The organism is Candidatus Blochmanniella camponoti, from assembly GCF_023585825.1.
Classification (GTDB): domain Bacteria; phylum Pseudomonadota; class Gammaproteobacteria; order Enterobacterales; family Enterobacteriaceae; genus Blochmanniella; species Blochmanniella camponoti.
On record NZ_CP097751.1, the window covers coordinates 57,672 to 173,014 of the forward strand.

At 28.7% G+C, this 115,343-nt stretch carries 84 protein-coding genes, 8 tRNA genes and 2 pseudogenes (2 of these 94 cut by a window edge); 52 read left to right on the forward strand and 42 right to left on the reverse strand.

Going from position 1 to position 115,343, the window contains the following annotated elements:
• Window positions 1-1,294, reverse strand: partial view of a DNA translocase FtsK gene (locus M9394_RS03335; RefSeq protein ID WP_250250040.1) — the 5' portion only. The gene continues 1,031 nt to the left of window position 1, outside the view; 1,294 of the gene's 2,325 nt are visible here — the first part of the coding sequence; the start codon lies at window positions 1,292-1,294; the stop codon falls past the left edge of the window.
• Between the two features lie 633 nt (window positions 1,295-1,927).
• Between M9394_RS03335 and trxB the strand changes: the two genes are divergently transcribed.
• Entirely contained in the window at window positions 1,928-2,881 is a 954-nt protein-coding gene (trxB, locus tag M9394_RS00260) for a thioredoxin-disulfide reductase (RefSeq protein ID WP_250250042.1), read from the forward strand.
• A gap of 498 nt (window positions 2,882-3,379) precedes the next feature.
• Window positions 3,380-3,598: a translation initiation factor IF-1 gene (gene infA / locus M9394_RS00265; RefSeq protein ID WP_011282932.1), complete on the forward strand. Its 219-nt coding sequence runs from the start codon at window positions 3,380-3,382 to the stop codon at window positions 3,596-3,598.
• 158 nt (window positions 3,599-3,756) lie between these two features.
• On the opposite strand, the gene M9394_RS00270 is transcribed toward infA, so the two are convergent.
• Complete coding sequence (locus M9394_RS00270; protein WP_250248210.1) at window positions 3,757-5,832, reverse strand: TonB-dependent copper receptor; 2,076 nt, start codon at window positions 5,830-5,832, stop codon at window positions 3,757-3,759.
• 665 nt (window positions 5,833-6,497) lie between these two features.
• Between M9394_RS00270 and M9394_RS00275 the strand changes: the two genes are divergently transcribed.
• The gene (locus M9394_RS00275; protein WP_250247416.1) at window positions 6,498-7,136 is read left to right on the forward strand and encodes a winged helix-turn-helix domain-containing protein; all 639 of its coding nucleotides are present in this window, start codon (window positions 6,498-6,500) and stop codon (window positions 7,134-7,136) included.
• Window positions 7,137-8,042: 906 nt separating this feature from the next.
• Here M9394_RS00275 and M9394_RS00280 read toward each other — a convergent pair.
• On the reverse strand, window positions 8,043-8,687 hold the full coding sequence (locus tag M9394_RS00280) for a transglycosylase SLT domain-containing protein (RefSeq protein WP_250250044.1): 645 nt from the start codon (window positions 8,685-8,687) through the stop codon (window positions 8,043-8,045).
• A 456-nt stretch (window positions 8,688-9,143) separates the two neighbouring features.
• Window positions 9,144-9,608, reverse strand: a complete 465-nt coding sequence (gene mntR, locus M9394_RS00285) for a manganese-binding transcriptional regulator MntR (protein ID WP_250250047.1) — start codon at window positions 9,606-9,608, stop codon at window positions 9,144-9,146.
• A 726-nt stretch (window positions 9,609-10,334) separates the two neighbouring features.
• Between mntR and mnmA the strand changes: the two genes are divergently transcribed.
• On the forward strand, window positions 10,335-11,447 hold the full coding sequence (gene mnmA, locus M9394_RS00290) for a tRNA 2-thiouridine(34) synthase MnmA (protein WP_250250049.1): 1,113 nt from the start codon (window positions 10,335-10,337) through the stop codon (window positions 11,445-11,447).
• Window positions 11,448-11,855: 408 nt separating this feature from the next.
• Window positions 11,856-13,235, forward strand: coding sequence for an adenylosuccinate lyase (purB, locus tag M9394_RS00295; RefSeq protein ID WP_250247535.1), 1,380 nt, complete (start codon window positions 11,856-11,858; stop codon window positions 13,233-13,235).
• Window positions 13,236-13,523: 288 nt separating this feature from the next.
• Here purB and lolE read toward each other — a convergent pair whose 3' ends face one another.
• The 16 genes from lolE to rluC all read right to left on the reverse strand — a co-directional run bounded on the left by lolE (window position 13,524) and on the right by rluC (window position 28,738).
• Entirely contained in the window at window positions 13,524-14,756 is a 1,233-nt protein-coding gene (lolE, locus tag M9394_RS00300; RefSeq protein ID WP_250247411.1) for a lipoprotein-releasing ABC transporter permease subunit LolE, read from the reverse strand.
• Between the two features lie 13 nt (window positions 14,757-14,769).
• On the reverse strand, window positions 14,770-15,471 hold the full coding sequence (gene lolD, locus M9394_RS00305; RefSeq protein ID WP_250247410.1) for a lipoprotein-releasing ABC transporter ATP-binding protein LolD: 702 nt from the start codon (window positions 15,469-15,471) through the stop codon (window positions 14,770-14,772).
• The gene (gene lolC / locus M9394_RS00310) at window positions 15,464-16,672 is read right to left on the reverse strand and encodes a lipoprotein-releasing ABC transporter permease subunit LolC (protein ID WP_250247533.1); all 1,209 of its coding nucleotides are present in this window, start codon (window positions 16,670-16,672) and stop codon (window positions 15,464-15,466) included. The genes lolD and lolC overlap by 8 nt, the downstream gene beginning before the upstream one ends.
• A gap of 244 nt (window positions 16,673-16,916) precedes the next feature.
• Entirely contained in the window at window positions 16,917-17,414 is a 498-nt protein-coding gene (locus M9394_RS00315; RefSeq protein WP_250247409.1) for a penicillin-binding protein activator LpoB, read from the reverse strand.
• A gap of 231 nt (window positions 17,415-17,645) precedes the next feature.
• Window positions 17,646-17,996 carry an HIT domain-containing protein gene (locus M9394_RS00320; RefSeq protein ID WP_250247408.1) on the reverse strand — a complete coding sequence of 117 codons (351 nt, stop codon included), beginning with the start codon at window positions 17,994-17,996 and terminating at the stop codon, window positions 17,646-17,648.
• A gap of 272 nt (window positions 17,997-18,268) precedes the next feature.
• Window positions 18,269-19,054, reverse strand: coding sequence for a YchF/TatD family DNA exonuclease (locus tag M9394_RS00325; RefSeq protein WP_250247407.1), 786 nt, complete (start codon window positions 19,052-19,054; stop codon window positions 18,269-18,271).
• Between the two features lie 16 nt (window positions 19,055-19,070).
• Complete coding sequence (locus M9394_RS00330) at window positions 19,071-20,072, reverse strand: DNA polymerase III subunit delta' C-terminal domain-containing protein (protein WP_250250051.1); 1,002 nt, start codon at window positions 20,070-20,072, stop codon at window positions 19,071-19,073.
• Window positions 20,073-20,084: 12 nt separating this feature from the next.
• A complete protein-coding gene (gene tmk / locus M9394_RS00335; RefSeq protein WP_250248005.1) occupies window positions 20,085-20,717 on the reverse strand; it encodes a dTMP kinase in 633 nt (210 codons plus the stop codon).
• Between the two features lie 370 nt (window positions 20,718-21,087).
• Window positions 21,088-21,912: an aminodeoxychorismate lyase gene (gene pabC, locus M9394_RS00340; protein ID WP_250247403.1), complete on the reverse strand. Its 825-nt coding sequence runs from the start codon at window positions 21,910-21,912 to the stop codon at window positions 21,088-21,090.
• Between the two features lie 608 nt (window positions 21,913-22,520).
• On the reverse strand, window positions 22,521-22,772 hold the full coding sequence (acpP, locus tag M9394_RS00345) for an acyl carrier protein (protein ID WP_250241176.1): 252 nt from the start codon (window positions 22,770-22,772) through the stop codon (window positions 22,521-22,523).
• Between the two features lie 132 nt (window positions 22,773-22,904).
• The gene (gene fabG / locus M9394_RS00350; RefSeq protein WP_250250053.1) at window positions 22,905-23,639 is read right to left on the reverse strand and encodes a 3-oxoacyl-ACP reductase FabG; all 735 of its coding nucleotides are present in this window, start codon (window positions 23,637-23,639) and stop codon (window positions 22,905-22,907) included.
• Between the two features lie 29 nt (window positions 23,640-23,668).
• Window positions 23,669-24,607 (reverse strand): ACP S-malonyltransferase, encoded by a 939-nt coding sequence (fabD, locus tag M9394_RS00355; RefSeq protein WP_250250055.1) that lies wholly within the window; start codon window positions 24,605-24,607, stop codon window positions 23,669-23,671.
• Between the two features lie 23 nt (window positions 24,608-24,630).
• On the reverse strand, window positions 24,631-25,584 hold the full coding sequence (locus M9394_RS00360; RefSeq protein WP_250247400.1) for a beta-ketoacyl-ACP synthase III: 954 nt from the start codon (window positions 25,582-25,584) through the stop codon (window positions 24,631-24,633).
• 5 nt (window positions 25,585-25,589) lie between these two features.
• A complete protein-coding gene (gene plsX, locus M9394_RS00365; RefSeq protein WP_250247531.1) occupies window positions 25,590-26,600 on the reverse strand; it encodes a phosphate acyltransferase PlsX in 1,011 nt (336 codons plus the stop codon).
• 51 nt (window positions 26,601-26,651) lie between these two features.
• A complete protein-coding gene (rpmF, locus tag M9394_RS00370) occupies window positions 26,652-26,822 on the reverse strand; it encodes a 50S ribosomal protein L32 (protein ID WP_250247399.1) in 171 nt (56 codons plus the stop codon).
• A 944-nt stretch (window positions 26,823-27,766) separates the two neighbouring features.
• Window positions 27,767-28,738, reverse strand: coding sequence for a 23S rRNA pseudouridine(955/2504/2580) synthase RluC (rluC, locus tag M9394_RS00375; protein WP_250250057.1), 972 nt, complete (start codon window positions 28,736-28,738; stop codon window positions 27,767-27,769).
• A gap of 519 nt (window positions 28,739-29,257) precedes the next feature.
• On the opposite strand from rluC, the gene rne reads away from it, so the two are divergent.
• The 3 genes and pseudogenes from rne to M9394_RS03350 all read left to right on the forward strand — a co-directional run bounded on the left by rne (window position 29,258) and on the right by M9394_RS03350 (window position 34,504).
• On the forward strand, window positions 29,258-31,861 hold the full coding sequence (gene rne, locus M9394_RS00380) for a ribonuclease E (RefSeq protein ID WP_250250059.1): 2,604 nt from the start codon (window positions 29,258-29,260) through the stop codon (window positions 31,859-31,861).
• 390 nt (window positions 31,862-32,251) lie between these two features.
• Complete coding sequence (gene lpxL, locus M9394_RS00385; RefSeq protein WP_250247395.1) at window positions 32,252-33,178, forward strand: LpxL/LpxP family Kdo(2)-lipid IV(A) lauroyl/palmitoleoyl acyltransferase; 927 nt, start codon at window positions 32,252-32,254, stop codon at window positions 33,176-33,178.
• 377 nt (window positions 33,179-33,555) lie between these two features.
• Window positions 33,556-34,504 (forward strand): annotated as a pseudogene (locus M9394_RS03350) (L,D-transpeptidase family protein).
• A gap of 142 nt (window positions 34,505-34,646) precedes the next feature.
• Here the strand turns inward: M9394_RS03350 and M9394_RS00400 are convergent.
• The 3 genes from M9394_RS00400 to pgsA form a co-directional block, all read right to left on the reverse strand.
• Window positions 34,647-34,728 (reverse strand) — tRNA-Leu (locus M9394_RS00400).
• A 14-nt stretch (window positions 34,729-34,742) separates the two neighbouring features.
• A tRNA-Cys gene (locus tag M9394_RS00405) sits at window positions 34,743-34,813 on the reverse strand.
• 425 nt (window positions 34,814-35,238) lie between these two features.
• Window positions 35,239-35,790, reverse strand: coding sequence for a CDP-diacylglycerol--glycerol-3-phosphate 3-phosphatidyltransferase (gene pgsA / locus M9394_RS00410; protein WP_250247388.1), 552 nt, complete (start codon window positions 35,788-35,790; stop codon window positions 35,239-35,241).
• A gap of 498 nt (window positions 35,791-36,288) precedes the next feature.
• Between pgsA and M9394_RS00415 the strand changes: the two genes are divergently transcribed.
• Window positions 36,289-36,362, forward strand: a tRNA-Lys gene (locus tag M9394_RS00415).
• Window positions 36,363-36,657: 295 nt separating this feature from the next.
• On the opposite strand, the gene M9394_RS00420 is transcribed toward M9394_RS00415, so the two are convergent.
• Window positions 36,658-36,741, reverse strand: a tRNA-Ser gene (locus M9394_RS00420).
• A 331-nt stretch (window positions 36,742-37,072) separates the two neighbouring features.
• Between M9394_RS00420 and M9394_RS00425 the strand changes: the two genes are divergently transcribed.
• The 5 genes from M9394_RS00425 to M9394_RS00445 all read left to right on the forward strand — a co-directional run bounded on the left by M9394_RS00425 (window position 37,073) and on the right by M9394_RS00445 (window position 42,410).
• On the forward strand, window positions 37,073-37,402 hold the full coding sequence (locus M9394_RS00425) for a TusE/DsrC/DsvC family sulfur relay protein (RefSeq protein WP_250247386.1): 330 nt from the start codon (window positions 37,073-37,075) through the stop codon (window positions 37,400-37,402).
• Window positions 37,403-37,569: 167 nt separating this feature from the next.
• A complete protein-coding gene (gene hspQ / locus M9394_RS00430; RefSeq protein WP_011282960.1) occupies window positions 37,570-37,887 on the forward strand; it encodes a heat shock protein HspQ in 318 nt (105 codons plus the stop codon).
• Between the two features lie 830 nt (window positions 37,888-38,717).
• Window positions 38,718-39,236 (forward strand): bifunctional 3-hydroxydecanoyl-ACP dehydratase/trans-2-decenoyl-ACP isomerase, encoded by a 519-nt coding sequence (gene fabA, locus M9394_RS00435; protein WP_250247383.1) that lies wholly within the window; start codon window positions 38,718-38,720, stop codon window positions 39,234-39,236.
• 347 nt (window positions 39,237-39,583) lie between these two features.
• On the forward strand, window positions 39,584-40,993 hold the full coding sequence (asnS, locus tag M9394_RS00440; protein WP_250248011.1) for an asparagine--tRNA ligase: 1,410 nt from the start codon (window positions 39,584-39,586) through the stop codon (window positions 40,991-40,993).
• 211 nt (window positions 40,994-41,204) lie between these two features.
• Entirely contained in the window at window positions 41,205-42,410 is a 1,206-nt protein-coding gene (locus M9394_RS00445) for an amino acid aminotransferase (protein WP_250250063.1), read from the forward strand.
• 151 nt (window positions 42,411-42,561) lie between these two features.
• On the opposite strand, the gene M9394_RS00450 is transcribed toward M9394_RS00445, so the two are convergent.
• The gene (locus tag M9394_RS00450; RefSeq protein WP_250247530.1) at window positions 42,562-43,227 is read right to left on the reverse strand and encodes an MBL fold metallo-hydrolase; all 666 of its coding nucleotides are present in this window, start codon (window positions 43,225-43,227) and stop codon (window positions 42,562-42,564) included.
• A 295-nt stretch (window positions 43,228-43,522) separates the two neighbouring features.
• Window positions 43,523-44,311, reverse strand: a complete 789-nt coding sequence (locus M9394_RS00455; protein ID WP_250247379.1) for an enoyl-ACP reductase FabI — start codon at window positions 44,309-44,311, stop codon at window positions 43,523-43,525.
• A 1,831-nt stretch (window positions 44,312-46,142) separates the two neighbouring features.
• Between M9394_RS00455 and ribA the strand changes: the two genes are divergently transcribed.
• The 8 genes from ribA (at window position 46,143) to M9394_RS00495 (ending at window position 57,581) form a co-directional block, all read left to right on the forward strand.
• Complete coding sequence (gene ribA / locus M9394_RS00460; RefSeq protein WP_250250065.1) at window positions 46,143-46,742, forward strand: GTP cyclohydrolase II; 600 nt, start codon at window positions 46,143-46,145, stop codon at window positions 46,740-46,742.
• A gap of 3,051 nt (window positions 46,743-49,793) precedes the next feature.
• Window positions 49,794-51,356: an anthranilate synthase component 1 gene (locus M9394_RS00465; protein ID WP_250250067.1), complete on the forward strand. Its 1,563-nt coding sequence runs from the start codon at window positions 49,794-49,796 to the stop codon at window positions 51,354-51,356.
• 2 nt (window positions 51,357-51,358) lie between these two features.
• Complete coding sequence (locus M9394_RS00470) at window positions 51,359-51,973, forward strand: glutamine amidotransferase-related protein (RefSeq protein ID WP_250247376.1); 615 nt, start codon at window positions 51,359-51,361, stop codon at window positions 51,971-51,973.
• Window positions 51,958-52,983, forward strand: a complete 1,026-nt coding sequence (gene trpD / locus M9394_RS00475) for an anthranilate phosphoribosyltransferase (protein WP_250250266.1) — start codon at window positions 51,958-51,960, stop codon at window positions 52,981-52,983. Before M9394_RS00470 ends, trpD begins: the two co-directional genes overlap by 16 nt.
• A complete protein-coding gene (gene trpCF / locus M9394_RS00480; protein ID WP_250250069.1) occupies window positions 52,961-54,331 on the forward strand; it encodes a bifunctional indole-3-glycerol-phosphate synthase TrpC/phosphoribosylanthranilate isomerase TrpF in 1,371 nt (456 codons plus the stop codon). The genes trpD and trpCF overlap by 23 nt, the downstream gene beginning before the upstream one ends.
• 42 nt (window positions 54,332-54,373) lie before the next feature.
• Window positions 54,374-55,564: a tryptophan synthase subunit beta gene (gene trpB, locus M9394_RS00485; RefSeq protein ID WP_250247374.1), complete on the forward strand. Its 1,191-nt coding sequence runs from the start codon at window positions 54,374-54,376 to the stop codon at window positions 55,562-55,564.
• Window positions 55,565-55,566: 2 nt separating this feature from the next.
• A complete protein-coding gene (trpA, locus tag M9394_RS00490) occupies window positions 55,567-56,397 on the forward strand; it encodes a tryptophan synthase subunit alpha (protein ID WP_250250071.1) in 831 nt (276 codons plus the stop codon).
• A 446-nt stretch (window positions 56,398-56,843) separates the two neighbouring features.
• A complete protein-coding gene (locus M9394_RS00495; protein WP_250250073.1) occupies window positions 56,844-57,581 on the forward strand; it encodes a YciC family protein in 738 nt (245 codons plus the stop codon).
• Between the two features lie 170 nt (window positions 57,582-57,751).
• Here the strand turns inward: M9394_RS00495 and M9394_RS00500 are convergent, their stop codons facing one another.
• Window positions 57,752-58,405, reverse strand: coding sequence for a TonB family protein (locus tag M9394_RS00500; protein WP_250250075.1), 654 nt, complete (start codon window positions 58,403-58,405; stop codon window positions 57,752-57,754).
• A 587-nt stretch (window positions 58,406-58,992) separates the two neighbouring features.
• Here M9394_RS00500 and cls point away from each other — a divergent pair.
• Window positions 58,993-60,462, forward strand: a complete 1,470-nt coding sequence (gene cls, locus M9394_RS00505) for a cardiolipin synthase (protein ID WP_250250077.1) — start codon at window positions 58,993-58,995, stop codon at window positions 60,460-60,462.
• Between the two features lie 447 nt (window positions 60,463-60,909).
• Here cls and M9394_RS00510 read toward each other — a convergent pair whose 3' ends face one another.
• Window positions 60,910-61,527, reverse strand: a complete 618-nt coding sequence (locus M9394_RS00510; RefSeq protein WP_250247364.1) for a thymidine kinase — start codon at window positions 61,525-61,527, stop codon at window positions 60,910-60,912.
• Window positions 61,528-62,099: 572 nt separating this feature from the next.
• Here M9394_RS00510 and hns point away from each other — a divergent pair.
• The 8 genes from hns to minE all read left to right on the forward strand — a co-directional run bounded on the left by hns (window position 62,100) and on the right by minE (window position 72,268).
• Window positions 62,100-62,510 carry a histone-like nucleoid-structuring protein H-NS gene (gene hns, locus M9394_RS00515; protein WP_250247362.1) on the forward strand — a complete coding sequence of 137 codons (411 nt, stop codon included), beginning with the start codon at window positions 62,100-62,102 and terminating at the stop codon, window positions 62,508-62,510.
• A 1,964-nt stretch (window positions 62,511-64,474) separates the two neighbouring features.
• Window positions 64,475-65,281 (forward strand): exodeoxyribonuclease III, encoded by an 807-nt coding sequence (xthA, locus tag M9394_RS00520; protein WP_250250079.1) that lies wholly within the window; start codon window positions 64,475-64,477, stop codon window positions 65,279-65,281.
• A gap of 228 nt (window positions 65,282-65,509) precedes the next feature.
• On the forward strand, window positions 65,510-67,363 hold the full coding sequence (sppA, locus tag M9394_RS00525) for a signal peptide peptidase SppA (RefSeq protein ID WP_420022166.1): 1,854 nt from the start codon (window positions 65,510-65,512) through the stop codon (window positions 67,361-67,363).
• Between the two features lie 379 nt (window positions 67,364-67,742).
• Window positions 67,743-68,744, forward strand: coding sequence for a type I glyceraldehyde-3-phosphate dehydrogenase (gene gap / locus M9394_RS00530; RefSeq protein WP_250250081.1), 1,002 nt, complete (start codon window positions 67,743-67,745; stop codon window positions 68,742-68,744).
• 504 nt (window positions 68,745-69,248) lie between these two features.
• Window positions 69,249-69,773 (forward strand): disulfide bond formation protein DsbB, encoded by a 525-nt coding sequence (gene dsbB, locus M9394_RS00535; protein WP_250247356.1) that lies wholly within the window; start codon window positions 69,249-69,251, stop codon window positions 69,771-69,773.
• Between the two features lie 747 nt (window positions 69,774-70,520).
• Window positions 70,521-71,159 carry a septum site-determining protein MinC gene (gene minC, locus M9394_RS00540; RefSeq protein WP_250250270.1) on the forward strand — a complete coding sequence of 213 codons (639 nt, stop codon included), beginning with the start codon at window positions 70,521-70,523 and terminating at the stop codon, window positions 71,157-71,159.
• Window positions 71,160-71,184: 25 nt separating this feature from the next.
• A complete protein-coding gene (gene minD / locus M9394_RS00545; protein WP_250247355.1) occupies window positions 71,185-71,997 on the forward strand; it encodes a septum site-determining protein MinD in 813 nt (270 codons plus the stop codon).
• A 7-nt stretch (window positions 71,998-72,004) separates the two neighbouring features.
• The gene (gene minE, locus M9394_RS00550) at window positions 72,005-72,268 is read left to right on the forward strand and encodes a cell division topological specificity factor MinE (protein WP_250247354.1); all 264 of its coding nucleotides are present in this window, start codon (window positions 72,005-72,007) and stop codon (window positions 72,266-72,268) included.
• Between the two features lie 351 nt (window positions 72,269-72,619).
• Here minE and tsaB read toward each other — a convergent pair whose 3' ends face one another.
• Window positions 72,620-73,339, reverse strand: a complete 720-nt coding sequence (gene tsaB / locus M9394_RS00555; protein ID WP_250250083.1) for a tRNA (adenosine(37)-N6)-threonylcarbamoyltransferase complex dimerization subunit type 1 TsaB — start codon at window positions 73,337-73,339, stop codon at window positions 72,620-72,622.
• Window positions 73,340-73,704: 365 nt separating this feature from the next.
• Here tsaB and pabB point away from each other — a divergent pair, with 365 nt between their 5' ends.
• A complete protein-coding gene (pabB, locus tag M9394_RS00560) occupies window positions 73,705-75,093 on the forward strand; it encodes an aminodeoxychorismate synthase component I (protein ID WP_250247351.1) in 1,389 nt (462 codons plus the stop codon).
• 63 nt (window positions 75,094-75,156) lie between these two features.
• On the opposite strand, the gene M9394_RS00565 is transcribed toward pabB, so the two are convergent.
• Window positions 75,157-76,710: a TerC family protein gene (locus M9394_RS00565; RefSeq protein WP_250247350.1), complete on the reverse strand. Its 1,554-nt coding sequence runs from the start codon at window positions 76,708-76,710 to the stop codon at window positions 75,157-75,159.
• Window positions 76,711-77,245: 535 nt separating this feature from the next.
• Here M9394_RS00565 and manX point away from each other — a divergent pair.
• The 3 genes from manX to M9394_RS00580 all read left to right on the forward strand — a co-directional run bounded on the left by manX (window position 77,246) and on the right by M9394_RS00580 (window position 79,990).
• Window positions 77,246-78,208, forward strand: coding sequence for a PTS mannose transporter subunit IIAB (manX, locus tag M9394_RS00570; protein WP_250250086.1), 963 nt, complete (start codon window positions 77,246-77,248; stop codon window positions 78,206-78,208).
• Between the two features lie 79 nt (window positions 78,209-78,287).
• Window positions 78,288-79,097 carry a PTS mannose/fructose/sorbose transporter subunit IIC gene (locus M9394_RS00575; RefSeq protein WP_250250088.1) on the forward strand — a complete coding sequence of 270 codons (810 nt, stop codon included), beginning with the start codon at window positions 78,288-78,290 and terminating at the stop codon, window positions 79,095-79,097.
• A 26-nt stretch (window positions 79,098-79,123) separates the two neighbouring features.
• A complete protein-coding gene (locus tag M9394_RS00580) occupies window positions 79,124-79,990 on the forward strand; it encodes a PTS mannose transporter subunit IID (RefSeq protein WP_250247347.1) in 867 nt (288 codons plus the stop codon).
• 325 nt (window positions 79,991-80,315) lie between these two features.
• Here M9394_RS00580 and cspE read toward each other — a convergent pair whose 3' ends face one another.
• The 3 genes from cspE to zwf form a co-directional block, all read right to left on the reverse strand.
• Window positions 80,316-80,525 carry a transcription antiterminator/RNA stability regulator CspE gene (gene cspE / locus M9394_RS00585; RefSeq protein ID WP_011282991.1) on the reverse strand — a complete coding sequence of 70 codons (210 nt, stop codon included), beginning with the start codon at window positions 80,523-80,525 and terminating at the stop codon, window positions 80,316-80,318.
• A gap of 599 nt (window positions 80,526-81,124) precedes the next feature.
• Window positions 81,125-82,063, reverse strand: coding sequence for a protease HtpX (gene htpX, locus M9394_RS00590; protein WP_250248025.1), 939 nt, complete (start codon window positions 82,061-82,063; stop codon window positions 81,125-81,127).
• A 234-nt stretch (window positions 82,064-82,297) separates the two neighbouring features.
• On the reverse strand, window positions 82,298-83,782 hold the full coding sequence (gene zwf / locus M9394_RS00595; protein ID WP_250247345.1) for a glucose-6-phosphate dehydrogenase: 1,485 nt from the start codon (window positions 83,780-83,782) through the stop codon (window positions 82,298-82,300).
• A 666-nt stretch (window positions 83,783-84,448) separates the two neighbouring features.
• Between zwf and pyk the strand changes: the two genes are divergently transcribed.
• Window positions 84,449-85,897, forward strand: coding sequence for a pyruvate kinase (gene pyk / locus M9394_RS00600; RefSeq protein WP_250248026.1), 1,449 nt, complete (start codon window positions 84,449-84,451; stop codon window positions 85,895-85,897).
• Between the two features lie 167 nt (window positions 85,898-86,064).
• On the opposite strand, the gene mepM is transcribed toward pyk, so the two are convergent.
• Entirely contained in the window at window positions 86,065-87,378 is a 1,314-nt protein-coding gene (gene mepM / locus M9394_RS00605) for a murein DD-endopeptidase MepM (protein WP_250247343.1), read from the reverse strand.
• A gap of 339 nt (window positions 87,379-87,717) precedes the next feature.
• Window positions 87,718-89,445, reverse strand: a complete 1,728-nt coding sequence (gene aspS, locus M9394_RS00610; protein WP_250250089.1) for an aspartate--tRNA ligase — start codon at window positions 89,443-89,445, stop codon at window positions 87,718-87,720.
• A 635-nt stretch (window positions 89,446-90,080) separates the two neighbouring features.
• Here aspS and argS point away from each other — a divergent pair.
• The gene (gene argS, locus M9394_RS00615) at window positions 90,081-91,826 is read left to right on the forward strand and encodes an arginine--tRNA ligase (protein ID WP_250250091.1); all 1,746 of its coding nucleotides are present in this window, start codon (window positions 90,081-90,083) and stop codon (window positions 91,824-91,826) included.
• A 23-nt stretch (window positions 91,827-91,849) separates the two neighbouring features.
• Here argS and murJ read toward each other — a convergent pair whose 3' ends face one another.
• Complete coding sequence (gene murJ, locus M9394_RS00620) at window positions 91,850-93,397, reverse strand: murein biosynthesis integral membrane protein MurJ (RefSeq protein WP_250248216.1); 1,548 nt, start codon at window positions 93,395-93,397, stop codon at window positions 91,850-91,852.
• Window positions 93,398-94,004: 607 nt separating this feature from the next.
• Between murJ and mdtH the strand changes: the two genes are divergently transcribed.
• Both mdtH and M9394_RS00630 read left to right on the forward strand, forming a co-directional pair.
• Window positions 94,005-95,228: a multidrug efflux MFS transporter MdtH gene (gene mdtH, locus M9394_RS00625; protein ID WP_250247340.1), complete on the forward strand. Its 1,224-nt coding sequence runs from the start codon at window positions 94,005-94,007 to the stop codon at window positions 95,226-95,228.
• A 191-nt stretch (window positions 95,229-95,419) separates the two neighbouring features.
• A tRNA-Ser gene (locus M9394_RS00630) sits at window positions 95,420-95,511 on the forward strand.
• A gap of 375 nt (window positions 95,512-95,886) precedes the next feature.
• On the opposite strand, the gene M9394_RS00635 is transcribed toward M9394_RS00630, so the two are convergent.
• Window positions 95,887-95,976: transfer RNA gene (locus M9394_RS00635), tRNA-Ser, on the reverse strand.
• Window positions 95,977-96,258: 282 nt separating this feature from the next.
• On the opposite strand from M9394_RS00635, the gene M9394_RS00640 reads away from it, so the two are divergent.
• Window positions 96,259-96,334: transfer RNA gene (locus M9394_RS00640), tRNA-Asn, on the forward strand.
• A gap of 79 nt (window positions 96,335-96,413) precedes the next feature.
• On the opposite strand, the gene gutQ is transcribed toward M9394_RS00640, so the two are convergent.
• Window positions 96,414-97,391, reverse strand: a complete 978-nt coding sequence (gutQ, locus tag M9394_RS00645) for an arabinose-5-phosphate isomerase GutQ (RefSeq protein ID WP_250250093.1) — start codon at window positions 97,389-97,391, stop codon at window positions 96,414-96,416.
• 489 nt (window positions 97,392-97,880) lie between these two features.
• The gene (gene tmaR / locus M9394_RS00650; protein WP_011283001.1) at window positions 97,881-98,204 is read right to left on the reverse strand and encodes a PTS system regulator TmaR; all 324 of its coding nucleotides are present in this window, start codon (window positions 98,202-98,204) and stop codon (window positions 97,881-97,883) included.
• Between the two features lie 270 nt (window positions 98,205-98,474).
• Between tmaR and sbcB the strand changes: the two genes are divergently transcribed.
• The 9 genes and pseudogenes from sbcB (at window position 98,475) to hisIE (ending at window position 107,596) form a co-directional block, all read left to right on the forward strand.
• On the forward strand, window positions 98,475-99,977 hold the full coding sequence (sbcB, locus tag M9394_RS00655; RefSeq protein WP_250250094.1) for an exodeoxyribonuclease I: 1,503 nt from the start codon (window positions 98,475-98,477) through the stop codon (window positions 99,975-99,977).
• Between the two features lie 519 nt (window positions 99,978-100,496).
• Entirely contained in the window at window positions 100,497-101,396 is a 900-nt protein-coding gene (gene hisG / locus M9394_RS00660; RefSeq protein WP_250241295.1) for an ATP phosphoribosyltransferase, read from the forward strand.
• 4 nt (window positions 101,397-101,400) lie between these two features.
• Window positions 101,401-102,732: a histidinol dehydrogenase gene (gene hisD, locus M9394_RS00665; protein ID WP_250247336.1), complete on the forward strand. Its 1,332-nt coding sequence runs from the start codon at window positions 101,401-101,403 to the stop codon at window positions 102,730-102,732.
• Window positions 102,710-103,786: a histidinol-phosphate transaminase gene (hisC, locus tag M9394_RS00670; RefSeq protein WP_250247335.1), complete on the forward strand. Its 1,077-nt coding sequence runs from the start codon at window positions 102,710-102,712 to the stop codon at window positions 103,784-103,786. Before hisD ends, hisC begins: the two co-directional genes overlap by 23 nt.
• A gap of 16 nt (window positions 103,787-103,802) precedes the next feature.
• The gene (gene hisB, locus M9394_RS00675) at window positions 103,803-104,873 is read left to right on the forward strand and encodes a bifunctional histidinol-phosphatase/imidazoleglycerol-phosphate dehydratase HisB (protein WP_250250096.1); all 1,071 of its coding nucleotides are present in this window, start codon (window positions 103,803-103,805) and stop codon (window positions 104,871-104,873) included.
• Window positions 104,870-105,459 (forward strand): annotated as a pseudogene (gene hisH, locus M9394_RS00680) (imidazole glycerol phosphate synthase subunit HisH). The gene hisB and the pseudogene hisH overlap by 4 nt, the downstream one beginning before the upstream one ends.
• Window positions 105,460-105,462: 3 nt before the next feature.
• A complete protein-coding gene (gene hisA / locus M9394_RS00685) occupies window positions 105,463-106,203 on the forward strand; it encodes a 1-(5-phosphoribosyl)-5-[(5-phosphoribosylamino)methylideneamino]imidazole-4-carboxamide isomerase (protein ID WP_250247333.1) in 741 nt (246 codons plus the stop codon).
• Entirely contained in the window at window positions 106,185-106,961 is a 777-nt protein-coding gene (hisF, locus tag M9394_RS00690) for an imidazole glycerol phosphate synthase subunit HisF (protein WP_250250098.1), read from the forward strand. The genes hisA and hisF overlap by 19 nt, the downstream gene beginning before the upstream one ends.
• A complete protein-coding gene (gene hisIE, locus M9394_RS00695) occupies window positions 106,955-107,596 on the forward strand; it encodes a bifunctional phosphoribosyl-AMP cyclohydrolase/phosphoribosyl-ATP diphosphatase HisIE (protein WP_250247331.1) in 642 nt (213 codons plus the stop codon). Before hisF ends, hisIE begins: the two co-directional genes overlap by 7 nt.
• 242 nt (window positions 107,597-107,838) lie before the next feature.
• Here hisIE and gndA read toward each other — a convergent pair whose 3' ends face one another.
• The gene (gene gndA / locus M9394_RS00700; RefSeq protein WP_250250100.1) at window positions 107,839-109,248 is read right to left on the reverse strand and encodes an NADP-dependent phosphogluconate dehydrogenase; all 1,410 of its coding nucleotides are present in this window, start codon (window positions 109,246-109,248) and stop codon (window positions 107,839-107,841) included.
• A gap of 547 nt (window positions 109,249-109,795) precedes the next feature.
• Between gndA and metG the strand changes: the two genes are divergently transcribed.
• Window positions 109,796-111,469 (forward strand): methionine--tRNA ligase, encoded by a 1,674-nt coding sequence (metG, locus tag M9394_RS00705; protein ID WP_420022167.1) that lies wholly within the window; start codon window positions 109,796-109,798, stop codon window positions 111,467-111,469.
• A 942-nt stretch (window positions 111,470-112,411) separates the two neighbouring features.
• On the opposite strand, the gene folE is transcribed toward metG, so the two are convergent.
• Window positions 112,412-113,077, reverse strand: a complete 666-nt coding sequence (folE, locus tag M9394_RS00710; protein ID WP_250247522.1) for a GTP cyclohydrolase I FolE — start codon at window positions 113,075-113,077, stop codon at window positions 112,412-112,414.
• Window positions 113,078-113,976: 899 nt separating this feature from the next.
• On the opposite strand from folE, the gene rplY reads away from it, so the two are divergent.
• Window positions 113,977-114,270 carry a 50S ribosomal protein L25 gene (rplY, locus tag M9394_RS00715; protein WP_250250102.1) on the forward strand — a complete coding sequence of 98 codons (294 nt, stop codon included), beginning with the start codon at window positions 113,977-113,979 and terminating at the stop codon, window positions 114,268-114,270.
• A 317-nt stretch (window positions 114,271-114,587) separates the two neighbouring features.
• Window positions 114,588-114,661 (forward strand) — tRNA-Pro (locus M9394_RS00720).
• Here M9394_RS00720 and M9394_RS00725 read toward each other — a convergent pair.
• Window positions 114,643-115,343: the 3' portion of a D-alanine--D-alanine ligase family protein gene (locus M9394_RS00725; protein ID WP_250247326.1), read on the reverse strand. 406 nt of this gene lie beyond the right edge of the window; only the last 701 of its 1,107 coding nucleotides appear in the window; its start codon lies beyond the right edge, outside the window — the gene reads right to left on this strand; the stop codon is at window positions 114,643-114,645. The two genes, M9394_RS00720 and M9394_RS00725, sit on opposite strands and share 19 nt — an antisense overlap.

A 115,343-nucleotide genomic window follows, 5' to 3' on the forward strand; every position in this document is an offset into this window, starting at 1 on the left:
CCGGTGACAAATTCAACTCAAATCGAGTAATTACCGGTCCAGGAACAATATTAGCCACATTTGCTACAATGTGATATTCTAGTAGTTTCGATTCTAGAAATTGAGAAATTTTTTTTAATTCCAAGAAGTCTATCGTTGTTTTTTCTGAAGAAGATGTAGTCAATAAGTCTATATTTGGAAAAGTAGCAGCGCGATTGTTATAACATGGAATAGGATGTCCCGTGGGGACTTTTTTATATTTTAACAAAGGTACATGTTGTTTTATGTTTTTTTTAACAAACATGGGAATTTTTTGATCAATATTATTTCTATCAGTACGTATTACATTTAAATCTTGTATCAATGATACATTATGTTTTTGTTCTCTTTTGTCAACACAATGTATATTGTTATTACTACTACAAATTGTTTGGTCAAATTTATTATTTTTTACAGAACAATTTTTGCCTTTAGAAACAACGTTAGTCACATATTTTTTTTGATAATAATTGTAACCTTGACTAAATATCTTAATCGCTGAAATGCATTTCATTTTAAAAAAATTATTTTTTAAAATAGGATTAAATTGCTTAGTAGATCTGCTAATGTTTTTAGATACATCAGGGATGATTTGTATGTTTAATAAATCATTTTTTAAATTTTTTAAAAAATTAGGATCCTGTGTAGAAAAAACCAATGGATACATAAGTCGTTTAGCACACGATTTTTGATGAATAAATTGATATCGATATTTTTTCTTACAAAAAAATAATGCACTTAAATAGCGTAAATAATTAAATAAGTGATTCTTAATAGTTTTTAAAATCATCCCAAAAAATTTATTAAAAAACACTGTAATATCAATAATTCCAATGAAAAAAAATAAAATTATGCTGACATGATGAGTCATTTTTTCATAAGATGAAATAATATCATACGATATGCTTCCTACTATGCCGCCAGAAGAAAAATAAAAAAAATTATCGATTGTTATATGAGCTAATCCACAACACGCGAATAATAATATCAATATGCCTATTAATTTAAATATAAAAATAAAAACAGTAATACGCATACCCTGCACACAAATTTTCCAAAGATAAAAAAACAGAAATAAAGGAATTACATACACTGGAATACCAAAAATAAAAAATAAGAAATCAGAAATTTTCGCTCCTAACATACCTCCAACATTATGAATAGATCCATCCCACGTAGTCTGTAACCAGCCAGGATCTGCAGGATTAAAACTAATTAATGAGATAATTAAATATAATAAAGTTATACTTACACCAATCAATATAACATTAATCACTAAAGATATCTCTTACTTAAGTATTGATAATCATTTTTTATCTAATAATCGTTTTATTTATATCAAGTATTGCATTTATATTTGAATAAGAATACTGTTAATTCATATAAATAATTGCACGCAATATCGTTGCGTCATGGATTCAATATACATGCTATGTATATACTCTAATTTATAAAATTATAAACAAATAATGTTTCAAATATATTACTTCAACACCATATATATCTTTAACAAAAATCAAAATTCTAATAAAACTAAAAAATACTTTTAATTTTATATAAAACACTTGATACATATTACAAACATATCTCGCAAATACATACGATTTTTGTGTGAGTTAGTATTAATTACAATACTTTTATTATATAATGATACATTTGTAGTTTTTACTGCGATCCTTATTTACAACTACATAAGAATTATGTATCCAATCAAACATTAATATCGTTAGAAATATATTTCTATGTATGTCTCCATACATAGAAATATATAATTTATAAGAATCATTTAAATTAAGTAATAATTTATTTTAAATTACAATATTGCATCTGTTTTCTATTAATATTACATACCAAAAATATAGTGCTTACTACGACATACTTAATCAGTATATAAGGAGATACAATTATTATGATAATAAAAAAACATTGCAAACTACTCATATTAGGAGCAGGACCTGCCGGATATACCGCAGCTATTTATGCTGCACGAGCTAATTTAAATCCTGTATTAGTCACTGGATTAGAAATAGGAGGTCAATTAAATACTACTACAGATATAGAAAATTGGCCTGGAGATCCAAAAAATCTCACTGGACCTATGTTAATGAATCGTATGAATACGCACGCCGCTTGTTTACACACAGAAATTATCTCTGATCACATATTTAAAGTAAATTTTAAACAATACCCTTTTTGTTTATACGGTAATACACATGAATATACATGTGACGCTTTAATCATAAGTACAGGAGGATATGCTCGCAGTCTTGGTATACCTTCTGAAGAAAAATATAAAGGAAAGGGAGTATCTTCGTGTGCTACTTGTGATGGATTTTTTTTTAATAAACAAATTGTTGCAGTTATTGGAGGCGGTAATACAGCAATAGAAGAAAGTTTATATTTATCTAATATTGCTTCTAAGGTTCATCTAATTCACCGTCGTTCTACATTTAGCGCAGAAAAAATATTAATTAATAGACTCATGAATAAAGTACACAACGGTAATGTTATTTTGCATACTAATCATATTGTTAAAGAAATATTAGGTAATGGTACAGATGTGACCGGTTTATGTATGACAGACCTAAGAGAACATAAGGAACACATAATAAATCTTCAAGGTATATTTATTGCCATTGGATATAATCCAAACACTTCCATATTTAATGACCAACTCGTACTAAACAATGGATATATTTGTGTACATTCCGGCATGAATGGCAACGCAACAGCCACCTCTATTCCAGGTATATTTGCGGCAGGAGACGTTATGGATCACAGCTATCGTCAAGCAATTACTGCAGCTGGATCAGGTTGTATGGCTGCAATAGACGCTGAACGTTATTTATCTACTATTATGTAGTAATACAACAAAACAAATAAAACAAAATTTCAAATAAAACTATCCATTAACTTTTAAATAAAATATATAATTATTCGTACTAAAAAATCTAAAAATAAAAATTAATATTTAACAAGTGAAAGCTAATGTTTAACGTTATTCAAAATACGTAGTAACAACATTGAATAAATATATGAGGTTCACTATAGCAAACATATAGTGAATATATTACAACCTGAATACATAAAAGACAAAGCAAAAAATAGGATTTGTACTGAAGCAATAGTATATATGTTGAAAGTAAATAAAAAAGTAACTAATTTTTATAATATAGATCCCATTATAGTCTATTATTATAGTTGTAATTTAGTAATTGTATTTGACAGAAAAAAATAAACTTTTCTAATAAATTTATAAAAATTAATATTTAAATTATCGTATGAATAAAATCAACACTTGATTAGCTTTTAATCTTATGAGAAAATTCCGAATCGTTTATTTAATTTTTTAGAGATCATAATGACAAAAGAAGACAGTTTCGAAATGCACGGTACAGTATTAGATACCTTGCCTAATACGATGTTCCGTGTAAAGTTAGAAAACGGACACGTCATTGTAGCACATATTTCTGGAAAAATAAGAAAAAACTACATTCGAATATTAACAGGAGACAAAGTCACCGTTGAACTGACACCATACGATTTAAGTAAAGGAAGGATTATTTTCCGTAGCCGATAACAATCAAAATTTAATTTAAACTTTTATATATATGCACCGTTAAATCCGCTATGAACACAAGTCCATCTATTAGTTTTGTTTCAAAAATCATGGTAAATTCATACATACCCATTATATCAATCACATTAATATAAACCAAGATGTTTATTATCTTTTGTTTATAACTCCATACCTAATCTAATCCACCAGGTACGCCCTGGTTCATAAATCAGAGTACCAGAAGGATATCCAAGTCGTTTATGAACACACGAATTCAAATATTCTCTATAATTATGATTTAGTAAATTGTCTACACCAATGCTAAATTTATAAAATTGAGAGCTTTTCCATGCAAAATTCATGGATAATATTCCAAATCCTGAAGTATTACAATTTACACCTGTATGAGGCAACATGTTTCTAGAAACAAAAGACCCCGGTGACATCAACGAACTATTAACAGATTGCGCCAACGCCAATCTCCACTTAGCAGCTATACTGTAACTTCCTCGTATCCATTGACATGTAACTCTTCCCTCCAATGGAGGAGTTCTAAATAAAGTGCAGCCATCATCAATATTCATGCCCCAAACCCATGATATATTAGTTGCAGTGTGCCAATGCTCATTAAATTGATAATTTAATCCTACTTCAGTTCCGCATATTTTAGCATGAATGTTCTCCGCGTAACTAATACTATCTTGTATGGTATCATCGTTGCGATAATCACATACGATAAAATCTTTAACATATCCAGCATAAGATGATATCCATCCATTTATTTGTAGATGTTGAAAACACGCTCCTATATCTATCTGAACAGTTTTTTCAGGTTTTAATTTTAAAATATCATCTATATTAATGTTTTCACCGGATTTAGTATAAAATAGCTCCCAATAATCAGGCAAACGAAAACTTGTTCCTACACCAATATAATATGACAACAACGGATTGATATTATCCTCATAGCGTATAAACCCAGCAGGATATACTATACCATGTCGTTTATATTTAGAACAATTATTAAAATTAATTACACTATATTCCAGTCGTGTCCCTCCCACAAATCTTCTGTTTGACAATGAATCCACGATCAATTCGGTAAATATACCCGTGTCTCGAGAGACAATGTCCGTTTTCCAATTAGAATTAGATTCCATATGTTCTCTATGTGTATTAATTTGAACATCTGCGCCACTATGACATTTGATATTATCCCACTGAGATACAGCAATACCTCGTGCACCCCATATTAATCGATCAACATTATTATTAATATTACCACTAAACCCACAACATTTTTCAGTAGATAATTCTGTATTACGAGACACAGTGTCAGCCATAATATGATTTACATAATTATGCCAAGCTTGTAATTCAATTTTATCTAATATTTTGCTGATATCTAAAGCTTCTATTTTCATTCCATAACTTTCTCTAGCAAAACACAACCCATCCATAGATCGAGCGGCATAATTTGCAGTACCATTTCCCTGTCCTAGGCTGACTTCTAGATATGTATCTGAACTCAAATTAAATGACAAAATCGCATCAGCGTTCCATTTATACCACGCAGAATGTACCTGGTCTTTATTGCCATCATGATAGTCGTCTGAACGAGAAATATTGCCTATTAATCTAATATAGCCGTATTTACTCCCCATAACACTATCTATATTTTTATCTATTTTATTATTTGCACCGATTGTTACATTACTACGCAATTGAATTTTTGATTTATCAAATCTAGGATGATATCGTTCAAATTGCAACGTACCCGCAGATGTTACAGGACCCCATAGTACTGTTTGAGGGCCTTTAATGATATTTAAAATATCAAAAGTCTCGGGAAAAATATAAGCACTAACAGGATCCATATGAGAAAAACAAGCACCAAGTATTTCTCCGTTATCCATCAAAATACGTATTCGAGATCCAAACATTCCCCTAAACACTGGTTCGTTATTTACTCCTCCATTACGAATAGCAGAAAATCCAGCAATACTTTTTAAATAATCAGAAACATCAATTACATACAACGACTGCAAAGTCGTTGCAGGAGAATCACTAAAAATCAATGGGGAATTTTTTGACGAAATAACAGTTATGACGTCATCATGCATTTTTCCTTGGAATAATATAGGTAGTTTTTGTACGCCACTAAATATTGATATCGAAGTATCTTTAGGTTTACTACTAACAGATACATCATTTGAATTAGCTTGAGAATTATTAACAGTAAATATGATTAACACAAAACATATCAAAAATAATATCATATGAATTAATATTTCATTACTATAAAAAAATTTACTATATACCATATGTATGCTCGTAACTATTACATTCTTTTAAAGATACTAATATCATGTATTACAATATATATTAAAAACTCAATTTCTTCTAATATAAAATCAGATAAATAGATAACATTAACAATCTCGATTAAAATCGATCGTTTCTGACTAAATACCTAATCTTAAAATTATTTACAAATATCATAATGCTTAAAGAGAAATTGAGATCTATATAACATTGAACTTATAACATTGCACTAAACACTGAGAAAATTAAAGTACTCACTATACTATATCCTCAACTGCAGTTTAGTTAACACGTCTTATTTAATTTATCAAAAGAATCAACTGCTCAAATCAAATATCGTCTTGATATTGATTTGAGCAATACACATACTAATATGCTAGATTTTTATTAAATGTTGTTATACTATCAAAAAAAATAAATTGTAAACGCCACAATCTAAATAACACAAATTACAATCATGTTAATGCATTTTTATGATGAAATACTTTTTATAGTATCTATATATGTTTTTTAATTAAAATATATTATCTAAATCTTTATAAACAGCTGGCGTAAATGTTGATTTATCCATGTACAGTTCATATAGAGTAATTACATGAAATATGTCATTCAATCGACTATAATATTTGACACTACAGAGTATACTCTGACATTATTAACTGATTCCAATACATCAGTAAAATTATCTAATTCTGCTGGACGGGTATTAGAAGAGCTTATTAAACGACACAATATTGATATTTGTGCGCCAGTCACTCGAGAACACTTGTTTTCAATCGTTTGGAGAGCTTATGGACTGGAACCATCTAACGGCAACTTAAATCAACAAATTAGTTTGATACGAAAAACTTTAACTTCTTTTGGATTAGATTCTTCATCCATTATAACTATTCCTAAGCGAGGGCTAAAGCTAAACAATCAACTGATTATAGAAAAAATACACGAAGATCGATCATGCATATCTTCCCCTCTACATAAAACCACAGATCAAAACAATAATTTATTATCATCTTCTATTTTACTAAATATCAAAGCTCATATAAAATATATGATTACTCTGACGATAATGGTCGTAATATTACTCAGTATTGGTTTTGTGTACTTATACACTAAAAAAGATCATATTAAACTATATTGCTGCAAAGAAATAAACTCATGTAATATTTGCGCTTTCCATTCAGAATTGGGATTTGAATGCAATGACTGCATTATGCAGTGCACCGAAATTACATAACACAATCAAATAAATAATAATTCATATTATTTTGATTTTAACTCTAAAATTTTAGTTGTTATATAACATGCACGTAACAACAGTGTGCGTTTTCAATAACTTACCTGGATTGTACGCGCGATTCACTAATAATTACTAAAAACATATAAAAAATAAAATGCATTTATTTATATATTCTTTCAATCAAAAACCACTTCTTCAATTAAAGCACCCATTTATAAATTTGTTAAATAAACCCACTAAATTCAACACATTTTTCTTTTATTAAAATTTAACAAATATTATAGATGATATCTATCAACTATTTATTTAAAAAATAATATTATTTTTTTCTAAAATATTATCGCGTTGTTTGTAATTCTTCAATTTTTACTAAAAACCACATTGTAAAATGCATATCACAAAAATTAAAAAATTATTATTTTTTAATTCATTATTAACAGGTATTCCCCAAAATAGGGATGCCCTCTAACAAAATAGATATCAACCGTATATATCTAAATCATTTGAATAAACTAACATTTGTATCCGATCAACAATAATGAAATATATATAGTTATCTATTTGATAGATAAACACAAGTTATTCGCTGCGTGAAATAAAATTTTTTAATGAAATAATTAGAACAAAAAAATATTATTATATTTTCAATATTATTGAAGCCAATTTAACGTAATCAGACCAACCGTTTATTATCATTCAAAAGTTATCAATATCCTGTATTTATTTATTTCAATAACAACCGAAACTAAATATACCATTTACTTATTTAAATTACATAAAATTAACCGGCTATGAACAAATTGTACTAATAATATGTTTCATCAAATCACAATAGCCATAACGTATATCTCATAAAATTTTATCAAAATAAAATATTTGTATAAAAAGACACTATTATTACAATTAATTTTGTGTAACATAAATAGAATTAACTTTAAATAAATAGCGTTGCGCTTGCTTAGATGGATGATGAGATTGTATATGTTGGTAAAATTGTTCCGGATTAAGTTTGTTTATTTTTTCAATAGCATAATTACGATCAATAGAAAATGTTTTCAACAAGGCACTTAAACCATTCACATAAGCAACAATTATGGCATAACGTCTAGTTTTCACATCAATAATTCCCTCTAATTGTTTTTGTAATATAGACAAATAAGCAGTACCAAGATCAATGTTAACAGCAGCATTTTTTAATTCATGAATACTAGGTTCTCCTCTCCATCCTTTCAAACGATAAGCATCTCTTCCTGCAGTATCCGCTTTAAGCTGCATTAACCCAACAGCATTAGATTTACTGATTACAGTAGGATTATAATTAGATTCTACTTGAATAATGGCTTTCACTAAAGATGCATCTACTCCATAATTCATAGCACAATAATGAATATAATCATTATACATAGACGGTGCAATTCGTTTAGGAAAATAAATTATCTTGTACTTTGAATTAGTATATAATGTCCATGCAGTATTTTTTTCAATATTTTTTTGAGCACAAGCTGTTAGAAACAAAATTACAACTAAATGTATTATGTACATCTTCATAATTTCATGATTTTTATGATCAAAATATGTATTTCTTCATAAAATTATTATACAAAAGTGATGTTCTCATACTCTAAAAAATTAATTTTTCCACAATTTAAATAATTAAAATACATAGGAACACCTATTTATACATACATGCATAAATACACGAATAATGATTCATGTTATATTTGTTACCGAACGAATAATTATACTTAAAGTTTATACTAAAAATATTAAAAACATTGACTGTTCTGTATAGAACAAAATATTTATTTCTCTAACAAATCAGGATAACACAAGTTATATATGTTTTTTACTAAAATTAAATAATAATTACTTAAATGAATTTAAACAAAAAATATTAAAATAAAAATTCAAAATTAAATATCTATAATTATAATACACAATGTTAAAACTTACTTTTTACTATCTATGTACTACATACATAGATAAAACCACGTACATAGATAATTATTTATTGAAGCGCTTAGAAAATTGAATAAATGCCAATAATGTTTCATTACTAACATGATGCTCAATGCCTTCTGCATCTCTTTGAGCAATTTTTTTATTGATACCTAAATCTATTAAAAAAGTTTTTACAATTTTATGTCGTATATGATTTTCATTAGCCAATTGCCTCCCTTGTTCTGTCAACGACACTCCATGATAACGTTTATGCTTAATTAATGAAGAGGCAATCAACTTTTTTAACATTTTTGCTACTGTTGGTTGCGTTACTCCAAGTCTTAATGCTAAATCTACCTGACGTGCTTCCCCGCATTCTCGAATTAAATCTGCAATTAATTCAATATAATCATCAATAAGCTCACGTCGATGTGCTGCTCTAACCTGGATAAATCCTTGTAAATTATCTGTTTTTTTTTTAAAACACGCTAAATTACTGGACAATACTTCTATATCATTTTTAGTCATAATAAAATCTCATGTTACATTATAAATGTATAATACTTTTTTATCGATTTGCATAAACAGATGTTGTATTTAATAAATAATAATCGTTGTACACTTGTTTACATATGTAAATATAAAGTTCACAATCTGCATTGTTATACTCCATGTTAGTAAATACGATATATCAAATAATTTATGTATGTAAATAAAAAATAATAGACATTACATATACATATATAACATAGAAACAAATTAAATATTTGACTATCGCGCTGATCTCTTAAATAGACAGAACAATCATCTAAATATTAGATAAATGTTTTTAATATATCTTTTAATAATTAATTACATAAAAAATTATCTTGATCTATCGTAATTTATCCATATATTGAATATGTAATAATGGTAATCAACATACGTTTGATAGAATAAATAATTAATTGACAACATATTTAGCAGAATATGATATTTACATATCAAATTATTTTAAGTAATGACAATATCATTTGATACACTTATCATCATCTTTATAGCTCAAATAAATATCTTTTAATTCCATCCTTCATATGAGTTAAAAATATTTAATTTTTTTTAAAATGTATATTTTGGAAATTAAAAAATAAATCGTATAAATTATTCGATATACTATTATTATCCGCATACATTTATGTAAATAAATACTTAAAATACAAAATTTCTATATTACATACTATACCAATCATTTTATGTTTTATTTTGTTATAAATTATGTCATATAATCGCACAAAAAAAGTAATTGTTGGAATGTCTGGTGGTGTAGATTCTTCTGTATCTGCATGGTTGCTACAACAACAAGGATATAAAGTAGAAGGATTATTTATGAAAAATTGGGAAGATGACGACAGCACAGAACATTGTGCATCAGCATCTGACTTATCGGATACTCATGCTGTTTGCGATAGTTTGGGCATATATCTACATACCATAAATTTTTCTAAAGAATATTGGGAAAATGTATTTCAAGTATTTTTACAAGAATATAGCATGGGTCGAACTCCCAATCCTGATATACTTTGTAACAAAGAGATTAAATTTAAGTATTTTTTAGAATTTGCATTGCAAAACTTAGGTGCAGATCTCATTGCAACCGGACATTACGTACGCCGTTTTGATATAAATAAAAAAACTTATCTGATACGTGGTGCAGACCGAAATAAAGATCAAAGTTATTTTTTGTATACACTAAGCTATAAACAACTTAAACAATGTTTATTTCCTGTAGGAACATTAAATAAATCCCAAGTTAGAAATATTGCTAAAAAATTAAACTTAATCACAGCAAATAAAAAAGACTCAACTGGTATCTGTTTTATTGGTAAACGTAAATTTAAAGATTTTATTAGTAAATATATACCAATACAACCAGGAGTTATAATCGATATAAATGGAGATACAATCGGCACGCACCAAGGAATATCCTTTTATACCTTAGGACAAAGAAAAGGTCTAAAAATAGGTGGAGTGAAACAAGGAAATGGACAACCATGGTACGTAATAGATAAAAATATATCAAATAATACATTAATTGCAGCGCAAGGACGTAATCATCCACGTCTCATGTCTATCGCGTTCATTACTGAGGAAACCCAATGGGTAAAACGACACGCACTTTCATCCCCTTTACGTTGCACAGTTAAAACCAGATATAGACACCCCGATATTCAATGTCAAGTATATCCTCTTTTTAACAACAATCTTAAAGTTATTTTAAAAATTCCGGTTCTGGCAATTACACCAGGACAATCAGCAGTATTTTATTTAAAAGAACGTTGTTTGGGCGGGGGAATTATTACAAAAATATACCCTTTTTTAGATTCTTAAATATTAGAACAATTGTTTTAACAAATATCAAAAATATCAATTGTTAAAATCAAATATAACTAATAGTTATTGCATGTAATTTACACTTCCATTATAAATAAATGTTATAGTTTTAAAGATTTAGTTACAACTAAAATCATCTAAGTAAATATCAATAAATCAATCATATGAATATTCTACAAAATCATGTCTATCATTATTATGAATGATGATTTATTATCATCATCCCATATATTTTTATACATTAATGTTAGTATAATATAATCATCTATATTTATGAAATAAAATTTGCATTCAAAAATATGAAAATATCCAATAAGATACACATAGTTTATCCAAGATAAACTTGTAATTTTTAAATGTCATATAAAATATAAGCACCTAATTAATTATGAAGAGGAAAAAGTGATAACATTATCGCCCTTAACTGTAATATCTCCTATTGATGGCCGTTACTACAAACAAACTGATTCTTTACGTAATATTTTTAGTGAATTTAGTTTTCTAAAATTTCGTGTCCAAATAGAGATTCATTGGTTAAAAAAACTGGCTAACACAATTTCTATTAAAGAAATACCACCTTTTACACAAATCGAATGTGATTTTTTAGATAAACTGACAATCAACTTTAATATTAAAGACGCAGAACGTATTAAAGAAATAGAAAAAATTACCAATCATGATCTCAAAGCAATAGAATATTTTTTAAAAGAAAAAATAAACATATTACCTAATTTAAAAAAAATCAGTGAATTTATTCATTTCGCTTGTACTTCAGACGATATTAACAATCTTGCGTATGGATTGATGCTGACTAACACCAAGAAAACTGTTTTTTTGCCCATTTGGAAACAAATTATTAACGAAATAAAAAAAATGAGTCTTAATTATAAAGATATTCCTGTGTTATCCAGAACCCATGGGCAACCCGCTACCCCTTCTACTATCGGAAAGGAAATGGCTAATATTGCATACCGTTTAATACGTCAATATCATCAATTAGAATCAATCAAAATTTTAGGTAAAATTAATGGTGCCGTAGGAAACTACAATGCTCACATAATAGCATATCCAGAAATAAATTGGCGCAAATTCAGTGAAGAGTTTGTTATATCTTTAGGAATGAAATGGAACCCTTATACAACACAAATAGAACCACACGATTATATTGCCGAACTATCCGACTGCATTGCACGATTTAATACCATATTAATAAATTTTAATAGAGACATATGGGGATATATTGCTCTTAACTATTTTAAACAAAATCATAAAAATACTACAATTGGATCTTCTACTATGCCATATAAAGTAAATCCTATAAACTTTGAAAATTCTGAAGGAAATTTAGGATTAGCAAATGCCATGCTTAACCATTTTTCCGCTAAACTACCAATATCACGTTGGCAACGTGATTTAAGCGATTCTACTGTTTTAAGAAATCTAGGAATGGCCATGGGGTATGCCTTAATTGCCTATCATAGTGTATTAAAAGGTATAAAAACACTGACAATTAATAAAGAATATGTATTAACCGAATTAAACAAAAATTGGATAGTGTTAAGCGAAGCTATTCAAACAGTAATGCGGCGACATAATATTCATGAATCTTATGAATGCACAAAACAATTCATCAATAATACAAAGATTAATCCTGAAAAAATAAAAATTTTTATTGAATCACTACCATTACCAACAACAGAAAAAATACGATTACAACAAATCACTCCACTTGATTACATAGGCTTGGCGGCAGTCATGGCAAATGATATCACTGATATAATATAATAATAAAAATAATCAATCATTACATATTTAATTAATCATTATTATGATGAAAATAATGAAATTATAAATAAATAAATGCTATAAAATACATGAACGGATCGAATGATTCACATTATATTATGTTTCTATATATATAACAATTACATATATTTTAAAACTATAAGATAGTATATTATCTCATTGTATTTGTATTAATGTGGCATTATCGTTAATAACCCGATTACATGATTTAACCAATTTATCTACTCAAAGCACCATTATAATACTCTAATAAAAACCACAATCATGCTATTTTAAGATTTTAGATAAATTAACCTGCCTTATTTTTGACGCTGCATACCAACTAGTTAATGAACCTAGTAATAATGTTGTGCTTAATACCAATAATATATCCCACCCTTTTAGCTTAACGGGTAAAAAATTAATAAAATAAGTTCCTTCTGATAAAATTTTATTTCCCAATAAATCATTACATATCGTAATTAAACTCGTTAAATTAAAAGCTATAAAAATACCCAATCCAGTGCCTATAATACTAGAAATTGTATAAATAATTAACCCATACCAAAAAAATACACATTGAATTAAAATATTCTTAGCCCCCAATGCACGTATTATTGCAATATCATAGTTTTTGTCTTTTATGGATAAAATCAGTGTAGCGACTACATTAAAACAAGAAATACCTATGATTAATATCATTGATAAATATATAATTGTGCGAACCATTTGAATATCTTGATAAATATACCCATAAGTATCCATCCAACTTCGCGCAAAAACCTGATGGTTGAGCATTCTTTGAATTTTATATAGTATTTTATTAACAGAAAAAATATTATTAATCTTAATAGCTATTCCTGAAACATCTGAGGTTTCATCATAATAACGTTGCACATCTGATAGAGACATTATAGCAATATTGCAGTCCAATTGACTATTTAAATTTAATATTCCAGCTACTTGTAAACGAATTTTTTTGGATGATAATAATTTATTGTTCGAACGAAAATCATGAGCAGTCAAAACGGTAATCCAATCACCTACTTTAATTCCTAAATCTTCTGATATGCCTTTCCCTAAAATAATTTTTTCTATATTTTCACAAAAATATTTCCAAGAATCTTTTTCTATAAAATTAAGTAATGCGTTTTCATTTACGTTTTGCTTTAAATCTACACTTCTAACATAAACTACATGCCATTTATTATTATATTCAACAACGCCATAAAAATTAATATAAGGATTCACATGACTAATATCTGGTATCTGACGAATACACTCTAAAACTGTTTGCCAATTAATGAATGGTGCTCTTATTGGTTCAATTTCTCCATGTGGAATAACTGATAAAATACGATTACTTAATTCATATTTAAAACCATTCATTGTACTTAATGCAATTATAGATATAGATATTCCTATAGTAATACCAATAACAGAAATCAAAGACATTAAGGATATTAAAATATTACTATGCGAACCTCGATGAAATTTTAATGCAATTTTCAAAGACAACATCATTTATAAACAATTACCTAAACAAATCATTCTGCCTCAGTTTTATTTTACCATTAGATATCATTAATATTTTATGGCATTGTTTAGCAAAATCTAAATCATGCGTTGCTATTAAAAAAGTTGTACCATAATATGTATTTAACTTTTTTAATAATTGAAAAATACTATCTGAATTTTTTTGATCTAAATTACCAGTTGGTTCATCAGCTAGTATTAAAGATGGATTATTTACTATAGCCCGAGCTATGGTAACTCGTTGACTTTCTCCTCCAGATAATTCATGCGGAAAAGAATGAATATGATTTTTTAATCCAACTGACTCTAATACACATTGCGCTCTACTTTTTGCCTGATTAAACTCAATACCTCCAATCAACAAGGGCATTGCTACATTTTCTAAAACATCAAAATCTAACAATAAATGATGAAATTGATAAACAAACCCTAACCGTTTATTGCGTATCACAGAACGTTCATTGTCAGTTAACTTATGTAGCGCATGACCCTCAAAAAATATCTCTCCTTCAGTTGGCTTATCCAATCCTCCAAGTAAATGCAACAATGTACTTTTACCAGATCCAGATGCGCCTACCACAGCGATCATTTCATTAGGTTGTATGCTCAGAGTAATGCAATTCAATACTCTGATTAAGAAATCAGCACGTTGATAATATTTTGTTAACTGAATACAATTCAACAATGGAATATCAGCCATAACGTAAAATTTTTGCAGGATGAAAGGAAGCTGCTCGCCACGATGGGTATAACGTAGCCAATAAGATCATAATAAACGTCATAAATATGATACTTAATATTTGAGAATATTTTATTTCTATAGGTAAAGATATAGTATCTGGAAATATTTTTAAAAATAATAATATTTTATTTAACTTATGAGATAACAGTACTCCTAATATCGTTCCCAATATAATACCAAAAAAACCATTAGTAACTCCTTGAATCATAAAAAGTAAGATAACCTGGCGGCGAGTGAAACCATATGTTTTAAGTATTGCAATTTCTATTTGTTTTTCTAGTATTAATAATACTAAAAAAGAAACAATGTTAAAACCTGCTGCTATTATAATTAAACCTAACAACAAAGACATTATATTTTTTTCTATTTTCATCGCTTGAAATAAAGACCCTTTATATTCTCTCCAATCCTTCCAAATCCAGTCTGTATGTAATAATCGCAATTGTTGAGTATAGTTACTGAGTAAAAATGGTTCATGTAGCCATAAACGCCACCCAGTAACACATTGTAATGGATAATGCATTAACGCAGCAGCATCTGATTGATGAACTAATACTTGATAAGAATCAACTTCACTGTTGGTAATAAAAATATCTAATACCGTAAACAATCGTTGACTGGGGATATAGCCAATAGGAGTGATCTGCATAACAGAAGGAATAATTAAACGAATTTGATCATTTATATGTACTTCAAGTTTTTTTGCTAATGCTGAGCCAAGAATTATATAATATTTTCCTAAAACCAATTGATTTTCATGTTTATTTACCAAATAATCACATAAGGGTTCAAAACAATTTGGATTGATCCCTAACATCACTCCAAACGACATTTTATTGGAACTTTGTAATATCACATCGGATATGACCAATGGTTCCTCGCGTGTTATATTATGTAGTTGATCTAATACTAAATTTGGTTTATCCCTAACATGTACGTATCCTTTGGGAGTAGTGAGTAACGCATGAGGTATGAAATTAAGAAGATTTTGTTTTAACTCACGCTCAAAGCCATTCATGACTGATAACACGGTTATCATAGCCATCATACCTATCATAATAGCAAAACTAGAAAACCAATAAATACACCGACCAAATTGATCTATCGATTTTCCTGAAATATAACGTAGCGCAATAAACAATATAGTTGATCGATGCATCAATATTTGTTTAAGTCACCTCATAAATATAAAAAACAATACACAACCATATATTTTATATTATATGAAATATATGATTACATGCACATATACATACGGATACAAAACTTATTGAAATAATAAATATAATTGTTTTAATTAAATTCTAATAACCGAATTATTTTTTAGTATTATATTTCTCAGTCTCTTAAAAGAGTTTTTAAATGACCAATATCTCAATATTGTTAAGAACTGTTTATATTCTCTATACAGAACTATTAACAACACGTAAAATCTCACCGGTTTTAACGGATATTAATTGCAATTCTAAATTTGGTTTTAATGCATCTCCATAAGCAATACCATACAAAATATAATTCGCTTTTAAATAATTTGCAATTTTCATAGAAAAACTATAAGAATTTCTATTATCTTCTGGCAACATACCTAATTCCCTATACACAGAATACAGTACTTCCATATCAATAACATTATATTTTCTGGTATTCTCTACAATATAATTAATTAAAATATTCGTAATTTTGCTAGCCTGCAAAATACCATCAGTTTTATTCTTTACCATATTTACTAATAATATGCTATCGCGTTCAATACTATCAAAAAAAAATACACTCTGAAGCATTCTTAATAAAACCGGTTGCCAATTAATTAAATTAATTTTTTGGGGTATTAATAAAGTAGGTTCTGTCGTCAAAATAGGCACATTATTGTCAGACAAATCAATATGATCTAAAAAAATCATACTAAGAAATAGATGCACTATTTGTTTATTTACAATCATAATATATATATGCTATTATTGACAATAAAACTTAATATTACTTTTTTAAAATTTTTTATTCAATTATATGAATTTGATACAACAAGCACCACGCTCCATTAACTATGCATGATGCATATATACAAGCACACTATCTTATTTAAATAAATACACAATTGCTTTTTTAAAAATTCATTTTTAAATCAAACTATGTTACTTCTGCAACAAAGGACCCAAAGGCTTTCCACCCAATAAATGCATATGAAGATGATAAATTTCTTGGCCAGAATGATCATTACAGTTAACTATTAAACGATAACCTGAAGAATGTATATTCTTTTGTTCAGCAATTTTTGCTGCTACTATAAATAATCTACCTAATATTATTTCATCATGAGTTGTTGCATGATTAACGGTAGGAATCAAAATATTAGGAACAATTAATACATGAACAGGCGCCTTAGGATTTAAATCATAAAATGCAGTAACTAACTCATCCTGATATAATATATCGGTTTTGACTTTTTTTTGAATAATATTCATAAAAATATTGTCTTTTTTCATAACTTATTCTATTCCTAAAAACCATATGAATGCTACAATAATTTTTTTAAATGCATCAAACAACATTATACTCTGAAAATAACAAATGCGAATACTACATTATTTCAAAATACTATTCCTTATATTTTCTTCTATATTTACTACATACATGAATCTCACATTAACTAAAGAATAATTCAATACCAGTATAATTATCATACTCTCAAAATTAACAAAAATACGAACAATAATTTATTTATACATACAAATTAATACATAATATTATTATAATTTTATTTCAAATGAAACAAGGTACGAAAATTAGATGTAGTGATAACTGCTAATTCATCTATATCTATATTTTTTATAGACGCTACGTATTTGGCAATTTCATATATGTAAGCAGGTTGATTCTCTTGTCCTCTATAAGGCACTGGAGTTAGATAAGGAGAATCAGTTTCTAACAAAATACGGTCGGAAGGTACATATTTAATTACTTCCTGCATCATATAAGATTTGGTAAACGTTATCATTCCAGAAAAAGATATATAAAAATTGAGATCTAACAATAATCTTGCAGTATCTGTATCTTCACTAAAACAATGCAATATACCACCGCACTCTTCTGCTTCTTCTGAACGCAAAAGAGTGACAGTATCCTTGCAAGAATCGCGACTATGTACAATAATTGGCTTTTTTGCTGCTTTAGCAACACGAATATGTTCTCTAAATGCTTTTTTTTGCTTTTTTTTACTATCCGATTCTAATCGATGATAATAATCCAATCCAGTTTCACCTATAGCTACTACATTCCTTTTAGAAGATAAAACATACAATTTTTCGCTATCAAAATTATTAATTTTATATATATATGTAGGATGCACTCCACAAGAAAACACAACATCACTTCTATATCCAATTAATTTTACCATATCATCATAATCCGACATAGTAAGGCTGACCGACAAGACTAATTGAACCCCCTTTTGTTTCGCTTTGTTCAACACATCTGAGACATTTTTATGAACATCTTGATAATTCAATTGATTTAAATGACAATGAGAATCCACCAAAAACATAACATTATATACTCCACTAATGCAAACAAGATTCAACAATATCTTGTTGCCAATTTAATAATCGATAAGTCAATAATAATTCACGATCAATATTAGTAAATTCTTGAAAATAACGTAACAGCACCAACCATTGTTGTAACTGACGACTTAAAGCTGCAATACCCCAATGAACGGTAATAACAGTAATCAATTCTACTTGATCTAAATTTATTAAAAATCTTTTTTTTATCCCTTGCTTCCATTTTAATGCATCTACAAGTACAGTTATAAACCAATACAAATATACATCATTCTTACAAGCATTTAAAAATGGCACAAGTTTTAAAAAATCCCCGTTTGCAATTACATAATTTATACATTTACATAATTCTAATCGTTGTTTCCATAAACCTAATTTAAACATATCTTCAGCTTCTATAGGAGATCCATCACACAAACGTAATGCACATTGCACTGACAAAATATCATTTATCCCTTCTCTATTTTTCATTAACCACTGCAATCCGATCGATTCTTTTGGAGATATAATAGGCCATCGCATGCATCGACTCAACAACGTTAATGATATTCTCATATAATCTCGAGTTTTAAAAAAAAAATAAGTATTTGTTGGAGGTTCATCAAGTGTTTTTAACAATGCATTAACAGCCTGATCAGTTAAACATTCCACATATTCTATGTATATAATTTTTACTTTACTTTGGCATGCATGTTTGTATAAAAAATTAATACAAGCACGCATAGTATCTACGCCTATAATTTGAGTATTATTTTCAGGACTTATTTCGTAATAATCTGGATGATGCCCTACGTTCATTAATCTACAATCATAACAAATATTGCAATATCGATTCGCGTCAGGATGAGAACAAATTAACCAACGTGCAATAGCATAAATTAAAGTATTTTCACCATTGTTTCGTTTACTATTTAAAAGTAGGGCGTGATGTCCTCTATCTTGTCGATAGGCATTTAATATTTGATTATAAGTACTATCTAACCAAGGATACCATCTCATTATAGATTATTCCTACGGATGCAAGAACCACCAATCTAAATGTCTATAAATAGACACGGAAACTTCTTCTAAACTTTGAGTAGCATCAATCGTGATAATATTTTTTCTTTCAGAAGCTAATTTTTTGTAACAAGAACGTACGCGATCAAAAAAACTCAGAGGCTCCTGTTCAATACGATCTAATTTCTGTCTATGATTTATGCGAGATATGCTTAATTCTGGAGAAATATCAAGATAAAATGTCAAATCTGGAGATAAGGTATTTGTGATCTTATCTGATAAAGCATGTAACAATAATATATCAATTCCTCTTCCGCCTCCTTGATACGCCTGAGAAGACAAATCAAATCTATCCCCAATTACCCAATAACCTTTAGATAGAGCTGGTTTAATAACATTTTCTATTAATTGTAATCGCGCAGCGTATATCATTAATAATTCTGATATACTATCAATAGGTTCGTTCATAGGACCACCATATTTAATCAATATACGTAAAAAATCCGAAACTGGCGTCCCACCGGGTTCATGAGTGGTCAAAATGTTGGTTACACCATATTGATTTAAGTATTTACTTACTCTATGAGTAATAGTAGTTTTTCCAGCACCATCTAATCCTTCAATCGTAATAAACCTATTGTCCATAGCATCCTGATGTAAAGTTGTGTAATCGTTTTATTTAATTATTTATTAAAGTCTATAAAATTTCACATATTTATGAAAATAAACAATAATTAAAATATATAATCTTACATATGCCCTAATCGTATCTTTTCAAATATATAACCATAAAACCCAGAATAATAAAACCTAATCAATCCTACAAGGATTGCCAATCATGATTTATATCGTACGGATGCAAATATCATTTTCTACGCCACACAGTAATATCTTGAAGAACAATTATTATTGAAATCATTAGTTACTTTTAAATAAATTGATACGACATATAATTATAACTAACAGAGAGCATAAATATTTCATTTATATTATTTTCAACAACATTGTAAATATTTTAAATTTTATTATGTATAATATGAAAACGTAGCAAATGAAATAATGTTCTATCCGAATACACACAATCATCAATTGAGTTAACTGGCGCTAACGGTAATAAAGCATTTGTAATAAAAACTTCATTTGCATTTTTTAAATGTTCAGGTCCAACCGTCACTTCTCGTATACAGTAGCCTAATTTTGGTAATAATTTTAGTACTAATTGACGCATAGTTCCATTAACACCGGAATAATATAAAGATGGGGTAAATACTTGGTATTTATATCTCCAAAAAATATTGGCACTACAACATTCTACCACGTTTCCATCAGTGTCCAAAACTAGTGCTTCATCAGTTGTGTCGTTTTTGCTTACCCAAATGGCAATCATAACTTGTTCCAATCTATTAAGATGCTTTATTCCTGCCAAGCAAGAATTACGTGCTAACCGCACAGTACTCGTTCTTAAACGAATCCCAGAATGAATCCAGCGTGTGTAATATTTTGGCAATCGACTAACATGAATTATACGTAATGGTTCAATATCATTATTACATCGATATCCATATAGTCTGTGACTATTACTCCTACTTATTATTACTTTAATAACATTATATATATCATTATACGCAGCCGCCTGTTGCATTTCTTTATGCAGAAGATTAAAATTAAAATTGTTAAATATTAACCTTTTTGCTGAAATAACCAATCTATCCATATGCCAATCTAAAAAATCTATTTTTCCATTTTGTACTTTAGCAGTCGTAAAAAATCCATCTCCAAAATGTAAAGCACGATTATTTAATGATATTGTTTTTTTTGAAATTCCATTCACCCAATACATTTTAATCTCAATCAATCAGTGTTTAATAATGTTAATAATTATTTATATAATTAATACTAAAATAATTATTAATGATCATACATAACAAAAAGATAAACATTATTTTTTATTTATATGCGCTGTGTGTTACTCACATTAAAATAAACATAATCACACATTAACGCGTACAATATCAGCACGCATGCAATTAATATCTATCTTACCCTATATCTTTATGTAGACAAATGTTTAATCTAACCTGATTATCATGTAGATCTTGTGATATCTTCAATTTTATAATAAAACAAAACGATTTATATTAATATTCATAATGTTCTCTATAGAGATAAATTTTTTGAAACTACTATCTTTTAATGTTCATACACTATTTATTACTATTTTTCATACTATAATTCGATTTTTTAATAAAAAAATAATTCGTGAATTTATTAATCAGTGTATTAAATTATTAAACTAGATAAAGATAACACTCACACATTTAACCAAATGCATACATAACAAGAACTATCTCCGATAGAATTTAATTCATATTATGATTATGAATATAATTTGCTAAAAATCATTCATATATTATTTAATTACAACAAAATAAAGATATCAGTTTATAATTAATTACTCTTATTTTGCTGATGACTATTACTAATAAAATCTATTGCCGCCTGAACAGTTGTGATTTTTTCAGCTTCTTCATCTGGAATTTCAGTATCGAACTCTTCCTCTAACGCCATAACCAACTCAACAGTATCAAGAGAATCAGCTCCAAGATCATCAACAAATGAAGCATGATTTACTACTTCCTCTTGTTTAACCCCTAATTGTTCAGAAATAATTGTTTTTACTTTTTCTTCTATAGTACTCATATTTTTATTTTCCTATCAACATACACTTATATATAGTATCCAAAAATATAAACCACACGACACTGCAAACGATGAATAAAATACATTTGTATTTTCTTATATTTTTATTTAAAATAAATCACATAGAATAAATTAACCCATATACATTCCTCCATTAATATGCATCGTTTGCCCAGTAATATAGTTTGAATGATCAGAAGCAAAAAATATTACCGCATAAGCCACATCTTTGGGATCTCCAAAACGATTAACTGGTATTTGTAATAAAATATCATTTTTTTGTTTATCAGTTAATTTTTTAACCATATCTGTACAAATAAATCCTGGTGTTACCAGATTAACCGTAATGCCTCTCGAAGCAACTTCACGAGCTAAAGACTTTGTGAACCCAATCAATCCTGATTTAGCAGCCGAATAATTTGTTTGCCCAGCATTGCCCATAACACCAACTACAGAACCAATATTAATAATTCTACCATAATGTTTTTTTATCATCGATTTTATTACCGCTTTAGACATACGGTATACAGCGGTTAAATTTACGTCAATAACAGATTGCCATGTATCATCTTTCATATATAACAAAATATTATCTTGAACGATACCAGCATTATTCACTAATATATCAACACTATCAAATTCTTGGCGCATTTTTTCAAAAAAAAGATCGATAGAACATTTATCTGTAACATTTAATTGCATCCCTTTTCCTTGATTTCTTAAATACCTATTAATGTCTCTGACACCTAATTCACTAGTTGCAGTTCCTATTACAGTAGCTCCGTACATTGTAAACATTTCGAGAATAGCACGACCAATACCGCGACGAGCACCAGTTACTAAGACAATTTTTCCATTAAAATTCATCCTACATGTACTCCTCTTATACAAATATATCAATTTTTATTAATTTTAATTGCTTCTGACAAAGAAATAGGATCATTTACTGACAAACTAAACACATCACTAACAGTACTACGTATCAATCCGGTTAATATTTTTCCAGGTCCCATTTCTAAAAATCTTTTAATTTTTTGATGAATGCAATATTGCACGATTTCATGCCAACGCACCGGAGTATATAATTGCCGTATTAATGCATTACGAATATCTTTAGGTTCCCACTCAACACATGCATCAACATTATTTACTACTGGTATTCTAGGAGTAGTAATGACGATTTTTTCTAATTCTTTTCTGAATTTTACAACCACTGGTTTCATTAATGAGCAATGCGATGGAACACTAATCGGCAGCATAAGTATATGTTTAGCACCTGCATTTTTACAACACAAATTGACACGATTTACTGCTTCTTTATGTCCGGCAATAACCACATGTCCAGGCCCATTAAAACTAGCAGGAGAAACAATTTGATCTTGTTGTGCTGCTTTGCATAATTCAAAAACAACATCATCACTTAGCCCGATAATTACAGACATAGCTCCACGTCCATACGGTACTGCTTCTTGCATTAACATACCACGTATCATTACTAATTTAACTGCAGAATACAAATCCATACCTTCCGCGCATACTAAAGCAGAATATTCTCCTAAACTATGACCAGCCATTATCTTTGGTGTACAACCTCCCTGCTGTTTCCATATTCTCCAAACAGCTACTGAAGCTGTTAAAATAGCTGGCTGTGCTCGATAAGTTTTATTTAATTCTGTAGCAGGCCCACATTGTACCAATTTCCATATATCATAACCTAGGATCTCCGATACTTCAGAAAAAGTCTCTTTTACTAACGGATAATGTTCCGAAAGAGTTCTTAGCATCCCTACTTGTTGAGCTGCCTGTCCTGGAAATACCACAGCTAATGTATTCATAATAATTAATATTCCTCTCATAATTAAAACCGTAACAACGCTGAACCCCAGGTAAATCCAGCCCCAAACGCTTCTAGTAATACTAGTTGACCTGACTTAATGCGACCATCACGTACAGCTTCATCTAACGCTAAAGGAACAGAAGCTGCAGATGTATTCCCATGTCTATCAAGCGTAATTACTACTTTTCTCATATCCATATCTAATCGTTTAGCAGTAGCAGAAATAATTCTTAAATTAGCCTGATGAGGGACTAACCAATCTAATTCATCTTGATGTAAATTGTTAACATTCAAAGTTTCATCTATAACGCGCGCTAAAACAGAAACAGCTATTTTAAATACTTTGTTGCCAGACATGGTTAAATAATTAGATATAGTAGGACTCTTCCTATTACAATTAGGCAGAGTCAATAAATCCCCATGATCTCCATCTGCATGTAAGTGAATAGAAATAATACCTGGTGTTTTCGAACGACCAAGTACTACTGCCCCTGCTCCATCCCCAAATAAAATCAATGTTCCACGATCTCTAGGATTTAGAGTATGACTTAAAGTATCTGATCCTACAACCAAAGCATAATCTACACTTCCATTTTTAACATATTGATCTGCTACACCTAGCGCATAAACAAATCCAGAACAAGCTGCTGATAAGTCGAAGGCAATAGTATCTCGTATATGTAGATCACGTTGAATTTGACATGCTGAACTAGGAAATGCATGACTGGAAGATGTAGTTGCAACAATAATAATCCCTACTTTGTCAGCGTGCACACGAGACATATCTAAAGCTCTTTTAGCAGCAAAATAACCCATTTTGGCAACAGTTTCATCAGAAGTAGAAATACGCCGTTCTTGAATACCAGTACGGGCAACAATCCATTCATGCGATGTATCTACCATTTTTTCTAAAACAATATTAGATCTAATGTTTTTAGGTAAATAACTCCCTGTTCCAAGAATTCTAGTAAACATGTATATTAATGATTATTTTTAGATAGCACTGCACTTAATTGATGAGAAATTTTTTCTGGAACCTCCCGTTCCACGGCATGCATTGCCTGTGTGATAGCGGCAATAAATGCGTGTTGATTAGCTGCTCCGTGACTTTTTATTACCGTACTACGTAAACCTACCAAGTGAGCACCATTATACCAATCAGGGTTAAATTGATTAAATTGCTTAAACAGATACTTTCTGATCCAAAAATTAATAATTTGCATAAACCAGTTCAGCTTATTTTTTTTTCCTGACGATTGTAATGTTGATAAAATAACTCTTATAACTCCTTCCATAGTCTTTAAAGTAATATTGCCAATAAATCCATCACAAACCAAAACATCTGTTTTCCCCATTAATAAATCATTTGCCTCAACATAACCAACATAATGAATTGATGAAATAGTATGCAATATCCTGGAAGCATGACGAATATTATCCAATCCTTTAGTTTCTTCCGATCCGATATTTAATAATGCTACTCTTGGATTACTTACTCCTAAAATTTGCTGTGACAATACTGAACCCATGATCGCAAACTGTACCAGCATTGCTCCATCACATGAAATATTCGCGCCTAAATCTAAAATAACAGTTTTTCCTTGTTTTTGGTGCGGCAGCAACGTTGTTAAAGCAGGACGTTCAATACCGTGTACAGACTTAAGCACTAATTTAGACAAACCCATGAGAGCCCCTGTATTTCCTGCGCTAACACAAGCGTGAGCGCGACCCGACTTGATAAGCTCTAAAGCTACACGCATCGAGGTATCTTTGCTTACTCTGATAGCTTGAGCAGGCCTCACATCTCCGCTTATTACCGATTTTGCTGGAATAACAGTTAATCTATCAAGAAGACCTATAGACTTTGATGCTGCTAATATGGGTAAAATTGCATCAGGATTTCCAACAAGTAACAATCTAAGTTTTGGATATAAAGATAATGCTTGTAAAGAAGCAGGCACCGTTACCACAGGACCAAAATCGCCACCCATTGCATCTAATGCAATAACCAAATTTTGTAGCTGTATATCGTTTTTCAAAAATTACTTCTCAATCATTTTTCGCCCACGATAAAATCCATCAAAAGTAACACAATGACGTCGATGTATTTCTCCAGATGTCCGATCTATTGATATAGTAACCGAACGCAGCGCATGATGAGAACGACGCATTCCTCTTGTAGAACGAGTAGATTTATTTTGTTGTACGGCCATGCTATACTCTCCTTTTGATATATTTCAATATTATTTTTCATCCAAAGACCGATCTAATCTGAATGAGATCGACTAATAATTAAAATATTCACTTATTTAATCACACACCTGTAGTTTTTTAAGATAGAAATATTGTTTATTTTCAATATAAAAATAATTATTTACCAGAAAATATATTATGATTAATTATCTATCGTTCCGCAAATATAATTTTTTATTTATTTAACCTACCTTTTTTATATTATCACAAAACATGCTTCTAACTGTTTAAAAAAATAGTGACCCCATATAATCACCACATTTACACACATAATTATATATTTTAAACTGCATAAAAATGCAGTTGATATAAAATATATTATATACATTATAATGCTGTATTTTTACAGTTTCATTTTATGAACCTACTGCTTCTTAAAATAAGAAATATCATTTAAGACACATTAAAAATAGATCTTTTAACATCGATCACTAACACATTGATCCAACTAATAAAATTTCATGATATATTTCAACAAAATTCAACTCACTTAAATATATACAATCCTTAACTCATGATATTATATAGCTCATCCTAAATATTACATTCTTACTTATAATTAACATTACTAAAATATACATATACTCTACAACTTATCAAAAAATTGATTAATTTTTTATTCTTTAAGATAAATTTTCTAAATATTTGTAACTAACATTAACTGCGCAGAATAATTAAATTATACGGTTACTTCAAAAAACTCATTGTTTCATAATATTTTTTATATTAAAAATAAGTAATTAAATCAATGTGTAATTTACGTATATTTTTTATTAAAAAAATAAATAGGCACAATTATTTTAAAATAAAATTACGCATATCATCCTTCTAATAGAAATTAACAATAATAAATTTTAATTATTTTAAATAATCTATATTTCTACTAATATTTTCCAATAAACAATCACAATTTTTTTATAGATAAATTTCTTAAAAAAAATAAGCAATTGTGAAATGATTGACCTAATGGCGCATATATATGGAAATTTTTTTTTGTGTTTGGATGGATAAAACGCAATATAGAAGCATGTAAGAATAATCGATTAAATCCAAATCGTTTAAATAGAGTATTAGATTGATAATTACCATACCGGTTATCCCCTACAATAGGATGACTCGCGTATTGAGTATGTACTCTAATCTGATGTGTGCGTCCAGTAATAGGTTTAATTGCCAGAAAAGTCGCTACGCTATCAAAATATTCTTTAATTTGAAAATGAGTTGTAGAAAATTTTCCCTTTTCCGAGTCTATGTAAACAACTCTGCTACTGTTAAGTAAAGTGTTTTTTTTAAACAATGGCGCGGATACTATTTGTAGATTTACATCCCATTTTCCATGTACTAAAGCTAAATATTCCTTTTTCATATTTTGTAAACGTAACTGTTCATGTAAATATACTAAAGCAGTACGTTTTTTAGCCACTAATAACACACCAGAAGTTTCTCTATCTAAACGATGAACTAACTCTAAAAACTGTGCTTTAGGACGCAATGCTCGTAATCCTTCAATAACACCAAATTTAAGACCACTTCCTCCATGTGCAGCAATGCCAGTAGGCTTGTTCAGTGCTAATAAATAATCATCTTCATAAATTATGATATTCTGTAAAAATGCAACTTCTTCCATATATTTCGTATTAAATCTATTGATTTTTATTCCTCTTATTGGAGGAATTCTTAATAAATCTCCTATTTGCAACTTATACTGAAATTTAATTCTTTTTTTGTTAACACGTATTGCACCAGTTCGTATAATTCTATAAATCATAGATTTAGGTGCTACTTTTAAATAAGTATACAAAAAATTATCAATTCTTTGACCAGAAGAACTTGAAGAAATTCTAATAGAATGTATATGAATATCATGTTCTTTCATAATAAACCATGGCAATTACATAATTGTTTTAATATAATAATAAAGATAATAAAAAAATCATAATTTTAGAAAACTAATATAAGTTTGCATGATAAATACTGTAAATATTGATATATTTAATATTCGCAATTAATAATTTTAAATTAAAAAACTTAATTTCACACGTATATAATTTTTATAGTGTTATTTTTTCATCTAATACCAAGTACAATTATTAGTTCATTTGATTATAGTAAGATTACTTATAGCTGATGTATTCTTAAAAAATAACAACAATAATAAATATTATTCGTAATGATGTTATGTACAATACAATAGTCTATCGATAACTAATATTATGATTTGCATAGATATATGGTTATTAACAATTCCAGGAACCTTCTAGACAAAAAATAATTATACATTTAAGTATGTAAATACAAATCTATTAAACATCAAACTATAAAAATACTGAAAATAATTAGATATTTAAATCAAAATATCTACATTTCAATATATCAACATTGAGCAAAAATTATAATGAAAAGAATGTTAATTAACGCTACTCAACAAGAAGAATTACGAGTAGCATTAGTAGATGGGCAACGATTATATGATCTAGATATTGAAACAGTAGGTCATGAACAAAAAAAATCAAATATTTATAAAGGAAAAATTATCCGAATTGAACCTAGTTTAGAAGCAGTATTTGTAGATTATGGAGTCGAACGACATGGATTTCTTCCTATAAAAGAAATCTCACACGAATATTTTCTTTCTTCGTCATCTTCCTATAATAAGTTCAATATTAAAGAAATTTTATGTGAAGGACAAGAACTAATTGTACAAATAGATAAAGAAGAAAGAGGAAATAAAGGTGCTGCATTAACTACTTTTATCAGTTTAGCAGGTAGCTATTTAGTACTCATGCCAAATAATCCCAAATCCGGTGGAATCTCAAGACGAATTGAGGGAAACGATCGTATCGGATTAAAAGAAATTCTATCTACTTTAGAATTACCTGAAGGAATGAGTTTAATTATTCGTACCGCTGGGTTGGGAAAATCTATCGAGGCATTAGAATGGGATTTAACTTCTCGCTTGCAACATTGGAAAACCATCAAAAATACTGCAGCAAAGCACTTGGCTCCTTTTTTAATTCATCAGGATAGTAATGTTATTGTACGTGCATTTCGAGATTATTTACGCCCAGATATAGGAGAAATTTTAATTGATAATCCCAAAATTATGAATTTAGCTAAAGAACATATAACTTCTTTAGGTCGCCCAGATTTCACTAAAAAAATAAAATTTTATAATGGCGATATTCCTTTATTTAGTCACTACCAGATAGAATCTCAAATAGAATCAGCGTTTCAACGAGAAGTAAGATTGCCATCTGGAGGCTCCATTATTATAGACACTACCGAAGCTCTAACAGCAATCGATATTAATTCTGCACGCTCCACTAAAGGAGCAGACATTGAAGATACAGCTTTTCATACCAATTTAGAAGCAACTGATGAAATAGCACGTCAGTTACGTCTTCGTGATGTAGGCGGATTAATTGTTATAGATTTCATAGACATGACTCCAATTCGACATCAACGAGAAATTGAAAATAGCTTAAAAATAGCGGTGCATCAGGATCGTGCCCGCATTCAGATAGGACATATTTCTAAATTTGGTCTATTAGAACTATCTAGACAAAGATTAAGTACGTCGCTTGGAGAATTAAGTCATCATATTTGCCCACGTTGCAGCGGAACAGGCAGCATTCGTGACAATGAATCTCTTTCTCTATCAATTTTACGTTTAATTGAAGAAGAAGCGCTAAAAGATAATACTTATGAAGTACATGCTATCGTTCCTGTAGCTATCGCCTCATATTTACTCAATGAAAAACGAAAAGCCATTAGCGATATAGAACAACGACAAAAAGGAGTTCGTGCCATCATAGTACCTTACGAACAAATGAAAACTCCAAATTACGAAGTACGACGTATACGTAAAGGAGAAACATACAATAAACCAAGCTATTTGTTAGCAACAAATCAAGACTATGAAACAACCCAATCATCAGGAGAAATAATTTCTTCAAATTACACTTATACTACAGAAAAACTACAGCCAAAAACAAGCACCGCATCAAATTTAGTACCTATTTATAACAAAATTTTTTATTATGCAAATTTCAAATTGCAATTTAAATCAAAAAGAGAAATATCATGGTTTGATAAAATCAAAAATTGTTGCCATAAAATACTCAGTTTATGTATTACAAGTTATAATAATTTAAAACAAATATTATCAAAAATAATCACCAAAAACATTAATTGGATATATACTAAAATTATATATCAACACAGACCATCTCAAAACACAAATCATTATTTAAAGCCATATCCGAATTTTTATTCTAAATACAGTAGTAGTAATAATAATAAAAAAAATTATACCCATAATACAAAAAACAAAACTGATTTAAATAATCATAAAAAAATAACAGATTTTTTTAATAAAGATAATAGTAACAATACTAAGTCTCTATCGAAATTTAATGACAATATTTACAAATCTGTACCTACTCCCTGCTACACTAATCCAACACAGTCTATTGAAAAAATAACGAAAAAACCAGCTATACGGAGATATAAAAAAAGATATACGCACAACGTCAAACATCAGCACTTAAATAAGGCACATCATTCAGAATATTGGATATGGCGAAAACATCACCAATCTGAGCACATCTTGCATATGAAAGTAAATAAAGAACCAGTAGTACCTATAAATATCAATTCCTACAGGATATATAATACAGCAAATTCCTGCGTTTTTGACAAAAAAACCACCGTTGCTGAAGTAAACTCTAATACTATTGATAATTCTACAAATATTCATATCTCTGCTTTGACATCAAATACTCTACATATTCCAAAAAATACCAATACTATTATACACTATCCACATGTCACTCCTAAACATTATAACAACATATCTCAACAAGACAACAATAACCGCACACAACTAATTCGGCGTATACGCCGATCTTCTCGTCATTTTCGTATCAATTTTAAATACCGATTACAACGACGTCGAGAAAAAATTGCCTTAAAAAAATACAATAATATTACTAAATAAATATGACATAGTGCTAAAATAACTCTCGAAATTTCGTTACATACACATACCTTTCATATGTCTAAAATATAATCCAAAATAAAAACTAGTTCTTTATTTTCTAATAAAATAAATTTACAATTATATTTTAATTTTTAAGATTTACAATCTCTAAAGAAATGACTAATTAACATAAATATATTTCCTACATGCATGAACCTATATACCTAATTTTAAAAAATTTTATTCGCTGAAAAAGTACATATAGATATTTAAGTATGCTATACTTAAATATCTATATGTACAATTTTATGAAAATAGATTCCTGAAAATATATATGATTGTAACAATTAATATTGTAAATATACGCTAATACATTTTTTTATGTCGTTTATATGACGTTAACTACATATGAGAAAACTTCCAGTTTTTAATTACTCTTTTTTGCGCCCACGATTTTGGTTAATTTGGTTAGGTATAGGAACATTATATATTTTAGTATTACTCCCTTATCCTATCATACACTATCTTGGTACTAGAATTGGTCGTATTACAAAATATTTTATGATAAATCGCATGCGTATTATTCGTAGAAACTTAGAACTCTGTTTTCCTAATTTACCAAGTCAAGAACAACAAAATTTGTTCAACAAAAATTGTGAATCGATAGGTATGGGGATATTTGAAACTGGCATGGCTTGGTTTTGGTCAGAACATAGAATTAAACGCTGGTTTAAAATTAGCGGGCTAGACAACATAACCCAAGCACGACGAAAAAAAAATCAAGGCATATTACTGATTGGGATGCATTTTTTTACTTTAGAATTAGGTGCACGAATTTTAGGTATGCTAAATCCAGGCATTGGTGTCTACCGTCCTAATAATAATCCATTATTAAACTGGTTACAAACTAAGGGACGATTAAGATCGAATAAAACCATGTTGGACCGTACTAATATTAAAGGTATGATCAAAGCTTTACAACACGGTGAAATTGTCTGGTATGCACCAGATCATGATTATGGATATAAAAACAGTGTATTCGCCCCCTTATTTGCAGTGTCAAACGCAGCGAGTACTATCGGTACTTATATACTCACAAAAATAGCCAAACCTGCAATTGTTCCTTTTGTGGCACGCAGATTACCTAATGTTCTCGGATATGAACTACTAATTTTGCCAAATCAACAAGATGAAATACCTTTAGATACAAATGTCGATATGATCAAACACATTAATAAAGTAATCGAACAAGTAATCTTACTAGCCCCTGACCAATATATGTGGTTACATCGTCGATTTAAAACCCGTCCTCCTGGAGAATCTTCTTTATATTAATAAAACAAACAAAATCAAACAACTTATTGCAGGCCGATAAAATTACTCATATTATATAAATTATTATTGATATAAATTCAGATACGAAAAAATATGCGTAATTTATCCATCTCATTTCATAATTAAATATTATTTAAATCATATTATACTCACAATGTTGCTATTTAACTAAGGAATCATTTTTTTTTGAAATTAATAAAAATTAAATTTTTATATACTGCTGAATTTCATACAATTTTTGATATAATAAGAGACTACATTGATTGATTTTAAGTTATAATTAAACGTTCCTAAAAATTTTTAAAATAATTTTTACAACACTATTAATCATATACAAAAATAACAAAACATATATTTTTTAAACAATGTAAATAAATATGAATACAAAAATATATTTTTATAATATAATATTTTTTATTACTGGTTTATATCAGTATTTAGCTTCTGCTACTGTTTATACATTACCTGATAACAATAATAGACTAATAGGAGAAAATATTGAAATTGTCACACCTAAAAACAATACATATTCTCTTGAGTATTTTTCTGCACAATTTCAAGTAGGAATGAGCAACATGTTAGAAGCTAATCCCGACGTCGATGTATATCTTCCAGGTTCAGAAAAAAGATTAATAATTCCACATCAATTAATTTTACCAAATACACCTCATTCGGGAATTGTTATCAACAATGCTGAAATGCGATTATACTATTATCCTGAAAAAAAAAATACTGTAATTGTGTTACCGATAGCTATCGGGACCATTAAAAATGCAACACCATCACATTGGATAACTTCAATAACACATAAAAAAAAATCCAATTTGGATCCCTACCAAAAATATGCGTGATGAATATATTAAACATGGAGAAACCCTACCTACCATATTTCCGTCTGGATCTAATAACCCTATGGGGCTGTATGCTTTATACTTGGAAAAAAATTACGCAATCCACGGCACCAATAAAAATTTTGGAATTGGCCTTAGAATAACTCGAGGCTGCATAAGATTACGGCCTGAAGATATTAAATACTTATTTAACGTTGTCCCCGTCGGTACTAAAGTGCAGTTTATAAATGAACCTGTGAAAAGTACTGTTGAAAAAAATGGTATGCGGTATTTAGAAATTCATAATCCTTTGTCTTGTAACAAAGAAAAAAAACAATCAGAAGCATCGATAATAGAACATTTAAAACAGCAAATACGATCTATATTAATAAACGATTCCAACGTAGATTATGAAATAATTAACAAAGCATTAAAAGATCGTTCTGGTATACCAATAAACATCACACGTAAATTTACCAACAATGAAAACAAATAACTATTATAAATAGCCATCTATATTAAACATAATGGCATTGCACTTTAAACACATACTAAAAATTATCAAATCAATTTATTTTTAAATAAAAACCATTTTTAATATTTAAAAACTTTTATCCCACAATAGCATTATAACAAACTACCCGGGACGAGATTTGAACTCGTACAGTCAAAGCCGAGGGATTTTAAGTCCCTTGTGTCTACCAATTCCACCACCCGGGCTGTTCAGAATAAAAAGACGCGTCTCGGAATTGAACCGAGATATACGGATTTGCAATCCGATGCATGACCACTCTGCCAACGCGCCTCACAAACAATGTTAATCAGATATACAATAAAGTACATAATCCTATCAACATAATCATATTTTAATCATATATTCTTCAGTAACAATTCAAATTATTACTGATTAACTTAGCAAATAGTAGATCTACAGTAATCTCAAACTATCCTTTTATTTAAAAAAATACAGTTCTTACACGATACAGATTCAAACATCAACATAATTTTCATCATATTGGCATCAGTGATTAAATTCAAATTATATTTTTGTCTTTAAATAAGTGTACATTTACTATATGTGTAATATACATATTTAATGTTTGAATATAATGTAATTTTACACAAATAACCCTATACCTATATATAATAGATATAGGTCAATGCTAATCAATTTCTCAAATAAATACAATTACATTCTGACCTTAAAATCATAATCTATATAAATAAAAATCAATAATTAAACAAGTCATAACGCACAATATATAAATAAAGGCACATAGACCAAAATGTCAATAACACTGAGGCATATAGCGCAACAATGCCTATAATTACTATCCATTCATCAGAGCTCCATAGTAATGCAGTTAAAGCCAACATTTGTACAAATGTTTTAATTTTGCTAATCCATAAAACCCCAATGCCGTTACGATTACCAATCGCAGCTACCCATTCACGTAATGCTAATATAATCATTTCACGAATAATTATAATAGACGCTGGTAATGTGACCCACCACGCATGAAAATGCTCAGCGATTAAAACAAGTGCTGCAACTATCATAACTTTATCTGCTACTGGATCTAAAAATTTACCAAAGCTAGTAGTTTGTTTCCAACGACGAGCCAAAAACCCATCAAACCAATCTGTGACAGCCGCAACAAAAAACATAATGGTGCATATCATCGGCGCCCACCTTACAGGTAAATAAAACATCACCGTAAAAAACGGCACCATGATAACACGCAATAAAGTAAGATATGTCGGTATATTAATAAAATCCATAATAACAAAAAACAATTAATCTAACAAAATCAGAATGTTAACCCTTGAAAATACTACAAATTTACAAATACACATTCCATCCTTTATATTTATACAGAATCTCACATAATAATATTATTCACTATCAATATAACCAAAATTCTTAATTAGATAAACCACTACCCATTTACCTTATAACCAATATTCTTATAACATAAAATCGAAATATAGTATCTATTTATTTAATAAACTACATCGTTGCAACCTTACGTCATAAAATATTTATAAAATACATAATCATCAATTTTCTCTATTATTATGTGATATAATAGAACATGAAGACCACAGTACTCTACTGCTGTAGATACAATATCTATGAGTTACTATAATTAATTGAGCTGTCTTTAGCCCAGTAAATAACCAATTACACATATTAATATCACGTATTAATATATAAAGAATAAATAATCAAAATTCAATTTAATTACTAACATAGTATCGTATATTTAAAACATAATTGGGTCGTTAGCTCAATATGGCAGAGCAGTTGACTCTTAATCAATTGGTTGTAGGTTCAAATCCTACACGACCCAATCAATGAGACACTACAATATCTGCTAACATTTTCAGTAAATTAGAGAAACCTTTAAAATTTTTTACATAAATATATATCTATGAAATAACTGCAATATTAGAACAAAAACTTTAATAATCACTTCTAAATGCATGCTCTTAAAATAGTATAAATGAAAAACCACACATTAATTATCAAAATAACTAGTTTTTAAGAAGTATATTTGCTTATACAATTTTTAAAAAATGATAAAAATATTAATTTTTATCACATTCCATTAGTACGAAAAAAATAATCATTATACTTTAAAGCTCCGGAGGAGTAGAGATTCGAACTCTAGAATGCTTTGCATTACCGATTTTCAAGACCGGCGCCTTAAACCACTCGGCCACTCCTCCATAAGATTTGAAACAATATAACTATTTTATCATTTTTTGGTACATACAATAAATACATTATACTTCTACGCGTAGCAAAAACTTAAACGATTTAAATTATTAATTTAATACTAAAATCAATACTGAATTATAAAAATAATTCCTATAAATAAAAAAGACCATATTTAACGACATTATTGTTAATCTATATCAAGTATAGAGTATACTACTATGAATATACATACTCATAGTTAATACAATTTTGATTATATCTAAATTTAAACACTATTTTAGTCTCCATACATTATTATTGAATCATAATAAATTTATTAAGTAATTAAGGAGTAACCCTATGAAATATAATCAAATTAATGTTAATGTTGACACACAAGGATATTTAATTCACCTTGAAGATTGGAATGAAGAAATTGCAATTAATATTGCTAAATTAGAAGGCATTACACTGAACACAATACATTGGGAAATTATATATTTTGTACGAAAATTCTATATGGAATTTAATTCGCTACCCAAAATTAGAATATTAATCAACGCTATAGCGCTTAAACACGGTAAAGAAAAAGGAAATAGTCAATACCTTGCTCGTTTATTTCCAAAAGGATCTGCGGCTCAAAAAATTGCAAAAATTTCCGGCCTTCCTAAACCCGTTAAATGTTTATAATAAAATAAGCACACTTTTAAATTTAGAATAAATTGTTTTATTAAATACTTTTAACATTACAATAGAAGGCTATTAAATCTACTTAATAAATAATTTACCCTTGATTTTGTTATCTTATCCCATATCTATCCTATTATTTCCAGTAGGTAATATTTAATGGGGGGTTTATGATAGCTAGCAAATTTGGAATAGGACAACAAGTACGCCATAAATTATTAGGATATTTAGGAGTAATAATAGATATAGATCCAGAATATTCTCTTGAAAAACCTACATTAGATGAAATTACAAAAAATGACACCCTACGAAAATCTCCCTGGTATCATGTTGTTATGGAAGATGAAGAAGGAAAACCCATGCATACTTATTTAGCAGAAGTACAACTAGGGTATGAGAACATACTAACACATCCAGAACAAACAACTTTAGATGAGCTTTCTGAATCTATTCGTTTACAACTGCAAACACCAAGATTAAGAAATTAATCTTCATATCCAAGAAACTTTTAATGTACATATAAAAAATTATCAAAAATATCATATTTTGTATGGAAAATATGATGATATTAAACACTTTTCAAATGGTTATATTGTGTTATAAATATAACCATTTGAATTCAATAATATCTTAAATTTTAAACATATCTATTATTTGATATCAAATTCAAATAAAAATTTAATCGTAGTAATTAATTTCCAATCACACCTATATACAACATAACTTTTATCTCCATAGCCTATAGGAAGCGCATACTTGAAACATATCAATTGATGCTTAAAATATTTTTATTACCACATATTAATTACAATAAATACCAATTGACATATTTTTTTCATAATTTAGATTCACATTTATCTAATATAAAACTATTTTTTTAATAGAACATAATATGTATATTATATTATCTTTAATAAAGATATATTTTCCAAGAAATATATATTTATAAAATCACACACCATTAAATTATATTTGATATCAAAAATAACCATTACTATATTAAAATAATACATATTAAATATAATTACGCGCACTTAAAAAAATTCATATATATTTAATAAACAATAATATTTTCAGACTCAAACAGATATAATAGAATAGTTCAGAAAATGAACATACAACTTCAAATTTCATTAAAACATAATGACTTAAACTTTTTATCAAAAAATTTAATCATTTAATAAAATTATTAAATATATAGTGTAATAAATATTTTTCATCATATACATATACACATACGGAATATAATCACATTTAATAAATTTGATATTTTATATTATACGAAATGAGCAAATATATTCATAAGATGAGATGTACTATGCTTAATAAACGTGAATACTATACAAAAGAAGATCTATTAGCTTCCAGTAGGGGGGAATTATTTGGAAAAAACGGACCTACACTGCCCGCTCCTAACATGCTGATGATGGATCGAGTAATAAAAATGACTAAAAATGGAGGCAATTATAATAAAGGATTTATAGAAGCAGAATTAGATATTCAATCAGATATGTGGTTTTTTAATTGTCATTTTATAAAAGACCCAGTTATGCCGGGATGTTTAGGATTGGATGCTATGTGGCAATTAGTAGGGTTTTACCTCGGTTGGCTCGGAGGAAAAGGTAAAGGACGCGCTTTAGGAGTAAAAGAGGTTAAATTTACTGGCCAAATTTTACCTACGTCTAAAAAAGTTACTTATTTTATTCATTTTCGAAGAATCATCAACAGAAAGCTAATTATGGGCATGGCTGATGGTGAAGTATTATGTGATGGGAAAATAATTTATACCGCAACTGATTTAAAAGTTGGATTATTTAAAAATTCTACAGTATTCTGAAATATTTAGAGATATAAAATATAAAAATATTTTCACGTATTAATGTAACTATATTAACTAACTCCATCAAAATTTAACTTATTTCATATAAAAGACGTAACTATCATATATTACAACAACTAACAATATATGTTGTTATTTTAACAATAAACATATCTCTGATTAATAATTTATTAAGTTATAACAGTTATTTATATCTGATCACGAGTGTACTCAAAGAAATAAAAAATTGTGAGCTATATATACTACATACTATTTCAAATACAATTATCAGTATAAGATGTTTAACATTTATAATATAACTAAAAATTAAAATATTATTAGTCTAAAAATCAGGAGACTATAAAATGAATGTAGTATCAGTAGTAGATATATTAAGCGGCCATGTATCAAAAAATACTGAAATTACTATACAAGGTTGGATTCGAACCCGACGAGATTCTAAAGCTAACATTTCTTTCCTAGATCTATACGATGGTTCATGTATTAACTCGTTACAAATAATTGCGTGTGATAAGTTACATAACTATAAAAATGAGATATTGCGTTTAACTAGCGGTTGTTCAGTTATAATTGTGGGAATAATAGTTAAATCCATTGGTATAAAACAACATATTGAAGTAATTGCAAAAAACATTAAAATATTAGGATGGATAGAAGATCCTAGTACTTACCCAATAACTGCTAAAAAACATACTATGGAATATCTACGTGAAGTTTCACATCTGAGACCACGTACTAATATAATTGGTGCTGTTGCTCGTATCAGAGACACGTTATCACAATCTATTCATAACTTTTTGCATAAACAAGGATTTATATGGATTCCTACTCCTATAATTACCGCATGTGACACTGAAGGAAGCAGTAAAATGTTCTGCGTATCTACTTCAGAAACTCAACAAATTTTAAATAATCCAAACAAAAAATTACATCATACTCACGACGCCTATGACTTTTTCAGTAAAAAAGCTTTTTTAACAGTATCAGGTCAATTAAATGCAGAGGCTTATGCTTGTGCGCTATCAAGAGTATATACTTTTGGTCCAACTTTTAGAGCAGAATATTCCAATACTAATCGACATTTAGCTGAATTTTGGATGATAGAACCAGAAGCGGCATTTATGACTTTAGATGATATTATTATTTTAGCAGAATCTTTACTTAAAAACATCATCAGAATACTCCTTGAAAAACGTTCTGATGATATAAAATACTTAGCTGATAAAATAAACAAAAATATTATTACTATCCTGGAAAATTTCTCTGAGATTAAATTCAATCATATAGAATATACTGAAGCAATAAAATTATTAGAAATATGCAACAGAAAATTTAATAATCCGATCCACTGGGGAACAGATTTATTTTCTGAACATGAAAAATATCTATCGGAAGAATATTTTAAATCCCCAGTAATAATAAAAAACTCTCCAAAAAACATCAAAGCCTTCTACATGCGTTTAAACGATGATAATAAAACTGTAGCATCTATGGATATTTTAGTTCCCGGGATTGGTGAAATAATTGGAGGTTCACAGCGAGAAGAAAGATTATCAAAATTAGATCAAAGATTACAAGAAAACTGTTTAAAACAAGAAAATTATTGGTGGTATCGTGATCTACGACGCTACGGAACAGTGCCTCATTCAGGGTTCGGGCTAGGTTTTGAAAGATTAATGATATATGTAACAGGAATAAAAAATATTAGAGATGTCATTCCGTTTCCCAGAACCTCAAAAAACATTAATTTTTGACAAAATCTATAGGCATCAATACATAAATAAAATAAATCTAATTATAATGCTTAAAAATAATCCATATATATACATTATTATATGCATGATTATATATTTATATTCTTATATTATTAAAATTGAAAATTTCAATATAAATAATTGGAAAAACGTGATAGTTTTTGATATAAATAAAATATTCTGCATATTATAATAAATACGGATGCATGTTATGTTTAAATCTATTAAAATGGCACCTGATGATCCAATTCTTGGTTTATCAGAAATTTATGATGCTGATGAACGAAAAAATAAAATTAATCTAGGAATAGGCGTATATATCGATAAACTGAAAAATACTCCTGTTTTAACTAGCGTCAAACAAGCTGAAGAATGGTTACTAAAACATGAAATTAGTAAAAATTATCTTAGCATAGAAGGTTTACATTCCTTTAATACTGCGACTCAATATTTATTATTTGGAACGGATGATAATTCTATTATTTCAAAAAAACGCATGCGAACTGTTCAAACTCCTGGAGGAACTGGTGCGTTACGTATTGCAGCTGAATTTATAGTAAAAAATACCAATTCTAAACGCATATGGATTAGTTCTCCTACTTGGATCAATCATAGAAATATTTTCCTTGCTGCAGGATTAAAAGTATACACTTATCCTTATTATAATAGTGTAACTCGTTTACTAAGTTTTAATGAATTATATTCAAGTTTAAAAGACGTTAAGCCTAATGATGTCGTATTATTCCATTGTTGCTGCCATAATCCTACAGGCATTGATCCTAATGCCGAACAATGGGAATTACTATCGGAATTATCAGCAAAAAAACAATGGTTACCTTTGTTTGATCTCGCTTATCAAGGATTTTCTCGTGGTTTACAAGAAGATCTTGAAGGTTTATATATTTTCTGTAAAAAAAATTCAGAGTTGATAGTATGTAATTCTTATTCAAAAAACTTCGGGTTGTATAATGAACGGATAGGAGCGTGCACTGTAATCGCTAATAATAATGAAGATGCTGAACACGCATTAAGTCAATTACGTGTTATTATTCGAGGAAATTATTCCAATCCACCAGCTCATGGAGCATCCGTTGTATCTTTGATATTAAACAACAAAGATTTACGATCTACATGGGAAAAAGAACTCAAAAACATGCGAGAAAGCATCAATCATACGAGAAAATTATTTGCAAACACTTTACAAACTAATGACAAAAATAGAGATTTCAGTTTTATTGAACAACAATGTGGTATGTTTTCTTTTATGGGTTTAAATGAAAATCAAGTGATGAGATTAAGAGATCAATTTGGTATTTACCTAGTAGGAGCGGGTAGAATTAATTTATCTGGTTTATCAGATGATAACATCACTTATGTCAGCGATTCTATAATTAAAACCTTACAAACAACAGCGTAACCATCTTGATGGTAAGATAGTTGGCGGATGTTTAATTGCATTTATTTTAATTAAAATAAATGCAATTAAACATTTATAAAACACAAATAACAAAACGACACACACACTTCGGTCTCTCTTAAATTTAAAGATTTTCTCTCATTAAAGAGCATCATAAATTTTTACTATGACATATATGTGTTACGTAAATATTATTTAAACGCTCATAACCCAGCGTAGAGCTGCTACCATGTCCCGGTAAAAACAGAATATCATCTCCCAATGGAAACAATTTAGTCTTAATAGAATTAATTAAGACTGCAATACTCCCTCCGGGCAAATCCGTACGACCAATACTTTTTTTAAATAATACGTCTCCCATCACCATAAATTTTCGTATTTTATTCCAATATACTATATGTCCCGGAGAATGTCCTGGACAATGCAATACATCAAAAACTTCGCGACCCACTTGTACTGTATCGCCATCTTCTAACCAAACATCTGGAATAACTGCAGTAGTACTACTGTTAGGAAGATCGACATCTAACATTCTGCATTGAACAGATAAATCATCTAACAACGATTGATCAGCTTTGTTTGGACCTATTATTGGAATTTTATAATATTGTCGTAACTCCATAGCACTACCAACATGATCAAAGTGACCATGAGTTAATAAAATTTTATTTACTTTTACTCCTAATTTATCTATTTCTGATCGTAATTTGTTACTTTCTCCTCCAGGATCTACTAAAACTGCTTCATGTGTTACTTCGCACCAAATTATTGAACAATTTTGATGAAAAGGAGTAACTGGTATAATATTGTATCGCATATCCATTCCATTATCGTATACAGCTAGTTCTAAAAATTAATAATTATTCTAATATTATTCTTACAACACGAATCTAACCATCATAAATCATATTTATGACACAATCACATTATAAAAATAAATTATTAAATTCCACAATAAAAGATAAATTATAAAGAAATCACATATTCACTATAACCCAAAAATTTTTAAAAACACAAACGATCTCAAACATAAAATGTAAGCATATTATTATTTAATAACACTGCAAACATTCAAATATAATAACTATATCCTACATTACTAATTATATTAATTATTCTACATCATCTATATTAGATGCAATATTAAATCCACCATCAACATAAATTATTTCACCAGTAATACCAGATGATAAATCAGAACATAAAAATACAGCAACATTTCCAATTTCTTCAATAGAAATATTACGACGAATAGGTGATTGCCTTTGATAACACAACAACATCTTTTTAAAATTCTTAATACCAAAGGATGCTAAAGTGCGAACAGGCCCACAAGAAATCGCATTGACGCGAATACCTTTTTTTGGTCCCATGGCATTGGCCATATAACGAGTATTCGCTTCCAATGAAGCTTTAGCTAATCCCATTACATTATAATAAGGAGTAGCGCGCATAGCACCTAAATAAGTCAATGTAACTAAAGATGCGCTATTGTTAAGCATGTTCTCGCATGCTTTAGCTATTCCTACAAAGCTATAAGAACTAATAACATGAGATAACGTAAACCCTTCACGAGTAACAGTATCTACATAATCACCTGTCAATTGATCAGTGGGAGCAAACGCTATTGCATGTATAAAACCATCGAAAGTCGACCACTTTTTTCTCAACTCAACAAATAATTTATCTATACAAGAATCTTCGGATACATCACACGGTAATACAATATCAGAATCAAAATTTTTAGATAGATTTTGCACTCTCAATTTTAATTTATCAGTATGGTAAGTAAAAGCTAATTCAGCGCCTTCTCTATGTAAGGCCTGCGCTATACCGTAAGCTATAGATTTATTGTTAGCTATACCGGTAACTAAAATTCGCTTATTACTAAGCAATGCCATGTTTGTACTCCAAAATATAACGTTTATTATAACTAATATTTAAAAATATAATTAATACATTAATCATTCATTCAAAATTAATGGTAACAAATATTATTGCATTTTTATAAACTTGTCTATTATTACAGCAACATCGTTTTCAATCTTAATTATATAAGTTACTATTAAAAAATTCATAAAATATTACCCCTATCACAAATAATCATCTCTACAACTGTATGTTTCATTGCCATTGAAATCTACGATTGCCATATCGCAAACATCGATATCAATTTAAACCACAATAAACTATTCTCGTATCATGACCCAACTCTATTTTACGATAATTAATTAATTACTATCAAATACTAAAAACTTTTTAGTATATTTTAATTAAAAACATACACCATTTACTTCTGTTCAACCACCACAATTATTAAAAAATTTATTAAAAAAATTTATTAAAACTTATATTTGTAAACAATTCATCAAATCATTATTACTCATCATCCATTTTGAAAATTTTTAAAACACTCTGTTTTTATCTGTCAACATTTTTAACCAAAATTTTATTAATTATACCATGGTAAATTCTCAAATTAAATTTGACTTGCTTATTAGCATATCTCAAAAATATTAATTTTGAGACAAATCCAGATCTGTATAATCCCTTTGCACACCTTAAATTATAAAATATAGATATATGTATAAAATAATCGTTACATTTACAATTATGTAATCACTATTAATTGTGAATAATATTTCTAATTATTGTTATCTTAACACTCAATTTGAATCTGTGTATATATCAAATGGATCATGCACAGATTCTTTTCATTTCTATATAAAATAGAGAATAAAATATCTAAAAAATCAATCATATTTTGATACTACTATTATTCGTTTCTATTATTTAACATGAGTTAATATTACATATCAATTGTTTTCTATTTTTATCTAAAAACAAAATTTATCATTCTATTCGTTTATACTTCTATTTTTTATAGTTTATATGTTAATGTAAAACAAAAATAAAAACATAGAAAATAAAATCTTATACAATTAAGATTGTACTAATTCCCTACACCTGTTACGTTCATAACAAACAATATAAAAATTTTACTAAAATCATTTTATTTACATTAACAATATATAAACTCAAACCTGCAATACCATCATCTTTTAACAATAAATATCCAATAAGATATCTGCTATACAGATATTAACTGATTTCATTAACTATTATACTAATTTCATGTCGAAAACATTACAAACATCTGATATTTTCTCTATCCACATGTCATTTATTCTTTTTTTTATAACAGGCACAATAAAATATCAAAAGTATTTATTTTTTCTGTAATTACAAACATATATAAAAATAAATACCAATTATGTGTATAATTCCTATATGTTTTAAACAATTTTATTTAAATCAATAATCTACAATGGATATTCATAAATGTTATCGAATACATTATACTATTATAACTTCAAAATTCAAAAAGATATCGATATTTAAAATTGTAGATACAAGTTGTAATTCTCTGATTTAATATCATCTTTTCATATAGTTTTTAATAAAACTCACTAAAAAAACAACATTAATAAATATTATATGTAATATAAATAACACATATAATATTTATTATAATAAAACTTAAATAATTATGCGTATAGCAATGATATTAAATATCGAGTTATTAATTAATAAAGTTATTGCACTATAAAAAACATAATACGAATATTTGTACATATAACATATTCTTACACTTCAATACTATTATTGAGAAACTATCAATGCTTTAATAAAAATAAACATTCTTGATGACATCTTTAGAGAGGCAATAACATGCGACTTAAGCGGGTGACAGAAGCAAGATTACCAACACTTTGGGGAAATTTTTTAATAGTAGGATTTGAAGAAAATTTCACTGGGCATAATCATGTTGCATTAATATACGGAAATATCACTGGATCTGATCCAGTATTAACACGAATACATTCTGAATGTTTAACAGGCGATGCTTTATTTAGTTCACGTTGTGATTGTGGATTTCAACTAAAAACCGCATTACATTGTATTACAGAAGAAAAACGCGGTATTCTAATCTATCATCGACAAGAAGGACGCAATATCGGATTATTGAATAAAATTCGTGCTTATGCATTGCAAGATAGTGGAGCTGATACAGTAGAGGCAAACCAATGTTTAGGTTTTGCTCCCGACGAAAGAGACTTTACTATTTGCGCAGATATTTTAAAATTACTGCACGTAAAAAAAATACGTATTTTAACCAATAACCCAAAAAAAGTAGAAATCTTAAATAAATCATGTATTAATATTACAGAAAGAGTTCCGTTAATAGTAGGAAGAAACCCAGAAAACTCTAGATATTTAGATACCAAAGCATCTAAATTGGGACATTTATTTTATAGCTATCATAAATAAAAATTATAAACATAATAATGAAAAAATAAAAAATGTTTTGTTATGTGCAAAATTTATTAGTTACTTCTATATACAAAAATAAATAATACGCACACATTTTATCTACTTAATCCGATCTTCTTTTCTTCAATCAAGAAAATTATAATTTTAAATATCAGCATTTAATTTCAATTATATATACAAGACCAAATCCATTTAATTTACATAAAATCTATCTGAATTTTTTTCATAAATTATATTTTTAAAAAATTATTTTTTTATTTATTCTTTTATAGAAAAACAACCATGGATTAAATTATAAGCCCATTCTAAATAAAAATAATTAAAAGAAATAACAATCTATTGATAAACAATATTTAAATTCAATTAATTTCAATACACACTAATTTATCATAAATTACACATACTTTAAAAGTATGAAAAATATCTACAAACATAATATCTTTCTTTTATTTAAACAAAAACTATTATCTTTCAAATTCGTTAAATAATACATACAACACAATTAAAATCTTATTTATTGTATTAAATACAGCCCCTCAAATAACATATTAATTTCACTAAAATTTAACTATACCAAACTCAAAAAATCATATACTTCTATGTATAAAAACATGTCATCTTTTTTATTAAGAACTTATTCGTATCATATGCGCAATCTATATATGTTTTAATTATGACTCCCCTATTATCTAAAATAAATTACATACCGCATATCCATCCATATTCAAACATTTATTTTAATTTTAAAGACCCAACAAAAATATATTCAAAAAAAATAATTCTTGATCCAAATCAAGATCATTTACAAATAAAAGCAACTTTAAATTATTATTACAATAAGCAATTAATTCTAGTATACTCCACACATAAATATCTTTAATAATATTACCATTGCATAAATTTTTCCAATTTTTCTCTACAGAACACAACTAATATTTAGTTGTTAACTAACCTTAATTAAAACCACTTCACGCATCTCCGCTGTGTATATACAATAAAATTGTATGCTATATAACTTAAAATTTCAAATAATTTACTTACCATTAATATTTTCTGTTTTTAAATACATACAACCACAATTTAAAAAACAACCCTATCAATATAAATTCATTAACAAACAATTATCACTATAATGACATATTTGCTAACATTTTTTATTTCACAATTAATAATAAAACACATCAAAATATGAGTTATATAGATTTATATTTCATATAATCACAACAACTCTACACCTAATTTACAGTTTATTATATAATGTTATTTTGGGTATCATCTATCACCAACTTATTTTAAAATTCCTCTAAAAATAATACATCCAACTTTATAGTCACATTGGCTATGTAAGAATAATTATTATAATGAATATTACATATTGAATTCGGTTAATAAAAATAGATTCAATCACTAAAGTTATATGCATATAAATTCATATATCTGCAGAAAGATATGCATACTTATTCAATGCTGCAATTCCCATTGCAAACAAAATTTATATATTAGTATAATACCATCAACAAACAATATTGATATTCATATATCAACATATATACTAATTTAATGACATTTTATCTATGAACAAAAATCATCAAACTTAATTATTTTTTATTGTTATATCTAGTTTTTATTCATATCATTTTAATGTACACAAATCATTATTTGATACCTAATTCATTAGAATCTTGTCAATTAAAATTTCTATAAACACTAAAAATTGAATAATTTATTTCTATGCAATATTAAATATATATGATATGTGATATCATCATGGCTAAATATATTTAAACCAACATACTTACATGCATACTTATACTTAACCTATAATGAATGAAATGAAATGTGACCAACAAACGATAATAGTCTTTATTATAATCTTTATTTTTAATAATTTAAGTAAAAATCCTTGTAAGTTTCCATTAATCACTGTTTTATAAACTCAATTAAAGATGAATGCATACCATCAATATAAATAAACTATATCTTGCATATATCTTGAATGTTTAAAATAATCCTTTTCTAAATACTATAACAATTTTTATTTTTAATAAAAAAATACCTTACTAATTACTAAATTAATTAATTACATTGACATAAATAAAAACATAATAAAAATAACCGTTTCATCTTCTTTATTGTAAACAAAGTTTCTCAATAAACTGTCTTTATATGTATATTGAATGTACATATATTAATAACATAAATAGTCTCATCTATTTATGTTATTAAACACAATCTTAAGCTTTACATCGTAATTCAAATAATAAAAAATTCATATACACCCCATGAAATAAACTTCATAGCTACTAATTAAAACATTTATATAAATATTTTTTATTAATTATTTTTACACCATTAAATAGCATAAAATTATACAAATATATTATCCTAATGTTAGCTAAAAATTACCATTAAATTAACAAAGTAAACCAAATGTAACGACCAAATCGTTTTCATGGCGCAACATAATACGAAAAGTCATACATCTACAAAAATATATTCATAATATATTTACGTACGTATAAACATATATTTTGATAACATTATCTAGGTACACCTATTACATTCTATTATAGTTGATTATGCAATAACACCCTTTCCAAAATAAAATCACCAAGACCTATAAAAACTAATAAAATATATATATTAATTATAATTAAATATAATTTAATATTTGTCACAATAATTATACTTTAAATAAAAAACCATACATTTGATATTTATAGTAATAATAGACAGCTTATTCACTAATAAGTTGTCTATTAAATTATATAAATTAGTGTATTCAATTAAAAAATGTTTTTTACTATCCTTCAATTACTGCTATTTGACATTTAAAAAAAAAAATAGTATTACTAATACCATTAGCATTCGTATATCTATAAAATAAATATAATCACATCACAATAAAAATAAGTATTCTCTCATTGAAACCGTTTCTAGTAATTAAGCAATTATTTAGAATGTTACTATGCTTGAAGATATTGCAATTAGATCCTTAAATATAAATGAGGTTTTTGATAAATAAATCACTGGGAAATTTAAAAAATAATGAGATATCAAAAAAATCGGATGAAATGTCTAAATATTCAAGTGCGCTATCATTCTAATCCAGCAGCTGTTTTTAATCAATTATGCAATAACCGTAATTCGACATTATTATTAGAATCAGCAGAAATTAATAAAAAACACAACATAGAAAGTATGATGATTATTGATAGCGCATTGCGTATTACCGCTTATGGCTCAACCGTTACTGTACAAGCTTTAACTAAAAACGGCGCAAGTTTACTCCCATTACTAGTACAAACGTTACCCACAAAAATACAAATTCATAAAACTTCTGACAGCATCAAATTTACGTTTCCTACAACACAGACAATGACTGACGAAGATACACGTCTACGATCGATTTCAATATTTGACTGTCTACGCTCATTGTTAAAAATAATACAACCTCTTCACAATACCCCCAAAGCTACATTTTTGGGAGGTTTATTTTCCTACGATTTAATATCTTGTTTTGAATATTTTCCTCAATTAATTAATACTTATAAATGCCCAGACTACTGCTTCTATTTAGCCGAAACATTATTAGTGTTTGACCATCAAAAATATACTGCTTCGTTACAAATTACCTTGTTTAGTCCAAATATCTTAGAAAAAGATCGATTACAAACCAGAATGAATCAATTAAAAACCCAAATTAATCAAACACCACAATCTATTCCTTATAAAAAAATACGCAATATGACACTACGCTGTGATCCAAATGACGAAAAATATAAACGAATTATACGTAAAATACAAAGATCTATACGTCAAGGAGAAATATTACAAGCTGTCCCTTCACGACGATTTTTTCTTCCATGTCCTTCACCATTAGCGGCATATCATGTATTAAAAACTAATAATCCTAGTCCCTATATGTTTTTTATGCAAGACATAGCATTTACACTTTTCGGAGCTTCTCCTGAAAGTTCTTTAAAATACAATGCAGATACTCGACAAATTGAAATTTACCCCATCGCTGGTACGCGAGCTAGAACTTATCGTACTGATGGATCATTGGATACAGATTCAGATAACCGTATAGAATTAGAAATGCGCTTAAATCATAAAGAATTATCAGAACATCTCATGTTAGTAGACTTAGCAAGAAATGATTTAGCACGTGTCTGTAAAGCGGGTAGCCGTTATGTCGCTGATTTATTAAAAGTAGATAGATACTCTTTTGTTATGCATTTAGTGTCTAGAGTAGTAGGAGAATTGCGTCATGATCTTGATGCGCTACATGCCTATCGTGCATGTATGAATATGGGCACATTAACTGGAGCTCCAAAAATTAGAGCTATGGAACTTATTTATGAAGTAGAAGGTACACGTCGTAACACTTACGGAGGCGCTATTGGATACTTAACTGGTGCTGGAAATTTAGACACATGTATCATCATTCGATCAGCCTACGTCACAAATCAAATAGCTACAGTACAAGCAGGAGCGGGTATAGTAATAGATTCCATACCTCAATCAGAAGCTGATGAAAGTCGTAGCAAAGCACGCGCAGTTTTACTTGCCATCTCTGCAGCACATGGTTCTAAGGAGTTATTTTAACAATGGTTAACGTAATATTACTAGATAACATTGACTCATTTACGTACAATTTAGTAGATCAGTTACGCAATCACGGTCATCAAGTATTGATATATACTAATCAACTACCTGCATCAATCATTATTGATACACTATCAAATATGGTAAACCCAATTTTAATGTTATCTCCAGGTCCTGGGTCCCCTAGTAAAGCTGGATGCATGGCAAAATTGATAGCACAATTACGCAGACAAATCCCAATCATTGGGATTTGTCTGGGATATCAAGCCATTGTAGAATTTTATGGAGGGCACATATCGCGATCAAAAGAAATTTTTCATGGAAAATCTTCTTTGATATATCATGACAATTCAGCTATGTTTTCTAATATACCAAACCCTTTTTTAGTAGGACGATACCATTCATTAATAGGTAGTTGTATACCAAATAATTTAAAAATTAATGCTTATTACAATAAACACACAGCAATGGCAGTACGTAATGACTCTGATCGGATTTGCGGGTTTCAATTCCATCCCGAATCTATTTTAACTACTCATGGAACGCAACTTATTCAGCAAACTATCGCATGGGCAATATGCTTATACAAGGAAAAAATAACATGCAAGACATCTTAGACACTTTATATCAAGGTAAAAATATTAACCGAAAACAAAGTGAAGCATTATTACGTTCCATAATAAAAGAAAGATTGTCTGCAATACAAATTGCATCGGCACTTATTAGTATGAAAATACGTGGAGAGACCTTTGAAGAAATTGTAGGTGCTGTGAATATATTATTAACTCATGCTAAACCTTTTCCTCGTCCAAACAGCTTGTTTGCAGACATTACAGGCACCGGAGGAGACAATAGTAACACTATCAATATTTCTACAACTAGCGCCATTGTAGCTTCAACTTGCGGCGCAAAAATTATTAAACATGGTAACCGTAGTATATCTAATCTAATGGGATCAATGGACTTACTAGAACAACATTGTTTGATGATCAGCAATCCGCAACAAGCACGTAAAAACTTCGATGAATTAGGTATATGCTTTTTATATGCTCCGCAATACTATACAGTGCTGCATCGCATAATGCCCATACGTAAGCAATTAAAAACTCCTACATTATTTAATATAGTAGGTCCATTGATTAATCCATCCAAACCTCCATTAACGCTTATTGGTGTATATAAAAAAGAATTATTATCGCCTATAATCCGAATATTACAATTACTTAAATATAATCACGCTATAGTAGTGCATTGCGGGGGAATTGATGAAGTGGGATTACACTCCCCTACTCATGTAGCAGAACTATACAATAACATCATAAATAATTATATTTTGACAGCATCAGATTTTGGATTGGACTCTTATCCAATAGAAATATTACGTTGTTATTCGAGAAAACAAGCCCACGAATACATGATTGATATATTAAAAGGAAGAGGAAAACCTGCGCATTCAGCTGTAATAGCAGCCAATGTAGCATTATTATTAAAATTATTTGGGTATAACAATCTACGCGCTAATGCACAACTAGCTTTAGAAACAATGCATCATGGCATACCTTACACTCGTTTAAGTTCTTTATCAAAAACTAAGATACAAAATCATGCAACACACAATGCTCGATAAAATTTTATCATATAAAAAAATATGGATAGCTGATCAAAAAAAACAACATTCATTACATATTTTAAAAAGCAAAACACAAGCAAGCAATCGTGATTTTTATAGCGCTGTGTCTCGCAATAAATATCAAACAATATTTATATTAGAATGTAAGAAAGCGTCTCCTTCTAAAGGTATCATTTGTAATGATTTTGATCCTATCAAAATAGCACAAACTTATAAAAATTACTCCTCAGTGATTTCAGTATTAACTGATAATAAATACTTTCATGGAAATTTTGATATTTTACATCAAGTGAGCAACATCGTAGAACAACCAATATTATGTAAAGATTTCTTTATTTCAGAATGGCAAATTTATTTTGCACGCTTACATAAAGCTGATGCTATTTTACTAATGTTATCAATTTTAGATGATGCAACCTATCAAAAATTGGTCAAAATAGCTCATACATTATGCATGGGGGTACTAACAGAAATCGCAAACGAAGATGAATTAAAGCGCGCTAAATATTTGGGAGCTAAAGTCATCGGTATAAATAATCGTAATCTGAATGATCTGTCCGTTGATTTAAATCGCACTATTACTCTAAGCAAAGATATACCTGACACAATCACTGTAATCAGCGAGTCTGGTATTAGCAATCATTGTCATATAAGAAAACTTAGACAATATGTCAATGGATTTTTAATAGGCACGATATTAATGTCTCAACCAAATCTTAATACAGCCATTAAAAAATTAATTTTAGGAGAAAATAAAATATGTGGACTAACTCGAGTGAGAGACGCTGATATTGCATACAAATCAGGTGCAATATATGGAGGACTGATTTTTGTTCCCACTTCACCTCGCTACATAAATATCACAATTGCACAACGTATTGTTTCTTGTGTAAAACATTTAAGTTATGTTGGTGTGTTTTGTAATGCTATAATTTCTTATATTGTTACCATAGTTAACATATTAGGACTAGCAGCAGTTCAGCTTCATGGCGTAGAAGATCAAGATTATATTAATATTCTACGGACACAATTACCCATGACATGTCATATATGGAAAAGTATTAATATGAATCACAGACCATTGTCGAAATGTAATATACTGAACGTGGACCGCTATTTAGCAGATAATGGAGGGGGTAGTGGAAAAACCTTTGATTGGGCACTGCTCTCTAGTATGCAATTAGATAAAGTAATTTTAGCCGGAGGATTAACAGTAAACAATTGTAATGAAGCGGTGCGCATAGGTTGTTTAGGTTTAGATTTTAATTCTGGAGTTGAAATTAAACCAGGTATTAAAAATCACCAGAAACTCATCAAAGTCTTCCAAATAATCAGGTCTTATTAAAGGAATATATATTTCAAATCATTAAAAAATAAAGTAATCAATATGATAAAATTAAAATCCTATTTTGGAGAATTTGGAGGTATGTATGTACCACAAATTCTAATACCAGCGCTAACTCAATTAGAAGAAGCATTTATATCGGCTCAAGATGATGCTGTTTTCCAAAAAGAACTCAAATATCTTTTAAATCACTACGCCGGTCGTCCCACTCCTTTAACATTATGTAGAAATTTAACAAAAGGAACTCGCGCTAAACTGTATTTAAAACGTGAGGACTTATTACATGGAGGATCTCATAAAACCAACCAAGTATTAGGACAAGCTTTATTAGCAAAACGTATGTCTAAAACAGAAATAATCGCTGAAACTGGTGCCGGACAACATGGAGTTGCTGTTTCCATTGCAGCATCTCTTTTAGGATTAAAATGTCGTATTTATATGGGATCTAAAGATATAAAACGTCAAAAACTCAACGTTTTGAGAATGCAATTAATGGGCACACAAGTTATTCCAGTACATCGTGGATCTGAAACTTTAAAAGATGCTTGTAACGAAGCCATGCGCGAATGGTCGAAAACTTATGAATACACTCATTATATGCTTGGTACAGCTGCTGGACCTCATCCTTTTCCCACAATCGTTAGAGAATTTCAACGTATTATTGGAAAAGAAACATACAAACAAATACAAAAATATGAGCAATGCTTACCAGATGCAATTATTGCTTGCGTAGGAGGGGGATCTAATGCTATTGGCATATTTTCCGATTTTATTGACATACCATCAGTGCAGTTATTAGGTGTAGAAGCTGGAGGATTAGGTATAGATACTGAATATCATGGTGCTGTTTTACAACATGGAAGTATAGGAATTTATTTTGGTATGAAAACTTCAATCTTACAATCTTCAGAAGGACAGGTAAAAAACTCTTATTCTATTTCCGCTGGTCTTGATTTCCCATCTGTCGGTCCAGAACATGTTTATCTCAAAAATACTGGCCGGGTACAGTATGTATCTGTTAATGATATGGAAGCCATAACAGCTTTTAAGAAATTATCTATTCATGAAGGAATTATTCCAGCTCTAGAATCTGCTCATGCTTTAGCTCATGCACTAAAAATAATTCAAAAACAACCAAATAAAGCACAAATTTTAATAGTTAATTTGTCTGGACGTGGAGATAAAGACATTTCTATAGTTCATAATGCATTACAAAAAGAAAGAGATACATAACAATGAATCGTTACAAAAAATTATTTACACATTTAAAGCAAAAAAAAATGGGAGCATTTGTTCCTTTTATTACTGTAGGATATCCCGATCCTATTTCTTTTATGCATATCATCGATATATTAGTGTCTTCAGGTTCCGATGCACTAGAATTAGGAATACCATTTTCTGATCCTATATCAGATGGACCTATAATACAAAAGAGTATGGAACGTGCTTTCAAATCAGGTATGAATTTTTCACGTTGTGTGACGATACTACACAATATTCGCAACAAATATCCAAATCTTCCCATCGGATTACTAATTTATGCAAATTTAGTCTTTAAAAATGGAATAGATAATTTCTATTCATGTTGCTCAAAACTAGATATAGATTCCATATTAATTCCTGACCTTCCTGTAGAAGAAAGTCTACCGTTTTATAATGCTGCTATACAACATAAAATAGCCCATATTTTTATTTGCCCACCTAATGCTACCGAAAAATTAATCCATAACATTACCACTCTCGGACACGGATACATCTATTTATTATCCCGTCCCGGAGTAACTGGAATTGATATTAATACAAAAAAAATTTATAATGCTATATTACATAATATAATTAAATGTATCCAAAAACAAAAAAAAAAATTACCTATACTGCAAGGTTTTGGAATACACACACCGCTTCAAGCTCAAGAATCATTATTATTAGGAACTTCTGGGATCATTACCGGTTCTAAAATTGCAAGCATTATAGAAGAAAATATATCTAACACAGAACTAGCGTTTAAGAAAATAGAAAAATTAGTACGTCTTATGAAAACATCCATGTGTTCTATTATTAATTAGAATTAGTAATAATAGGTGTTTTTCTATTCTTTTTTAACAAAAAACCGAACGATTATAGATGATAATCATCAAAATTAGTACACAAATCCTTATAAATGCTCCAAAATACATTATATTAGATTTAATATTACTTTGATATACAAAATGTTATTACAATACTTATTAATCTCTGTATGCAAACACATTAAACTTATAAATGTATCTACGCGTACAATACATCGACAATACGTTGACTCAAAAATATTCAGTTCATTATAACTAATAATATTATCAAAAAATTGCAAATATAAGTACTCCCTAAACAATATGTTGAATATAATTATTTATAGAATCACATTATATTTTAATTAAAATTAAATAATTTAATCATATTTCACGAATTCAATTTTAAAGAAATATGACCTCTTTATTTTCAAAAAATATTTTTTGGAAAAAATATAAAAATTATGATAATCAAAGTATCTCAAGACGTATTATGTTTTATTCGTAATTATTACATTAATATTATAACTCTAATACTAGCTACAACAGTAATTCAAGCTAGCTTAGATTACATCTTATTACCAAAAAAAGAAGATCTCATATTTATGAATAATTTTATTAATGGGAGCTTACAAGACATGATCAAAGAGTTATCGTCAGATCAACAGTATATTTTATTAAAATTATCTGCTGCTAATAGTATTTCTAAGCTTTTAAGTAGTACTTTTTTATTCGGCAATATACTAACCATGTTGCATGTTTTATCTACTACCAATAAAAATAAACAATCTTTCAATATAATAAACATTATTAAGTCAGCAATACCATTATTTCCAAAATTATTGCTATTAATTTTTTACACTACGTTGTGCATACAACTGGGATTAATGATAGCAATTGTTCCAGGTATTCTATTAGCCATTATAATTAGCCTAACTCCGGTTATGCTTATCACTAATAATATATCTATCATGGAAGCTATACGCCTTAGTATAAAAATAAGCTATCGCAACATTCATTTGACTACACCACCAATACTATTATGGTTTCTAATGAAAACTATACTTATACTAATATTAATCCATTATTTCCATTCTTGGATCTTCATTGTTAAGATTTTAACAAACACCACGAACAATATATTATCTGTAATTATTTTAATTTATTTATATCGCTTATATATGATTATCAGAACAGTATGAAATTATTAATTTTTTAAAAAAATTTTATTTATATTTATATTAAAAAATAACTAATATACAGAAAAAACCTGTATATATTGCAACCCGAAATAATAAATTATTCAATTGATTAAAATCATTATTTTCACATAAACCTGCAAATCAATTTACTAACATAACCATATGTAATATTAATTACCAAACATTTTTACAGAATTTAAACAAAATTTGAAAGTAATAATCATTTTTTTTTCTGGTTTATTGCTCTCATATACCCAACGACGCATAGCTGATCTAATACTTTCTTCGAAAATACCGGGAGGGACCGCTGATAATATACATATGTTATCAACTTTACCTCTAGTATTCACATCATATTGTACAATAATTTTTCCTTCTATATTTAATATTTTCGCTCTATTAGGATATTCAGGATATACGCGATTAATTATGCAAGAAGATATATACGGTCGATCATGATGTTTTTTAGGCAAATGCACAGAATGTGTTGTAGATTCTACAACATTAACATTGTTTTTCTCAACCAAAGGCAAATTTTTATCAGCATTTAATTTATATTTAGAACTATCCAAAATTTTTTTTTCTGAACGAATTATAGATCTTGAATGTTGCTGCTTATGACATGTTTTAAGTGTTTTTGACAACTGCTTTTTTTCTAACGATTCATGAAAAAGTTGACTAGTTTGCAATAATGACAATGTCATTATATTAGATTTTTGCGCGCAAACAGGCTTATTAAAAGAATGATAACAATGATGTAATAATACATGCATTAGAAATACATGTATTACACATGATAAAAAACAACAAAAGTAAATTGACATATGCAGTTTACTCCAAATCCGTTGGAACGGATCTATAATCAAATCTTTTATTTTTTTAAAAAAAAAATCTCATATTTCATTATGATTTTGAATATTCTATGTTTTTATACTAGGAATTATTTTAAATCACTCTCCTTAATATTTTAAGTACCTGGATATATACTACAACAAATAATTACACATCAATTCTAATTGTCTAAAATTAAACAATTTTGACTAAACACATACATCAGTTTTTCGTTAATTACTTGTATTATTCAAGTATTAATAATCAATTATATATATTGCATCGCATAATAATTACTAATTATATATATGAAATATACAAACTAATTTATTTCCTCAAAATATAATAAATGTTTGAAAATATCATATACTGTATATAATGTATAAATATAATAATGAAATTAATATTATTAAATAATTATTAATATTAATTAATATGTTTTACTAATCAATATACGATCATTATATATATCTACGCCTTTTATATGATTATATAATTTGTCATAAAATAAATATTCAATAATAATCTATAGTCTTTGTTTAAGATATCTCATAAACATCTCAATAGGATTTATATAATCATGATTGCGATTCATGCCATATTTAATTGTATTTTCTTATGCAGTTATTGGTTATTAATCGTACTAGTTACATTTCGAGTTTTAATAAAACGCCGAGCAGTACCATCGTCTATGGCATGGTTATTAGTAATTTATGTTTTGCCTTTAATAGGTATCATTACATATCTATTATTTGGAGAATCTAACCTTGGTAAACAACGATCTACTAGAAGTAAGATAGCATGGTCATCTACTATGCGTCGCATACAAATACTAAAAACCTACAAACACATATTTTCCACTGAACACAGCGCAATCGCTTCTTCATTATTTAAGCTTTGCGAACATCGTCAAGGAATAGGAGCTCTAAGGGGTAATCACATACAGTTATTAAAAAAAACTGACGATACCATCATATCTTTAATTAAAGATATTGAATTAGCTCAACACAGCATTGATATGGTATTTTATATTTGGGAATCTGGGGGACTAGTAGATCATGTTATAAAAAAATTAATTATAGCGGCTAAAAGAGGCATCCGATGTCGAATTATATTAGATTCAGCCGGATGCGCCAATTTTTTTAGTAGTTCATGTCCTAATATAATGCGCCAAGCTGGGGTGAATATTGTAGAAGCACTGCATGTCAATTTGTTACGCGTCTTCTTACGTCGTATGGATTTGCGACAACACCGAAAAATGATATTAATTGATGACCATATTGCTTATACTGGCAGTATGAATATGGTAGATCCGCAGTTGTTTAAAAAAAATATAGGCATTGGACAATGGGTCGACATTATGGTACGTATAGACGGGCCTGCAGCTTCAGCCATGAGTATAATATTTTCTTCTGATTGGGAAATTGAAACAGGACAACACGTATTGTTCCCGCTGTTATTCAACACTCACATAGTAGCAGATCATAAACTAATATCAACAGGACATACTATTCAAATTATTCCCTCTGGACCAGGATGCCCAGAGGGAATAATTCATCAAGCATTACTAATATCATTATATGAAGCACGTAAAAAGCTTATTATTACTACTCCATATTTGGTGCCTAGTGATGATTTATTACATGCCATTTGTACAGCAGCGCAACGGGGAGTAGAAGTACATATTATTATTCCTCAAAACAACGACTCTGTATTAGTAAACTGGGCTAGTAGAGCATTTTTTAGCGAATTATTAAAAGCCGGAGTTTTAATACATCAATTTCAAAATGGATTACTACACGTAAAAAGTGTATTAATCGATCAACAATTAAGTTTAATAGGAACCGTAAACTTAGATATACGCAGTTTATGGCTAAACTTTGAAATCACATTAGTCATTGATAGTAAAGATTTTAGTAATGAGTTAGAAAAAACACAAGAGAATTATATTGCACACTCTAAAACAATCGATCCCAAAAAATGGGCTAACCGTCCTTATTGGGAACGCATTGTTGAACGTTTATTTTATTTCTTAAGTCCTCTGTTATAAGGAATTTTTTAACTTTTAGTTTCAAAAAAAATAACTCAAAATAAACATAACAATCCCATACTACATCCATTAAATAGGGTACTATTAATATAAATTAAAATATCCATAAAATCCCTTTATCATAATTAAACATATACTCACATATCAATTTAATTTACATAAAAATAAGAATTCTATATGCGTTTAAAACAAGAAATATATTCTGCATTTAATTAACTTAACACCTGGAGCCAAATATATAATGAGATTGCGCAGTATTTCATTATCACTACATGTAACTGCAAATTGTGATATATAAAATATGAATCAATCCATATTGATTAATAAAAATGAGTCCGTAATACAAATTATATCTATATCAGTCTAGAAATTGAATATAAAATTTATTGTGTATAAAAATGTATCTTATTTAAAAGAAAGTAACATACGCATAACTTCAATAAACTATTATCTATTTTTATATACACGTTTTGTTAAAGATAATGGTGATTCTAATTGTTCTACAAAATGTTTACGACACACTGAAACATAACGATTATTACCACCAACCAATATTTGATTTCCATCTCGGATTATTAAACCTTGATCATCAATTCTAAGCACTCTATTAGCTTTTCGTCCACAATAACAAATAGTTTTTAATTCAATTAATTTATCTGCCCATGCTAATAACCATAGACTGCCTGAAAATAAATCAGCTCTAAAATCAGTACGTAATCCATAACATAATACTGGAATATTTAACACATCGACTATTTTGCTTAAATCAATCACTTGATTACGATTGAGAAAATGACACTCATCCACTAACACACAATGTATTATATCCTTTTGATGTATAGTTACTATTTGATCAAAAAAATTAGTTTTAATGTTAAACGCTCTAGCAGAAGCATATAATCCAATACGAGATTTAATTTGTTGATATCTATTATCTCGAGAATTCACGTCAGCAGTATATAACACAGTGTGCATTCCTCGTTCTTGATAATTATAAGAAGACTGTAATAATGCGGTAGTTTTTCCAGCGTTCATTGCGGAATAATAAAAATATAATTGTGCCATACAGTTCACGCCCTATTCGACTCACAGTATTTTACTACTATCAACATAAATATAATTTAAATTATGATAATATTAGGTTTAAAAATTATTTAATCTATAAACTTATAAAAAACATTTATTTTTATATACTAAATTAATGTGTGATGAAATAAGTTTTTTATTTTATATTCAAAATAACGATTCAGGTAAATAAAACAATCTATACTTAACGTACAATCCATATATTTACAAAAATAATTTATATTTAATAAAAAGATATTATTTATATTTAAAAATTTTATAAGTAAATAAATAATTTTAATTTGAATGGATAATACTTAAACATTAAATAATATTTAATATTATCATATAATAATATATAAATCATCTAATTAAAGTTAATTAAATATTTTTAATAGGAAAACATAAATCATACTCACTAATACTTATAACGCTATATATATTTAATTACCAATTCACACAAAATATAATAAGATTATTTATAAATTAAACACCCTAGGTCTTGCAGAAAATAAATTAGCGCTCTATTCTTACACTAAACTTGTTAGTTATCACATTTTGAGATTAATTCGATGAACAACACACTAAAAATTCTTAATAATATACGCACTTTACGAGCGCAAGCTAGAGCGTGCACCCTTGATACCTTAGAAGAAATGTTAGAAAAATTAGAAGTAGTTGTTAATGAACGCCGAGAAGAAAGTAATCAAGCTCAAGCTGAAATAGAAAAACATTCTCGAAAATTACAACAATATCGTGATATGCTCATAGCTGATGGGATAGATCCTAATGAACTATTACAAAATATAACTTCTAATACTAAACCTTTTCACAAAAATAAACGTGCAGCTCGCCCAGCAAAGTATCAATACATTAACAAATATGGTGAAATTAAAACTTGGACCGGACAAGGGCGCACTCCCTCAATTATCAAAAAAGCTATCGATGAAAAAAAGAAAAAATTAGAAGATTTTTTACTATAATTAATGATAAATAATACTTATTTATTTCATCTCAACTCAAACAAAGAAATTCTTGGTAATATTTTCAAGCTCTTTGTCTGGAATCATCATATGCATAATTTAATATATATTAAACTGTTCACAATCATTCAAATTAATATTTTTGTTTCATAATATCGCGTATAACAATCATCATCAATTTTTTATAAAATACAAATATATTTAACTAAATTAATAAATCTGTTATATATTTATTATTTTTGTCGAAACGCTAGTTGCCCATTACTACACTGTTTAGTAAAAGTAAACAAATTTTCAGTAATTTTAACAATGTCCATCTCTAATATAAATTTATTATTACCCAAACAAATTATCACTATATTAAATTAATGTAACATTTTTCATACATATAAGTAAATTCTATTTAATTCCATCTCAAAATATCTCTATATATTTTATATATACTTTCAATATCAATTGAAAACCAATAATCTATACTTACTGACATATTATATTCCTTAAAAATATAAATCTTAAAAAACAAAAATAACTATATTGACATTGACTGTAGAATTGAAAAATTTTATTAACATAAATATCACGATTTATTAAATATGGTTACTTGTATAAATGTCAATTATTATTTCTTTTATAACCTCGATCTAAAATATTAGATGGAAATATCATACACAATTTATTAAAAATTGATTCTTAATTAAAAAACGCAATACCTATAAATATATACCAAATAAGTACATATACTTACGATCTATACTTTTTTAGAGTTGTTAAAATAATTAAAAATAAACTCTTGACATAACATCATAATATAATTTAATTATAGTACTATAATATAGTTGATAGTACTAAATAGACATATTTTGAATGCTTAATAAAAATTAATGATATTATAAATATTAGAAATATCCTAGCATCATGTATATTAGAACGATCACTATACTCGTTAATATATTTCAATAAAAATTCAAATTGCAAAAATCATTACACTCACTAACATTCAATAATACCATTTGACATATTTTCTAAAAATTTTGTGATTTTAAATTTTTATGATATGTCCTATTGACATATACAAAGATACAATACACCTTTCGATATCACTAATAGCCTCAACATAAAACATATTAAAAACTATTTAAAACCATAGAATTGATTTCCAATCATACAACATATAAATTTGCAATTGTTTCAACATAATTTTACATTACTGAAAAAATAAATTTATACAAAAATCATTAGTATCATATAATATTTTCAATATATCTATATTATATAAAACAACTCTCCTAATGATAGGATCAAAATAGGCTTTTGGAACAAGCCATAAATCTATTTTTTCTAAATATTATTTCAAATACGTATTTAAATTACCTTTTTAATTATTCTTCAGAAATTTTATAAAAAAATTGATAACAAACCAATTTTAAATCAACATGATTTGAATTTAAATAACTAACCATTATATGCAAACATTCTATTAAATAAAATGAGAACAAAACTACAGATTATTGAAACGTACGTTTTATAAACTATTACAATAATAATGTAATTTTCGATTACTAGTTAAATTAATTGATCGTAAAATAATAAATATATAACAAAATTAGAACCATAATAATTGATTATTAATACATTAAATAATCTTCTCATACTCACAAACATACCCATACCTAAATAATTTATTCAAAACATAACAAATATTTTAAATTTATTAGCTCATCGTATTATATAGAAACATTCATATATAATAACCTGCAGTTTTGAAGCTCCAACTATTATCTTTAAAGAATTAAATATACTGAACTGACTAATAATTAAATAATTGTAACAAATAGTATATATTTTCATATACTATGATACATATAAAAAGTATAATGGTTAATTATTGTTAATTATTTTTATTTTACTAAGTCAATAACACCTATATTTATGATCGAAAAACAAATACGGATCATCACCATCATATGAAATTTGTTTCTTTTAACATCAATGGATTGCGTGCGCGTATGCATCAACTAAACGAAATTATCTTTCAATTGAAACCTGACGTCATTGGTTTACAGGAAACTAAAGTACATGATGATTTTTTCCCTATAAAAGAAATACTACAACATGGTTATCACGTATATTATTACGGTCAAAAAAAATATCATGGGGTTGCGTTGTTTCTACGTCAAACTCCTTTAACTGTTACTCGTGGACTGACTGATGATAATAATTTATCTCAAAAACGGATAATTATGGCTGATATTATGACATCAATAGGAACATTGACTATTATTAACGGTTATTTTCCCCAAGGAGAAAACAAAAATCATCCAGAAAAATTTATGTACAAAAAAAATTTTTATAAAAGTTTCCAAAACTACGTAGAACATACCTATCACAGTCATTCATTATTACTGATTATGGGCGACATGAACATTAGTCCTACAGATTTGGATGTTGGTATTGGTGAAAAAAATAAAAAACGTTGGATCGCATCAGGACGATGTTCTTTCTTACCAGAGGAAAGAATATGGATCAATCGTTTGATGAGCTGGGGTTTGGTAGATATATACCGAAACATGCACCCTCAAGATAATGAACGTTATTCCTGGTTCAGCTATAGATCTCGTGGTTTTTACAAAAATAATGGCTTACGTATTGATTTAATATTGGCAACACGTCCTCTAGTCAATCGTTGTAAAAATAGTAATATAAGCTATAATATTCGTAGAATGCAACGACCCTCCGATCATGCTCCGGTATGGGTAGATTTTGATATTTAATATATACTTACGTCACACGGAAATCATTTTATATAAACCTTAATTACTAATATGACATAATATTACTGAAAATCTTTAATTTTTATATGTGTAAAAATTAATAAAATCATGAAAATTTCATAATTTTCATTTAATTTGTGCGTATTGTGTGATACCCAATTCGATTTAAGTGTGAAAATACAAAGTTCATGTGGATATTGTATAATGTTTTTAATGATAAAATCGTTCATTCAGAATATATGGAAAATCATTTATAAAATACTTAGATATAGCGTGCGTACACTATATCTAATACGAACAGTAATAATAAATATATTTTTCATAATTTTCATTATGATTAGTGTGGGAGTATATTTAAATTTACGTGATTCTTCTGCCTCATTATCAAATTACTCTGCATTAATTCTAGATCTTTCTGGTATTATTGTAGATAAACCAGTGACATACAGTAAATTTCAGAAATTCAGTCAACATTTATTAAATACAAATAGATCAAATGCTAAAGAAAACTCGCTATTTGATATTATTAATATATTACGTCAAGCCAAAAATGATCCACATATAACTGGATTAATATTATCATTAAAAAACTTTTATGGAAGCAATCAAACATCATTAGAATATATTGGTAAAGCATTACGTGAATTCAAAGAATCTGGTAAACCAATTTATGCTATTTCTGATTATTACAATCAATCACAGTATTTGCTCGCTAGTTATGCCAATAAAATTTATCTCACACCACATGGATTTGTAGATTTACGAGGAATTTCTACCAGCAAATTATATTATAAATCTCTATTAGATAATTTAAAAGTTAATACTCATATTTTTAGAGTAGGTGCATATAAATCTGCCGTTGAACCATTTATTCAAGATCACATGTCTGATCATGTACGACATGAAGAAACAAAATTGGTAAATCGTTTATGGGATCAATATTTAAAAATAATATCTATTAATCGTAACACAACAACACAGGCAATTTTTCCAGGAATTAATAATATATTAAATGAATTGCATCAAATGCAAGGCGACACTGCAGCTTATGCGCTCAAAAATAAATGGATCGATGAAATCGCATCCCATTTTGTTATAGAAAATACGATGAAAGAAATATTTGGATCTAATAAACAAGGCACTTCATTTAATGCAATTAGCATGTATGATTATAATCTTATAGCTCCTACAAAACAAGATAACCAAATAGCAATAATATGTATTAATGGCCCTATCGTGGATGGACCTGATATACCAGGTTCAATTGGTGGTGATACTATAGCGCATAAAATCCGCAGCGCTCGGTTTGATCCTAAAATCAAAGCAATAGTACTTCGCGTCAATAGCCCGGGGGGAAGCGTGAATGCTTCTGAATTAATTAGATTAGAATTAATAGCTGTCAGAGATTCTGGTAAACCAGTAGTGGTTTCTATGGGTGGCATAGCAGCATCTGGCGGATATTGGATATCAACGCCAGCCAATGTTATTATTGCAAGTAACAGTACTATTACAGGTTCGATCGGTATATTTGGTATTATTAATACATTTGAAAAATCTCTTGACACCATCGGTATTCATAGTGATGGAGTAAATACATCCCCTATATCAAATATTTCAATAACTACCCCGCTACCTACTGAATATATAAACATGATGCAACTTTATGTAAATACCAGCTATCATTATTTTATTAACACTGTGGCTGAATCTCGCTGTAAAACTGCAGAAGATATCCATAAAATTGCTCAAGGACATGTATGGCTTGGTTATGATGCAATAAAAAATGGATTAATTGACAATATAGGAGATTTAGATGACGCAATAAATAAAGCTATTGAACTAGCTCACTTAAAAGAATATCAACTGAATTGGTACGAAAATAAAATAAATTGGATAGATGTTTTAATGCAACAAGCTAATAAAGTTATTCATAATATAATTATGAATTTATTAAATCATTACGTTTCATTAATTAATGTTAATAATAATATAAAAATAAATAACTCTAACATTCTGCAATTTTCGTGGAATGATCCAAAACATTGTTATGCTCTTGATTTAGATTATTCGGAACAATTATAATATATAATAAAAATTTTATTTACATACTTATAGAATTACAAAATGATGATTCAATCACAAAACATCACATTAATAAATTCATTTAAATTTAATACCTATAAACAACAGAATCTAAAAATATATTTATATTATTAAATCGTAATAAATTATAAAATACACGTAACTATCAAAAATTAAATATATTACATATTAGTGATATGATATTATCATGTTACTAATATGTAATATATGAAATATCAAAACATCAAATACGCACATTACTTTTAAGTTATTAAAATAATTCTTATTGAGAGCTCGATATATAAAACAACATTCCATGTCTGCATTTAAAATTTACAACATAACATATAATTACAATTACAACAGGAGCATATAATATATGGGTATTAAAATAGGTATTAATGGATTCGGTAGAATTGGTCGCGTTATTTTTAGAACTGTACAAGACAGAAAAGATGCAGATGTTGTCGCCATTAATGATTTGCTCGACATTGAACATATCGCGTATATGTTAAAATATGATTCAACTCATGGACGATTTAAAGGAACAATTAGTGTGCATGGTGACCATCTAATCATTAATGATAAAGTTGTGCACTACACCTCAAAAAAGGATCCAAAAAACTTATATTGGGGAAATTTTGATATTGATGTTGTTACTGAATCTACAGGCATGTTTTTAACTGAAGAAAAAGCTCATGGACATATCTTCGCTGGAGCACGTAAAGTAGTATTAACAGCCCCATCAAAAGATGATACACCAATGTTTGTTATGGGAGTTAATAACCATCTCTACAACGGAGAAAAAATAATATCTAATGCGTCTTGCACTACTAATTGTTTAGCTCCATTAGCTAAAGTTATTAATGACAATTTTGGCATCATTGAAGGTATAATGACTACTGTTCATGCTACTACCGCTACTCAAAAAACTGTCGATTCCCCAATACATAATGATTGGAGAAGTGGACGTGGTGCTTACCAAAATATTATTCCATCTTCTACTGGAGCGACACGAGCATTAGGAAAAGTTATTAAAGAGCTAGATGGTAAATTAACTGGAATATCATTCCGAGTCCCTATTCCAAATGTTTCTGTTGTTGACTTTACCGTCCGTTTAAAAAAATCTGCCTCTTATAAAAATATTTGTGATGTTATTAAAAACGCTGCTTACGGAAACTTAAAAGGAATTATAGGATATACTGACGAAAAAGTGGTATCTAGCGATTTTAACGGAGAAAAATTAATCTCTATTTTCGACGCACAAGCAAGCGTCGTATTAAATAATCATTTTGCTAAACTAATATCTTGGTATGATAATGAAACAGGCTACTCTGACAAAGTAATTGATTTAAGTGTATATATTACAAAACATAAATAATATTATCCGATAAACATTTCAACTATTGCATTAGGTAGTCTCATTAATGATTAAAATCAAATAAAAACAGTTTAATAACTGTCAAATAAGAGATGTTATCTCTGCAGCATTCTCAAATAACATCTCTTATTAATTGGATATTTGACATATAAATAAGAATTAATAAAATATAAGAATTATAAAAATTTTATTAATTTACATTATATACAATATTATCATGTACAACGTCTATAAATCTAAACTATCCATTAACCTTCATTGGAAAGATTATAAATATTAATATTTCAATGCTATCGGCCGCAAATAAATGTAAATTAAATTGTTATACTTGTCTCATTGTTTCTAATTTGATAATCTTAGTAAGATTTAAACGTATACGTAATTACACATATATCATGTACAATAATTTGAATACACAACAGATTTGATGATATCAAATTTTTTATTTTTTAAAAAATATCAAAATACATCAATCTGAATTGTTTTAATTTTAGGTAATTATTTATGTTGAATTTTTTAAATATTTGCTCTAAAACTAGAAAAAGCTGGGTTTTGTTAATATTTACCGTTGTTATTTTAGAGTTAATAGCCTTATATTTACAACACATTGTTTTAATAAAACCTTGCGTGTTATGTGTTTACCAAAGATGCGCTTTATGTGGCATAGGAATTGCTGGATTGGTTGGAACAATTGCTCCATTTACTCCTTTAAGATTTTTTTCTATCCCAATTTGGATATACAGCGCTTGGAAAGGATTGTTGCTAGCTAAAGAATATACTGATATTCAATTACATCCATCCCCATTTTTCATGTGTGATTTATTTGTCCGATTTCCTCATTGGTTACCTTTAAATAAGTGGTGGCCTAGTATGTTTGATGCTGATGGTGATTGCGCTGAATACAAATGGTACTTTTTATCGCTAGAAATATCTCAATGGATGCTTATAATTTTTGCTAACTACTTAATAATAGCGATACTCGTATCGCTATCACAAATTATTGATCTCCAAAAATATAATAATAAATAGAATATAAATAAAATTTATACCAATTTTTGCATGTAAGCACATGTATTACTTATTGATACATAAAACAAAAAATTATATATTATCATCGATCTTTATTGCGATCAGCTACTACCTTAATTTCGTGCGTACTGAAAAAATCAATATAAAATATACTGATCGATTCTAGTATATATTTATATTCAAAAAATATTGTTTAATAAAACCAATGCAAATGTATATTGCTCTACATAATATATACCTTCTGAAATAATATTTATTATCAGTATTTCTTATTGTTTTAAAACTTTTATAAAGTATATATATTCCATTAATATCTAAAATTTTAAAAAATAAAAATTATATTACCAATATACTATTACAATATAGTAGCCTTAATCTCATGTTAACAAAGAATATAGTTGTTCTGATAATTTATAAAAATAAACAATCATTAATATCGTACAATTTTAAATATGTCATATTTACTACGCCGATAAAATACATTATACTACAATGGTTATTGCACCACTGTATGGTCATTGATTAATTTTTATTGATAAATCATCATTTCGCCTATTCTACTATAGACGTAATAGTATTCTGTAATTTAAAAAATAAAAATTTATATATATAAATCATAAAAAATAATAAATAAACATACGTTCGCATAAATAATCATGTTGCATATAAGTATATATATGTGTATCTAAATTGTGAAAAATCAATGTGTCTATTAGCATAAAAGGGAGTAATTTTACATTATTGGTGATGCATGTCTATAGTACGTGTGTAGGGGTAATTCGTCGATCATTAGAAGAAAAAATAGAAAAAGCTCCCTTTTTTTTATTAAAAAACACCCCAGTTGTTATAAACGTTGGTAATCTTAATTATTGTAATAATTGGGATGCTCTGTGTCGAACAATATCTGATGCTGGATTATTTATAGTTGGAGTATGTTGTTGTCATGATAACAAATTAAAAGAAATAATCATTCGTAGTGGAATACCTATTCTTACTCAAGGAACCTCTGTACAATATAAATATTTTTCAGAATGCTTACAAAAAAACATTCCAATAATCTCTAAAACACAATTAATCAATACACCAATACGTTCTGGACAAAAAATATACGCTCGCAACAGAGATTTAATTGTTATTGCAAATGTTAGCGCTGGCGCTGAAATTATTGCCGACGGAAATATCCATATTTATGGTACGATGAGGGGAAGGGTATTAGCCGGTGCATCTGGTAGTAAAGAATCCCAAATTTTTTGTACTCATTTATCTCCTGAACTAGTATCCATTGGAGGGCGTTATTGGCTAAGCGATCAAATTCCAAAAGAATTTTCAGGTAAATCGGTAAGACTTAGTTTAAAAGACGATATGCTTATCATTCAAAATTTATAATGTATCCTGCAATAAGGATTTGTTTATGACACGAATAATAGTTATTACTTCAGGAAAAGGAGGAGTAGGTAAAACAACATCAAGCGCAGCTCTTGCTACTGGACTAGCACGTAAAGGTAAAAAAACCGCTGTCATTGATTTCGATATTGGATTGCGTAATCTTGATTTAGTTATGGGATGCGAACGTAGAGTAGTGTATGATTTTATTAATGTCATTCAAGGTGAAGCCACTTTACATCAAGCATTAATTAAAGATAAACACACTGATTATTTATATATTTTACCTGCTTCACAAACACGAGATAAAAATTCTTTAACTCGGGTTGGAGTAGAAGAAATATTAAATAATCTTAATAAAATGAACTTTGAATTTATAATATGTGATTCTCCTGCAGGTATTGATAGCGGAGCTTTAACAGCTCTATATTTTGCAGACGAAGCCATTGTTACCACCAATCCAGAAATTTCATCAGTACATGACTCAGATCGCATACTGGGTATTTTAGCATCTAAGTCTAAACGTTCTGAAAATGGTATAGACACAATCAAAGAACACCTATTACTAACTCGATATAATCCTATCCGCGTTCGACGAGGAGATATGCTTAGTTTAGAAGATGTAATAGAGATATTAAGAATTCCTGTATTAGGTGTTATACCAGAAGATAAATCAGTATTAAAAGCATCTAATCAAGGTGAACCAATTATTTTGGATTCAAAATCTCACGCAGGACAAGCCTATGCAGATACAGTAGATCGTTTGTTAGGCAACCCATGTCCTTTGCGCTTTATTGAAGAAAAAAAACTCAATTTTTTTAAACGATTTTTCAAGAGATAATACTATTATGGTATTAGTAAATTTCTTTTTTTTTAGAAAAAAAACACCAGCCGACATCGCTAAAAAAAGACTACAAGAAATTATTTCTGAACATAACATTAGAAATAATTTTACCCCGTATTTTTTACCTCAATTAAAAAAAGATTTAGTCCAAACAATCAGCAAATACATACATAATCCACGCATACTTTCAATCCAGTTAGAAAAAAAAGACAACAATACATCTATTTTAAAATGTAAGATAATTTTTTTTAATGAAGAAACACAATAAATGGTACAATTAATGCTAATTTTCAATTAAAAAACATCAATATTATTAAACAACATTATTCTCTCGGTAATAATGAAGATTACATTGACATATAAAAACAAAATAAAATTACAACAACTTTGTTGTATTTCCTTATTTTATTAATCAACATCCAATAAAAAAATTTTTATTGCAAAAATCCAAATTACAGTAAAAAATACAAGATACAATTATACCTTAATATTACAAAACAATTCTATACATAATCATGCTACAATTCCAAAATATAGTAAATATATGTACACTTACGTAAAAACGTTACAATATGCGGCGTCTAATATTATTAGATCATTGACAGCCATTATTAAAAAACTAGATATCATTTGTCTTTACAACTACTACATTATGTAAATAAACAGGTTGAACCTGATTTGGATTAATAAATATTTTATTTCTCCAACTACATATGCCTAAAGGCAACATATCCTGTGCTTCAGGCGACATAACACTCTTTTTTAAACCAATCACGCCAGGCACTCTTATGCATTTCAAGATTGGATAGTTATTCCAACCTGTTCCTACAAGCGCCCAGTTACCCTGTAGCTTCTGAGAACCAGAATATATTATTTTTTTTACAATTATTTCCGGCTTTGTAATAGACTCATTGTCACTACATATCCAACAACTATCGTCGCTCATTCGATGATAACGAGCCCAATATAATTCACCCATACGCGCATCAATAGTGGATATAACTTGTTTAACGGAAAAAATCCTCCAAGCCCCTTGCGCTAGTACTTCCAAAGAAGATACCTCTACTAACGGTAAATCTGCTCCTAACGCTAAGCCTTGTGCAACGCTTACCCCAATACGTATTCCCGCAAAACTACCCGGTCCTCTACTAAATACAATACAATCCAAGGATTGTAAGGCAACACCTACTTCTATTAATAATTGATTAATCATAGGCAATATATTTTCTGAATGACTCCTTGGGGCTATAATTTTATTATCATATATGCTATGATTGATCATTACAGCAACAGAACACAATTCAGTGGTAGTATCAAAAGCCAAAATTCGAGTAGACATATCACGTAAATAAAAAAATGAAATTATATAAAAATAAAATTATAACTGTATTACATACATATAATACTTATAATAAAATGTAAAATTTTAATCAACCAACTAAAATGATTAAAACTAAAAATTATATTAATATACTTAATCATATCAAGGATATGATGATCAAGTATTTCGAAACAACAGTATAGATATACTAATCATGTAATTTTTAAAGTATCCTAAAATAAAATACATATACAATAATTCAATCTGATACATGCAACGACATAAATTTTAAATATTCTTCATTTTCTAAAAATAATAACAATCAAATGTTATATACATAATCAATATATATTCTTAAAATCATAAAGGAAACATTTTTTTAAATGGGAATGCATCTTATAGAATTACCCTATCATCCTTATACTATACTGAACCTTTTTGATCCTTTATCTAATACACCATGGTCTATGTTATTGTATTCTGGTCATAATAATAAACACCCAGATAGTCGTTTTGATATATTAGTTACTGATCCAACGCTGACATTAATAACGCACAACAATATCACTACAATTTCTTATGGTAAAAATCATCAAATTGATAATACAGACCCATTTATCTTATTAAACAAATATATTCATATTATGAATATGAAACCAGAAAATAATTGTCAATTACCATTTCAAGGTGGATTTTTAGGTGTATTTGGATATGATCTCGCAAGATATATTGAATCACTCCCAAAATTAGCAGAACAAGACCTCTCGTTCCCAGATATGGCAATAGGTTTATATCGCTGGGCGATCATTGCAGATCATAAACTTTGCAAAAATTATCTTGTTACTCACGATGATCCCAATCAAATATTAAATTGGGTATATAAACAACAACATATATATAACAATCATGTTTCTAATACATCATTTAATCTCATACAACCATGGCAAAGTAATATTAGTCGAGCTGAATATGCACAAAAATTCCATACTATCCAAAAACATATAATTTCAGGAAACTGCTATCAAGTATGTCTTTCACAACGTTTCTCTGCTCCATATACAGGAGATGAATGGATAGCATTTCGTTATTTGTTACATTATAATCACGCACCTTTTTCAGCTTTTATTCGACTACCAAACAAATTAAGTATACTCAGTTTATCTCCAGAACGTTTTCTGAAGTTACATAATACAAAAATTAAAACTCAACCTATTAAAGGTACATTGCCTAGATTAAAAAACGCGCAAGATGATTATCACCAAATTATTAAATTATCTAAATCTACAAAAAATCAATCAGAAAATTTAATGATTGTTGATTTATTAAGAAATGATATTGGAAAAGTAGCTGTTCCTGGCAGTATTCATGTGTCTAAATTATTTGATATCCAATCATTTCCAGGGGTACATCATATGATCAGTACCATTACAGGAGAACTTTCTAATAATTTTTCTGCTTGTGATTTATTACGTGCATGTTTTCCAGGAGGATCTATAATTGGAGCCCCAAAAGTTCAAGTTATGCAATTAATTGAACAACTTGAACCACAACGCCGGAACATTTGGTCTGGAAGTATTGGATACTTAAGTTGTTGTGGTAATATGGATACCAACATTGCTATCAGAACAATGTTAGCTGAAAGACAATATCTATTTTGTTCAGTAGGGAGCGGTATTATTTTTGACAGCGATGAAGAGCTAGAATATCAAGAAATGCAAGACAAAATCTCTACTTTATTGCTACCGCTACTAAAAAAATTTTATTTAAAATAATTACTTTAAATCAACAATTTATAGTATTGCGCGTATATATGTGTACATTAACAATTCTATTTATTAATGTGTATCATTAAAAAATAAAAGACATTCTATTTCTACTAATTCAATACGATACTCTATCATTTTTCGAATTATAAAACGCCATCTATTAATTGTTAACACATCACCCTCTTTTGGTATACGGTCACAACGGGATAATAACAGACCAGCTAAAGAAGCTACATGATCACAAACATGCACCAAATCATGAGCCTGTAATGCCTGTTGTAATGCATGTAAATCCATACTACCTTTTGCTAACCAACCTGTCCCATTATTAATTATTTCAATTTCTGGTGTTTCATCTTCATCAGGAAATTCACCAGCTATAGCTTCTAATACATCCAAAGGGGTTATTAATCCTTGAATAATACCAAATTCATTAGACACAACAACCATACTTCCTTTTGCACGCCGCAATTCTTTTAATAAATTTAAGACATCCAAAGTTTCTGGAACTACAATGGGCAAATTTTCTGAAGCATGTGTTTCTAACTGCTCGCCATTAGCAATAGCTGCCATTAAATCTTTAGCGCGAACAATTCCTATTAATTGATCCAATTCACCATTACATACTGGAAACATATTATGAGGAGTATTCATTAACGTAGAATATAATTCTTGCACTGGTTTTTGAGAATCTAACCACGAAATTTCATTTCGAGGAGTCATTATACTTCGTAAAGTACGTGAAGCTAACGATAATACTCCAGTAATCATATGGCGTTCCTCTTCAGCAAAATGTGTTTTTGATAAAAGAACTGAAGAATTTTTCTCTGTATCAAAGTTCCATTGAGCTGTATTACCCATTAACCTCATAATCGCTTCTGCTGTGCGTTCACGCATTGATTTAGTTGATTGACCCTTCATGGAATTACAGTGAGCAATTTGATTAAATAATTCAATTAATACCGAAAATCCAATAGCAACATATAAATAACCTTTTGGTATATAAAATCCAATTCCCTCTGCAATTAAACTCAAACCAATAATTAATAAAAAACTTAAACATAAAACTACTACAGTCTGATGACTATTAATAAAACTAGTTAATAAACGAGATGACAGCGACATTATTACTACTGCTATAACAACTGCTATTATCATTATTGTCAAATTCTCTACTGTACCAACAGCCGTTATTACTGCATCAAGAGAAAAAATAGCATCAAAAACTACAATTTGTATTACTACTACCCAAAAACTAGCATATCCACGACTAGCGTGATTATGTACTTTATGTTCTAGTTGTTGATGTAATTCAGTAGTTGCTTTAAATAAAAGAAATATGCCACCAAATAATAAAATTAAATCTCTACCAGAAAATGAAAAAGTAGCAATTTTGCACAATGGTTTTGTAAGAGTAACAAACCATGAAATCAAAGATAATAATGCGATACGCATTATTAATGCTAATGTTAACCCAATAATACATGCACGTTCACGTTGTTTTTTTGGAAGTTTGTCTGTTAAAATAGCAATAAAAACCAAATTATCGACGCCAAGTACAATTTCTAAAATTACTAAAGTTAAGAATCCTATCCACATTGATATGTCTGTTAAAAATTCCATGATAATCTCCATTGAACATTAGATAACAAATCTTCTCATGGCATATTTATATTAAACATATTAAAATATCTGATTACATAATGAAGTTGTCAGCAATAAATTAAACACGATCAAAATACAAGTTTGTGTAGAGGAGGGTGTTGATAAAAATTAAAAATATGTTATGTATTACCATAAATTATGTGGATATCACTTACATAATAAGACCATTATTATCAGATGACACAAAATATCTCTTCAAATTATTGAAAATAAATACTTTAACATTAAAGATAATGTATCATTATGACAAAAAAGACAGTATAATATATTCGTTTATTTTTTTTGCAGTACATTAAGTTTCTTTTAATTCTATATTGTCTACTGACTGAAACAAAAATCAGAAAATAATCGAACTATTATAGTGATACAATTTTTACTTTTACATATCAAAGCAATGTTAACCTATATACCATAACATTAAAAACAATTCCTTATTATTTTAAAGATTAAAATAATAAGGAATGTTAAAAACACACAAAAAGAGGAAAGAGTAGTGACTATTGCTATTATATTAGGAGCCCATGGTTCTGTATCTAAAAAATTGATTGAAACCACTGAAATGATCATAGGCAAACAACAAAATGTTGCGTGGGTTGATCTATTACCCGAAGAAAATACTAAAATATTAATTGAAAAATATCATGCACATCTATCAAATCTTAATAAAAGCGCTGGGGTATTATTTTTGGTGGACACTTGGGGAGGAAGCCCATTTAATGCCGCTCACAGTATCGTGTCAAATAAAGAAAAATACGATATTGTTACAGGCGTGAACATCCCTATGTTAATAGAAGTTTTTATGGCACGCGACAATATCCATTCCTTTCAGGAACTAATACAAATAGCATTAAAATCTGGTACTGAAAGCATAAAATCAGTAAAACACTCCTTAACTCACAACCATTCATACGATGAAAAAGATATTGCTGAACACACCGCCACACCTAAATTATCAGATAAAAATAACAAAAACCATATGATCATTTGCTTAGCACGTATTGACGATAGATTAATTCATGGACAGGTAGTAACTCGTTGGGCTAAAGAATACAATATTAAACGCATCATAGTAGTAAACGACGAAGTATCTCAAGATATGATCCGAAAAACTTTACTTACTCAAGTAACTCCCCCTGGAATAACTGCTCATGTTCTAAATATCAATAAAACTATACGTGTATACAATAATCCTAAATATGCCGGAGATAAAGTTATAATGTTATTCACTAATCCTACAGATGTTTTACGTCTTTTTGAAGGTGGCGTTCCTATCAATTCAGTAAATATTGGGGGAATGGCTTTTTATAAAGATAAAAAACAAATAAATAATGCTATATCAGTAAATAACACAGATATTGAAGCTTTTAAAAAATTAGATCAATATGGCATTGAATTAGAAGTACGTAAAGTGCCATCAGATCCATCATTAAAAATGATGCAATTAATAAAAAAATAAATAATTAATTAGATATACAATTTTATTTAATAAATTCATGTAAACACTATATTTTATTTTCATATATTCAGGAAATGAAATGGAAATTAACACACTTCAAATTATTTTATTGTTTATTACATCTTGTGTTATCGGAATGGGCTCAATACTTGACGAATTTCAGTGCCACAGACCGTTGATAGCATGTACACTAACTGGATTAATTTTAGGAGATATAAAAACTGGAATCATTATTGGAGGCACACTAGAAATGATAGCACTGGGATGGATGAATATAGGAGCTGCTGTAGCACCCGATACTGCTTTAGCTTCAATTATCTCCACTATTTTAGTCATTATAGGGCAACAATCTATTGGAGCAGGAATCGCTTTAGCAATTCCATTAGCTGCTACCGGACAAGTATTAACCATTATTGTGCGCACTATTACTGTAGCATTTCAACACGCCGCTGATAAAGCAGCTGAACGCTGTAACATAAGAATTTTAAGTTGGATTCATATTACAGCTCTCATGTTACAAGCTATGCGAGTTTCAATTCCAGCGACTATTGTTGGAGTTTCCGTTGGAACTGAAACAGTGCATTCTATGCTCCATGCTATTCCAGAAGTGATAACTAACGGTTTAAATGTTGCTGGAGGTATTATTGTTGTAGTTGGTTATGCTATGGTTATAAATATGATGCGCACCGGATATTTAATGCCGTTTTTTTATTTAGGATTTGTTATTACAGCCTTTACCGATTTCAATTTAGTCGCATTGGGTATCATTGGTATAATTATGGCCATCCTGTACATTCAATTGTCTCCACGTTATAATCAAATTAAAGATCAAAATCTTTCTAACTCAACTGTTCAATCCGCAAGTAAACTTGATGATGAACTAGATTAATAAGACTAGATTAATAGGTAATCATAATGATTAATAATCCTCACAAAATCTACACTAAAACAAAAACAATAAAATTAAAGAAAAATGATATACGTGCAGTTTTTATTCGTTCTAATATTTTTCAAGGATCTTGGAATTTTGAACGTATGCAAGCATTAGGATTTTGTTTTTCTATGATTCCAGTAATCCGACGTTTATACCCAAAAAATAGCAAAGATCAAAAAGAAGCAATTAAACGCCATTTAGAATTTTTTAACACACACCCATATGTCGCTGCACCTATATTAGGAGTTACTATGGCCATGGAGGAACAAAAAGCTAATGGTGCTACTACTATAGATAATGCTTCTATCAATGGTTTAAAAGTAGGACTAATGGGCCCTTTGGCTGGAGTAGGTGATCCGATATTTTGGGGAACTGCTAGACCAGTATTTGCTGCCTTAGGAGCAGGAATCGCGATAGGGGGGAATTTACTAGGTCCGTGTCTATTTTTTATTTTGTTCAACACAACTAGACTAGCTACTCGTTATTATGGCATTACGTATGGTTATAAAAAAGGAATCAGCATTGTTAATGATATGGAAGGAGGGGTTTTACAAAAATTGACAGAAGGTTCTTCAATTTTAGGTTTATTTGTTATGGGAGCATTAGTTAACAAATGGACACATGTAAACATACCATGTGTGCTTTCTAAAATTACTGATAATGACGGAAATACAGTAATCACAACTGTACAAAATATTTTAGATCAGCTCATGCCTGGATTCGTTCCTTTATTATTAACATTTGCTTGCATGTGGTTACTAAATAAAAAAGTAAATGCACTATGGATTATTATAGGATTTTTTGGGATCGGAATTGTTGGATATTGGACAGGATTTTTAGGTCTGTAAAACAAGAAAGTTAGAGCTACAAAAAAATAAGAGAACCTTTTATTAATATTAAGTAATACTTTTACTTCTTAGGTTCTCTTATTTTTTTGTAGCTCTAACACACTATCACAGCAGTAACCATCATCCATTATTTTAAGATCTTTACCAAAATTACTAAATTAACACATTAGTACTACATCTTATCTTATATACCTGTACACATTTTTAAACTTTAAAAAAGTACTATGTATTTCACATCAACAGTAAATTTGTACTATGATACTCGCTGTTTGTTCTCAAAATACCCTTATTTTATATAAATACACATATATTTAATCATCATATATCATAAAGCCGTCACGTTTACAGCAGATGGACCTTTGTGTCCATCTTGAATTTCAAATTCTACGCTTTGACCTTCAGACAAAGTCTTAAATCCATTTCCTTGAATGGCAGAAAAATGTACAAATACATCTTTACTACCATCTGACGGTGTAATAAAACCAAAACCTTTAGATTCATTAAACCATTTTACTTGACCTTTAATTTTTGCCATCTTACGTATTTCCTTTAGAGTGTTTACATTTGCCGTAACAGCGATTAAAAGACAAACCAGAGTTATTATTCTCGTGAAACATTCAAATAAGAGGAAATTATATTATTCATACATAACACTTCTTTACTGAAGTTATCAAAATATTACTCATATACGGAAGCATATCTCGGTTTACCTGACATTTGATCGCTTAATCATAGGATTAGCGATCCTACTAATAATATATAAAAATCTTTCATTCATATTTTCACTATCATCACTTACAAAAATAATGCAAAAAACATACTGAAATAATGAGCAATTCAACGCACTCACTATGTAAACCAATTTATTCAATTAATAATAATGTCTAAAAGATTTTACATATAAATAAAGAACTACTCTACATTACTATTTCTATCATATAAAACCTAAAAACAAAACAAATTTTTTCGTTATTTTAGAACATAATTAAATTAAAATAAAAATTTCTATAAAAACGTTACACTCACACTAAATGCTACGGGTAAGATAGCATTTATTTTTTACTTTGTAAATCACACGACACATAACCCTTTGCATAAACCCATAAAAACAATCATTTTCATCTTTAATCAAAGTTACTTATTTAAAAAAAAAGACGACTTATTCAAATAAGTACCATGTTGTAATGCTTCTATCCGCTTATCTAAAGATGGATGGGATGCGAATAAATTACTTAATATACTTTTTTTTACACTATTAATATAAAAAGTAGTAATACTATTAGACGTGTTAAGTACATGACTATGTTTTAATTCTTGTAGAGCAGCAATAACATTTCTGCATCCTACTAATTTAGCGGCACCAGCATCCGCATAAAATTCCCGATGACGAGAAAACCAAAACACGATGATACTAGCAAACATACCGAACACAACTTCTAAAATCGTTGATACAATAATATACACTATAGAATTATTTATATCACAATGATTAGTACTATGGATATCAAGCTGCTCATCATTTTGGTCACTTATAAACGAAGTCCAATAAAAGATCATCGCGGCAAGACTACGCGATACAAAGATCACAAAAGTATTAATTATACCTTGAATAAGAGTCATAGTAACCATATCGCCAGAAGCGATATGGTTCATTTCATGAGCAACAACAGCCTCAATTGATTCTTGATTCATATTTTTCAAGAGACCAGTACTAACAGCTATTAATGCCGCATTCCTTCTTGCTCCCGTAGCAAAAGCATTCATATCTATAGAATCGTAAATAGCCAACTGTGGCGCAACAATATCTAATTTCTTAGCCTGAACATGTATTATTTTCAACAATAAATGTTCTACATTATTAGATGCTTGACTAATAATTAAGCCATTAACTGCAGATAACGCTATAGATTTAGATAATAATAGCGAAATAAACGCTCCTCCGAAACCAAATATTCCAGCCATTCTCATTAATTCAAATGTAGTAGAGGACCAACATCCCAGTAAGCTCAATATACTACCAAATAATATCATTACTGATAAATTAGTAATTAAAAACAATATAATACGCATCATAAAAACCATCTTCCCCTTTACTAAAGATACCTAAATATTTAAACAATATCTAATGATATAAATAATTTCAATTTTTAAAGAATCTTTTATATACAACAAAACACTTCTATATTAATGTTTTTAAACAATTAAGAACATCCAATTGTTACAAATGTCTTTTTTAAAAATAAAAAAATTTTAAACTTCTATTAATTAGAATAAACACATTAATGATCACTATAATAGATAAAATCATTACGTATAAAATTTATATTCATTCCAAAAACGACCATCTTTAGCTATCATAGTCACAGAATCTGTAGGGCCCCAAGTACCTGCTTTATAAAGCTTAGGAGCGTTATTTTCCAATTCCCAAGCTTGCACAATAGAATCAACCCATTTCCAAGCACCTTCTATTTCATCACAACGAACAAATAATGCTTGGATACCGCGCATGGTCTCTAACAATAATCGTTCATGTGCATCAACTACGTGTTCTGGACAAAAATCTTTATAAAAACTTAAATTTAATTTGGTAGTATGTAATCGATGTTTATGGCCTAATCCGGGTACTTTATTCAAAATTTGAACATCTATCCCTTCATCTGGCTGTAGTCGAATAGTCAACTTATTGTTAGGCAAGTCTTTATATGAATCAGAAAATAAATTAATCATTGGTTTTTTAAAAAAAATTACAATTTCAGAACATTTGATTGGCAACCTTTTCCCAGTACGTAGATAAAATGGAACACCAGTCCAACGCCAATCATCTATGTTGACACAAATAGATACAAATGTTTCAGTATTGCTGCTTTTATTAGCCCCTTCTTCTTCTAAATAACCAGGCACTGGTTTCCCTTGAATAAAACCAGACGTATATTGTCCACGCACCGTAACATCATGTACATTATTACAATTAATTTTCCTCAACGAATGAAGCACTTTAACTTTTTCATCTCGAATACAGTCAGCACTTAAATTAGTTGGGGGCGACATAGCTATAATAGTCAAAATTTGTAATAAATGACTTTGTATCATATCACGCATTTGCCCTACCGAATCAAAATATTTCCAACGACCTTCAATACCTACTTCTTCCGCCACAGTGATCTGCACGTGATCAATAGTATTATTATCCCAATTTGAAGAAAATAAATAATTTGCAAAACGCAATGCCAATAAGTTCAAAACTGTTTCTTTTCCTAAATAATGATCAATGCGATAAATTTGCTTTTCCTCAAAATATTCTGATATCTGCGCATTAATAATACGAGCAGAAGCTAAATTAGTACCCAACGGTTTTTCTATAACTACACGATTTGATTTTTTATTTAACCCAATAGTGCTTAACCCTTTACATATAGCACCAAACGTATCAGGAGGCATAGCAAGATAATTTACTGTCTCTATATCTATACTCTTTAACTTATCTAACAACAAAACGAATCGTTCAGTTTGATATACATCTAAATTACAAAAATCAAGTCGCGCTCTAAATACATGCCATAGCGATTCATCAATGGGATCTGGCATAAATGTTTTTAAAGCAACATATACGACTTCGATATACATAACAAGACTCCATTCTGCACGGCCTACTCCTATAATACGTGTGTCAGGATGAATAGCACCTATTTTTTCTAATTGATATAATGATGGAAACAGTTTTCTGCGTGCCAAATCACCTTTCGCTCCAAAAATAATTAAATTACATGCTTGAGTGATAGATGTTGATCTCATATTTATTCTCTGATATGTTAAATGAATATAAGTTTTTAATATTCATCATATATAGGTAGGTTATATAACAAGTACAAACTTGTTATATTTAATCAAAATACAATGATAAGTAGCTTAATTAAATTTGGGTTTATAAAAGTAATAACCCGTAAAAAATTAGGCATCATTTATAATATTGATATTAATTGTCTTTATATTTTAACAATGTTTTTAACACAGTTTTATACTTTTAAAGATATATCATCAAACTACATATCCAAAAAAAAATTTATATGCCTAAATATTATAAAATATACAATAATACATATTTTATAATAACTGAATTAACGTATCATAAGTTTATTCATAATTGAATAGTTTATTTTATATTAAAAATTCTATCCACTACAATTGTAATTATCTATGTGTTTATTTAATCGATAGATTATCATTAAGATTTATAATCTTAGATGCTATTACATTAATGTAACTAAATATTTCCAAAAAATTTAATAATTATTTTATAAATATCGAGAACAAATATTATATATAGAATATATATACTATCATATAGTATATTAAAATTTAATATAAAATATACATAAATTATAATACATTAATAACATAATTAATGATCACCATTCTTTAATATTGGTTATTTAAATTTAAGTTGTATAAGGAACTATTATGTCTCAACAATTGAGAAGAACTAAAATTATCGCTACTTTAGGTCCTGCTACAGATAAAGGTAACAATCTTGAAAAAATAATTATCTCAGGAGCAAATATCGTACGACTAAATTTTTCTCATGGTAAAACACAAGAACACTTTGTCCGAGCAGAAAAAGTACGCAAAATCGCTTCCAAACTAAGTACATATATTGCTATTCTTGGAGATTTACAAGGCCCTAAAATCCGTATCTCTACTTTTCAAGGAAACAAAATATATTTAAAATCTGGAGATAACTTTTTAATTGATGCCATGATGACGAACAATAATAAAGGTAATCACAAATGCGTAGGTGTTGATTATGAAGAACTCGCACAAGACGTACACCCAGAAGATTTACTTCTATTAGATGATGGGAGAATTCAATTAAAAGTTATAACAATCCATAATACTAAAATATATACTAAAGTAATTATTGGAGGTATGTTATACAACAATAAAGGCTTAAACAAATTAGGAGGAGGGCTTTCAGCGAAAGTCTTAACAAACAAGGACAAAATTGATATTATCACCGCGGCTCAAATTGGAGTTGACTATCTAGCAATATCATTTCCCCGTAGCAGTATAGATTTAAATTGTGCACGAAAATTAATTGTCGATGCTGGTAGTCATGCAAAAATTATTTCTAAAATAGAACGCGCAGAAGTAGTTGCATCTGACGAAACAATAGATGATATCATTCACGCATCAGACGCAGTCATGGTAGCCCGAGGAGATTTAGGAGTAGAAATTGGAGAACCAGAACTAGTGGGTGTGCAAAAAAAAATAATACAAAGAGCACGCGCTCTTAATCGTGCAGTCATTACCGCAACTCAAATGATGGAATCTATGGTTCATAATTCTATGCCTACTCGTGCAGAAGTAATGGACGTAGCTAATGCAGTATTGGATGGTACTGACGCAGTTATGTTATCCGCTGAAACTGCTACAGGTCAGTATCCATCTGAAACTGTAGCAGCTATGGCTAATGTATGCTTAGGTGCCGAAAAAATTTCAAACATCAATTTTTTATCAGACATCAACCAAAAAAAAAAATTTGATGATATAGAAGAAGCTATCGCTATATCGGCAATGTACACTGCCAATCACCTAACAGGAGTAAGTGCTGTTATTGTTTTGACTGAATTTGAAAGTACTACGTTATTAATGTCGCGTATCAATTCAAAATTGCCTATTTTTGCGCTATCCCAACACAAACATATCTTAAATATAGTTACTCTTTACAAAGGAGTTATCCCTATTTATTTTAATAAAACAGGGAATAACGTGATAGATGCCAAATATGCTAGTAATTTACTACGTGACAAAGGACTTCTTCTATCTGGTGAATTAGTAGTTGTGATACAAAATGATATATACAATAAATGTGATGTGATTAATATTAGTCACATTTTACAAGTAAAATAATTATCATTAATTGAAATATTTTTGCAATTAAATGAAAAATTAATGATATCGATACACATATAATATGTAATATTACTTAAAAACAAAACCCGCATGCGTGCGCATAAGCTATCTTAAAAAAACTAAATAAAAACTATATTGCTAAAAAATTATAAAATTAAATACATCTAATCAAAACGTAGTTGAGGAAGAATTTCTTTTACTTGATTTAAATATATCGTACGTTCATGTCCCAATAACTTCTCAACATTTAATAATGTAGTAGTCAATGGGTTTACGGGGCGATGATTGATCCATATTTCAAAATGTAAATGAGGCCCTGTCGATCGACCTGTATTTCCAGATAGCGCTATGTTGTCACCTAATTTAACTCTTTGTCCAGGTTTAACTAATAACTTTTTTAAATGCATATATCGAGTTGTACAATGACAATTGTGCCTAATTGCCACATAATTACCAGCAATTTTACTATATGCACTGACGATAACTTCTCCATCTCCTACAGATACAACAGGAGTACCTATTGGAACGGCAAAATCAACTCCAGAATGGGGAGATACTTGACCAGTCACAGGATTTAATCTATTTAAATTAAAATTAGAAGACACACGAAATGGTTTTAATGTAGGAAATCGTATAAAATTACCCCCTAATCTCATAGCTTCACAATCATACAATTTACCGTTATTTGCACGAAATACATAGTAGTCTTTACCAGCAGTACACAATCTCGCTCCAAGTAATTTACTTTTAATACTATGATCATCATTCATCATTATTGATATTAACGCAGAAAATCTATCTCCCTGATGTAGTTTGTGAAAATCTAATTGATATTGTAATGCATTAGTTATATCCATAATACAATTTTCCTCTATACCTAAAGAACGAGCGCTATCAATAAATGTTCCACTTAATTTACCTATAAATAAAATTGAAGAAGACAACCCATCATTTAATTGATTTAAAAATCTAATAATTCCTTCTGTAAAACTAGTATCCATACGATTGTAGACACGAATTTCCTGCGGAAAAATATCCCAAACTAAACATTGTAATTTTTTTTTTGTAATTATTATCCAAGAAAGTATTTGCCCCATTTTTATCTGTCTTAATACTGGATACTGTTGTAGTAAAAGAGTAATTTCAGAAGCATCGATACCATTGTTACTATATTTTATTAAAATCTCACTCAGTGTCTCATTCTGAGATACTGTATAGTTATACATGTTTATTTCTCTTGATGATTTATTAAAATACCAATGTTTCTTCAAAACATTAGAACGAACCATCACACTATTGAAAAATTTTCCATTTTTCATAATTTCAAATTGATGAAACTCATGGTTCCTAATAAGAGGTGCTTTGCTAGAATTTTTTTTATTTTTATTCAACGTGCATGAAATAAAAACTTCGCAAACCATTATAATCACAATCATTAACAAAAACACAAATACCATTACAAAATAATGCTTATACATATAACGATATAATAACTTAATAGAACTAACAATAATACTACGCACTAATTAATAGCCTATATTACGATCTCTCAACAAAAAGAGAATCATTCTGACCAAAATTAAAAGAAATTATTACAGAATAATAATACAAATGACTTTAATTTTAACGCTGTCTCTCAATAAAACAATCACATTACTTATGTACCTTGTGATATATAATTATATATAGTAATTTATATAAATTACTTTTATGTTTTAAAATATCTACAATAACCTCCTTAAATATTTTTTCTAATACAAAACAAATCTACCCATATAAATACTACAATATTAAACGCTTCTACTTGATGATATAAATTAATCAGGCGCATCAGCCATTATATCCACTAATGCCGTAGTTTTAGGAAACGCAATCACCTCCCGAATACTCTTAGAACCAGTTAGTAACATAGCTATCCGATCCAATCCAAATGCTAAACCAGCATGTGGAGGCGCTCCATATTTTAATGCATCCATGAAATACCCAAATTTTTTTTTCTGATCATTTTTAGTAATACCTAAAATGTTAAATACCGCTTGTTGTATATCAAATGAATGGATACGCGCTGATCCACTACCAATCTCGCAACCATTAATCACCATATCATAAGCTTCTGAAGTTACTAATAACGGATCTTTCTTTAACATTTGAACATCACAATTTTTTGGAGAAGTAAACATATGATGCATAGATACATATTCTCCATGACTATTCTTTTTAAACATCGGAAAATCTATTATCCATAGCGGAGCCCAAGAATCTTTCTTAATTAAACAAAGATCATTACCTAATTTTAATCTTAAAGAACTTAACATTTTTGTGATAGATTGGTTTTTATTATCATTAAACCCAACAAACAAAATATCATTACTTTTAATATTGGTTTTATTTAAAATAATATCTAAAGTTAAATTATCTATAAAATTAGTGACTGATCCTTGAACCTCTTTTTTAGTAATATCATTATCACTAAATTGAACCTTACCCCACATTAATTCCTTCAAACCGCATTGTTTAGTAGCACAATAAATATACTCATCGATCTTTCTTTGTGTCAGTTGCCTACCATTAGGTACCTTCATAGCTATTGCCTGCACATCAGTATTATTTTCTCTAATAAATGACAACCTATTCTGTGTTGACTTAAATAAATATGATACATCAAGCATTTCTATTGGATTTCTCAAATCTGGAGCATCAGACCCAAAACGTTGCATTACTTCAGAATATGTAAACTGCGAAAATACTCCCAGTTCTACGTTTAAAATTTCACGCCAAATAATACGAATAAAAATTTCCATAAGTTCTCGTATTTTTTGGGTTGTCATAAAAGAAGTTTCAATATCTATTTGAGTAAACTCTGGCTGACGATCTGCACGTGAATCTTCGTCCCGAAAACATTTAGTAATTTGATAATATCTGTCAAAACCAGAAATCATTAACAATTGTTTAAATATTTGAGGTGATTGAGGTAAAGCATAATTTTTACCCGTGTGTAATCTACTAGGAACAATATAATCACGAGAACCTTCTGGAGTCACTTTTGTTAACATCGGTGTTTCAATATTCAAAAATCCCTCTAATTCCATAAAACGATGAACAATTGACATAATACGCGATCGAGTTTTTATTCGATAAAACATAATAGAACGTCTTAAGTCAAGATAACGATATTTTAATCTATTTTCTTCAATATTATTTTTACTGATATCCAATGGTAATGGATCAGAAATATTAAGAATAGAAAATTTTTTCGCTACTACTTCAATAGCACCGGTAGATATATTGCTATTAATTTGATTTTTAGGGCGTGCACGCACCATACCTATTAACTGTATACAAAATTCTTGTTTCAGTTTAGTAGCAGATATACACACTTCTTTGTTTTGATCCACATCAAAACAAACCTGTATACATCCTTCTCTATCACGCAAATCAATAAAAATTAACCCACCAAAATTACGATATTTATTAATCCAACCGCATAATGTAACTTCTAAACCTACATGGGATAAATTCAATTGACCGCAATATGCAGTACGCATACGAATACCTCTAATCATGAATATCGAATTGGATAATATCTATTTTATAGAAAATTATATATCAATTAAACACATGTATATCATAACTTAAAAAATACATACGCTTTTGTTTTCAACAATTCATAAAAATAAAACTATTTCCACCATGATGTAATAATCTGACAAAAACATTATAGAACCTTTTTCTACACTACACTAAAATTTGTTTAAATTAACCGTAACTTAAATTTAACTTATATTTATTTAAATAAAATTACAACACTTAATCATTTAAAATAAATAATGCATAACAAAACCATATACAAGGATACATATGTATCCTTGTATATGGTTTTTATTTATGATATTTTTATTACAAATAGAATTAAATCTTCAATTATATGTGAAATAAAATATATTTTATTTCACATATAATTGATACTATTTATTTTGCAAAAAAAATCACATAAGAACATTACATAATTATCAATAATAATTCAACAATCTAAGTGTTATAAACATAACACGAATATATCGGAAAAATGAAAAATAACTTTAAAATATTTATACAATTACAAAATATAGTTTTGCTATATATCAAAAAAATCAATTATATTGCTAATATAGAAATATATATATATGTTTAAACCACTTATATGAATATTCAAAAATTTTTACTAAAAAAAATTCATCGAGCTTTACTTGCAATTACAAATGAATCATTTTTTCATCTGATACAAGTACAACAATCAACAAAAAGAAAATTTGGAAACTATCAAATTAATGGATTAATAGCTATCTCTAAGAAATTAAATATACCTGTGGAAGAATTCGCTAAAAAATTCATAAAGTTTATTAATTTAAATGATGTTGCTCATACAATAAAAATTGAAAAACCAGGATTTATTAATATATTTTTAAATCCAACATGGATATCCAATCAAATTAATAATATTTTTTCCGCATCTCATTTAGGTATTACTCCAGCTACGCCAAAAACTATTGTTGTTGACTATTCTGGCCCAAATGTTGCAAAAGAAATGCATGTTGGGCATTTACGTTCAACTGTTATCGGAGATAGTATCGCTCGTGTCTTATCTTTTTTAGGACATAATGTTATTCGAGTCAACCACATAGGAGATTGGGGCACTCAATTCGGTATGCTTATCGCCTATATAGAGAAAAATACACAAACTGGGTTTTTATTAAACAAAACTATACAATTATCTACGCTAGAACATTTTTACCGAGAAGCTAAAAAAAAATATGATATTGATCCTGATTTTGCTAAATTGGCCCGAAGTTATGTTCTAAAATTACAAAAAGGCGATAGACATTATCGTCAAATATGGAAACATCTAGTAGATATTTCCATATTAAACAATCAGAACATATACGTACGATTGAATATCAACTTAAAAAAAAGCAACATTATAGGAGAAAGTTTTTACAATGATATGCTGCCTGATATTGTGTCAGATTTAAAAAATAAAGGCTTAGCCGTCACAAGTAACGGAGCTACTGTCGTATTTCTCGAAAATTATCATAACAAACACGGTACTCCTTTTGGAGTCATTATTCAAAAAAAAGACGGAGCTTATTTATACAGCACTACTGATATTGCTTGTATAAAATATCGTTGCAAGGTACTACATGCCGATAGAATTATTTACTATATCGATTCTCGACAAAAACAACATCTAATACAAGCATGGGAAATTGCTAATAAAGCAGGTTATATAGGAAAATCAGTGTTATTAGAACACCATATGTGTGGCATGCTGCTTGGGAAAGACAGTAAACCATTTAAAACACGAGCTGGCAATACATTGAAATTAAAAACATTATTAGATGAAGCTTTAGAACGCGCTCGTTGTTTAATATTAAGCAAAAACCCTAATTTAAAATATACTGAAATTAATAAACTAGCGCATATTATTAGTATCGGAGCTATTAAATATTCTGAGCTATCAAAAAATCGTATTACGGATTACATATTTGATTGGAATAACATGTTAAACTTCGAAGGAAATACAGCACCTTATGTACAGTATGCATGTACTAGAATTTTTGCTATTTTTAAGAGATCTAAACAACCTAATTTTCAATTAAAAAAAAACAATATTCAATTAGAAACTGAAGAAGAAATATTGCTAGCAATTTGTTTGCTTCAATTTGAAGAAATAATTGTTACGGTATCAAATCAAGGAGCTCCTCATATACTATGTTCTTATTTATATAAATTATCCGTATTATTTTCCTCCTTTTATGAAAACTGTCCCATTATCAAAGCGCATAATGCACATATAAAATATAGTAGATTAAAATTAGCATTAATTACTGTTCGTATTTTGAAAACGGGATTAAATTTATTGGGAATTAAAACGGTAAGATATATGTAAAAATTAATATATCTTTTATTACATCAATATAAATCTTTACTTAAAAAAATAAAATCTTTTAAACGAACACCTACACACCATAACATTATGCCATAACTACTGCTAACCAATATTAAAGCTCCTATCATTCTAATTAATCTATACAAGATATTTCCTTGATCCCAACTAGATACATACGTTAATAATCCCAAACATACTATACACATTACAAAAAGAGCAATCATTAATTGGCAACAAAAACATAACCATCCAGATTGCAATTGAAATAAATATTTTTTTTTAAATTTCCAATATAACAACCCCGCATTTAGCCATGCACCCAAACTGATAGAAAAAGAAAAAACAACATGCTTTAATGTGTTAATGCATACTAAATTTATAAATTGAGTAAAAAAAAGTACAATAACAACTATATACGCTGGAGTTTTAATATCACGGAGAGCATAAAAACCAGATGTTAATACTTTGGTAAAAATTAACCCAGGCAAACCTATTGCATACGCAATTACAGAATACTGTGTCATTAACACATCAAATTCTAAAAATTTACCATACTTAAACAATGTTATTACTAACGGTTCAGACAAAACACCCAAAATAAGAGCACTAGGTAAACTTAATATAAAACATAATCTCATACCCCAATTCATTAAATAAAAATAATCTCCATAATTTTTCCTAGAAATAAAACGAGATAAATATGGCACTAAAACAGTGCTTAATGTCACACCAAAAATTCCAATAGGTAATTCCATTAACCTATCAGCATAATACATCCAAGAAACAGAACCGTCTCTTAAAAAAGACGCAAAAACAGTATTAATAATTAATGATACTTGACTACTTGAGACCGCAATTACAGCAGGCACCATAGATCGGCATATTCTATGTACCCTATTATCATAAAGTTGCATTTTTGGGATAACTAACATATTGATTTTCTTTAAAAATAGCAAACAATAAACACACTGTAATACTCCCCCTACAATAACTGACCAAGCCAATCCCATAATAGAAATATGAAAATATGAATATCCTATAAATAACATGTAACTTATCATGCTAATATTTAAAAAAATAGGAGTAAACGCTGGAACTAAAAAAAAATTACAAGCATTCAAAATCGCCCCCATTAATGATGTCAATGATACTAATAAAATATAAGGAAGCATCACTCGAAACATCTCAATAGTCATAATAAATTTTTCTGAAGAACTATTAAAACCTGGAGCAATAACCATAATAATCCAAGGTGCTATCAGTAAACCAATGAATACTACAACAGTTACGGTAACTATTAATAAGGCAGATACTCTAGAAATAAACACTCGTATTTCTTCTTTACTTTCCCGAGATTGATATTCTGATAATATAGGAAGAAAAACTTGATAAAACGCTCCTTCGGCAAAAATACGTCTTAATAAATTAGGTAATTTAAAAGCAATAAAGAATGCATCTGTCATAATACTGACTCCAAACATTCGAGCCATGATAGTATCTCTAATAAAACCCAAAATACGAGATAAAATAGTTATAAAACTTATCGCGGTCAAAGACTTTAACAGATTCATCATATTAAAAATTTTCAGTATTTAGTATTAACACAACAACACAAAAACACTATTTTCTTGTAACTTATAACAATTGCTCCAGTTTTATGTACAATTTTAAAATTATTTCCACAAAAGAACATTTAAAAATTTTTTAAAAATCATATATTTAAAATACTAATACAGTTCACATATAATTACAATTATTACATATCTCTGATATAGTATATGCATGCCAATACATATAAAACACAGTACTCATGAAAAAAAATAATCAATGACAAAAATCATATTTCTTATTTCACATATTTGAAAAGATGATCACTTAAAATGCTTCTTTAATTTTTCTAAAAAAAATTGGTTATACATAAATATGTCATATATATGCATAATTTTTTGATCTTCAATAAATATAGTTACACCTATTTTTTAAAATTTTATGCCTAAAATAACATATACAAAAAATAAACTATAAACAATATCAATATTATTGGTATGTAAATACCTCATAGAAAATAGAAGATACATATTAATTTTCACTACACTTAAAAAAATTATAATTATTTTAAAATAATTTTCGTGCATACAGTAAATAATAATGTATATGAAAATACATAAACGGTGACTCATGTATACAATATCTAAAGCTAGAAGATTGGGTAAATGTTTTTTAATTATAGATAACATGTTTGTAGTTATAGGGTTTTATGTTGTTTTTCCACTGATTTCAATATATTTTGTCGAACAACTAGGATGGGGCGCTTTCTTAGTAGGATTTGCTTTAGGATTAAGGCAATTTATTCAACAAGGACTAGGCATTTTTAGTGGTTCTTTTGCTGACAAATTAGGAGCTAAACCTATGATTGTATCTGGGTTATTCATTCGTACTTTGGGATTTATTATAATGAGTGTTGCAAACACCCCCATGCTACTATGCCTGTCATGTGTGTTATCGGCATTAGGTGGCACGTTATTTGATCCGCCACGTACTGCACTAGTAATTAAATTAGTTCGTCCATGGGAATTAGGGAGGTTTTATTCTGTATTAATGCTAGAAGACAGCATGTGTGCCATCATCGGGATCGTGCTAGGTACATGGTTATTGCAATATAACTTCAAATTAGTATGTTTTACCGGAGCAATATTATTTTTTATTGCCGGAGTATTTAATGCCTGGCTGTTACCTGCATATAAAATTTCTAGTTCCCATGCTTCATTATTAGAAGGAATAAAAAAAGTACTTAATAATCAACGATTTGTAATTTATGTCTTCACTCTAACTGGTTATTATATTTTATCAGCTCAAGTAATGTTAATGTTACCCATTCGCATTCATGAAGTATCCGGTCAATTATCATATATCAAATGGATGTATATCATAGAAGCAATTTTATCTTTATTATTAATCATGCCTATAACTTGGTGGAGTGAAAAATATTTCAAACTAGAAACACGCTTGATGGTAGGATTAATAACTATGATAATTAGTTTATTTCCTATTGGATTAGTCAAAAACTTACATACTTTATTAATTTTAATTAGCTTATTCTACATAGGATCTATTATTGCTGAACCTGCAAGAGAAACTTTGGGAGCTCTACTAACGGACTATAAAGCACGTAGTAGTTACATAGGTTTTAGTAAATTAAGTCTAGCTTTAGGAGGTACTGTAGGATATAGTGGTAGTGGGTGGTTGTATGATATTGGGAAGGAACAAAATTTTATGCAATTACCTTGGATCATTTTAAGTATAATAGGCCTGATTACGTTATTAGGGCTATATTGTCAATTCAAATATTATTCTTTTCAATCTTTACTTAATAATGATCATGATAGGAAACGTAAACTGTGATTCATAATAAAACAACAATATGAATTCACTACTACCCACTAATTACTGGAAACTTGCGATAGATACAAATATTTTTTATACCTAAACGAAAACACGTACACACAATTAACATCATTCAATTAATAATTAATTTAATTAATTACATTTGACTTCAATCAAACACAGCAGATTTTATAATTATTTTTTAATATGGTGAGGTGTCCGAGTGGCTTAAGGAGCATGCCTGGAAAGCATGTATACATACAATTTTGTATCAAGGGTTCGAATCCCTTCCTCACCGCCATAATCATATACACTCACATCCACAGTATGGTCTCATCTTCAGTATTTTTAAAATGCCATTACTATACTGTCATATTTTTAAAATAAAAAATTGATTATTAAATTATACTTATCAGTGCATCATCTTAAAAAACATCACAATATAAACCACTTTACATGTATTAAAATACAATGACAACAATCACATATACACATTAACACCAACAATCATTTGATACTTATAAAACATCATCATTAATTATTCAATAATCCCAATAATACAAAAATCATACTCAAAAACACAAAACCCTTAACAAATACGATTTTGTTCGTATTGTTGCTATAATTACGACATTTAAATATCATACAATACAACATTTTATATTCTCAAAAATGACGGAGAGAAAGGGATTCGAACCCTTGAAAGATATTATTTCTTTAAAACGGTTTTCGAAACCGCTCCGTTCAACCACTCCGGCATCTCTCCCTATTTAAAAAAATTCTCTAAAATATCACATATTCTTTCATATAAGATAACAATCTTTAAAATACTATTATATATAGATTATATTCATATAAATCCATTGTTGTGTCCATATGGAAAAAAGGAATCAACACACAATCTGCGTATCATCAGATAAATTACATATATTTTTATATAAAAACACTATTATTCATATATAATAATGCCTTATTAACTACATTGATCATCATTAAGTACTTGTATTGTTTTTCATATTTCTATAAAATAATACGATTATGTGTTGGTTCCTCTGTAGTTCAGTTGGTAGAACAGCGGACTGTTAATCCGTATGTCACTGGTTCGAGCCCAGTCAGAGGAGCCAAATAATAAAATTAAGGAAATATTTTGACTTATTTTTGTAATTATTTAACTGTATCCGCATTACGGATACAGTTAAATAATTACTCTATCCCAGCTTGATGTAAATCATACATGTTAATTGATCCAACTAATCTTCCTAATTTATCCACTACTGGCGCTGCGGTAATTTTCCTCTGATGCAAAGCTTGTAATGCTATACTTGCGCGCCATTCTTTCGGAATACAATATCCAGGCTTAGTCATAGCAATATCAACAGGATCATTAAGTGATTTACCTTGTACTATCCAACGCCTTAAATCTCCATCAGTAAATACGCCTGTAACACAATTGTAGTTATCACATACAGCAGTTAACCCAAGACCAGTACGACTTAATTCAAACATAGCATCCATTACTGTAACTTTCCAAAAAACTTTCGAAATTTGATCTCCAGTACGCATCAAATGATGTACACAATTTAGCAATTGAGCTCCTAATCTACCTCCTGGATGAGATCGAGCAAATTGTTCTAAACTAAAACCCCTATGTCTCATAAGCGCCATTGTTAATGCATCACCCATCATTAAAGTATTAACTGCGCTTGAAGTGGGAGAAAGCTCCATAGGGCAGGCTTCTCTTTGTATTTTTATATTAAGAACACATGTAGCTCCTTTAGCTAAAGGAGAGCTAATATCTCCAGTAAATGCGATCACAGGAATACCGCTATCCGCTAACAACGGCATCAAAGTTATTATTTCACAAGCACGACCCGAATAAGAAATAAACATTACTACATCTTGTGTTCCAATCATACCCAAATCACCGTGCAAAGCTTCTGCAGGATGAACAAAAAAAGCCGGAGTACCCGTGCTAGCTAAAGAAGCAGCAATTTTTTTTCCAATATGACCGGATTTACCTATACCAGAAACAGCAACCTTTCCCGTGCAATCTAACAACATACGACAAGCAAACACAATGCTTTCGTCCAATCTATCTAACATTCTTTGAGCTTCGTTAATTTCGATCTCTAAAGTTTCTTTAGCATATTCCAATAACAATGCATCATTAATTATTACCATAATTATCAAAATGATAAATATAAGATCTATAATACCATAAACAACTCATATTGAATATAAGTTACATCCTTCTTATAACATTGAAATATGTATATCTGCGGGATATAATACAAATAACAAACATTCTAAAATATACTCTATCTTAGAGTAACACAAACCCAACAAAAAACACAAAATAACATTCCGTATCAAAATAATTAATATTTACAAATACTGTAATCAACGTTAAATACATCACAAAAATATAATTTGAAATTAACGATCACCATATTATATTAATTTTATTAAATTACAATAATATTATAAATATGATATTTCATATTCCATTTTTATAAATAAGAAGTAATAATGCTTTTGTTTTTATAAACTCATTACCTCTGATACTTTATTTAGAAAATGAAGTATCTTACTTATTTATGTATTTAAATATTACACGCGTTTTCTATGTAATGAAAAATAAATATTTTTAAAAACCAACAATCATCAAATCTAATCAATTGTAGATTCTTTAAAATTTTTTAATTTTTTTGACAACTCACGACGCTCTTTTGATAACTCTGCATTTTTTATAATATATTCATCTACTCGATCTTCATAATCATTACGCATATTAGCAATAATAACTTGTATCCCTTCTATAGAAGTTTCAGACTTAATATAATCACTTAAATCACCCAGCAATAACACTCTTTTTTGATTATCACGAATTTTTTTTTCATTATCAACAATTTCTCGTTGCAGTTTATTTTTACGACGGAATATACGCACAAATTCTAATACATCATAAAATGATTGATTAACATCATCTCTCATAATCATATCCTATTTATATTTATTGCAAACATCCTGATATTAAAACTTCACATCCCTAATTAAATCAAACTAAAGATTAATATAACAAACATTATCAGTATCATGTAATGTCATTATATATTGTAAATATTTATGATTAGACTATTAATAACAATAATAAATTAAAACACCCATATATAATACATACATATATACAATCAAATCTAATTAAATTATTATAATTTTAATAAATAATTTGATGATTATTCAATCAAAACAGATCACATCATTATGCTAATACGTGTTAATGTTACACAACCTAGTTTTTTTATTTATGATTATGAAACTTTTGGCATCAATCCAGCGCTAGATAGACCAGCGCAATTTGCCGGAATTCGTACGAATAACGCATTAAAACCTATAGAAAAAGAAGAAGTCTTCTTCTGTCGCTTATCAAATGATTATCTCCCCGATCCACAATCTGTCCTCATTACAGGAATCGTTCCTCAAGATACTTTACGTCATGGATTGATTGAATCTGAGTTCGCTCGTCGTATTCATCAATTATTTTGTATCCCTAAAACTTGTATTCTTGGATACAATAATATTCATTTTGACGATGAATTCAGTAGAAACATTTTTTATAGAAATTTTCATGACCCTTACTTATGGGCTTATCAGCGAGGAAATTCCCGATGGGACTTATTACATGTACTACGCGCCTGTTATTCACTATGTCCAAATGGTATTACATGGCCATTGAACACTCAAAATAAACCCAGCTTTCGTCTAAAAGATTTAACACAAGCAAATGCTATAAAACATCTCAGCGCACACGACGCTATGTCGGATGTATACGCTACTTTAGAATTAACAAAATTAATAAAAAAGGCTCAGCCACAATTATTTCAATTTCTATTTGATCATCGTACCAAATATCAATTGCAAAAAATAATCGATCTAGATACCATGAACCCTCTGATATTTATAATGAATAAAATAAATAATAAATACAAAAATTTTATAACTTATATAGCTCCAATCGCTCGACATCCCATAAATCCTAACATTTTAATAGCATGTGATCTAAATGGTAATATAGATACTTTAGTTAATTTAAATATCAATACGATATATCAAGAATTATACTCTAATCACGTAACGATATATGATATTTTTAAAAAAATACCACTACGATTGATTCGATTAAATGCGTGCCCCATATTAATACCGATAGACTTTTTTAAAAAAAACAATATTAACACTACTTATACCATGCAACTCTTCACAAACTATCAATACTGTTTAAAAAGCTTGAATTTTATTAGAATTCATGAAAATAGCGTCTGTCTACGTAATAAAATAAACACACTATATACCATTATAGAATCTTACATAAATCAACAAAATCTATATAACAATCTTCATGTAGACAGTCAACTATATCACAAATTCTTCAATAATTCTGATCGCAAAATAATTGAAAGTATCCGTAGAACTCATTCAAAAGACTTGAAAAATTTATGCACTGACCACGTTGATACTCGTTTAAAACCACTCTTATTTTACTATAGAGCCCGAAATTTTCCTAATACTTTAAATTACCAAGAACAAAAAAAATGGTTGAACTATAAAAAAAACAAATTATTTAATAAAAATCAATCAAAATCTTATAGCGACAAACTGAATCAACTTCTGTCAATCTATAAATATAATGACCAAAAAATTACACTTTTACATTCATTACAAAAATATTATCAATATCTTTATGAAGCTTATTTTAATTTTCATTAAAAATTAGTTTTTAATTTTTTCATATATACATAATGCGGTATACTTTAATCTAAACTAGAATATATGAAAAAATTTGCAAAAAAAAATCACATAATATATGCTAAAAATATACACTATAATACATATATGTCATACAAACATACGCAATATATATAACTACATATTTAAATTGTTGCATAATTACTTCTCAACTATGCACGCTAATATTTTAAAATAATTTTTAATTTAATTAAAACATTAATTATATACGTACATAAATAAAGTAACTTTTATAACATTCAACCCTATACAAATTTAATTATATCCGTTATAATACTAAAGCAATAAAAAATTTTCAATAGGAAGACTGTACTTCATATGTTAATTTATCATCATTACCCTGACTAAATCCTTCAAACACATTTAACAATAGAAACCATTTTCATATTTTATTTATTAAAAATATCAAAGGTACTTCTGTTGCAAGAATTTTAAAAAAGTATTTAGTAATGGAAAATTGTTGACATAAGGTAAAATATCATGCTGGATAGATCGCGATTACGAATAGCAATGCAAAAATCAGGAAGATTGAGCAAAGAATCCCAACAGCTTCTTGAACAATGTGGGATTAAAATTAATTTACAACAACAACGTTTATTAGCGTTTGCGGAAAACATGGCTATCGATATAATGCGAGTGCGCGATGATGATATTCCTGGTTTAGTTATGGACGGTATAGTAGATTTAGGTATTATCGGAGAAAATGTATTAGAAGAAGCATTATTAACGAGACGATCGCAAGGAGATAATCCTTGTTACATTATGTTACTCCGATTAGATTTTGGAGATTGTCGATTATCTATGGCCTTACCTATAGATGAACCATGGAACGGTCCAAAATCCTTACAAGGAAAACGAATTGCCACTTCATACCCACATCTTCTGAAACAATATTTAGATAAATTAGGTATTCATTTTAAATCTTGTTTACTAAATGGCTCAGTAGAAGTAGCACCACGCGCTGGATTAGCAGATGCAATTTGTGATCTAGTGTCTACCGGAGCTACGTTAGAAGCTAATGGATTACATGAAGTAGAAGTAATCTATCGATCTAGAGCATGTCTTATTCAACGATCTGGAGAATTATCCAACATAAAACAATCACTAATAAACAAATTAATAATTCGTATTCAAGGAGTAATCCAAGCCCGGGGATCTAAATACATCATGCTGCATGCCCCTGCTGAACAACTAGAGGAAATTATTAATTTACTACCCGGAGCAGAAAGCCCAACAGTATTGCCATTAGCAGGCAATCAACATCGTGTAGCAATATACATGGTAAGTAATGAAACATTATTTTGGGAAACAATGGAAAATTTAAAAAATCTTGGAGCTAGTTCTATTTTAGTATTACCAATAGAAAAAATGATGGAATAATATTATGATTTCTCATGAGCATCCTATATCTATTTATTGGAATGATTGTTCCAAATCTGAACAAAAAACACTACTTACCCGTCCAATAAATAACAAATTAAACGATATTTATATGAATGTTAAAAATATACTTACAAAAGTTTATAACGAAGGCGATCGTGCTTTATTTAAGTTTAATTTTGATTTTGACAACGTACAAACTACACAATTACAAATCCCAACTGAAATTATCATGAATTCCGGGCATAACTTGTCTTATGAAATAAAACAAGCAATACATACCGCCATGACCAATATAACACGATTTCATCAAGCACAATGTTATTCAGAAGTAATCGTGGAAACCCTTCCAGGCGTATATTGCCAACAAATTATTCGCCCATTAAATATTGTTGGACTATATGTACCAGGAGGAACTGCGCCGCTGTTGTCAACAGTAATGATGTTAGGTATCCCAGCTCGTATTGCGAAATGTAAACGTGTAATATTATGTTCCCCCCCCCCAATTCCGGACGTAATTATGTATACCGCACAACTTTGCGGTATTGATGAAATTTATCAAGTAGGAGGTAGTCAAGCTATAGCCGCTATGGGATTTGGCACTGAGTCTATTCCGAAAGTAGATAAGATATTTGGACCAGGTAATATGTGGGTTACAGAAGCAAAACGACAAATTAACCTTGCTCCGAATGGAGCTGCTATTGATATGCTAGCTGGACCTTCCGAAATATTAATTATTGCAGATAATACGGCTAATCCTATTTTTATCGCAGCCGATCTTTTATCACAGTCAGAGCACGGACCTGATTCACATGTAATACTTATAACACCCCACTCGTACATTGCAGAACAAACAAAACAAGAGCTACATAAACAAGTAAAAATACTACCACGAAATGATATAATTCATAATGTATTATTGAATAGTCGCATGATTATTACTAACAATTTAATGGAATGTTTTTCTATCAGTAATAGTTATGCTCCAGAACATTTGATTATTCAAATTGAAAATGCATCAGATTATTTACATTACATCACGAATGCCGGATCAATATTCCTTGGAAATTGGTCTCCGGAAACTGCTGGAGATTATGCAAGCGGGCCTAATCACGTCTTACCTACATACGGGCGCGCAGTTACCACATCTGGTCTAGGAGTTATAGATTTTCAAAAAAGAATGTCGGTACAACAATTAACCCAAAATGGATTATTGCAACTATCATCAACCATTACGACATTAACACAAATCGAACAATTAAAAGCTCATGAATACGCCATAACACATCGTATAAACTATATAAAGGAACAAAATGAACGTTCGTTACTTGGCTAGGAATAATATATTAACTCTTAAACCTTATCAATCTGCTAGAAAATGTACACATTCAGGTAACATATGGCTGAACGCTAATGAATTTCCAATTGCTCCCGACTATCATTTTCGTTATGAAAAAATTCATAGATATCCTACTTGTCAACCACAAGAAGTAATCAACAATTATGCTTATTATGCCGGGGTTCGATCTGATCAAATTTTAGTGTCAAGAGGAGCCGATGAAAGTATTGAATTATTAATGAAAGTTTTTTGTAATCCTGGAAAAGACGTTATTATATTTTGCCCGCCGACATACGGTATGTATAAAACCACTGCAGAAATTTTAGGAATTAATTATCGGATTATACCTAAAAAGAAAAACTGGCAACTTGATTTAGCATCCATTGAATCACAACTAAATAATGTTAAATTAATTTATATTTGTAACCCAAACAACCCTACTGGTAACATTATTCATTTAAATAGTTTAAAAAAGTTATTAAACATTATTCAAAACCGAGCGTTATTAGTAACCGATGAAGCATATATTGATTTTTGCCCGGACGCAAGCCTAGTACGTTGGCTATCAATGTATCCTCATCTAGTTATCTTAAGAACTTTATCTAAAGCTTTCGCGTTAGCAGGATTGCGCTGTGGTTTCACTTTAGCTAATCCAGAAATTATTAAATTATTAGAAAAAGTGATCGCACCATACCCATTGTCTACTCCGGTAATTGATATCGCAGAACAAGCTCTAACCCCTGCAAGCATACAATACACCCAGAATAGAATAGCTACAGTCAATACAAATCGAAACATTTTAATTACGGGCTTAAAACAATGTTCTTGTGTTCAACAAGTATTTAATAGTAACGCTAATTATGTATTGGTTAAATTCAATCCAAAATATCAGGTTTTTAAGACATTGTTGCATCAAGGTATAGTTTTAAGAGATCAAAGCAATCAACCAGGATTAGTTAATTGCTTGCGTATCACTGTCGGCACATATAATGAATGCAAACACGTAGTTTCTGTTTTAAAAAAATTACATGTTACATCATTATCTATATAGATAAATAGGAGCGCTCATGAATCATAAAGTTTTATTTATAGATCGTGATGGAACCTTAATTAATGAACCAAAAGACAATTTTCAAATTGATTCTTTAGACAAATTCTCATTGGAACCATATGTGATTCCTGCTCTTATAGCGTTGAAAAATATAGGTTTTGAATTTGTTATAGTTACTAATCAAAATGGATTAGGAAGTGCTTCATTTCCTAGAGAAAAATTTGATAAACCACATCATCTAATGATTCAAATATTTCAATCTCAGGGTATTAAATTCAATCAAATACTAATTTGCCCTCATCTTCCTGAAGAACAATGTAGTTGCCGTAAACCAAAAACTGCATTAGTAAATTCTTGGCTAATCGATAACAAATTAAATAAATTTAATAGTTATGTTATCGGGGATCGAAATACTGATATGATTTTAGCAACTAATATGGATATTCAAGGAATACAATATAATCGTACTAATTTTGGTTGGAAAAAAATTAAAAACTATTTAACGCAACGTCACAGATCAGCACATGTTCATCGCATCACTGAAGAAACTAATATAGATGTCACGATATGGTTAGATCAAAATAATAAAAGTTACATTAATACTGGAATTAATTTTTTTAATCATATGTTACAACAAATAGCTGTGCATGCTGGATTATGCATGAATATTACGGCAAAAGGCGATTTACATGTAGATGATCATCATACTGTAGAAGATACAGCTTTAACATTAGGAAAAGCTTTAAACACTGCGTTGGGCAACAAATGTGGCATTGGAAGATTTGGATTTACCTTGCCTATGGATGAAAGTATTGCGCAATGTGTATTAGATCTTTCTGGACGGACATACTTTTACTATGAAGCTAACTATACTTTTCAAAAAATAGGAGATCTCAGCACTGAAATGATAGAACATTTTTTTCGTTCATTATCTTCAAAAATGGGTTGCACTTTACATTTACAAGCAACTGGCAAAAATGATCATCATAAAGCAGAAAGTTTATTTAAATCTTTCGGACGATCATTACGTCAAGCCATTTACATAGACAATAATAACATACCAAGCTCTAAAGGAACATTGCTATGAATATAGTTATTATAGACACCAACTGCTCTAATTTATTATCTGTAAAAACCATGCTGCATAGATTAGGACATAACCCAATAATAAGTGACAGAGCTGATGTTATATCTCAGGCGGACAAACTGTTTTTACCAGGAGTAGGCGCTGCTTCATCCGCAATGAAACAATTAAAAAAAAAAATCTAATTACATTGATACAAAATTGTACTAAACCAATATTAGGTATTTGTTTAGGAATGCAATTATTTGGATCCATAAGTTCTGAAAATAATGGTGTAAATACTTTAAACATTATTCATACACCTGTTAAACGTATGCAATACCACGATTTGCCCCTGCCACATATGGGGTGGAACACTATTACTATTCCGAAAAAACATTTTTTATTTTATGGTATAAAAGAGAATGATTATTTTTATTTTGCACATAGTTATTTCATGGAAATATGTTCTGCAACAATTTCTCAAACAAATTACGGACAATTATTTAGTTCAGTTATAAACTACAAAAATTTTTTTGGTGTACAATTTCATCCAGAAAAATCAGGAATGCCTGGGCAACAATTAATAAAAAATTTTTTGGAGATATAATTTGTGATTATTCCTGCGTTAGATATTATTAACGGAAATATAGTTAGACTGTATCAAGGATCTTATCATATGCAAACTAATTACGGAGAACCTATATCATTATTGAGAAAATACATACAACAAGGAGCAAAAATGATACATCTAGTTGATCTAGATGGAGCAAAAAATCCATCAAAAAAACAAAGTTTATTAATTAGTCAATTAATAAAAGAAGTTACTCCTCTATCTAAGATACAAATAGGAGGGGGTATACGTAACGCTGCAGATGTAGAAATTCTGTTAGAATCAGGAGCAACACGTATAGTATTAGGTTCTATAGCAGTTACACAACCAAAAATAGTAAAAAAATGGTTTGAATATTTTGATCCAAATACTTTAGTGCTAGCGGTAGATATACACGTTTATTCTGAAGAAAATCGAAAAATTGCTATTTACGGTTGGCAAAAAGAAACTAATTTTCAATTAGAACAAATAATAGAAGAATATTATACTGTAGGTTTAAAACATGTTATTTGCACAGATATCTCCAAAGATGGAACTTTGTTAGGTAGCAATATATCTTTATATCAATCAATATGTCATTCTTGGCCGCAAATAGCATTTCAATCGTCTGGAGGTGTTAATAAATTAGCAGAAATATCTAAATTACGTTCTTCTGGAGTAGCAGGAATCATTATTGGTCGTGCTTTTTTAGAAAATACATTTACTATCGATGAGGCTATATCATGTTGGCAAAACGGATAATTCCTTGTCTTGATGTAGCTAATAACAAAGTAATCAAAGGAATACAATTTAAAGATCACAAAATTGTAGGAGATATCTTAGAATTAGCAAATAGATATGCAAAATCAGGAGCTGATGAATTAGTATTTTATGACATCACGGCATCACCTAATGATCAAGTAGTGAATAAGAGATGGATTTCTCAGATTGCTAAGGTAATAAATATACCATTCTGTGTTGCTGGAGGCATAAGTACATTAAAACAAGCTAAACAAATTCTTGCATCTGGAGCAGACAAAATTTCAATTAATTCTCCTGCTTTAATTAACCCAATGCTAATCCAAGAACTAGCTGATCATCTCGGCACACAATGCGTTGTAGTTAGCATCGATACCTGGCATAATCCTAAAAAAAAGATTTACCAAGTAAAATGCTATACTGGGGACAGTGCTCGTGCAAAAATCACAACATGGCAAACATTGGATTGGGTTAAAAAAGTACAAGAATATGGAGCTGGGGAAATAGTATTAAATATGATGAATCAAGATGGAATGAAAAACGGTTACGATTTAGATCAACTACGGAATATTAGAAAACATTGTAAAGTACCACTTATAGCTTCTGGCGGAGCTGGTACCTATCAACATTTCTTAGAAGCCTTTCGTGATGCCGATGTAGATGGGACGTTAGCGGCTTCAGTGTTTCATAATCAAATTATTGATATTCATAAATTGAAACAATTTTTAGATAAAGAAGGGATAAAAGTTAGATTATGCTAATTAAAAATCAGCATCAGCAATTAAATTGGACTAAAAATCATGGTCTAATACCCGCTATCATACAACATGCTGAATCAGGAGAAGTATTAATGCTAGGACATATGAATAAAGAATCAATGATAAAAACCGAGCAAACTAAGCATATTACTTTTTTTTCACGCAGCAAAAACAGATTATGGACTAAAGGAGAAAAATCTGGAAATATATTAAAATTAATCAATTGGTATTCAGATTGTGATCAAGATGCATTATTAATTTTCGCTTTGCCTCATGGACCTACTTGTCATAATAATACTAGCAGCTGCTTCCATCCTGGAATAGCAGAATTAAGTTTTCTTCATCAATTAGAAAACATTATATCCTCAAAAAAAAACATACCATCCCATCTCATTAATACATCCTACACATCTCGTTTATATGATAGTGGTGTCAAACGCATTGCTCAAAAAGTTGGTGAAGAAGGCCTAGAAACGGCCCTTGCAGCAATTTCCTGTTGTAATACAAAAGAACTCATTAATGAAGCATCAGATCTAATTTATCATTTATTAGTCCTATTACAACATAAATCATTAAGTTTTAATGCAATCATCCAGGAATTAAAAATTCGAAATAACGATAACAAATTAAATCAATAAACAGTAATATTATACACATAAAATAATATTATAATAAAACCAAACAAACACTAATTTTATTAGTGATGATATATAATATCATATTATATAGGAATACCAATTAATTTATTAAACATACAATAAAAACAGTCCTAATGAATAAAAACTAATAAATTTTGATATCTCCAATATCCCATTATATGTGGGATATTGGTTGTTACTTAAATTATTTAATTAATATTGAAACAATATTCTTCTTATATTTATTTTAACCAATCAGTGTGAAACGCACCTTTTTTATCAAAACACGTATAAGTATGTGCTCCGAAACAATCTCTTTGAGCTTGAATAAGATTTGCAGGTAACACATTACTGCGATAACTATCATAATACGCTATAGCAGCAGATAACGTAGGCATTGGAATACCGTGTTTAATGCCGCACACTACCACCTCTCTCAACATTTGGTGGTAATCATTCGCGATATTAACACAATACGGAGACAATAACAAATTAGTAACATCTGGAGTTTGGGAATAAATATCAATAATTTTTTGTAAAAATTTTGATCTAATTATACATCCCGCACGAAAAATTTGAGCAATTTGTTTGTAATTTAAATCCCAATGATACTTATCAGACGCAATTTTCAATTGATAAAAACCTTGCGCATATAAAATAATCTTGCTAAGATACAATGCTTTTCGCGCCTTTTCTAAATATAAACATTTGCTCTCAAAACAATTTTTTCTATTAGGTCCTAACAATATTTTTGATGCTTTAAGACGTTGTTTTTTAAGTACAGACATATAACGAGCAAACACTGATTCAGTAATCATACCTAATGGTGTTCCTAAATCGATTGCATCTTGACTAGCCCATGCTCCAGTACCCTTATTTCCAGCCACATCTAATATAGAATCAAGAATATAATCATGATTAGCATCTTTTCTAACGAATATGCGACTTGTTATTTCAATAAGATAACTATTTAATTCGCCTTGATTCCATTTATTAAAAATTTCTCCTAATGCCTCGTGAGTTAAATGAAATATATTTTTTATAAAAAAATATATTTCAGCAATTATTTGCATATCTCCGTACTCTATGCCGTTATGTATCATCTTGACATAATGACCAGATCCATTTGGTCCTATATATGCAACACAAGTTTCATCATTAACACGAGCAGCAATTTTTTTAAAAACCGACTCAACCATTTTATATGCATCAATTTGCCCTCCAGGCATAATCGATGGCCCTTTTAAAGCCCCTTCTTCTCCCCCAGAAATACCAGTTCCAATAAAGTTTATCCCTTGTTTTGATAACTCAAGATTACGACGCATAGTATCTTTATAAAATGAATTACCTCCATCAATTAAAATATCTCCCGGATTCATATAAGGGGACAATATTTTTATAACATTATCGATATGCGTTCCTGATGTAATCATTAAAAATATAAAACGAGGTTTATTTAAGGATAGTACAAACTCCTCTATTGAATAACATGGGATGATATTTTTTTTTGGATTAGTAGTAACAACTGCATCGGTTTTATCCTTAGAACGATTGTAAATGGCAACACAATAACCTTTACTTTCGATGTTTAATGCTAAATTTCGACCCATAACACCCATACCGATAATACCAATCTTTTGTTGTTTGAACATATCTGCTCCTCTGTGGTATAAGTATGTTATATATTTTAATAATAGTTAAATGATGACTAATTTGTATCTAGTTCATAATATGAGAATATTATACATAAATACTTCGATATAAAAATAAAAAGTTTAAACAATATTTAAATATAAATAAAAAACGCAAAGCAATAATCAGCTTTAACAATGTTATTCAACCGTAATTGACAGAATCAATTGTGAATATTTATTTAAAAAATATCCTTAAAGTGGACCGTGTACATATATTTATTTTATACGTCATAATAAAAACTATTATTACACCGTGTTAAATTAAATTTAAAAATGTGTAATAAATTGTAAAACAGAATTTTTATTGAATATAAAACTACCATTACAACAATATTAAAACATTAATAAAAACTATTAAACATAACCAAATACAATTTTAAATTATCATAATATATATATATAATAAATATTGTACATTCATGATATGAATTATAAAAAACAATTATATTTTAACAATCTATAGTATATGTCGTTATACAATATATTTAAATTTTAAATCCGAAAAATTATTATGACTACAAAAAAAATGCTAGTTACTTGTGCCCTGCCTTACGCTAATGGTTCACTTCATGTTGGACACATGTTAGAGCATATACAAGCAGATATCTGGGTTCGTTATCAACGCATGCAAGGCAATTGCGTATACTTTATTTGTGCAGATGATGCGCATGGAACTGCTATTATGCTAAAATCACAACAACTTAATATAGCGCCAGAACAAATGATTGCCCAAATACGACAAGAACATCAACGAGATTGCCATAAATTTGGAATTAGCTATGACAACTACTATTCTACTCACAGCGAAGAAACTCGTGAATTACTACATGACATTTACTTTCGATTAAAAACACGTGGATTCATCAAATCTAAATTTATTTCTCAATTATATGATTCTAAAAAAAATATGTTTTTGCCAGATCGATTTGTTAAAGGAATATGTCCAAAATGCAAAACAGATGATCAATATGGAGATAATTGTGAAACATGTGGTACTATTTATACTTCTTTAGAGCTTATAAATCCCAAATCAGTTATTTCTGGAACATCTCCGATAATACGCAAGTCCGAACATCTCTTTTTTGATTTACCAGCTTTTACTGATACATTGCGTACATGGATCCGATCAGGAAGCATACAAAAAGAAGTAGCCAACAAAGTAGAAGAATGGTTTAAATTAGGTTTAAAACAATGGGATATTTCTAGAGATGCTCCTTATTTTGGATTTAAGATTCCTAATTCTTCAGAAAAATATTTTTATGTATGGATGGATGCTCCTATTGGATATATGGGTACCTTTAAAAACTTATGCAAAAAAAACAAAAACATATCTTTTAACGACTTTTGGAACTCGAATTCCAAAACAGACTTATATCATTTCATAGGTAAGGATATTATTTACTTTCACTGTTTATTTTGGCCAGCTGTTTTGTCAGGCAGTCAATTTCGCAAACCAACTAATATATTTGTTCATGGGCATGTTACTTTAAATGGATCTAAAATATCAAAATCTAAAGGAACTTGCATCAACGTAAGTACTTATTTATCATGTTTAAACCCAGATTATTTAAGATATTATTATGCCACAAAACTTTCATCTCATACTAACGACATAGATTTGAATTTATCAGATTTTATTACTAGAGTAAATTCAGATATTATTAATAAAGTATTAAATTTAGCATCTAGAAACTCTGGATTTATACATCAATATTATAATGGCTACTTGTCGAATACATTAACGCATCCAGTTATATATAATATGTTTATTGAATCCAGACATTATATAGGGAAATTATTTCAAAAAAGAGAGTTTAACTACGCAATGCGTGAAATTATGAAATTAGCAGATGAAGCTAATCGTTACATAGATAAACATGCTCCGTGGCATATCGCAAAAAAAATAGACCGTAGACAAGAAGCATTATCTATTTATTCTATGGGTATTCAGTTGTTTCGTGTACTGATGATCTATTTGAAACCTGTTTTGCCTAAATTAGCTAATTACAGTGAATGCTTTCTCAACACTCGTCTTACATGGGACAGTCTTTCTGCGCCTTTATCAAATCATCGAATTAATAAATTCAAAATAATTTTTTCTCGAATCCATCCTGACCACATTGTATCTATAAAAAATAAATCTCAATTACATGAACGCCTTCCGGATAATAATACATGAAGACACACAGCACAAATCACCATTTAACATAAACACAATAACGTTAAAAAACTAATTGTATTATTGCATACACTATACAAATGAGAACTATACGTGAATTTATTATTAAAAATTTGAAGATATATATATATGGTATAGACTCTTGTTTAAAAAAACATAACTTGAAAAAATTTTACATATACATAAATTTAATAATTACATTCAGTACCTTAATGCAGATAAATAAAAATATTTCCTAATCTCATTAAGATGCAACAACAAATAATATCATTAATTCTGTTAAAATATTTTGAAATGAAACAACACTATATTAACATATGCCGTCTACAACAAAATAATTATAATAAAATTAATTACAATAAACAAAATTAAATATTAAACAATTTTAATAAACAATCATTCCTTTCATTTACAAGACTACTACTTGATAGAATTTATTTTATCTACATACGCCATTTATATCAATATTCTTATATAATTTAAAAAATTTTGGTTTCTAACTATACTCATTCATGTTTCCGTTTAAAATATAACTTCTAAAGACAACACTCCTCAACTACATTGTAATAAATTAAAAAAGTCCAAAGTATAAAATGGATATAGATATTAAATCCATATTATTAATTAACACAAATACACTCAATTACACTGAAATTTCAATTTTCATGATCTCTTTTTTGAGACACTTAATCATAAAAAATAAATTCTTAGATCAATTTATTTAATAAAAAGCTATGTAAATGATTTTCTACTTAAATTTATATTCTGATATACAGTTACAGTTCTATATCAATAAAAAATAAATCTTGAAAACGATTCTAATATATAAGCATACAACATTCCATTTCCATTACACATACTTAAACAGATATTATAAAAATTACTATGTCTTTAGAATTCATATTCTATGATATATATAATATTTTAAATAAAAAATATAAATTAATGGTTGCAATACATAATTGCGTGCAGAAATTCTTTTCTAGTATTCGTATTAGATTCAAATAACCCCCCTAGCGCAGTAGTAGTTGTAGTGCTGCTAACATCATGAATACCCCTAGCTTTGACACAATAATGTACTGCATCAATAAATATTGCCACATTATCTGTATTAAGTAAGGTTTGCAACGCTAAAAAAATTTGTTTTGTTAATCGTTCTTGTAACTGCGGTCTTTTAGAAAAAAATTGAACTATTCTATTTATTTTTGACAAACCAATCACATTTTTTTCTGGAATATAAGAAATAGTCACTTTACCATTAAAAACAATGAAATGATGTTCACAAGTGCTAGTGATATTAATACCCCTCACTGTAATCATTTCATTTATTTGCATTGTATTTTGAATAATTGCAATTTTAGGAAAATTTGAATAATCTAAACCTGAGAAAATTTCTTCTATATACATCTTAGCTATACGTTTAGGAGTATTTAATAAACTATCATGTTCTAAATCGAGATTAAGAAGATGCACAATAGCTCTCATATGATCTTCGATACGACGTTTACGTGTTTGATGATTAATATTCAACTCAATTAATGGATTTTCTAATCCTCGAACTGATAAAGCATCACGCACTAATAGCGCTTCTTGTGTCAATATAGACATATAACTTTCTCTAAAAATACATTCACGAAAAACCTTTCGCATAATATATTGTATAATCACCAACTTCGAAACATTTTAATTAAATCAAGTATACATTGATTAATACTAAAAATGCATATTTTATTATTACAAACCCACAACCAAGTATATTAATTTTTAAAATTACTTAGATCTTACTTATATAATTACATTTGTTATAAACAACACCTGAACATTACCAACACTTTCATATTTTACAAAATAAATATTATAATTTATACAAGAGCATCAATAATGTATTCCTCATTTTTATACATAAATATCTCTGTGAATCACATTTATAATTTTGTAATCTATAAATAAATTATATATCTATTATATATATTAAAAATATGGAAATTAAATTGTATTTATTCGTTTATTTGTAACATATTTTTTCTATTGAAAATATATTACAAATAATCAAAATTATTAAAAATTGATCAAATCATTGAAAATATTTATTGTATTACATTTTTATAAATTTTATGATACCATAAATACTTTAAAAAAATAAGATATCGAATTCAATGAATATCACGAGTATAGGACCATAAAGCCATCAGGATTTTATGATTTTCACATATTGATATATTTAGTACAAATAAAATATATCGGATTAATATCATCAGATGAACCTCATCAGGTATGAATGTTAAATTTTCATTACTTTCATTGTTTAATATATTAAACGGTTGAAATGATTTACTTGAAAATTCATTACGACAGACAAGTTACTAAATAACATTTATTAGCATATAGTATTTCATTATATAAATGGTTATTCATATTGTATCATGTGATAGGAGAAATCATCGTTTCAAATTTATAGATATTATAATCAAATTATTAATAAAAATATTTAATTAGGTACTACAATAATGTTAACAATTAAAGCTAATTTACGTATTTATCACAAAAAAGGCGCAACAAGACGGTTACGTAAACAAAACAAATGTCCAGCTATTATCTACAATAGAGGCCAGGAACCAAGCGTATCCATTATATTGAATCAAAATGATATCTTACATCCTGAAGCTGTAATACAATTATACAAAAATAATGTTATTCTATTGTTTATTGAAAATCAACAACCTATTACAGTTAAAGTGCAAGAACTACAATATCATCCTTTTAAGCCCAAATTAATGCATATTGATTTTGCACGTGTTTAATAACATTATTTATTTTATAAATAACACCTAATTAAAAAATATATCTTTAGTTATAAATTAAGATCTGTTTTCTTTGTATAATAAAATATAAATACATATTAATCATGCAACAAAATGTTTATTAATAACTAATGAAATTGAATTTAATAAATATTGCACATAAAATGATAAAATACCAATACACATTACATCAATATATATATAAATATCTGAGTAATCACAAACAAAAACTAACGATCATATTCACGATGAAAATCTACAGTTGTGTATTCACAAAAAATAATATTTTTTTACAAATTTTTTAAATAAACCTAAAACGGCATGTAGCGTAGTTTGGTAGCGCACCGTCATGGGGTGTCGGGGGTCAGAGGTTCAAATCCTCTCATGCCGAAAATATTTAAATACAGCACCGTCTACATGATAAAAATAATTATTTTTATCATGTAGATCTAGCGCTAATTCTACCAATTTCGTAATTAGCGCTTGAAAATTTAATCCACTTACCTCCCACAATTTAGGATACATACTATCGCAAGTAAAGCCAGGTAACGTATTAATTTCATTAATAAAAATTTTATTATCCAAATTTAAAAAAACATCTACCCGCGCCATTCCAGAACAATTTAACACTTGAAATGCACGTAAAGCAATATGACGAATATCATCACTTATTGCATCATTAATCAAAGCAGGTATCATGATCTGTGCTTTACGTTCCACATATTTATCATAATAAGTATAAAAATTATTATCTGATAATATAACTTCGCCACACACACTAATTTTTGGATTATCATTACCCAATACCGCGCATTCCAATTCTCTTCCAATAATAGCTGGTTCTATTAATATTTTATTACTAAAAGAGAAAGCCTTGATTAAAGCTAAGTTAAAATCTTCGCATTTAGTAACTTTCGATACTCCTATCGATGATCCTTGATTTGATGGCTTCACAAACAAAGGTAATCCAAAGATAGAAACAAAATAATCAAAATCTATATTATGCTGGTCCTGAGCTAAAACAGTTCTAAATGGTACCACGGATAAACCCGCGTCACGCAACAAACATTTAG

Excerpts from the sequence above, each read along its gene's own strand:
- trxB (WP_250250042.1), top strand. The coding sequence starts at position 1,928 with ATGATAATAAAAAAACATTGCAAACTACTCATATTAGGAGCAGGACCT.
- infA (WP_011282932.1), top strand. The coding sequence starts at position 3,380 with ATGACAAAAGAAGACAGTTTCGAAATGCACGGTACAGTATTAGATACC.
- M9394_RS00275 (WP_250247416.1), top strand. The coding sequence starts at position 6,498 with ATGAAATATGTCATTCAATCGACTATAATATTTGACACTACAGAGTAT.
- M9394_RS00280 (WP_250250044.1), bottom strand. The coding sequence starts at position 8,687 with ATGAAGATGTACATAATACATTTAGTTGTAATTTTGTTTCTAACAGCT.
- mntR (WP_250250047.1), bottom strand. The coding sequence starts at position 9,608 with ATGACTAAAAATGATATAGAAGTATTGTCCAGTAATTTAGCGTGTTTT.
- mnmA (WP_250250049.1), top strand. The coding sequence starts at position 10,335 with ATGTCATATAATCGCACAAAAAAAGTAATTGTTGGAATGTCTGGTGGT.
- lolE (WP_250247411.1), bottom strand. The coding sequence starts at position 14,756 with ATGTTGTCTTTGAAAATTGCATTAAAATTTCATCGAGGTTCGCATAGT.
- lolD (WP_250247410.1), bottom strand. The coding sequence starts at position 15,471 with ATGGCTGATATTCCATTGTTGAATTGTATTCAGTTAACAAAATATTAT.
- lolC (WP_250247533.1), bottom strand. The coding sequence starts at position 16,672 with ATGCATCGATCAACTATATTGTTTATTGCGCTACGTTATATTTCAGGA.
- M9394_RS00315 (WP_250247409.1), bottom strand. The coding sequence starts at position 17,414 with ATGATTTTTTTAGATCATATTGATTTGTCTGACAATAATGTGCCTATT.
- M9394_RS00320 (WP_250247408.1), bottom strand. The coding sequence starts at position 17,996 with ATGAAAAAAGACAATATTTTTATGAATATTATTCAAAAAAAAGTCAAA.
- M9394_RS00325 (WP_250247407.1), bottom strand. The coding sequence starts at position 19,054 with ATGTTTTTGGTGGATTCTCATTGTCATTTAAATCAATTGAATTATCAA.
- M9394_RS00330 (WP_250250051.1), bottom strand. The coding sequence starts at position 20,072 with ATGAGATGGTATCCTTGGTTAGATAGTACTTATAATCAAATATTAAAT.
- tmk (WP_250248005.1), bottom strand. The coding sequence starts at position 20,717 with ATGGACAATAGGTTTATTACGATTGAAGGATTAGATGGTGCTGGAAAA.
- pabC (WP_250247403.1), bottom strand. The coding sequence starts at position 21,912 with ATGTATTGGGTGAATGGAATTTCAAAAAAAACAATATCATTAAATAAT.
- acpP (WP_250241176.1), bottom strand. The coding sequence starts at position 22,772 with ATGAGTACTATAGAAGAAAAAGTAAAAACAATTATTTCTGAACAATTA.
- fabG (WP_250250053.1), bottom strand. The coding sequence starts at position 23,639 with ATGAATTTTAATGGAAAAATTGTCTTAGTAACTGGTGCTCGTCGCGGT.
- fabD (WP_250250055.1), bottom strand. The coding sequence starts at position 24,607 with ATGAATACATTAGCTGTGGTATTTCCAGGACAGGCAGCTCAACAAGTA.
- M9394_RS00360 (WP_250247400.1), bottom strand. The coding sequence starts at position 25,584 with ATGTTTACTAGAATTCTTGGAACAGGGAGTTATTTACCTAAAAACATT.
- plsX (WP_250247531.1), bottom strand. The coding sequence starts at position 26,600 with ATGGGTGGCGATTTTGGTCCTGTGGTAACGGTGCCTGCTTCTTTACAA.
- rpmF (WP_250247399.1), bottom strand. The coding sequence starts at position 26,822 with ATGGCCGTACAACAAAATAAATCTACTCGTTCTACAAGAGGAATGCGT.
- rluC (WP_250250057.1), bottom strand. The coding sequence starts at position 28,738 with ATGAAAGAACATGATATTCATATACATTCTATTAGAATTTCTTCAAGT.
- rne (WP_250250059.1), top strand. The coding sequence starts at position 29,258 with ATGAAAAGAATGTTAATTAACGCTACTCAACAAGAAGAATTACGAGTA.
- lpxL (WP_250247395.1), top strand. The coding sequence starts at position 32,252 with ATGAGAAAACTTCCAGTTTTTAATTACTCTTTTTTGCGCCCACGATTT.
- pgsA (WP_250247388.1), bottom strand. The coding sequence starts at position 35,790 with ATGGATTTTATTAATATACCGACATATCTTACTTTATTGCGTGTTATC.
- M9394_RS00425 (WP_250247386.1), top strand. The coding sequence starts at position 37,073 with ATGAAATATAATCAAATTAATGTTAATGTTGACACACAAGGATATTTA.
- hspQ (WP_011282960.1), top strand. The coding sequence starts at position 37,570 with ATGATAGCTAGCAAATTTGGAATAGGACAACAAGTACGCCATAAATTA.
- fabA (WP_250247383.1), top strand. The coding sequence starts at position 38,718 with ATGCTTAATAAACGTGAATACTATACAAAAGAAGATCTATTAGCTTCC.
- asnS (WP_250248011.1), top strand. The coding sequence starts at position 39,584 with ATGAATGTAGTATCAGTAGTAGATATATTAAGCGGCCATGTATCAAAA.
- M9394_RS00445 (WP_250250063.1), top strand. The coding sequence starts at position 41,205 with ATGTTTAAATCTATTAAAATGGCACCTGATGATCCAATTCTTGGTTTA.
- M9394_RS00450 (WP_250247530.1), bottom strand. The coding sequence starts at position 43,227 with ATGCGATACAATATTATACCAGTTACTCCTTTTCATCAAAATTGTTCA.
- M9394_RS00455 (WP_250247379.1), bottom strand. The coding sequence starts at position 44,311 with ATGGCATTGCTTAGTAATAAGCGAATTTTAGTTACCGGTATAGCTAAC.
- ribA (WP_250250065.1), top strand. The coding sequence starts at position 46,143 with ATGCGACTTAAGCGGGTGACAGAAGCAAGATTACCAACACTTTGGGGA.
- M9394_RS00465 (WP_250250067.1), top strand. The coding sequence starts at position 49,794 with ATGAGATATCAAAAAAATCGGATGAAATGTCTAAATATTCAAGTGCGC.
- M9394_RS00470 (WP_250247376.1), top strand. The coding sequence starts at position 51,359 with ATGGTTAACGTAATATTACTAGATAACATTGACTCATTTACGTACAAT.
- trpD (WP_250250266.1), top strand. The coding sequence starts at position 51,958 with ATGCAAGACATCTTAGACACTTTATATCAAGGTAAAAATATTAACCGA.
- trpCF (WP_250250069.1), top strand. The coding sequence starts at position 52,961 with ATGCAACACACAATGCTCGATAAAATTTTATCATATAAAAAAATATGG.
- trpB (WP_250247374.1), top strand. The coding sequence starts at position 54,374 with ATGATAAAATTAAAATCCTATTTTGGAGAATTTGGAGGTATGTATGTA.
- trpA (WP_250250071.1), top strand. The coding sequence starts at position 55,567 with ATGAATCGTTACAAAAAATTATTTACACATTTAAAGCAAAAAAAAATG.
- M9394_RS00495 (WP_250250073.1), top strand. The coding sequence starts at position 56,844 with ATGATAATCAAAGTATCTCAAGACGTATTATGTTTTATTCGTAATTAT.
- M9394_RS00500 (WP_250250075.1), bottom strand. The coding sequence starts at position 58,405 with ATGTCAATTTACTTTTGTTGTTTTTTATCATGTGTAATACATGTATTT.
- cls (WP_250250077.1), top strand. The coding sequence starts at position 58,993 with ATGATTGCGATTCATGCCATATTTAATTGTATTTTCTTATGCAGTTAT.
- M9394_RS00510 (WP_250247364.1), bottom strand. The coding sequence starts at position 61,527 with ATGGCACAATTATATTTTTATTATTCCGCAATGAACGCTGGAAAAACT.
- hns (WP_250247362.1), top strand. The coding sequence starts at position 62,100 with ATGAACAACACACTAAAAATTCTTAATAATATACGCACTTTACGAGCG.
- xthA (WP_250250079.1), top strand. The coding sequence starts at position 64,475 with ATGAAATTTGTTTCTTTTAACATCAATGGATTGCGTGCGCGTATGCAT.
- gap (WP_250250081.1), top strand. The coding sequence starts at position 67,743 with ATGGGTATTAAAATAGGTATTAATGGATTCGGTAGAATTGGTCGCGTT.
- dsbB (WP_250247356.1), top strand. The coding sequence starts at position 69,249 with ATGTTGAATTTTTTAAATATTTGCTCTAAAACTAGAAAAAGCTGGGTT.
- minC (WP_250250270.1), top strand. The coding sequence starts at position 70,521 with ATGCATGTCTATAGTACGTGTGTAGGGGTAATTCGTCGATCATTAGAA.
- minD (WP_250247355.1), top strand. The coding sequence starts at position 71,185 with ATGACACGAATAATAGTTATTACTTCAGGAAAAGGAGGAGTAGGTAAA.
- minE (WP_250247354.1), top strand. The coding sequence starts at position 72,005 with ATGGTATTAGTAAATTTCTTTTTTTTTAGAAAAAAAACACCAGCCGAC.
- tsaB (WP_250250083.1), bottom strand. The coding sequence starts at position 73,339 with ATGTCTACTCGAATTTTGGCTTTTGATACTACCACTGAATTGTGTTCT.
- pabB (WP_250247351.1), top strand. The coding sequence starts at position 73,705 with ATGGGAATGCATCTTATAGAATTACCCTATCATCCTTATACTATACTG.
- M9394_RS00565 (WP_250247350.1), bottom strand. The coding sequence starts at position 76,710 with ATGGAATTTTTAACAGACATATCAATGTGGATAGGATTCTTAACTTTA.
- M9394_RS00575 (WP_250250088.1), top strand. The coding sequence starts at position 78,288 with ATGGAAATTAACACACTTCAAATTATTTTATTGTTTATTACATCTTGT.
- M9394_RS00580 (WP_250247347.1), top strand. The coding sequence starts at position 79,124 with ATGATTAATAATCCTCACAAAATCTACACTAAAACAAAAACAATAAAA.
- cspE (WP_011282991.1), bottom strand. The coding sequence starts at position 80,525 with ATGGCAAAAATTAAAGGTCAAGTAAAATGGTTTAATGAATCTAAAGGT.
- htpX (WP_250248025.1), bottom strand. The coding sequence starts at position 82,063 with ATGATGCGTATTATATTGTTTTTAATTACTAATTTATCAGTAATGATA.
- zwf (WP_250247345.1), bottom strand. The coding sequence starts at position 83,782 with ATGAGATCAACATCTATCACTCAAGCATGTAATTTAATTATTTTTGGA.
- pyk (WP_250248026.1), top strand. The coding sequence starts at position 84,449 with ATGTCTCAACAATTGAGAAGAACTAAAATTATCGCTACTTTAGGTCCT.
- mepM (WP_250247343.1), bottom strand. The coding sequence starts at position 87,378 with ATGTATAAGCATTATTTTGTAATGGTATTTGTGTTTTTGTTAATGATT.
- aspS (WP_250250089.1), bottom strand. The coding sequence starts at position 89,445 with ATGCGTACTGCATATTGCGGTCAATTGAATTTATCCCATGTAGGTTTA.
- argS (WP_250250091.1), top strand. The coding sequence starts at position 90,081 with ATGAATATTCAAAAATTTTTACTAAAAAAAATTCATCGAGCTTTACTT.
- murJ (WP_250248216.1), bottom strand. The coding sequence starts at position 93,397 with ATGAATCTGTTAAAGTCTTTGACCGCGATAAGTTTTATAACTATTTTA.
- mdtH (WP_250247340.1), top strand. The coding sequence starts at position 94,005 with ATGTATACAATATCTAAAGCTAGAAGATTGGGTAAATGTTTTTTAATT.
- gutQ (WP_250250093.1), bottom strand. The coding sequence starts at position 97,391 with ATGGTAATAATTAATGATGCATTGTTATTGGAATATGCTAAAGAAACT.
- tmaR (WP_011283001.1), bottom strand. The coding sequence starts at position 98,204 with ATGAGAGATGATGTTAATCAATCATTTTATGATGTATTAGAATTTGTG.
- sbcB (WP_250250094.1), top strand. The coding sequence starts at position 98,475 with ATGCTAATACGTGTTAATGTTACACAACCTAGTTTTTTTATTTATGAT.
- hisG (WP_250241295.1), top strand. The coding sequence starts at position 100,497 with ATGCTGGATAGATCGCGATTACGAATAGCAATGCAAAAATCAGGAAGA.
- hisD (WP_250247336.1), top strand. The coding sequence starts at position 101,401 with ATGATTTCTCATGAGCATCCTATATCTATTTATTGGAATGATTGTTCC.
- hisC (WP_250247335.1), top strand. The coding sequence starts at position 102,710 with ATGAACGTTCGTTACTTGGCTAGGAATAATATATTAACTCTTAAACCT.
- hisB (WP_250250096.1), top strand. The coding sequence starts at position 103,803 with ATGAATCATAAAGTTTTATTTATAGATCGTGATGGAACCTTAATTAAT.
- hisF (WP_250250098.1), top strand. The coding sequence starts at position 106,185 with ATGTTGGCAAAACGGATAATTCCTTGTCTTGATGTAGCTAATAACAAA.
- hisIE (WP_250247331.1), top strand. The coding sequence starts at position 106,955 with ATGCTAATTAAAAATCAGCATCAGCAATTAAATTGGACTAAAAATCAT.
- gndA (WP_250250100.1), bottom strand. The coding sequence starts at position 109,248 with ATGTTCAAACAACAAAAGATTGGTATTATCGGTATGGGTGTTATGGGT.
- folE (WP_250247522.1), bottom strand. The coding sequence starts at position 113,077 with ATGTCTATATTGACACAAGAAGCGCTATTAGTGCGTGATGCTTTATCA.
- rplY (WP_250250102.1), top strand. The coding sequence starts at position 113,977 with ATGTTAACAATTAAAGCTAATTTACGTATTTATCACAAAAAAGGCGCA.